This is a genomic window from Nocardiopsis quinghaiensis, assembly GCF_008638365.1.
GTDB lineage: Bacteria > Actinomycetota > Actinomycetes > Streptosporangiales > Streptosporangiaceae > Nocardiopsis > Nocardiopsis quinghaiensis.
This window is the reverse complement of the sequence record NZ_ML703339.1, coordinates 54,686-158,148: the sequence shown is the minus strand read 5'-3', so window position 1 is coordinate 158,148 and position 103,463 is coordinate 54,686. Positions and strand designations below refer to the sequence as shown.

Sequence of the window (103,463 nt, the reverse complement as noted above, 5' to 3'; positions counted from 1 at the left end):
CTGTGGCGGGGGGCGGGCGGGGGTGGCGGCGGGGGGGCCCCCCGGGGGCGCCCCCCCCCCCCCCCACCGCCGTGTCCTCGGACGGGAGAGCGCCCCGGGGTGCCGACTCCCCGGGGCGCTCGCTCGGGACCGCGCCTACAGGCGCGCGATGGCCGCGGCCGGGTCCTCCATGGCGTCGGCGACCACGCGCATGAAGCCCGCGGCGGCGCCGCCGTCGCACACGCGGTGGTCGAAGGCGAACGACAGCTGCGTGATCTTGCGTGCGGTCAGCTCCCCGTCCACGATCCACGGGCGGTCCATGATCCGGCCCAGGCCCAGGATCGCCACCTGCGGGTGGTTGATGATGGCGGCGCTGCCGTCCACCCGCAGCGACCCGTAGTTGTTGAGGGTGAAGGTGCCGCCGGTCATCTCGGCGGAAGACACCCTGCCCTCCCGGGCCGCGGCGGTGACCCGCCTGATCTCCGTGTCGAGCTCCAGCGTGGTGAGCCGGTGCGCGCCCATGACGGCCGGGGCGACCAGGCCCCGGTCGCTCTGCACGGCCAGGCCCAGGTTCACGCCGTCGTACTGCACCAACTCGCCGCGCTCGCTGTCCACCAGGCCGTTGAGCTCGGGATAGGCGCGCAGTCCGGCGAGCACGAACCGGGCCACGTAGGACAGCAGTCCGGGCCCGGACGGGTGGGACCGGCGCAGGCGGACCAGTTCGGTCGCGTCCACGTCCACCCAGACGGTCGCCTCGGGGATCTCCCTGCGGCTGCGGGACAGCGACGCGGCGACGCTCCTGCGGAACCCGCTCATAGGCACCCGCTGGGACTCGGCCAGCCCCGTGCGCGCGTCCACGGCACCCGCCGGAGCGGGCGCGGAATCCGTCGTGGGAGCGGACGCGGCCGGCGTGCCCTCCGCTGAGGGCTCCGCGGCGGACTCGGCCGGGGACCTCGCGGCCTCGATGGCGGCGCGCACGTCGCGCCGGGTGATGAGCCCGCCCGGACCGCTTCCGGGGACCTCGGAGATCCGCAGTCCGCCCTCGCGCGCCATCTGCCGGACCAGCGGCGAGGTGACCAGAGGGGGGCGCGCGGCGGCGGGGGCCGGTGCGCCGTTCCCTGGCATGTCGGGCCGGGCCGGGTGCGCGGGCGGGCGGTTGCGCGGACGCCGGCGGCGCCCGGAACCCTGCGCCTCGGGCGTGCCGTAGCCGATCAGCACGTTCCCCGAACCCGACCCGGCGCGCTCCTCCTCGCGGTAGCGCTCCTCCGCCGACACCGGCGCGGCGGTGCCGGCTCCGGCCGAGGTGCCGGGCTCGGCCTCGGAGCCGTCGGCCACGCTGATCAGGGGCCTGCCGACCTCCAGGACCTGTCCCTCCTCGCCGTGCAGAACGCTGACCGTGCCGGCGAACGGGGAGGGGACCTCCACGATCGACTTGGCGGTCTCCACCTCCACGACCGGCTGGTCCACGGCCACGGTGTCGCCGACGTCGACGAGCCACCGCACCACCTCGGCCTCGGTGAGGCCCTCGCCCAGGTCGGGGAGGTCGAAGGTCTGCGTCGTCACTGGTCCTCCCACTGAAGATCGTCGACGGCGTCCAGGATCCGGTCCACGCCCGGCAGCTGGAAGTGCTCCAGCTTCGGCGGCGGGAAGGGGATGTCGAAGCCGGTGACGCGGCGTACCGGCGCGGCCAGGGAGTGGAAGCAGCGCTCGGTCACCCGCGCGACGATCTCCGAGGCGACGCTGGCGTACCCGCTGGCCTCGGCGACCACGACCGCGCGGCCGGTGGAGCGCACCGCCTCGCACACGGTGGCGTCGTCGAAGGGGACGAGGGAGCGCGCGTCCACCACCTGCAGGCTGCGGCCCTCCTGGGCGGCGGCCTCGGCGGCCTCCAGCGCGGTGGGCACCGACGGCCCGTAGGCGATGAGGGTGGCGTCGGTGCCGGGACGGCGCACCACGGCCCTGCCGATGGGCGGCTCGGGGACCGACAGGTCGACCTCGTCCTTGCCCCAGTACAGCTTCTTGGGCTCCATGAAGACGACCGGGTCGTCGGAGGCGATCGCCTCGCGCAGCAGGAAGTAGGCGTCGGCGGGCGTGGACGGGGTGACCACCGTCAGGCCCGGCGTGTGCGCGTAGTAGGCCTCGGAGGAGTCGCAGTGGTGCTCGACGCCGCCGATCCCGCCCGCGTAGGGAACGCGGATGACCATGGGCAGCCCGACCCGGCCGCGGGTGCGGTTGCGGGTCTTGGCCACGTGGCTGACGATCTGCTCGAAGGCCGGGTAGGCGAACGCGTCGAACTGCATCTCCACGACGGGGCGCATGCCGTTCATCGCCATGCCGACGGCCATGCCCACGATGCCGGACTCCGCGAGCGGGGTGTCGAAGCAGCGGTTCTCGCCGAACTCGGCGGTGAGCCCGTCGGTGATGCGGAAGACACCGCCGAGGGGGCCGACGTCCTCGCCGAAGACGTACACCGCCTCGTCGTCGGCCATGGCGTCGCGCAGGGCGTGGTTGAGGGCCTGCGCCATGGAGAGTTTGGTGGATTCGGTCGCCATGTCAGTCGCCCTCTCTGCTCAGTTCGTCGGCCAGGAAGGCGGCCTGCTCGTCCATCTGCGGCGTGGGGGTGGAGAACACGTGCGCGAACAGCTCGGCGGGGTCGGGGTCGACGTCCTTCGAGACGCCCTCGCGCATGGCGGTGGCCACGGCCTCCGCCCTCTCGGTGATCTCGGCTCTCCGGGCCTTGGTGAGCAGGCGCTTCCGCTTGAGGTAGGCCTCCATGCGCAGCAGCGGGTCCCGTGCCTCCCAGGGGTCGACCTCCTCCTTGCCGCGGTACCGGCTCGCGTCGTCGGCGTTGGTGTGCGCCTGCATCCGGTAGGTGTGCGCCTCCACCAGCTGGGGTCCTCCGCCCTCCCGGGCGGCGGCCACGGCGCGGTCCAGTACGGCGAGCACGGCGGGGGTGTCGTTGCCGTCCACCCGCTCGGCGTTCACCCCGTAGCCGACGCCCTTGTGGGCCAGCGACGGGGCGGCGCTCTGCCGGGCCAGGGGCACGGAGATGGCGTACTCGTTGTTCTGCACGAAGAACACCACCGGGGTCCGGAACACGGCCGCGAAGTTCAGCGCCTCGTGGAAGTCGCCCTCGCTGGTGGCCCCGTCGCCGCACAGCGCCATGACCACCGTGTCCTCGCCCCGCAGGCGGGCGGCGTGCGCGACGCCCACCGCGTGCAGCATCTGGGTGGCCAGCGGAGTCGCCTGCGGCGCCACCCTGTGCGTGTAGGGGTCGTAGCCCGCGTGCCAGTCGCCCTTGAGCAGGGTGAGGACCTCCACCGGGTCCACCCCGCGCGCGATCACGGCGGCGGTGTCGCGGTAGGTCGGAAACAGCCAGTCCCCCTCCGCCAGGGCCAGGGCCGCGCCCGTCTGGCAGGCCTCCTGCCCGTGCGAGGAGGGGTAGACGGCCAGCCGGCCCTGACGCACGAGGGCGCCGGCCTGGTCGTTGACGCGTCGGCCGATCACCAGGGAGGCGTACGCGGCCAGCAGCCGCTCCTTGGCCGGGAACGGCAGGGCGGCCCCGGCCACCGGGCTCCCGGTCTCGTCGAGCAGCCGCACCGGCTGCTCGGAGGGGAGAAGGCCCCGGTCGTCAGCCATGGCTTCCAACCTCCTGTGTCTGAGAGATGTGTTCAGACACATGGTGGTATTTGTTGCCATCTGTTCGCTACAAAGGCGAACAATCCAAGAAAACGTCGAGCCTATGCGGCCATCTTCGAACCATTCGTCTACGTATGTGACGCAGAACACCCACGCGCGTGGACAAGTGGCCGCACTCCGGCCCCCGGCTGGCGTTCCGGCCCGGAGGAGGTGCGGAAACCCGCAGGAGCGGCCCGCTCCAGGGAGCGGGCCGCCACGGTCAGCCCTCCGCTTCCCGTGCCTGGGGAACGGCGGCGGCTTCCCCCTCCGCCTCCCGCTCGGCCAGCCGGCGGCGCTGCGGTACCACCGTGTACTTGGGGTCCGCGGCGGACTGCTTCCCGGCGTAGAAGACCCCCAGGCGGGTGCAGGCCGAACCGGCGAGCAGGGCCGCACCGCTCAGCGCGGACACCAGGCGGCTCCGGCGGCCGAGCACCGCGCCGGCGGCCCCGGCCAGGGTGAGCGCCTTGGAGGCGCGGACGAGGGCGCCCGCCCTCCCCTCGCGGTAGGGCTCACCGGAAAGCCCCATCCGGTACTCCATGGTGCTGGAGACCGCCGTCTCCACCAGGGCGCCGCCCACGGCCGCGCGGCGCGCGGGACCGCTCTGCGCCAGGGGAGCGGTGATCAGGCCCGTCCCGCCCGCCGCGGCGACGGCGGAGGAGGCGAACACGAACGGCATGTACCGGTAGCCGTCGTGCCAGGAGGGCACGGCGGTGTCGCAGACCAGCGGTGCCGTGTAGGTGGCGACCAGCGGCCCCACCGCCGCGGCGCCGAGGGTGGCCGCGCGGCCGGTCCGGGGGAACCACCCGGTGGCGGAGGTCACCGCGGCGGCCCCGGCGAGGGGACCGTAGGCCAGCAGGATCCACGACCCGACACTCATCGGCGAGGTCGGCTTGAACACCCGCAGCATGTTGAGGAAGCGCTCGGGTCGTCCCAGGTCGTGGATGAGCGCGGCCGTGGAACCGGAGATCGCGCCCAGGGCGGTGTACTTCAGCGGCCGGGCCAGGTCCGGGCGTCCGGTCAGCTCGGCACCGGCGGCGAGCACCGACGAGGCACCGGCCAGACCGCCCAGGAACAGGTACCCGCCGATGTCGGGGGCCTCCCACACGATCTGGTTGAGGACGGGCTTGCCGTAGTAGGACCGGAACTCGGCGTCGGGCACCCGTGTGGGCTCCCCGCGGCCCCTCCTCCCCCCGCGGCGTCCGCCGCCGCGCTGGCGCCGCTGCTCCTCCCCGACGACGTCGGCGGCCCCCGTGACGGCCTCCCGTCCGGGGCGCTCTCCGCGGAGGCCCTCCCTGGTCACGTCCGACGTGTTCATCAGCGCCTCCCCGCGAAGGTCGCGGCCACTCCGACCAGCAGCGCGGCGGCCGCGACACCGGCGTGCCCCCACATCGACGGCAGGTCCCGGGTGGTCACCACCGGGTCCGGCGGCAGCCCGTAGACCTCGGGCTCGTCCAGCAGCAGGAAGAACGCGCCCGCGCCGTCCACCCCGTTCGACGGGTCCTCGCCGTAGAGGCGGGCGGAGGACACCCCGGCCTCGTGGAGGTCCTCCACGCGCTTCTCGGCGCGTTCGCGAAGCTCGTCGAGGTCGCCGAACTGGATCGAGTCCGTGGGGCACGCCTTGGCGCAGGCGGGTTCCAGTCCGTCGCCGAGCCGGTCGTAGCACAGGGTGCACTTCCAGGCCCGGCCGTCGTCCTCGCGCCGGTCGATGACCCCGTAGGGGCAGGCGGGGACGCAGTACCCGCAGCCGTTGCAGATGTCCTCCTGCACCACCACCGTGTCGAACTCGGTGCGGAACAGCGCGCCGGTCGGGCACACGTCCAGGCAGGCGGCGCTGGTGCAGTGCTTGCACACGTCCGAGGACATCAGCCAGCGGAACTCGCCCCGCTCGTCGGCGCCGGCGGCGGCGCCGGGCAGCTCGAAGGACGGCATGCCCAGGTCGACGGCTCCGGGCCGCCCGACGCCGGGTTCCTGGAAGCCGAGGGGCTCGCGCTGCTCGATGAAGGCCACGTGGCGCCACGTGTCGGCGCTCAGCCCGCCGCTGTTGTCGAAGGACATGGACGTGAAGTCCAGGCCGTCCTCGGGGACCATGTTCCATTCCTTGCAGGCGACTTCGCACGCCTTGCACCCGATACACACACTCGTGTCGGTGAAGAAGCCGACCCGTTTCCCGTTGCTCTCCGAGGACACGCTCACACCTCCAGTCCCGTCCGCTCCGTGATCCCGGCCCGCTCCTGGTACTCCCGCACCAGGTCGAGGCGCCCGGGCCCCCGGGGACGGCGGCCCGGCCGGATGTCGGCCGTGAGCGCCTTGACCTCCTGGATGTGCACGTTGGGGTCCAGGGACATCGCCATCAGCTCGTTGGCCGCGTCACCCGTCGAGTACCCGTTGGGCCCCCAGTGGTAGGGCATCCCGATCTGGTGGACCACCCGCCCCTGCACCCTCAGCGGGACCATCCGGTCCGTGACCATCACCCGGGCCTCGATGGCGTTGCGAGCGGTGACGATGGTGGCCCAGCCGCCGTGCTCCAGACCGCGCTCCTCGGCCAGCTCGGGGCCGACCTCGCAGAAGAACTCGGGCTGCAGCTCGGAGAGGTAGGGCGTCCACCGGCTCATCCCGCCCGCCGTGAAGTGCTCGGTGAGCCGGTAGGTGGTCACCACGTACGGGAAGACGTCCGAGCCCGGGGTTCCGGGAGCGGGGTGGTACCGGTTGTACTCGTGCGGATACGTCAGCCGCGTCGGGTTGCGCTGGTGGCCGTACAGCGGATTCTCGAACGGCGTGTCCTGCGGCTCGTAGTGGGTGGGCATCGGACCGTCGTTCAGCCCCGCGGGCGCGTACAGCCACCCCCTGCCGTCGGCCTGCATGATGAAGGCGTCCCTGCCGCTCAGCGCCGCCACCCCCTCGGCGTCCTCCGGCGGGCGGTGGTCGGGCGCCTTGCCGTTCTCGAAGTCGGGCGTGTCGTGCCCGACCCAGCTGCCCTGGTCGGCGTCCCACCAGATGAGGCTCTTGCCCGGGCTCCACGGCTCGCCGTTCTCGTCCGCGGACGCGCGGTTGTAGAGGATGCGCCTGTTGTCCGGCCAGGCCCACGCCCACTCGGAGGCGATCCAGTCCTGTTCCGTGTGGGGCTTCTTGCGCGCCGCCTGGTTCACCCCGTCCTTGAAGACGCCGCAGTAGATCCAGCAGCCGCAGGACGTGGACCCGTCGTCGCGCAGCTCGGTGTAGGAGGTGAGCGGACGGCCCTCGGCGTCGTGGCCGTTGATCTCCCGCAGGACCGCCGCCGCGTCGGGCTCGCCGTCCTCCTCCAGCGGGTAGTCCCACGTCAGGTCCAGGACCGGGCGGTCCTTGGGGTCGTCGGATCCGGCGAGCTTCTCGCGGACGGTCCGGCCCAGGTGGTACATGAACCAGAGGTCGCTGCGGCGGTCACCGCTGGGGAGCACGGCCCGGTCGTGCCACTGGAGCAGCCTGTTGGTGTTGGTGAAGGTGCCCGACTTCTCGGTGTGCGCCGCGGCGGGGAAGAAGAACACCTCGGTGCCGATGTCCTCGGTCCGCTTCTCCCCGGACTCGATCTCCGGCCCGTCCTTCCACCAGGTGGCGCTCTCGATCAGCGAGAAGTCGCGTACGACCAGCCAGTCCAGTTCGGCCATGCCCATGCGCTGGGCCCGGCTGTTGGCCGATCCCACGGCGGGGTTCTCCCCCATGAGGAAGTAGCCCTTGCAGTCCCCGGCGATCTGGGCCATCACGGTGTCGTAGTGGCTGTGGGACCCCGTGAGCCGGGGGACGTGGTCGAAGCGGTAGTCGTTCTCGGCCGTCGCGCTCTCCCCCCACCAGGCCTTGAGCAGGCTGACGGTGTAGGCCTCCATCCCGTCCCAGAACCCCTTGCGGGGGTTTCCGGCGGCCAGGACGTAGGCCTCCAGGGACTGCTCCTCGTGGGCGTGGGGCATCGGCAGGTAGCCCGGCAGCAGGTCGAACAGGGTCGGCACGTCGCTGGAGCCCTGGATGCTGGCGTGTCCGCGCAGCGCCTGGATACCGCCGCCCGGACGGCCGATGTTGCCCAGCAGCAGCTGGAGGATGGAGGCGGCCCGGATGTACTGGGAGCCGACGGTGTGCTGGGTCCAGCCCACGGCGTAGCAGAACGCGCTGGTGCGGTCCCGTCCCGAGTTGCCGGTGAGGTGGTCGCACACCCTGTGGAAGGTCTCCCGCGGGATGCCGCAGACCTCCTCGACCATCTCCGGCGTGTAGCGCGAGTAGTGGCGTCTGAGGATCTGGAACACGCAGCGCGGGTCGGTGAGCGTCGGGTCCTCCCGGGGCTTGCTCCGGATCACCGCGCCACCCGAGCCCTGCTGTTCGGGACGCCCGGCGCGGCTGGTGTCGAGGGTCTCCTCCAACCGCTCCCTGAACAGCTGGTTGCGGTTTCCGGAGGCGGCGGCCACCTCCGCTCCCTCGTAGCTCCAGGTGCTGGCGTCGTAGCTCTTGTCCTCCGCCGAGAAACCGGAGAACAGGCCGTCCAGGTCCTCGGTGTCCTGGAAGTCCTCACCGACGATCGTCGCGGCGTTGGTGAAGGCGAGCACGTAGTCGCGGAAGTACTTCTCCTCGGTGAGGACGTGGTTGATGATCGCGCCGAGGAAGGCGATGTCGGTACCCGCGCGGATGGGGACGTGCAGGTCGGCGAGGGCGCTGGTGCGGCTGAAGCGGGGATCGACGTGGATGACCACCGCGCCGCGCGCCTTGGCCTCCATGACCCACTGGAAGCCGACCGGGTGGGCCTCGGCGAAGTTGGAGCCCTCGATGACGATGCAGTCGGAGTTCTGCAGGTCCTGGAGGAACATGGTCGCCCCGCCCCGGCCGAAGCTCGTCCCCAGTCCCGCGACGGTGGAGCTGTGGCACACCCGGGCCTGGTTCTCCACCTGGACCACGCCGAGCGCGGTCAGCAGCTTCTTGATGAGGTAGTTCTCCTCGTTGTCCAGCGTGGCTCCGCCCAGGCTGGCGATCCCCAGCGTCCGGGCCACCCTGCGACCCTCGTGCTCCTGCTCCCACGTCTCTTCGCGGGTGCGGACCACCCGTTCGGCGACCATCCTCATGGCGGTGTCGAGGTCGAGTTCCTCCCAGTCGGCGCCGTACGGACGGCGGTAGAGGACCTTCTCCTCGCGACCGGACCCGGTGGTGAGCTGGAGGCTGGCCGACCCCTTGGGGCACAGGCGGCCGCGGCTGATCGGGGAGTCCGGGTCGCCCTCGATCTGGACGACCTTCTCGTCCTTGACGTAGACGTTCTGGGAGCAGCCCACCGCGCAGTAGGGGCAGACCGACTGCACGACCCTGTCGGCTTCCTCGGTACGGGCCCGCAGGTTCTCCGACCGCTCGGACTTCGCGGCGGCTCCGAGGCCCATCCGGTCCTCGCCCGTGAGCTGCCGGTACACCGGCCACGACTCGATCCACGTGCGTACACCCATGCTCGCCCCCCGGACAGGCCCCTGGAACCGTCGACGTCGTCCCACGTCCACGCGAGGCCGTGGACGGTCAGGTGTCCACCTTCCGCCGGAGAGGTGCCCGCGCGCGCGGGGACACGCCGCTCGTGGTGGATCCATGGGCAGCCCGTGACGCCGTGCCGTGGCGGTGAGGTTTCACGTGAAACCTCGGGCCGAAGGGGCCGCCGGAAGCGGACGCACCTCCCGCGGACCTCCCCCGCACGGGGCAACGGTCCCCGTACTCCCTTCACTTGGTAAGAACTTCCCCTGCTGCGAGTTCCCGGCCACCGTGGTGGGCAGGGGAGTCCGAGGAAGAACATGACGACTCGGTGGGGGACCAGTCACATGACCGACGTATCCAGCCAGGGATCCGCGTCCGGAGACGACCGCGAAGTACTCACGAACCGGCAGGGACACCAGGTCTACGACAACCAGAACCAGCGCACGGTCGGCGATCGGGGACCCGCCACGCTGGAGAACTACCAGTTCCTGGAGAAGATCAGCCACTTCGACCGGGAACGCATCCCCGAGCGGGTGGTGCACGCGCGCGGCGCGACCGCGTTCGGCTACTTCGAGGCCTACGGCAAGTGGGGCGACGAGCCGATCAGCCGCTACACGCGGGCCAGGCTCTTCCAGGAGCGGGGCAAGCGCACCGACATCGCGCTGCGCTTCTCCACGGTCATCGGCGGCCGCGACTCCTCCGAGGCCAACCGCGACCCGCGCGGGTTCGCCATCAAGTTCTACACCGAGGACGGCAACTGGGACCTGGTGGGCAACAACCTGGCGGTGTTCTTCATCCGCGACGCCATCAAGTTCCCGGACGTGATCCACGCGCTCAAGCCGGACCCGGTGACCTTCCGCCAGGAGCCGAACCGCATCTTCGACTTCATGTCGCAGACTCCCGAGTGCATGCACATGCTGGTCAACCTGTTCAGCCCGCGCGGCATCCCGTCGGACTACCGGCACCAGCAGGGCTTCGGGGTCAACACCTACAAGTGGGTCAACGACGTGGGCGAGACGGTCCTGGTCAAGTACACGTGGATGCCCAAGCAGGGCGTGCGGAGCATGACCGAGGCCGACGCCGCCAACGTCCAGGCGAACGAGACCGGGCACGCGACCAAGGACCTGCACGAGGCCATCGACCGGGGCGACCACCCCGAGTGGGAGCTGCTCGTGCAGATGATGAGCGACGAGGAGCACCTCGAACTCGACTTCGACCCGCTGGACGACACCAAGACCTGGCCGGAGCAGGACTTCCCGCCCAAGCCCGTGGGGCGGATCGTGCTCGACCGCAACGTGTCGGACAACTTCGCCGAGAACGAGCAGATCTCCTTCGGCACCGGCGTGCTCGTGGACGGGCTGGACTTCTCCGACGACAAGATGCTGGTCGGGCGCACCTTCTCCTACAGCGACACCCAGCGCTACCGGGTGGGGCCCAACTACCTGCAGCTGCCGGTGAACCAGGCCAAGAACACGAACGTGCGCACCAACCAGCGCGACGGCCTGATGGCCTACCACCAGGACACCGGCGGGGAGAACCCGCACGTCAACTACGAGCCGTCCATCAACGGCGGCCTGCGCGAGGGGCAGTACCCCACGCACGACGAGCAGGGTCCGGAGATCCGGGGGAGGCTCACCCGCAAGCGCATCGTGCGCACCAACGACTACAAGCAGGCGGGACAGCGCTACCTGTTGATGGAGCAGTGGGAGCGCGACGACCTCGTGCACAACTTCGCGACGCTGTTCTCCCAGTGCGACCGGCCGATCCAGGAGCGGATGGTCTGGCACCTCCTCCTGGTCGAGGACGACCTGGGACTGCGCGTCGGCAAGAGGCTCGGCATCGGGCCGGAGGACGTGGCGCACCTGGACCCGCTCCAGAGCCAGACCCTGACCGACGAGGACCGCCAGCGCCTGGCCAACCTGGGCAGGAACGGCTCCCGCGACGTGTCGGGGCTGACGATGACCCACTGCGTGCCCGACCATCGCCACATGGTCGAGCGCTAGGGAGTGTTTTTTAGAAGGCTTTCGGGTCGGCGAGCGGCCGTCCCAGGCGATCTCTCGCAGGACGATGTGCGAAGTTCAGCCTGGTCGTGCTTCACGAGCGCGGAGGCGTGGCGAGAGGCAGCCTGGTGGACGCGAGCCCGGAACGGTGCAAAAAACACGACCTAGCCCCCTGAGCGGGAACACGGACGGGCCCCGGGAGACCGGGGCCCGTTTCGCGTCTTCCTGTTCCCTGGGGTGTGTCCGGCGGACACTCCCTAGCGCCTCGCCCTGCCCGTGGGGGCCAGGATGAACCCGAGCGCGATCATGCCCAGGCCCAGGCCCAGGTGCAGCCAGTTGTCGGCGGTGTCGAGCGGCACGAAGTTCGCCGCGCTGTCGAGGTCGATCACCAGGCCGTACAGCCACAGCACCAGGTAGATGGCACCGCCCCCGATGAAGAAGATCTTCGCCATCGACGCGGTGCGCGACATCGCCACTCCGGCCACGCCGAAGAGCAGGTGGACCAGGTTGTGCAGGATCGACACCTGGAAGATCCCGAGCAGCTGGGCCTCGGACTGGTGCCCGGCGAACTGCATCTGGTCGTAGTTCGTGGTCACGCCGGGGATGAATCCCATCAGGCCCACCAACAGGAAGACGATACCGACGATGAGTGCTGCGAGTCGGATCGGCTGCCTGGACAGGCTGGTCTCGCCCTGGGTCGGCATTCTCTCGGCCATGGTTACCTCCACCTCCACTGTGTTCACATCCTGCTCTTCCGCCCCCGTGACAACAGGGACGTGTCACGCCCCTACCCGGCGTGATGTGCGGCACGCCCTCTCGCTGTCCGGAGAACGGGATCAGCCGACGCGGTAGCGCTCGGCGTCGGACCCCCGGAGGGTGAGTCCGTGGCCCGGACGGTCGGGATCCGGCCGCAGGGCGCCCTCCCGGGGCGGATCTGCGCCGTCGAAGAAGAGGGTCTCGACACGTACGTGGTCGTGGAACCACTCCAGGTGGCGCAGGTTCGGCAGGGCCAGTGCCGCGTGGCGGTGCAGGTAGGGCGCGCAGTGCATCGACACCTCCAGGCCGTGCGCGGCCGCCACGGTCGCCGCGCGCCGCAGCTCCAGGACGCCGCCGCACCGGGTGACGTCGACCTGGAGGCAGTCCACCGCCCCGGCCGCGCACATCCGCTGGAAGTAGGCCAGGTCGAATCCGTACTCCCCGGCGGCCACGTCGGCCGGGACCGCGTCCCGGATCCGCCGGAGACCGTCGAGGTCGTCGGAGGAGACCGGCTCCTCCAGCCAGCGCACGTCCAGCTCACCCATCGGCCCGGCCATCCGGATCGCCTGCTTGGCCGTGTAGCCGCCGTTGGCGTCGGCGAAGAGCTCGGCCCCGGGCCCGATCGCCTCGCGGGCCAGGCGGAGCCGCTCCAGGTCGCGCCCCTCGCGGGTGCCCCACGACTCCCCGATCTTGATCTTGACCCGTCCGAAGCCCTGCTCGTGCACCCAGGTCGCCAACTGCTCGCGCAGCACGTCGTCGGGGTAGCTGGTCAGGCCGCCGCTGCCGTACAGCGGCGCGCTCTGGTGCACGGCGCCGAGCAACCGGTACAGGGGCAGGCCGAGCAGGCGTGCCTTGAGGTCCCACAGCGCGGTCTCGACCGCCGAGACGGCGTAGCCCACCGCGCCCGGCCTGCCCGCGTTGCGCACGGCGCGGACCATGGCGTCCAGGGCGGCGGGCACGTCCAGCACGGGACGGTCCCTGACGTGTTCGGCGAGCAGGTCGCGGACGACGGCGGCGCAGGCGGCGGGGCCGTAGGTCCACCCCAGCCCCTCGTGACCGCCCCCGCCCACCCGGACGAGCACCATCGTGGTGGAGTCCCAGGCGAGCGTGCCGTCCGCCGCGGGCCGGTCGGTGGGAACGGTGTAGACGGCCGCGTCCACGCTCGTGACGACCGGGTCGGACATCCCGTTCATGAGCGTCCCCGCTGCCCGGAGGACCCGCCGCTGGAGCGCCGTCCCGCGCGCTCCGCCTCCTCCTGGATCTCTTGCACGTCATAGGGGGGTACCTTGCGCGGAGCGGCGAAGCGGGTCGCGGCCCGTTCCGGGTGGTGGGACGGCAGGGCGTCCCGCATGGCGAGGTCCAGGGCCTCGGCGAGGTGGACGGCCCCGCGCCCGGTGTCGGCCTGTTCGATCTGGACGCGGCAGCTGAACCCGTCGGCCAGCAGGAGGGCGCCGGGGTCGGCGCCGCGCACCGCGGGCAGCAGCCCCGACTCGGCAATGGCCATGGACACCTCGTAGTGCCCCTCCTCGAAGCCGAAGTCGCCCGCCAGGCCGCAGCATCCGACGTCGAGGACGTCCACCTCGGCGTCCGTGCGTCCCAGCAGCTTCCTGTCCTCGTCGAAGCCCAGGACCGCGTGCTGGTGGCAGTGCCGCTGGGTGACGGCGGTACGGCCCAGCCGGGGAGGCTCCCAGTCGGGCGCGTACCGGTTGAGGAACTCCGAGAGGGTGAAGAACTGGGAGCGCAGCCTCTGGACGTCCTGGTCGTGCGGGAACATCTCGGGCGCGTCCGCGCGGAAGACGGCGGCGCACGAGGGCTCCAGGCCGACGACGGGGGTGCCCGCCCGGATGTCGTCGCGCAGCGTCGCGACGGTGCGCTCCAGTACCCGGCGTGCCACGCCCAGCTGACCGGTGGAGATCCAGGTCAGCCCGCAGCACAGGGTTCGCGGAGGCACCCTGACACGGAATCCCGCCGCCTCCAGGACACGGACCGCCGCCGCGCCGATCGCCGGGTGGAAGTTGTCGGTGAAGGTGTCCGGCCACAGGATCACCTCGCCGCGCTCGCCGTCCTTCGAGCCCCGCCTGCGCAGGGAGTCGCTGAAGCGGACCGGGGCGAACGCGGGCACCGGGCGCTCCCGGGCCACCCCGCCGAGCCGCTTGCCCGGGCCGGCGAGGAACGGGACGGCGCTCAGCGCGTTCACCAGCTCGGGCGCGAACGAGGCGGCCCGGGCCCACACGGGCAGCCATCCCAGGCTGTAGTGCGCGGCGGGTCGCAGCCTCCCGGCGTGGTGGTGGGCGAGGAACTCGGCCTTGTAGGTGGCCATGTCGACGTTGACGGGGCAGTCGGTCTTGCACCCCTTGCAGGACAGGCACAGGTCCAGGGCCCCGTTGACCTCCTCCGAGCGCCAGCCCTCCTGGATCACCTCCCCTTCGAGCATCTCGAAGAGGAGCCGGGACCGCCCGCGGGTGGAGTGCTCCTCCTCCCGTGTCACGCGGTAGCTGGGACACATGACACCGCCGCTGTCCTTGCGGCACTCGCCCACCCCCACGCAGCGCAGCACGGCCCTGTCGAAGCCGCCGTCGTCGTGCGGGTAGCCGAAGTAGGTGTCGGTTCGCGCGGGCTGGTAGTCGGTGCCGAGCCGCAGGTTCTCGTCGAGCCGGTACGGACCGCCGCCGTCCGGGGCGATGAGCTTGCCCGGGTTCATCCGGTCGTCCGGGTCGAAGATCCTCTTGACCTCGGCGAAGGCGGGCATCAGCTCCGGGCCGAACATCTTCGGCCACAGTTCGGCGCGCGACTGGCCGTCGCCGTGCTCGCCCGAGAGCGAGCCGCCGTAGGAGACCACCAGGTCGGCGGCGCGTTCGACGAACCGGCGGAAGTCGGCGATACCCGCTTGTGAACTCAGTTCGAAGGGGATGCGCGTGTGCAGGCAGCCGTGCCCGAAGTGCCCGTACATCGAGGAGCGGTCCGCGTATCCGAACTCATCCATCAGCTCGTGCAGGTCGCGCAGGTAGTCGCCGAAGCGGTCCGGCGGCACGGCGGAGTCCTCCCAGCCCTCCCAGGTGTCGGGCTCGGCCGGGACCCGGGCCGTGGCGCCCAGGCCGGCCTCGCGTACCTTCCACATCTCCGCGAGGCGGTCGGGATCGTCGAAGACACTGGTGTCCAGCACGTCGCCGGAGGCCCGCACGGCGTCGACGAAGTCCCGGGCCCGGCGGCCCGCCTCCTCCTGGTCGGCGCCGCCGAACTGCACCATCAGCCATCCCGAGCCCTCGGGCATCCGTGCCACCGCCGAGGGATTCAGGTGCTTGCGCCTCTCGTAGCCGATCAGCTTGTCGTCCAGCCCCTCCAGGGCGTAGGGCTCGTGCTCCAGGATCTGGGGTACGGCGTCGGCGGCGGCGAAGACGTCGGAGTAGCCGCACACCGCCATCGCCATGGCCGCGGGCTCGGTGACCAGGAGCACCTCGGCGCGCAGGACCGTCACCAGGGTGCTCTCGGAACCGACGAGCGCAGCGGCCAGGTCGAACCCGTTCTCGGGCAGGAGGGAGTCGAGGTTGTAGCCCGAGACGCGGCGGGGGATGTCGGGGAACCTGCGCCGGACGGCCGTGGCGTAGCGGTCCCGCACCTCCCGCAGTTCCCGGTAGATCTCGGCGCGGCGCCCGCCCTCGGCGACGACGCGCTCGTACTCCCCGTCCGACGTGGGACCCACCCACATCCGGCATCCGTCGTAGGTCAGCACCTCCAGCCGGACCACGTTGTCCACGGTCTTGCCGTAGGCCTGCGCGCTGGATCCGCAGGAGTTGTTGCCGATCATCCCGCCGATCGTGCAGTGGCTGTGGGTGGAGGGCTCCGGACCGAAGATCAACCTCTCCCGTACCTCGCGCGTCCGCTCGTTCAGGGCGTCCAGCACGATGCCCGGCTCCACGACGGCGGTACCCGCCTCGGGGTCGACGCTGAGGACGCGCGTGCAGTACTTGGACCAGTCGATCACGACCGCGACGTTGCTGCACTGCCCGGCCAGGCTCGTACCGCCGCCCCGGGACAGCACGGGCGCACCGTGCTCGCGGCACACCGCCACCGCCTCGGCTCCGGCCTCGACCGTCCGCGGCACGACGACCCCGATGGGGATCTGCCGGTAGTTGGAGGCGGCGGTCGAGTAGGTGGCGAGCGAGCCCCTGTCGAAGCGGACCTCCCCGTCCACCCGCGCGGTGAGGTCCCGCGACAGCGCGTCGGTGTCGACATCCGTCGGTGTGATGCCCCGCCGGGGGGAGGGTGCGGGCAGGTCCACGGCCATGTCAGTCGTCCGTTCCGTCGACGTGGTGCGGGTCCGTCGCACATGGGAGCGCGAGAGGCGCGGTCCCGCGACCACGGAGGCCGGGGACCGCACATCCGCCACTAACCAGCCGCGCACCCGGGCAAACGCCGCCGTCCCGCACATGGTGGCGAGTTGGCCAGCTGATGCCCCCGCGAGGTGAATGCGGGAGCGGTGGGCGGGGTAGTCGCGCCAACGAAGCGCCCCTGCGGCCGGAACACGCGGTGGGGGTGCTCCGCACGAAGCGGGAGGGACACCGCGGACGCGGTGTCGATCACGGTGTCGATCCCAGGAGGGAAGCGGTCATGGCGGAACTGGTAGCCGACTACATGCTGAAGCGTCTGAGGGAATGGGGGGTCGAACACGTCTTCTCCTACGCGGGCGACGGCATCAACGGTCTGCTCGCGGCGTGGGACAGGGCCGACAACAATCCGCGCTTCATCCAGTCCCGGCACGAGGAGCTGGCGGCCTTCGAGGCGACGGGGTACGCGAAGTTCTCCGGACGTGTGGGTGTGTGCGCGGCCACCTCGGGTCCGGGCGCCATCCACCTGCTGAACGGCCTCTACGACGCCAAGCTCGACCACGTGCCGATGGTGGCGATCATCGGGCAGACCGCGCGCAGCGCCATGGGCGGCTCCTACCAGCAGGAAGTCGACCTGATGTCCCTCTACAAGGACGTGGCCAGCGACTACCTCCAGATGGTCACCGTCCCCGAGCAGCTTCCCAACGTGCTGGACCGGGCGATGCGGACCGCCGCGAGCAGGCGCACGGTCACGGCGATCATCGTCCCGGCCGACGTCCAGGAGCTGGAGTACTCGCCGCCCGAGCACGAGTTCAAGATGGTGCCCTCCAGCCTCGGCATGCCCGCCCCGCAGTCGACCCCGTCCGCCGAGGGCCTGGCCAAGGCCGCCGAGATCCTCAACTCGGGCGAGCGCGTCGCGATGCTGGTCGGCCAGGGCGCCAGGGGAGCGGCGGACGAGGTCGTCGAGATGGCCGAGAAAGTCGGCGCCGGGGTGGCCAAGGCCCTGTTGGGCAAGGACGCGCTTCCCGACGACCTGCCCTTCGGAACCGGTTCGATCGGTCTGCTGGGCACCCGGCCCTCCTACGAGCTGATGCGGGACTGCGACACCCTGCTCGTCGTCGGTTCCAGCTTTCCCTACACCCAGTTCATGCCCGAGTTCGACCAGGCACGCGCCGTCCAGATCGACATCGACCCGACCATGATCGGCATGCGGTACCCGTTCGAGTGCAACCTGGTCGGCGACTCCGCGGAGACGCTGCGGCTGCTGCTGCCGCTCGTCGAGCGCAAGACCGACCGCTCGTGGCGGGAGAAGGTCGAGGACAACATCGAGCGCTGGGACGAGGTCATGGAGCGGCGCGCGCACGTGGACGCCGACCCGATCAACCCCGAGCGCGTCTTCCACGAGCTGTCGCCGATGCTGCCCGACGACGTGATCGTGACGGCGGACTCCGGCTCGGTGGCCAACTGGTACGCGCGGCACCTGAAGTTCCGCAAGGGCATGCGCGGGTCGCTGTCGGGCACGCTGGCCACGATGTGCCCCGGCGCCCCCTACGCCACGGGAGCGAAGTTCGCCCACCCGGACAGGCCCGTGATCGCGTTCGTCGGCGACGGCGCCATGCAGATGAGCGGCATCAACGAGCTGATCACCATCGGCCACTACGCGAAGGAGTGGGACAACCCGCAGGTCATCATCGCCGTGCTCAACAACGGCGACCTCAACCAGGTGACCTGGGAACTGCGCGCCATGGGCGACGCGCCCCAGTTCATCCCCTCGCAGCGGATCCCCGACTTCCCCTACGCCGGGTTCGCCGAGAGCATCGGGATGCTGGGGATCAAGGTCGACGACCCCAAGGACATCAAGGGGGCGTGGGAGCGGGCGCTGGCCGCGGACCGGCCCTGCGTGGTCGAGTTCGTCACGGACCCGACCATCCCGCCGATTCCGCCGCACGCGACGCTGGAGCAGATGGAGAGCGTGGCCAAGGCCCTGGCCAAGGGCGATCCGGAGGCGTGGGAGGTGGTCAAGCAGGGGGTCAAGTCCAAGGCGCAGGACTTCCTCCCGGACGGAAGGTGAAGGTTTGTCTCTGCCCATCGAGGAATACGCCTTCCTGGGGAACGTGGGGACGAGCGCCCTGGTCGGTTCCGACGGAAGCGTCGACTGGCTGTGCCTGCCCCGGTTCGACTCCGGCGCCTGTTTCTCAGCCCTGCTGGGGGACTCCGACAACGGCCGCTGGACCATGGCACCGGCGGGGGAGCACCGGCTGTCGGCGCGTCGGTACCGCCCCGACAGCCTGGTGCTGGAGACCGAGTTCCGGTGCGCGGACGGGGTGGTGCGGGTCGTCGACTGCATGCCCGTCAACGCGGGCCACGTCAGCCTGGTACGCCGGGTCGAGGGTGTGGAGGGCCGTGTGCGCATGCGGTCCGAGGCCGTGCTCCGCTTCGACTACGGATCGATCATCCCGTGGGTGCGCAAGTACGGACGGCGGCTGTACCTCGCCGCCGGTCCGGACAGCTGCTACCTGGACTCCGACGTGGAGTTCGAGGTCGTGGCCCCGTCGAGACCGGTCACGGAGTTCACGGTCGCGGCGGGGGACAGCGTGGACTTCAGTCTCACCTGGACCCCGCCGCGTGCGCCGGAGCCCGACCCCGTCAACGTCGGCACGCTCATCGAGCACACGGACGGGGTCTGGCGGGAGTGGGCGTCCAGGTGCAACTACGAGGGCGAGTACCGCGACGCGGTCGTCCGGTCGCTGATCACCCTCAAGGCCCTGACGCACTCGCCCGGCGGCGGCATGGTCGCCGCCGCCACCACCTCGCTGCCGGAGCACCTCGGCGGCGTGCGCAACTGGGACTACCGCTACTGCTGGATCCGCGACGCGACGCTGACACTGCTCACGCTCCTGGAGTCGGGGTACAAGAGGGAGGCGGCCGACTGGCGCGAGTGGCTGCTGCGCGCGGTCGCCGGGGAACCCTCGCAGATGCGGATCATGTACGGGCTCGAGGGGGAGCGCAGGCTGCCCGAGCTGGAGTTGGACTGGCTGTCCGGCTACGAGGGCTCCCGCCCCGTCCGGATCGGCAACGAGGCCGCTCAGCAGTGGCAGCTCGACGTCTACGGCGAGGTGATGGACGTCTTCCACCAGGCCAGGTCCCACGGGATCCCGCCGCGGGAGTCGGCCTGGCGGCTCCAACGCTCCCTGATGGACTTCCTGGAGTCGAACTGGTGTGAGCCCGACAACGGGATCTGGGAGATGCGCGGGCCCCGGCGGCACTTCACCCACTCCAAGATCATGGCGTGGACCGCCGTGGACCGCGCCATCAGCGGGGTCGAGAGGTTCGGCCTGGAGGGACCTCTGGACGACTGGAAGCGCCTGCGCCACGAGATCTTCGAGGACGTGTGCGAGAACGGGTACGACCCCGAGCGCCGGACCTTCACCCAGTACTACGGCTCCTCGACCCTGGACGCGTCGCTCCTGATGGCCGGCACCGTGGGGTTCCTCCCCGCCGACGACGAGCGCATGCGGGGGACCGTGGACGCCGTCCAGCGGCAGCTGTGCCGCGACGGACTGGTCCAGCGCTACTCCATGGACGGGAAGAGCGAGAAGGTGGACGCCCTTCCCCCCGGCGAGGGCGTGTTCCTGCCCTGCACGTTCTGGCTCGCGGACAACCTCGTCCTGCAGGGCCGCACCGACGAGGCCAGGGAGATCTTCGAGCACCTCCTGTCCCTGCGCAACGACGTGGGGCTGCTGTCGGAGGAGTACGACACCAACACCCGGAGGCTGATCGGCAACTTCCCCCAGGCGCTGTCCCACATCGCCCTGGTCAACACCGCCTACGAGCTTGACCGGGACCGCAGCGGCCCGGCGCAGCAGCGGGCGAGGTCCGGGAGCGGGTGACCGGGGCCGCCACCGGCCGACAAGTCGACAGGGCGACAAGGCGAGGGGGCGACAGGTCGGGAAGCCGACCTGTCGCCCCCGAGTCCGTCCGTCCTACTTCGAGGGGGTCGGCTCGGTGCTCTCCGCGTGCAGGTCGACGCCCTTGGGCTCCTTGACCAGTGAGACGCCGACGAAGGAGATCGCGGCGGCCACGATGATGTAGACGCCGATCGACCACGAGTTCCCGGTCTCGGTGAGCAGGAGCTCGGCGATCATGGGCGCGAAGGCGCCGCCGAGGATCGCGCCGAGGGCGTAGCCGATGGACACGCCGGAGTAGCGGACCTCGGCCGGGAACATCTCCGCGTACAGGGCCGACTGGGGGCCGTAGCTCAGGCCGAGGGTCAGCGTGAAGACGAAGAGGCCCGTGAAGTACATGTAGATGTTGCCGGTGTCGACCATGAACCACATCGGCACGGACCAGGCGGCCAGCAGCAAGTAGCCGAGCTGGAACGTCTTCACCCGGCCGAGCTTGTCGCTCAGGATGCCGCCGTACAGCGTGGAGATGAGCCAGCCGAACGAGGCGAGGGTGGTCGCCAGGAGCACGGGACCGCGCTCCATGCCGAGGCCGAACTCCTCGACCGGCCGGGAGGCGTAGGTCGCCAGGTAGGCGATGACGAGGTACCCGGCCGCGTTGTTGGCGATGAAGATCAGCGCGGAGAGGACGACCTCACGGCTGTTCTTCCTGAACAGCTGGCCCAGGGGCGCGGAGGACTGGGCCTTGCGCTTCTGCATCTGCTTGAAGACCGGGGACTCCTCCACGGACTTGCGGATGAGGTGGCCGATGATGATCAGCAGGAAGGACAGGAGGAAGGGGATGCGCCAGCCCCACTCCATGAACGCCTCCGGACCGATGGCGGCGTTGATCACCCAGACGACGAAGGTCGCGATGATCATGCCGCAGGGGACGCCGATCTGCGGGTAGGCGCCGAAGAAGCCGCGCTTGCCGACCGGCGCGTGCTCCACCGACATCAGTGCGGCGCCGCCCCACTCGCCGCCCGCGGAGAAGCCCTGGAGGATGCGCAGGACGATCAGGAGGACGGGTGCCGCCACGCCGATCTGGGCGTAGGTGGGCAGCACACCGATCAGGCAGGTGGCGAGGCCCATCATGACGAGGGTCGCGACGAGCACCCGCTTGCGGCCGAACCTGTCACCGAGGGCACCGGCGACGATCGCTCCGAGGGGCCGGAAGAGGAAGGAGATGCCGATGGTCGCGAAGGACAGGACCTGGGCCATCGCCGGACTGGCGTCGGACAGTGGTGCCAGGAACAGGGGGGCGAGCACCAGGCCAGCGGCCTGGGCGTAGATGAAGAAGTCGTACCACTCGATGGTGGTGCCGACCATGGTGCCCGCGAGGACGCGGCGACGCTCCCGGGTTTCGATAGCGCCGACCGGCTCTGCGGCCGTTGGGTCGGAAGTTGCCATTGGTGCTCCGTATGTTCTCTGCCGACCGGGGGTCGGGGGTCCGCTCGCAGGCTCCTGGCCGTGGTGGCCACGACGGTGTGGGCACTCTCGTCCCCTTGCGCATGACAGGAGGGGAATGCGGCACATCGTTCCGAGCCTCAGGACACCATGCCATGTGACTCAGTCCACTTTCTACACCGGGTTCCGTTTTTTGCAGCTCGGCGACCCTGTCCTGACCGAACGGTCGGTTGGGTTCTGGGTACTGTCGGTGTTCCGCGGTCCCTGACCAGCCGTGGCCGGCACCGGAGCGGACCACATGTCCGCACGTAGACGAGTCGACATGCCGACGAGTCGGTTTCGCCTGGAAACGACGAAGGGGGCCAGGACACGATCGTGTCCTGGCCCCCTGGTGCCACGGGGACGCGCCTCTCGCGCGCCCCCGTGACCGGGTACGTCTAGCGGCGCGGGCGGCGCCTGCCCCGCGGGGCGGAGCCGAAGGAGCGGGAGCGCTCCTTGGGCTCGGAGGGGAGAACGGCCGGAACGCCGGAGGGCGTACGCGCGCCGGTCACCCGTGCCAGCTCGGGGTCCTCGGCGCTGACGCGCAGGGTGTGGGCGTCGATGCGGGCGTGATCCATCATCCGCACCATCCCACGCCGCTCGTGGGGCAGGACGAGCGTGACCACGTTGCCCGAGGCGCCGGCACGGGCCGTACGCCCGCCCCGGTGCAGGTAGTCCTTGTGGTCGGCGGGGGGATCGATGTTGACCACCAGGTCGAGACCGTCCACGTGGATGCCGCGGGCGGCCACGTTGGTCGCGATCAGCGCGGTGACCGTCCCGTCCTTGAACTGCTGGAGGGTGCGCGTGCGCTGCGGCTGCGACCGTCCGCCGTGCAGGATGGCGGCCCTCACACCGTTGGCGAGCAGGTGCTTGGCCATGGAGTCCACGGCGCGCTTGGTGTCCAGGAACATGAGCACCTGGCCGTCCCGGGCCGCGATGTGCGTCACGGTGTCCCGCTTCTCGGCGGGCGTCACATGGAGGATGTGGTGCTCCATGGTGGAGACCGCGCCCTCCGAGGGGTCCACGGAGTGGACGACCGGGTCGTGGAGGAAGCGCCGGACCAGGGTGTCGACGTTGCGGTCCAGCGTCGCGGAGAAGAGCATGCGCTGCCCGTCCGCGGGGATCTGCTGGAGAATCGCGGTGACCTGGGGCATGAACCCCATGTCGGTCATCTGGTCGGCCTCGTCCAGCACGGTGGTGCCCACCTGGTCCAGACGGCAGTCGCCCCGCTCCACCAGGTCGCGCAGGCGCCCCGGGGTGGCCACGACCAGCTCCGTGCCCCGTCGCAGGGACTGGGCCTGACGGGACAGGGACATGCCCCCGACCACGGTCGTCACACGGATCCGGACCGAACGCGCGTAGGGGGTGAGGGCTTCGGTGACCTGCTGGGCGAGCTCACGTGTCGGTGCGAGCACCAGCGCGAGCGGGTGCCCCGCCTGTGCGGTCCGCCCCTCCAGGCGTGCGAGCAGGGGCAGGCCGAAGGCCAGTGTCTTTCCCGAACCGGTCTGGCTGCGTCCCAGGACGTCACGTCCCGCGAGCGAGTTCGGAAGGGTCTCGGCCTGGATGGCCGAGGGGGAGCTCAGTCCCTGGCGCTGCAGTACCTCGAGCAGCCGCGCGGGCAGGTCCAGCTCGGAGAAGCTGCTGACCGGGGGCAGACCCGGGGTCGTGGACACCGGGGGAGCGAACTCCTGGTTGAAGGAGGACGGCCGGGAGGGCCGGGGGGAGGAGCCACGGCGGTTACCGGGGCGACCGGCGCCGGGGCGGCCGGTGTGCGTTTCACGGTTATGCCCTTTTCGGGAACCGCTGGGTGCACGCATGTAAAACCTTTCGCGGGCAGCGCCCGACGCGTGGTGAGCCCTGTTCGGGCCCTGAGGACGCGTGTGACGCACCAAGAAGACGGTGGTCCACGGCCCGCATGCAGAAGACGCGGCGGGTCGCGGAAGGCTGGTGCCAGTCGAAACGAACGACGGCCAGAGACCAAGCCAAAGCAAAAGCAAAAGAACCGGACGGGGTCCTGCTCGCGAAGAGCGGTCCCCGTCCGACGGAACGGAACTCTCTAGATCACCGAGATGTTCTCGGCCTGGAGGCCCTTCGGCCCCTGCGTGGCCTGGAACTGCACGGCCTGACCCTCGGAGAGCTCACGGTAGCCGGAGGACTCGATGTTGGAGTAGTGGGCGAAGACGTCGGCGCCGCCGCCGTCCTGCTCGATGAAGCCGAAGCCCTTTTCGCTGTTGAACCACTTGACGGTACCAGTAGTCATAATGACTTTCCTCACATCTGTATGGAAAATCCCGCACCGTGCGGGTTTTCCAACGCCACTGCGATGATTTCCCGAGTGGTGATAACGATGGAGAAGGTCTGACCACGAAGTCGACCGACACAAAAGTCAAGCGGGAACCACAACTGCAACTCGATTGAACTTATCACAGGAATCCCCTCCCAGGCAGCACACGCACCACACTGTGTCGGACGACACTCGCCCGGTTCCCCGGCCCGGAACAGACCGGATGCGTAACTCCCCTTGGCGAACGCTTTCCCTGGTGGCCGCGGTCCCACCCCCCGACCAGCCCGCCCCGGCCGAACGGCCGCACCGGGCGGACCGCCACCGCAGACAAGGGAGATCCGATGAACACGACACGGCACGGGACCGGCGTCCCCGCGTCCGAGACGACGACCACCTCCGCCGACCGCGCGGGGACCTCGCCCGGGGCCCTGGCCCGGCCCTGGCCGGTCCTGTCCCGGGGCGACCAGGGGCAGCTCGTGAAGGCGGCGTCCGAACTGCTGCAGTCCTACGGCTACCTGCCCGAGCAGGGACTCGGCAACGTCTTCTTCGACGAGGCCATGGCGGAGACCGTCGCCGCCTACCAGAAAGCCCATGACCTGCCGGTCAACTCCACGCTCGACGCCGAGACCTGGAACCAGGTGCGCGACGACTTCGGCACGGTCGGCCGGGGCGAGCGCGACGCCGACAAGGTCGGCGCGGTCCAGGTGCTCCTGAGCCACAACGGCCACCAGGTCGAGGTGGACGGCCTGTTCGGCGAAAGGACCGAGGGCGCCGTGGTCGCCTTCCAGCGGAAGACCAACGGACTCGTCGTCGACGGCGTCGTCGGGCTGATCACCTTCCGCGCCCTGGTCACCGGAGGCGTGTGACGGACACGGGCGCGTCGCAAGGAGGCGCCTTCCTGGCCCGGGGCGTGGAATCCGAGCGAGTCGTGGGCACCTGCCAGGGCGTCGAACAGCAGGCGCGAGTTGGTGCCCACGGCCCCGCCCGGGCCCGCGGGGCCGGTGGTCACCGGTACCGCCGGAGGGGGAGCAGCCTCGAACGGGGCCGGGCCGGGGCGTTGGGACAGCAGGGCCGTCTTGGGCGGTGCGGGTTCCAGGCCGAGGTCGAGGACGCCTCACCGGCCCGTCTTCGAGTACCTCGCGCGCCTGCTGCAGGAGGATCCCGGGTCCGGTCCCGGTGCGGGCCGGTCCCAGGTGCGCGATGATGCGCTGTCCGCGGCCACCGACGTACTCGGCGACCTGCACGGCGGTGGCCCCGGAGGCCGTTCGTATCCGCCCGATGAACGCCACGGATCTGGGCCTACCGGCCGATCAGTGCGTGAAGACCGGCCTGCTCTGGACCATCGTTCCTGTTCAGCAGGGTGTGACCATCGCAGGATCGACACCGTGGTCGAGCTCAGGACCGGACCGTTCGCCTCCGGGGTGGTGGTGAGGTCCTCCAACAGCTCGGACTCCGGCTCATCAAGGCGGCGGTGCGGGCGTGCAGGGGTGGGACCGGGGTGCCCAGGGCTCGCCAGAACCCCATCGAACACAGACGCGACGGGCTTTCCGGTGCGTGATGACGCGGTCGCTCACGGTGCCGTCGCGGGTGTGCCGCCCGGGGAGGGGGTGCTGTCGGCGGGGCCGCCGCCGGGCTCCCAGGCGGGGGCGTCGGGATGGCCGTCGGGGTGCAGGTGGGCCATCAGCCCCCGGAACCGCACCCAGGAGTCGTGCTCCACCCCGGTGCCCACCTGGTACCAGAACGCGGGTGTCAGCGGCGGCCCGAACGGCAGCGGGCGCACGGGGGCGCCCAGCGCGCGATCGGTGCCGATGACGGCCACCGCCTCCTGGCCCAGGGCCATGCCCACCGGCAGTGGCAGGCCCGCCCAGTGGGGCGCGTAGGTGAGGTCGGCGCGGCCGCCCACCCGCCGCACCGTCATGGTCCGCAGCACGTCCCGCTCGGTCAGCTCCCTGACCAGCGAGGGCAGTACCGACAGGTCGGGTTCGGTGCCCTCGGGGTACCCGACGGAGAACGTGATCGCCTCACGTACCCCGAACGAGGTGCGGCTCACCCGCACCGTGCCCGCGAACGGGCGCACGCCGTCCTCGCGCGCGCCCTCGGGCGGACCGGAGAACGCCACCCAGGTCTGTCCGGGGGCGCGGTTGCGCACGGTCCGGGTGAACACGGCCCGCCTCCACTCCTGGGGGAGGGGTTCCGCGGTGCCCCACACTGCGGGCGGGCCGCCGCCCAGGCGCTCGGCGAGCAGTTCCACGGAGTGGCCCAGGACCAGGCCGTTGTCGGCGGGGTGCTCCACGTTGAGGTCCACGTGCAGTTGGCGGCCGCGGTCGGCGTCGTCAGCGCGGAACGCCTCCGGCGGGCCGTCGGCCTGGGCGTCCCCGTCCGCGGTGAAGGCCTCGCGCTCGTCCCAGCGCAGCGGAACGCCGGAGAAGCCGTCGTAGTAGGAGCCCTCGGGGGTCTGGACCACCCAGCGGGCGGCGGGGGACATCAGGAAGGAGCGCAGGGCGTGGGTGATGCGCGAGGTCGAGGGGGTGACGACTTGGAGGCGCAGGCCCCGGCGGCCGTGGCGGGCCAGGGCGTCCACGATCCAGGGGGACAGCGGGACCAGGGGGCGGTCCTGCACCACGACGGCGGCCTGCTCGGTGAGAGCGGTGACCGCGGGGTGGTCGGTGGCGCCCTCCAGGAACGGATCGCGGCGGTCCAGTCCGGGGGCGGGCTCCCACACCGAGCCGCCCAGGCGCTCAGCGAGGCGGCGGGTGAAGCGTCCGACCACCCCGGCGGTGTCGGCGTCGGGGAGGTCCGCGCCGCGGGCCTCCACCCAGTACGGCTGGGCGGGCAGGTCGTCGGCGATGCCGTCGGCGAGCAGGCGCTCGGCCTCGGCGGACAGGGCCAGCTTCTGGGCGGCCTGCATGGCGGCGACCACCCGGCCGTCCCCGTCGACCAACTCCACCAGGGCGCCGTCGGCGGCCAGGGACACCCGCAGGTCGCGCCCGGCCGCGGCGAGCGCGTCGATGAGGGCGCGGCGGTCGGGGGCGTCGGCCAGCAGGGCGACCGCGTCGTGGCTCAAGGGGTCTCCTCAACACAGGGGGGCGGGCGGGGACGTGGCACCGGGTGGGATACGCGGAGCTTCCGGAAGGTTCACGTTCATGTGTTCCCGGAGCGGCCGCGGCGATGCCCGCGGAGGCGGGGGCGTCGCGGAACCCGCTCCGGACGGACCTCCGGGGCACCCGGCCCCGGAGGGGGCGGACGTCGCTCCGGTCCGTGTCGCCACAGGTCAACAGGTGTTCCCTGAAACCCTTTCACACAGGCGGTTTTCTTTCGTCCACAGGTGGTGAAACCATCAACGCGGACGGAACATCACATACCTGTGTCCGCGCCCCGAGAGCGGACGACGGACGAGAGGGCACAGAACCGCCGCCGGAGGAACCACCATGAAGTTCGAGCTGGTCGAACCCCCCGACTGGGAGGATCCGCCGCAGGCCGCTCACGACGAGCAGGAGCCGCCCCATGCCGCCGGACCGGTCCGCGCGGCGGCCGGGCACGCCCGCGACCGCTTCCGCGTGGAAGCCGGCGCGCTCCAGGCCGTCCTGGGCCGCATGTGGCAGGTCATCTCCTCCGCGCAGGACAGGGAGTCGGCCCTGCCGGCCACCTGGGCCGTGGCCCCGGGGAACTTCCGACCGGGGGCCTTCTCCTCCCGCGATGCCTGACCCGCGCTCCGCCACCCCGTCCGCGCCCTTCCGAAACGACCCGCACCCCAGGACCGATGGGTCCGGACCACGCCGGCCGCACGCCGACCGGCGCACACGTGAAAGGAGCAGTCCGTGTCGCAGTGGAACATCCAGCCCGCGGCCGTGGGCGGTGTCCTCCAGGCCGTCGCCGGCCACCTCGGCGAGGAGGGCAGCGGCGAAGGCCTGGTCGGCGTCATGGAGAGCGTCGAAGAACACCTGGTGGACAGCGGCGAGTACGCCAAGAGCGGTGTCGTCGGCATGGCCTTGGGCGAGTTCGCCGAGCACTACTTCGAGATCATGGGCGGTATCGCGGGCCTGACCATGGCCGCCGTCACCGGGGCCAGCGAGGCCACCACCCACTACATGAACGGCAACCTCGAGATGGCGGAGGAGGCCCAGGGCAACGCGGGAGTGGTTCCCGAGCCGGAGCCGCCGCCCCCGTACGGTCCCAACCAGGCCGTCTGACGCCGGCCCCCGGTGGCCGCCGACGGCCGCCCCGACGCCTCCGACGTGAAGGGATCACGATGAGCACCACCACCGCGGTCAGCGACCTCGCCGTCCGCATCCACGCGATCGACTGGGAGAGCGACCTGGAGCACACGCGGTCGCGGGTCGCGCTGATGCGCGAGTACCTGCGCCGCTCGGCCCTGTGGACGCGTGCCCTGGGTACCAAGGGGTGGCCGTTCTACGACATCGCGGAGTTCGCGGCGCCGGGCGTGCGCGCCGCGGACGAGGTGGTCGAAGGCGTGGTGGAGAGCCCGGTGATCATCGAGCAGTACCCGACGGTGGGCAAGAGCTGCGTGTGGGCGCTGCACCTGGCGGCGGCCCGCGACGCCGGGGTGTCCCTGCCGGACCTGCCAGACCCCTTCGAACCGCTGGTCCGCATGTACGAGCGCGGCGGTGGCTTCTCCCTGTCGACCACCGGCACGATCGACATCGACGCGGCGGGCCTGTACCGGGGCACGCTCCCCGACCACCTCGGGGACGAGCCCAGGGCCCCCGAGACCGAGGCCGGACTCAACGCTCTCGACGGCGCCGGCGGCTGACCCTCCCCGGTGGCGTGCGCCCGGCGCACGGCACCGCCACCGAACCCTCTCCCCTCCCTCCCGCCGGTGCCAGCCCCCACCGGCCCGCCCGGGCCCGCTCCGCCCGACCCCCGCCGGACCGGGACGCGGCGCCGCCCCACGCAGACACGTACGGAACCCGGGAAGCACCGCGGCCCCGCACATCCCGCGAACTTCCCCCGGCACTGGTAACGGTGGTCCCCCTTGTCCGACCTGATCGATCCGAGCGGCTTTCCCGTCCCCGAGACCCTCACGTACGCCCTCGACGCGGTGGCCGCGAAGCTGAAGACCGACGGCACCGACCTCACCGACAACACCGCCGACATCACCGGCGCGTGGGGCGGGTTGGAGGGCATCTACACCGCCCCCGAGGACCAGGACCTCTTCAATGTCCTCAACCCGCTCACCGGCGACGCCGAGGACGTGTCCAGCGCGCTGTCCAGCACCTCCGAAGCGCTCATCGACTTCGCCGAGAAGGTCCGCGACATCAAGGCGCGCTGGACCACCCTCAAGACCGACTCCTACGAGTTCCTCAGAAGCATCGACTACGGGAACAAGGAGGGCTGGGACGAGGGCAGCGGCATCTTCTGGTGGAAGGAGGAGAGCGAGAACGTCACCAAGCACAACGACCTCCTCGACCGGGCCACGGGCCTGATGCACGAGTTCGAGGAGGCGGAGCGGACCTGCGCCAACGCCATCACCGGGCTGTTCGGCGGCACCACGTTCATCGCCCAGAAGGCCGACGGGTCGGTCACGGCGGGCGACGGCCAGTTCGTGTACGGGTTCGACGCGCCCCTCGAGGGCGTCACCATGGAGTGGGGGGCGCCGCAGGCGACCGACCACGCCTGGTACAACGACGTCGGCGACGCCGTCGGCGACTTCTTCGTGGGCATCGCCGAGGACGTCGGCGGGATGGTCGGCGCGCACGGCCCGAACGGGTGGTTCTCCGGGAACTGGGGCGACAACCTCTGGGACTACTGGGGCGGCACCGTCGAGGGCCTGGGCGCGCTGGTGGGCGTCGGCAAGGACGAGAACGGCGAGTGGGGCTTCTCCCTGGAGACCGCGGGCAACGCCTGGAAGGAGGCGGCCCACGCGGTCGTGCCGTGGGAGGAGTGGGGCGAGCGGCCCTGGTACGTCATCGGCACGGCGGCCCTCAACATCGGCGCGACGGTGGGCGGCGCGCTGCTCACCGCCACCGGTGTGGGCGCGGTCGTCGGCGTACCGCTCATGGTCTGGCGCGGCGCCAACATCGTCAACGCGGTCGGCGGCAGCCGCACCCCGGACGTGCCGGACCTTTCGGAGTTCCCCGGCGGCATCGACCCGTCGGTGCTGGCCCGGGTGCCCCGGTTCGGCGACGGGTCCATCACCCCGGTGGACCTGAGCGACCTGGCCGACCTGGACATCAGCCCCGCGGACCTCGGGCGGATGACCGAGGCGCTGGAGCGGCTCAACGCCTCCAGCACACCGGACCTCCCGGACGGGGGCGACGGGCGGCGCACCAGGGGCGGCGACTCCAACGGGGGCACGGGGACCGACATCGAGCCCATCGGGGACGCGAGGTCAGCGCCGCGCGGGACGACGAACACGGACCCGGAGCCGGAGAACAACAACCGCCGGAACGGAGACCCGGACTCCGAGGAGACCATCGACCCGACCGCCGACCAGCTCGAGGCGGGCGAGGACTTCCTGGACGGCGTGGACCCGGAGTCGCGCCGCGACCTGGCGGAGGGACTGGACGGGGAGCAGGACCGCTGGGTCACCTCCCAAGTACCGGACGACGCGTCCTCGCTCAACGACACGCCGGCAGACCGCTTCGAGGCCGACGACGAGAGGGTCGAGGTCGACAGCGCGGACCGTGAGATCGACGCCCGCAACGACAACACGGTCGACAACAGCGTGGGCGGCACCACGGGGCCGGACAGCCCGCGGGGCGGCACGACCGTGGTGGACGCGGAGACCGGGCCGGGGCGGGGCGGCAACGGCGGGTTCGACGGGGCGGATCGCAACAACCAGGGCTCGGACGGCGGCGGCCTGCCGGAGCGTCCGGACGGGGACCTCTCCCCGGACGGCGACCTCACCCCGGACCGCACCGACGGCCCGAACGGCGAGCGCCCGGAGCACGTCCAGCGGGTCGGCGGGTCCGAGGGCGACAACAACCCCGTGTCCAACCTGGACGAGGGGCCTGGCTTCTTCGACAGCCAGGGCGAACACATCGACGTGGGGCACCGGGACGAGACCGGCACCTACTTCGACGACGAGGGCAACCGGTACATCGACGTGCCGGAGAGCGCCGAGGCCCTGGGTCGCTACAACGAGATCCGCGCCAACGACGGCGACGTCGACCGCATCTCCGAGAACACCGGTTTCCACTCGGACGTCCTCAACGAGATCAAGCAGCACCTGTTCTTCCGCGAGCACCCGGACATCCCGGTCCCGCCGGACGGGACGACCCAGCGCAGCGGCCGGTTCGCTCCCATGGACCACATCGCCGACCTGTGGCGCAAGGCCGAGGCGGGAACCCTGGACGCCTCGGAGGCGAGCCACTTCCGCCGCCTGGTCATGCACGAGTACGTTGAGGCCCGGCTGATGGACGAGGGCGTCCCGTACCGTTCGCGCGATCCGCAGCTCTGGAGCGACGACACCTACTCGCCGGACTCGAACAGGAACGGCGCGCACGACGTCGCGCCCCGGGAGGGCGGCCCCAACGCCTTCAACCTGTGGGAGAAGTGGGGCATCCCCTCACCCGACCCGGACTTCCGGATCTCCGACGACCTGTCCAACCTGGACGGATACGTCGATTCGGCGCTGGACTGGTGGCGCGACCGCAACCCCTACGACGGCGCGGCGAACCGGCCCTCCTTCGAGCACACCCAGAGGATCGACGCGGGGGACCCGCGTTTTCCCGGAGAGAACCAGCGGTTCGGAACAGGGACGGACAGGGGCGAGGTCCGCCTGGATCCCGACACCCTTTACCGGGTGGAGGGCAGGGGCGTCTTCATCACCGACTCCGACGGCAGGATCGCCCACGTCGAGACCCGGGCCGGGTCGGACACCAGGGGCAACCCCGAACTCGTCTACCCCAGGCCGAACGCCACGTACTACGTCGACAACCCCCGGTCGGGCGGGCAGCTCATCTATGAGACCGACGCCAAGTCGAGGACGGTCTCCATCGAAGGCGAGCTCAGGCCGGGGAGGGAGTCGCGGAACAACGAGCAGACCCCCATCGGCCATGAGGGCGGGAACTACTTCGACGAGTACAACGCGCGCGACGACGCGGAATACGTCTATGACAGTTCTTCCTGGCAGGGCGGGCATGTCATCGCGAGCAACTTCTTCGCCGGCCCCGGGGAGCGCATCAACATCATCCCCATGCTCCGATCCCTGAACCACCCCGGGGGGAGTGCGACCTTCGCCGACAACTGGGGGCGCCTCGAATACCTCTGGCACGGGATCCTCTCGGGGAGCGACGGGAACCTGGGCAGGGCGTACAGCACCGCTCACGCGGAGAACCACCCGGGCGGAAAGCCGGCGCTCGTCGACCAGTGGCGCAACCTCGCGGGCGACAAGCCCTCGATTACGTTCCGGGTGGAAGTCGAATACGATGACTCGCTTCCGGATTTCGACCGGGCAGAATTCCAGGCGAGGCAGGACAATCTCAACAGCTATGCGGGGCAGTACGACAGAAACCGCCCCGAGGAAATGAATGACCTGGGAGCTCCGCCTTCGGAAATCGTGGTAGACTGGTCGCTTAATGGTGTGGACCAGGCGAGGCTGAATTACGACAACCATCCCACGCGGACTCCAAGGAATTAGTGGAAGGAAGTTCGATGGATCTTGCCCAGCAGCAGGAGCTGGTGCGCGGCATGGCCCTTGAGCTGGTCGAGGCCGCCCCAAGCGGTTGGACCTCGATGAATTACAGGTATGACTACATCGGGGGCGTTGCGGCGAGCGAGAACCTCGTAACTTTCGAGAACGGAGAGACAGAGAGGAAGCGCCACCCGCGCTCTGTCGACAAGAAGGCCAAGTTCCTCAAGGGTGAGATGTACCAGGAGGGCAAGGGGGCCTGGCTCGCCATGTCGATTTCGGTGACCAGGCCGGGAAAGTTCAACGCGGAATTCCATTATGACAAGGAACTGGGGGTCCACCCCATTTCCCCGTCGCCGGAAAGCTATGTCTTCGAGCTGGGGAAATTCCCCCGGGACGACGACGCGATCTCCGACTGGCTCAGGGAGAAGATCGGCCAGGCGCAGGGCTAAGCGCCCATCCAGAAGTTCTGCGCGTAGCCCCGTGGCATGTACCGCACGAAACACCCGCACCACGGAACCGGCCACGCTCTCACGGCGCTGGGGCTCCGAGGTCGGTCACGGACGAACTGATGCGGCACACACGAACCGGATGGGTACGCGCGTAAGCCGACAGGGCCAGCGACAGTTTCGCTTCCATGGCGCGGTCGGGGCGGTACGACCACAGGAAGTCGAGAAAGGACCGGTCTGCACGAGCCCGTCCTTCCAACAGTACGAGCGCGTCCGGACCGTGCTCGCGTTCGAGGCCACGTGCTGTGAACTCGTCCGGCTTCTCCACCAGACCCACCATGAACCCACGGTCACAGACGATCACCCCTCGGCTCGGCGCCTCTGCCCGGTTGTACGGGCGCGCGATCACCGACGTACCTCTGCCCGTGCTGCGTAGGCGCGAGAAGGGGTGGTCTTCGGGATAGAGGTTGTCGGCATAGGCCACGTAGAGCTCGTGTGGGCGGCCGAGAGCGGTGTCGGCGTTGAGGACCGAGGTGATGTCGCTGTACGGGCCCTGCTGTGGGGTGAAGCGCAGATCGATGTCCGGCCAACGAGGGACACGGGCGCAGGCTCGTGCGGCCGCCCGGTCGTAGCCGCGCTCATCGGTCAGAGCCCGGCTGGCCCAGGAGAGGATGAAGTCCTCGTAGTAGGGGTGGTGGACCATCGTGGCCCTCACCCTGCCCATTCGGGCGATCTCATCCATGAGGTGAACGATTCCTGGAATTCCTCGCACGGGAAAGAATTCCTTGGGGAGATAACGGGACCATTCGGAACGTCGTGTTCCCAACCCTCCAGCAGCGATCACGACATCGGTTCGCTCTTGGCTCTCGGTCGGCCCCATGGCCTCATTGCGTTCGCTAGGGTGCCGGTATGGACACACGAGTGACAGGCCTCCTTGTCGAGGACGGGAAAGTACTGCTCTTGGACCAGGACACCGACGGCCCGCGCAGGTGGAGCTTGCCAGGTGGACGGGTGGAGGAGGGCGAATCGCTCGGTGACGCCCTGGTTCGCGAGATGCGCGAGGAGACAGGGATCGAGGTCGAGGTTGGGCGCCTGTTGTATCTGTGCGACCACATCGTCTCGGAAAAGGATTTGCACGTCGTGCACATCACCTTTGAGGTTCGCCGTACGGGTGGTTCTCTGGGGGATATCTCGGAAGGACTCGACTCGCGGCCGATCCGAGGAGTGGAATTCGTGAAGACCGGGGACCTTCCCCACCTCGGATTCAGCGACCGCTTCGCGCGTTTGGTCGAGGACGGATTTCCCGGGGCCGGTTCCTACATGGGGCCCAAGTCAGCGATCGGTCTGTGACAGGACGCTGATCAACTTCCGGTCAGGGTCAGCCAAACGGTCGTGGCCTCCGAGCCCGGTCACCCATGTGCGTAGTCGATCCGCGATGTCCTCCAGGGGGCGGCCAGCCCCGGACGCCCGATCACGAACCAAACGGACACCCACCCCGCGTGAGGCACCCAGTAGGTGCCGGGACCGTAGGCGGCGCACCTCCTCTCGGGTGCCCGGGGTGTTCCACGCCGCTCCATGTAGGTAGCGGGTCACCGGTGCCCACGACGGCTCTCCCCGTGGGCCGTCCGCACACCAGACCTGAAGGTTGCCGACCCGATGGTGCACCGTGTTCGGACCCGATCCGGGTTCGGCGACGGGGGCCGCGTCCCCTAAGGCGTAGTCGATGTTGCTGGCCTTGGCTCCTTCCGAGAGAGCGTCCATCTCAGCCCGACTCGGCAACCGTGCGCCCGCGGAGAGCGCGTAGGCGGCCGCACCGATCCAGGTGACCCAGTAGGCGGGATAGTGCTCGAATCCGGGACTGACACGCCACCCTCCTTCGGTGAGGTGCAGTCGGCCACCGCGCTCGTACGGCATGTCGATCGCCAGGAGGTTCACCCCGTGGATGGTGTTGTCCGCCCCGGCACCGGCAAGCCCGTTGAGCAGCGCACACATCTCGGAGTTCGACACCAGAGTGTTGCGCCAGCGAACCCCCTTCGGCGGAGCCTCGACGTACGCGGGGGGTGGCGGTGGTGAAAGGGGAGGGACTGCCGTTCGTGGGCGCCTGGATCCGCGTGTTGAGGAGTCCACGCGTCGGTAGCGGTCCCCCCCCCCCGCCAGCCAACGGACGGCGAGCTCGGCCGTTTGCGGCGCGAGCACTTCACGCAGCAGAGCGGTGCCGCGTTCGGTCTCGGCGTTGACCAGCTCGTCCTCTCCCGGGCTCAGGCACACCGCGAGCTCATGTTTGGCACGGTTGGTGGCAAAGGTACTGTCCACCTCGGGTTGTCCCGTTTCAGAGCGGGCCGGCATCGTTCGCACTGCTTCGGGTAGCAACCGTGTGATCGGACGCATGGCGGTTTCCCGGTCGAGAACGGCGGACTCGTAGGAGATGTGTGCGTGGTCGCGACCTGACAGGGCCTCGGCGAGCAGAGCCGTGTTCAGGGTGACCGGCGAGTCAGCGCGACGGATGCGACAGGGCTGTCATCGGGGACCAGGTTGGCCCACCGGTCGTGACCAGTTTCGTGGGTCATGGCGACGACCCTGCGGTAAACGGAGTCGTACTCCCATCGCCTCCAGAGATCCCCTTGAGCGAACGAACTCGCCACTCCCAACGGTGATCGGGAGAGCACGAGCACAGGCGACTCGGAGAAGAGGTCCAGGAACCTTTCGGCGGCGAAGTAGAGGTTGGTCTCCTTGATCACGTGGGTGCCACCCAGGTACTTGCCGAGGACGAAGGCGTCCACCCAGTGAGCCACGATCGGCGCGAGCGGCGCAGCCTCATCGGGGTTCGACGACGAAGTCAGGGGCGCGTACGGGTGCTCCGCTCCGAGTTGTTGCCGGAAGGGCTCGTTGTGCTGGATCGTCGCGTGCCGCAGAACGTCCAGAGTCCAGTTCGATCCCACACGTTCCGATGTGCCGAGCAGGAGTATCGGCGGGCGTTCGGGGAGCACAGCAGTGTCCTCCAGGGGAGATGCGGTCACCGAGTCGCGGTGATCGTGTGCTTGCAGTACTTGCAGGTGGCCGTGGCTGTACGGCCGTACCGGACCGGGGATTGGTCCGGGATGTAGTCGTGTCCTTCAGGGCTGGTGCACCGGGTTGCCCCGTCCATAACCCCGCTCCTCACCGCACGCGGCAGGCGTGCCGATATGTCTACGAAGCCATCCGGGTGACGGAGATCGGTTCGAGACGTGCGTGGGGTGAGGACCCGCCCCTCCTGCGCATACGCACCTCGTGGGCGCGGTAGTAGTTCCGGACGATGTCCGCGGGAGGGTTCACGGCCGCCGGCTGGACGATGGGTGCCCATCCGGATGGCCGGTTGCGAACCAGGGGGACCAGCGCGGCGGGGACCGCGTCCAGGGGAGGCCGCGGGGCCGGAATCAACGGTCCGGGGGAGTTGCCCCTGTTCGAGTCCCGGGCGGTTTTCGCGATGGTCGGCAGGTCGGACGCGTACCTGCGGACGCGAGCCGCACGTCGGGGAGGGGGTCCGTCCCGGAGTGCGCGCGGTGCGGCGTGAAGTCCCCGGGCAGGGCGGACAAGACGGGCAAGCAGAGCCAGGAATTCGATAACGTGTCGCATGACGACGCTCCTTCGTAGCGTTGTCCGGGCCCCGGACGTGCCAGCGTCGCGGGGCCGCAGTGTGTTCAGGGCCGGGAGCCGACCCTGGTTTCCGGGGGTACCGGGAGCGGGGCGAAGTTCTTGCGCCAAGGGTCCGGAAGCGGCTGACCGGTCATGATCCATTCGTGGAGCTGATCGAACGCCGAGTCCGACTCCACGAGACTCCGCCTCAGGTTCTGGAAGTCCTCCCGAGCCCGGGCGATCGCCTCCCGGAGTTCAGCCTTGGTGGCACGGGAGGGCGGGTCGGCCCAGGCCCCCGCTTCGGGCCGGTCCCGCAACGTGCCGCTCACAGAGTCGAAGAGGTAGTCCGCGAACCCCTCCTTGTCCTTGTCCGGGTCCGGAACGTCCGAGAGGTCATCGTTCAGCAGCACCTGCGCCGCCTCTCCGCCGCATCAGAGTGCGGCCACATGAGTTGGTCTGGAATCTCAGTGTCATGGACTGTCACAAGCCGTGTGAAGCGCATTGCACCGACCCAGGAACGCTATGTTCAGCGACAGATTTTCCAGGAATCACTACACCCGAGCTGGAATCCGTGATGTCATTCCTGTCATGCCCCCTGAAAAAGAAGCCCTGGTCCGATACGGGCGTGAGCTACGAGCCGCGCGTGAAAAATCCGGCATGACACAGACCGCGTTGGCACACGCGGCGAACACCAGCAAAAGCACCATTTCCGCAGTTGAAAGGGGGCTCACAGCCCCGTCTCCCAGACTGCGCTCAGATGTGGGGGAGGCGCTGGGGTCTGAGCGCCTCGCCCGCGTGTGGGAAGAGCTGACCGGCGATGGCCGGGAAGCTTGGAAGACGGAGGTTGCCGAACTCGTGGACCAGGCGAGCGCGGTCTACGAGTACCTCGTCTTGGTCTGGCCCGCTCACCTACAAAGAGAGTCCTATGCACAAGCGCTGATCAAGCACGGGGCCCAGTGGCTGACGGACGAGGAAGTCCAGTCGCGCGCGGCGGGGAGGGCAAAGCGTTCAGCGAGCTTGGCGGAGAGCACCCACCCGAAGCTGTGGCTCGTCATCGACGAAGCGCTCCTGTACCGGCGGTACGGGGGTGTGGAAGTAACACGGGAACAACTGGAACATGTGGTGGAGCTCGTCGAGTGTGGACGCATCACCGTGCAGCTGATCCCCGTGGACACACCGAACCACCCTGGCACCGGCGGTCCGTTTAAGCTGATCACGACGGCGGGCGCCCAAACTGACGTGCTGTTCGCCGAAAGCGCCCGCGAGGGCCAGTTGGTCACCAACTCCGCTGAGACGACAAGCTGGCGCATGCAGTTCGCGGCGTTGCAGAGCGCGGCACGTAGCCCAGACGAGACCCTCCAGAGTCTGAGGGCGGAACTGAGGAAGTTGAACGATGGACAGTAAGCTGACATGGCACAAGAGCACGTACTCCGACGGCGGCTCGAACTGCGTGGAGGTCCGCGAGAGCGCGCACGGTGCGGACGTGCGTGACACGCAGAACCGCGATCTCGGCCACCTCAGGGTCCCCCCGTCCGAGTGGGTGGCGTTCCTCGGACTGACCCAGTAGACCCACACGCAAGGTCCCGGGAATCTCCCTCCCCGGGACCTTTGCTGTTACACCGCTACTTCACCGATAGACCGAGCCTGACCAGCAATATCCTCCTGAAGGTTCCGGAGGAACTGCGAAGCGAAGATGGACAGTTCTGGACACCTGGGGCGACCACAAAGGCGCAAGATCACCCATCGGCAACCACATTGGCTTTGACCTCTCCCACAAGCGCAGGAGTATCTGTAGATTTGGTGACGTCTCATCTCTGAGGACAGGCCGGTCAACGCACTCGAGGTTGGCCTATGTCAGGCCATCGACTGGTGGCCGGGTCACCTCAGGTGAGGAGGCTGGATGTCGAAGCAACCGCAAGAGCCCAACAAGCCAAGCTGGTGGAAGTGGGTTGCCGCCGTAGTAACGGGCATCGTGCAAGCGGTGGTGCGGTACCTGCTCGACCGTTTCATGGGAAGTGGCCCCAGTTGATGCTCTGGTAGAGCAACAACCGAGGCCACAGAAGGATCCCGCGATGTAACCGGGGCCCGCGTCATAGCCCGATGCGGGCCCCTTCGCGTTCAGTCACGTTGTCTACGTCACGTAGACAACGTGGGCTCAGTCTACGCGGTTTTTAATATGAGTACATCAGTAGTTGAAGATGAATCTGGCGCCTTGACCTGCAAGGACGCAGACCTCTGAAATCACTTTTCCTGGATCTGGAGTGAGATGCAGGTTCTGGCCACGCCTGCGCTGAAGTCTCCAATGTCGATGTCACAAGCTTTGGCTGTAGAGGCTTACTCCCCTTGACGACGAAACCAACACAGGGGAGAGCCAGTGGCCACAGAGCGCAGAGCTTTCACGATCCATGAGCTGTACGACCTGCCAGCCGCCGTCGATCTGATGACGGCCGCACGCGCTCTGCACATGGGGAGGACGACGGCGTGCAAGCTCACCAGAAGCGGCCAGTTCCCCTGTCGGCTGCTCCGCCATGGCGGAACCTACCGGGTGGCCACCGCGGAACTCCTGGAGCTGTTGGGCGTGCCTCTTCCCGCCGGGGGAGCGTCGGCTAGAGTCGAGTCGACATAGCGATTCGGTCTGTTGTCGACTTGGCGTCCTGTCGGTACCGCTCAGTGCCGGGGGAGCGCAGGCTCGGACAGGGGATGCCGTGGGGTTCCACGGTCAGATGACGGTCACAACAGGAAGAGCCCTGCTCTCCGAGTGGAGAAGCAAGGCTCTGACCAGGTGAAACTGTGTGGGCGTACCAGGACTTGAACCTGGGGCCTCATCCTTATCAGGGATGCGCTCTAACCGACTGAGCTATACGCCCTCGTTCCGGGTGGAACTCTACCGCATCCGCGGGGCCGGGGCGAACCGGTCGCCCGGGGGCGGACATGGAGCGGGACGCGGCAGGCGCGTCCCTCTTCACCTCCCATTTTACCCCTGCACGGAAGTGCTCGGTACGGGCTCGCCAACACGTGGGGCCCGGCCCGGAAGACGTACCGGACCGGGCCCCGCGACGGGCGCTACTCGGCCTCGGACAGCGTCACGTCGACGCCGCCGACCAGGTCGGCGACCAGGTTGTACAGCATCGCTCCCACCGTGGACAGCGCGGTGATCAGCACGATGTTCAGCGCGCCGACCACACCGGTGTAGCCCAGCACGCGCCCCGGAGAGAACCAGGCGGACGGGTTGAGGCCGAGCTCGTCCTCGGAACCGTCGCCCTCCAGGAGCGCGTTGATCATGTTGGTCAGCTCGTCGAAGACACCCAGCATCGACAGCGTCGCGTAGATCACCGCGACCGCCACGAACAGGATGATGAAGCACACCAGGGAGACGACGAAGCTGAACTTCATCACCGACCAGGGCTCCACTCGGGAGACCGACAGGTGTGCCTTCCGGCTGGACAGGCTCGCCTTCACGGCGTTCGGACCACTCGGGCTCTCCGGCACCGAGGACTTCGATTCGGACACTGGCGTTCCCCCCGCTTCAGCGCGGTCCTCCGCCACGACCGGTTCGGCAGGCACCGAGGGCTTCTCGTCCGTCGTCCCGGTGGTGCGCTCCTCGCCGGAGGCCTTCCCGGACTCGGTCGAGCCCTCCTCGCCGGAGACCTCCTCGGACTCGGCGATGCCCTCCTCGCCGGACGCCTCGTCAGCCTCGGTGGTGCGCTCCTCGCCGGAGGCCTTCCCGGACTCGGTGGAGCCCTTCTGGCCGGACGCCTCGTCAGCCTCGGTGGTCACGGCGGCCCCCGCCTCTACCGTGTCCCTCTCGGCCGTCTCCACGTCCCCGCTCCCGGCGGACTCCGCCGTGTCCGGGTCGGATTCGTTCGTGGTGGTGTTCCGCTGGTTGTCAGACATAGAAACGTTACCGCTGGGCTTTCGTTGAGAACGGGTGATTGGCACTACCGGTGTCCGCGGGGTTCACCGAAGCGAACCCCGCGGACCTTATGGGGCCTAACGCGAAGTCTAGGCCTGCGGGTTGCCTTCCCCGGCGACCGGGACGTCGGCCGTGTCAACGGCCTCCTCCTCGGCGGCCTCGGCGTTGCGCGCCACGGCGACGATCTTGTTGCCCTTGTCCAGGTTCATCAGTCGCACGCCCATCGTGGTGCGGCCGGACTGCTTGACCTCGTCGGCGCCGGTGCGGATGACCCCGCCCGCGGAGGTGATCGCGAAGATCTCGTCCACCTCGGGGTCGACCATCATGGCACCGACCAGCTTGCCGCGGGCCTCCACCACCTTGGCCGTCAGCACGCCCCTGCCGCCCCGGTTCTGCACCGGGTACTGCTCGGACGGGGTGCGCTTGGCGTAGCCGTTCTCCGTGGCGACCAGGACGTCCGTGGACCCGTCGCCGGGCCGGATGACGTCCATGCTCAGGAGGTAGTCGCCCTCCAGGAACCGCATACCGATCACACCGCTGGTGGCGCGGCCCATGGGCCGCAGCGACTCGTCGGAGGCCGGGAACCGGATCGCCTGGGCGTCGCTGGAGATCAGCAGCAGGTCGTCGTCGGGGAAGACCAGCCGGGCGGCGATCAGCTCGTCGTCCTCGCGCAGGTTGATCGCGATGATGCCCGCCGCGCGCGCGGAGTCGAAGTCCTCCAGGCGGGACTTCTTGACCAGGCCCTCACGGGTGGCGAGCACCAGGTACGGGGCGGCCTCGTAGTCGCGCAGCGCCATGATCTGCGCGATCTCCTCGCCCGGCTGGAACGGGAGCAGGTTCGCCACGTGCTGTCCGCGTGCGTCGCGCGCGGCCTCCGGCAGCTCGTACGCCTTCGTGCGGTACACCCGGCCCTGGTTGGTGAAGCACAGGATCCAGTTGTGGGTGGTGGTCACGAAGAAGTGCTGGATGATGTCGTCCTGCTTGAGCTGGGCACCGCGCACACCCTTGCCGCCGCGCTTCTGGGCACGGTAGTTGTCGATGCGCGTGCGCTTGGCGTATCCACCGCGGGAGATCGTGACGACCACGTCCTCCTCGGCGATGAAGTCCTCCATGCGCATGTCGCCCTCGAAGGGGATGATGTGCGTGCGCCGCTCGTCGCCGTACTTCTCCACGAGCTCGCCGAGCTCCTGGCGGATGATGTCCCGCTGGCGGATCTCCGAGGCGAGGATGTCGTTGTAGTCGGAGATCTGCGCCATCAGCTCGTCGTACTCGCCGTTCAGGGCGTTGCGCTCCAGCGCGGCGAGCTTGCGCAGCTGCATGTCCAGGATGGCGCGGGCCTGGATGTCGTCGATCTCCAGCAGGCCCATCAGGCCGGTGCGCGCCGCGTCGGCCGAGGCACTGGACCGGATGAGGCTGATGACCTCGTCGATGCGGTCCATCGCGCGGAGCAGGGCACGCAGGATGTGCGCCCGCTCCTCGGCCTTGCGCAGCAGGTAACGCGTCCGGCGGACGATGACCTCGACCTGGTGCTTGACCCAGTGCCTGATCATCTGGTCCAGGCGCAGGGTGCGCGGCACACCGTCGACCAGCGCGAGCATGTTCGCGCCGAAGGTCTCCTGGAGCTGGGTCTGCTTGTAGAGGTTGTTCAGCACGACCTTGGCGACGGCGTCGCGCTTGAGCACGATGACCAGCCGCTGGCCGGTGCGGCCGCTGCTCTCGTCGCGCACGTCGGCGATGCCGGTGATCTTGCCTTCCTTGACCAGGTCGGCGATCTTGAGTGCGAGGTTGTCCGGGTTGACCTGGTAGGGCAGCTCGGTGATGACCAGGATCTGGCGGCCCCGGCTGTCCTCCTCGACCTCGACCACGGCGCGCATGGTGATGGAGCCGCGCCCGGTCCGGTACGCCTCCTCGATGCCGCGCTTGCCGACGATGAGCCCGCGGGTCGGGAAGTCCGGGCCCTTGACCCGGGCGATGAGCTGGTCGAGCAGCTCGTCGTCCTCGGCCTCGGGGTGCTCCAGGAACCAGTTGACGCCGTCGGCGACCTCGCGCAGGTTGTGCGGCGGGATGTTCGTGGCCATACCGACCGCGATGCCCGAGGAGCCGTTGACCAGCAGGTTCGGGAAGCGGGCGGGCAGCACGACGGGCTCGGAGGAGCGGCCGTCGTAGTTGGGCCGGAAGTCGACGGTCTCCTTGTCGATGTCCCGGAGCATCTCCATGGCCAGCGGCGCGAGCTTGCACTCGGTGTACCGCATGGCGGCGGCCGGGTCGTTGCCCGGAGAGCCGAAGTTGCCGTTGGGGTCGACCAGCGGCATGCGCATGGACCACCACTGGGCGAGACGCACCAGGGTGTCGTAGATGGCGCTGTCGCCGTGCGGGTGGTAGTTGCCCATCACGTCGCCGACGACGCGGGCGCACTTGAAGTGCCCGCGGTCGGGCCGGTAGCCGCCGTCGTACATCGCGTAGAGCACACGCTGGTGGACCGGCTTGAGGCCGTCTCGCACGTCGGGCAGGGCACGACCCACGATGACCGACATCGCGTAGTCGAGGTAGCTGCGCTGCATCTCGACCTGGATGTCGACCCGCTCGACCCGATCGGTCGTCCGCACGGGGGTCTCCACAGCGGAGTCCGTTCCCTCAGTTCCCTCAGGGACGTCCGGGTTGTTCGCATCCGTCACGGATGTCGATCCCTTCTACGAAGCTTGCTTGAACGTGGTTCACCGTCCGGGGAGTCCCTCCCCGGACGCGGGGTCCCTCTAGATGTCCAGGAAGCGGACGTCCTTGGCGTTGCGCTGGATGAAGGAGCGCCGGGACTCGACGTCCTCGCCCATGAGCACGCTGAACATCTCGTCGGCCTGGGCCGCGTCCTCCAGGCTGACCTGGAGGAGCACCCGCCGATCGGGGTCCATCGTGGTGTCCCACAGCTCGTTGGCGTTCATCTCGCCGAGACCCTTGAACCGCTGCACCATGTCGCGCGGACGCGGGTCCTTCTTCCCGGCCGCGACGCCGGCCTCGATGATGCGGTCGCGCTCGGGGTCGGAGAAGGCGTAGTCCGCGTCACTGCCGCGCTGGTCCCACTTGATCTTGTACAGCGGCGGCTGGGCCAGGTACACGTTCCCGGCCTCGACCAGCGGCTTCATGAAGCGGAACAGCAGGGTGAGCAGCAGGGTGCAGATGTGCTGGCCGTCGACGTCGGCGTCGGCCATCAGGATGATCTTGTGGTACCGCAGCTTGTCGGCGTCGAAGTCCTCGTGGATGCCGGTGCCCAGGGCGGTGATGATCGCCTGGACCTCGGCGTTCTTGAGGATGCGGTCGATCCGGGACTTCTCGACGTTCAGGATCTTGCCCCGGATGGGCAGGATGGCCTGGTTGTGCGGATTGCGGCCACCCTTGGCCGAGCCGCCCGCCGAGTCGCCCTCGACGATGTAGACCTCGCTCTCCTCCGGGTTGGTCGACTGGCAGTCGGACAGCTTGCCGGGGAGTGAGGTGGACTCCAGAAGAGTCTTGCGCCGGGTGAGGTCGCGCGCCTGGCGGGCCGCCACGCGGGCACGCGCCGCCTGGCTGGCCTTGGACACGATGTCCTTGGCCTCGCCGGGGTTGCGCTCGAACCAGTCGCGCAGGTGCTCGTTGGTGACCTTCTGGACGAAGGACTTGGCCTCGGTGTTGCCCAGCTTGGTCTTGGTCTGACCCTCGAACTGGGGGTCGGCCAGCTTGACCGAGATGATCGCGGTCAGGCCCTCGCGGATGTCGTCGCCGGTGAGGTTGTCCTCCTTCTCCCGCAACAGCCTCTGGTCGCGCGCGTACCGGTTGACCAGGGTGGTCAGCGCGGAGCGGAAGCCCTCCTCGTGGGTGCCGCCCTCAGCCGTGTTGATGGTGTTGGCGAAGGTGTGCACGGACGAGGTGTAGGACTGGTTCCACTGCATGGCGATCTCGAGTGAGATGCCCTCGCCGTCCTCCTCGAAGGAGATGATCGACGCGTGCGCCGGCTCCTTCTTGGCGTTGATGTGCTTGACGAAGTCGGACAGCCCATCCTCGTAGTGGAAGGTGTTGACCGTCGGACCGCCGTCGGTGTGATCGGGCCGCTCGTCGCGGATGGTGATGGACAGCCCCTTGTTGAGGAAGGCCATCTCCTGCATCCGGCGGGCGATCGTCTCGAACGTGAACGTCGTCGTCTCGAAGATGCTCTCGTCCGGCCAGAAGGTGAGCTGGGTACCGGTCTCGTCGGTCTCCTCACCCCTGACCAGGTCGCCGGTGGGCGCGGTCGTCTCGTAGTGCTGGCGCCACACGTAGCCGTCGCGGCGGATCTCCACGTCCAGCGCTCTGGACAGCGCGTTGACGACGGAGACGCCGACGCCGTGCAGGCCGCCGGAGACCGCGTAGGACTTGCCGTCGAACTTGCCACCCGCGTGCAGCGTGGTGAGCACGACCTCGACGGCGGGGCGCTTCTCCACGGGGTGGAGGTCGGTGGGGATGCCGCGGCCGTTGTCGGCCACGCACACACCGCCGTCGGCCATCAGGGTCACCTCGATGGCGCTGGCGTGTCCCGCCAGTGCCTCATCGACCGAGTTGTCGACCACCTCGTAGACCAGGTGGTGCAGGCCCCGCTCCCCGGTGGAACCGATATACATTCCTGGGCGCTTGCGTACTGCTTCAAGCCCCTCCAGAACCGTGATTGATCGAGCGTCGTAGGCCAAGTGGGTACACCCTCCTGCTGGGGACGCCTGCCGTCCGCGGCCGAGCGGACGACGGTCGGTCCACGGCACGGTGACCAGGCTGGTCGTCACACCACGACACCTGGGGGATCACCTTCACCGCAGGGGCCGTCCGCCCACCCTCTTCTGTGGGCGTGGCACCGGCTACAGGCGTCTGAAGAACCGCCTCCATGATACCTCGCGCCGTACGACAAAGTGGCATTGGCGGCCCTGTGCCGCCTCACAACGAACGTTCAGGGCGGGAGGCGACTCCCTACACGCGGGATGCCCTCTGCGCAAGTCCCGGTGCGGTTGAGTGGCGCACGCGGCGGCCAACAGGTCAAACACGCTCCGACGCCGTTCGGTACCCGCTCCGCGAAGCGCCCTCCGCCCGGCTGTACGGGCGCTCACCTGCGGATATCCACAGGCGGTGGACGGAGGAAACCTGGTGGCCCGGTACCCGGATCCGTCCGCGGGGGTCTCAGCGGCGCCGGAAACCGGGTCCGCGGACCTTGATGGCGACCACCGTTCCGTCGCCCAACTCCTCGTTCAGCCGGCGTATCAGGTCCCGCACCATCGCTCGCGCGTGGGCCGCCATCGTCGGCGAATCAGCCACCACGACCAGTTCGCCCTCCGAATAACTCTCCGGGCGGAGATGCTCGGCGTTGAAGTCGCCCACGATGTCGGCCCACCGGCCGAACACGCCTCCGACGGCCACCTGCTCCTGCCAGCCGTGCTCGATCAGCCACGTGCGCACGGCGTCGCCGAACATCTGGGGCTCGTTGCGTGACCGCAGTCGGCCACGCCGCCGTGCCCGGGGCGCGCCGCGCGGCACCGCGCCCCGGTCCTTGGCCTCGGCCCGGGCGCGCGCCAGCGCCTGGCGGGCGAGGTCCGCCCCGGCCGGGGGTGCGGGAGCGGGGGAGGCGGACGGGACCGAGGGCTCCGGGCCGGGGGAGCGGCGTACCCCGTCCACAGCCTGTGGACGGAATCCGCCGGGGCTCGCGGAGTCGTGGGCCGGGCCGGCGGGGTCCACGGGACGCGGATGGCGCTCACTCACCCTCGATGCCTCCCTCGTGCACAACGAAGCGCGCACCGTCCAGCTCCTTGGGGACGTCCTCGGGAACGGCGGCGGTCACCAGGACCTGCTCGGCGCCGCGTATCCGCTCGGCCAGTCTGCGGCGGCGCTCGCTGTCGAGTTCGGCGAACACGTCGTCCAGGATCAGTACCGGGTCGTCGCCGTCGGACCGCAGCAGGTCGAAGGCGGCCAGCTTGAGCGAGAGCGCGTACGACCAGGACTCTCCCTGGCTCGCGTAGCCCCTGGCCGGCAGGTCGCCCAACTGCAGGTGCAGATCGTCGCGGTGCGGCCCCACCAGGCTGATCCCGCGCTGGAGCTCGCGGTCCCGCGCCTCGGACATGGCGGCGCGCAGGGTTTCCACAAGCTGTGGACGGCCGGCCGGCAGCCGCACCCCCTCCGGGACCGCCCCGCTCCGGTAGTGGGGAACGGCCGGGCCGCCGGAGTCGGTCAGCCCCGCGTAGGCCTCGGCGACCCTCGGTCGCAGCTCCTCCACCAGATCCAGTCGCGCGGCCAGCAGCTCGGCGCCCGTCTCGGCCAGATGGTCGCCCCACACCTCCAGCGTGCTCAGGTCGGGCGCCGAACGCTGTTTGAACATCTGGGCGGAGGCCGACTTGAGCAGGGCGTTGCGTTGCTTGAGCACCCGGTCGTAGTCCGACCGCACACCCGCCATCCGGGGGGCTCGCGCCACCAACAGGTCGTCCAGGAAGCGGCGCCGCTCACCGGGGTCGCCCTTGACCAGGGCGAGGTCCTCGGGTGCGAACAGCACGGTGCGCAGGATCCCGAGGACCTCGCGCGGCCGCCCCGCGGGCGCCTGGTTGATCCGGGCGCGGTTGGCGCGGCCGGGGTTGAGCTCCAGGTCCACCACCATGGACCGCTCGTCGCGCACCACCTTGGCCCGGACGATCGCGCGTGGCGTGCCCTGGCGGACCAACGGGGTGTCGGAGGAGACCCGGTGACTGCCGAGGGTGGCCACGTAGCCGACCGCCTCGACCAGGTTGGTCTTGCCCTCGCCGTTGGCGCCGACGAACACGCTCACTCCCGGTCCCAGCTCCAGCAGGGCCTCGCTGTAGGACCGGAAGTCGGCCAGTTGCAGGTGGGATACGTACATCCGGCCTTCCTCCTGGACGGTGGCGCGGAAACGGGCGGGGGAAGGGGGTCCCGGGGACGGCCCCCGGGCTCGTCCCCGAGGAGGGGAGGGGACGCGGACGCGCCTCAGGCGTCGTCGGAGGTTTCCGCCTCGGTCACGGCATGTCCGCCGAACTGGTTGCGCAGGGCCGCCACGACCTTCATGGCCGGGCTGTCGTCCTGACGGGAGGCGAACCGTGCGTAGAGCGAGGCGGTGATCGCCGGCGCCGGGACCGCGTGGTCCACGGCGGCCTGGACGGTCCAGCGGCCCTCACCGGAGTCCTCGGCGTAGCCTCGCAGCCGGGACAGCTCCGGGTCCTCCTCCAGGGCCCGCGAGAGCAGGTCGAGCAGCCAGGAGCGCACCACGGTGCCCTCGCGCCAGCTCTCGAACGTACCGGGGACGTCGTCCACCAGGCCGGAGGCGGCCATGAGCTCGTAGCCCTCGCCGAAGGCCTGCATCATGCCGTACTCGATGCCGTTGTGGACCATCTTGACGAAGTGCCCGGCGCCGACGCGGCCGGCGTGGACGAAACCGCCGCCCTCGTCAGGGGTGAGTGAGTCGAAGACGGGGCGGGCTCGCTCGACGTCCTCGGCCGGACCTCCGACCATGATGCCGTAGCCGTTCGAGCGGCCCCAGACTCCGCCGCTGACACCGGCGTCGAGGTAACCGATCCCCTTGTCCGACAGCTCCTCGGCGCGGACGCGGTCGTCCGCGTAGTGGGAGTTGCCGCCCTCGATGACGAGGTCGCCCTCCGCCAGCAGGCCGCCCAGCTCCGCGATGGTCGAGGCCGTGGGACCACCCGCGGGGACCATGACCCAGATCACCCGCGGTGCGGCCAGACGGTCGACCAGCGCGGCCAGGGTGTCGACGTCGCGCTTCTCGGAGAAGGCGTCGTAGCCGACGACCTCGTGGCCCTTGTCCCGCAGCCGGGCGGCCATGTTGCCGCCCATCTTGCCGAGTCCGATCATTCCGAGCTGCATGGTGGTTCTCCCCTTCGCCGCCTGTGGATGGACGCCGGTCGGCCCGGGCCGCGGACCGGAACCGGCGGTGCCAGTCAATCGAACCGGTCGCCGATCAGCCCGGCTGACGCACCGGCATGATCAGGTAGCGGTACTCCGGGGAGGAACCCTCCTCCGCGGGCTTGCCGGTGAGGATCGACGGCCTGGTCGAGCTGGTGAAGTTCATGCGGGCCACGTCGGTGCCGATGGCTCCGAGCCCGTCCAGCAGGAAACCGGAGTTGAAGGCGATCTGGATGTCGTCGCCGTCCAGGTCGGCCTCCAGGACCTCGACCGCCTGGGCCTCCTCGCCGGTGCCGGCCTCCAGGACCAGCTGGCCCTGGCCGAAGGACAGCCGCAGCGGGGTGTTGCGCTCGGCGACCAGCGAGACGCGCTTGACGGCCTCGACGAACTCGCTGCGGCTGACCTCGGCGACGGAGTTGAAGGTGTCCGGCAGCAGTGTCCGGTACTTGGGGAACTCGCCGTCCAGCAGGCGGGTGGTGGTGCGGCGGCCGCCGCCCTCGAAGCCGATCATGCCCTCGCCGGTGTCGCCGGTGGAGAGGGCGATCGAGACCTCGGCGCCCGAGGTGAGCGACTTGGCGGTGTCGTGGAGGGTCTTGGCCGGGATCAGCGCGACCGCGGACAGGTCGGGGTTCTCCGGCTTCCAGGTGAGCTCCCGCACGGCCAGGCGGTAGCGGTCGGTGGAGGCGAGCGTGACGGTCTCGCCCTCGATCTCGACGCGCACGCCGGTGAGCATCGGCAGGGTGTCGTCGCGCCCGGCGGCCACGGCCACCTGGCCGACCGCGGCGGCGAAGGCGTCGCTGCCGACGGTCCCGCTCACACCGGGCATCTCCGGGAGCGTGGGGTAGTCCTCCACCGGCATGGTGGTCAGGGTGAACTTGGCGCTGCCGCCGGTGACGACGACCTTGGGGCCCTCGGTGGCGATCTCCACAGGCTGTGCGGGGAGATTGCGGGTGATCTCGGACAGGAGCTTGCCGGTGACCAGGACCTTGCCCGGCTCCTCGACCTCGACGTCCACCGCGGCCTGGGTGGAGACCTCGTAGTCGAAGCCGGACAGGCGCAGCTGCTGGCGGCCGTCGAACTCCCCGGCCTCCAGCAGGATGCCGACGAGCACCGGGACCGAGGGGCGCGTCGGGAGTGTGCGCGCGGTCCAGGCGACAGCATCGGCCAGTATGTCGCGTTCGACCCGGAACTTCACTTTCCGACTCACTTTCCGCACGACCGGGGTGCCGGTCGAAGCCTCAACGTTGCAGCTCGTGGATCTGTGGACCTGCCGAGGACTCCGTCAACAGGGTTGTGGACGACGCGTTGGCGTGCGGGCACCGACGGTGCCACGGGAGCTACCTCGGGATCCCGCAGGGGTCGCCGTCCGGATCCGGACGGCGAAGGGCAGGGGCGAGACCACACGTTACCCGGATTCATCCGCTGCCGCTGCCAGCTCAGCACCGAGCCGCCGTCGCACCGGACTCGGAGCTTTATCCACAGGTTTTCCGCGAAGCGGTGGTGAAGCCCCCTCTTGGTTAATGAAGGTGCGCAGTAGTAGTAGGGCCTGTGGATAATGTGGATAACTACCGTTCTTGCAGGTCAGACCGCGAATTTCTGTCCACAGGGCCTGTGGGTAACCCTGTGGGTAACTTCGCCCGCTTGTGGACGAACGAAGTCGTCCTCAGGTTTTCCACACCCCGTCCACAGGCTCGTCCACAGGTTTTCCCCAAGTTGTCCACAGCAGACTGTGGTTTGGTCATGGGATGACATGATGTTCTGTCCACAGGCTCGGGGTGGGTTACCCACAGCCTTGGAGCACTTATCCACAGGTTGTCCACAAGGTTGTCCACAGATTTGACCCCTCTCCTGTGGATAACTTCGACGAGAAATCGCCAAATTTTTTTTCGGGACCCTTCCACAGATCGCCCGAACCCGGGCAAAGAGGCTGTGCACAGGTTTGTCCACAGGTGCCTCCCGTGGCGTGTGCCCTGATCGTTGACGCGGTCGTACCCGCTGGTCGGGGCGGCGGGTGCGGGGAGGGCGACAAGGACCCCGGACCCCCTGGAAACCAGGGGATTCGGTACGTGCCGAGCATGAACGGCCCCGGACGACCACAAGGGCGGCGAACCCCTCCAGGTGCGGGCGTTCACGCACACAAGCCTGTGGATAACTCGGGTCGAGACCGCGGAGAGCCTGTGGACAACGCGCGTGTCGCCCTGTGGACGTATCCGTCTGTCGACACGCCCACAGGGCGACACGTCGACACGAGGACCTGTGCTCCCGGGACACGCGGTCCGACAGCGGAAGGGGCGGCCTCCCGTGGTGGGAGGCCGCCCCCGGCCCGTGCACGGCATGGGGACCGGTCAGGTCAGCGAGGGCTGGTCCTTGATCCGGCTGGTGAGCTCGTGGACCTGGTTGTAGATGGAGCGGCGCTCGGCCATCAGCGCACGGACCTTGCGGTCGGCGTGCATCACCGTGGTGTGGTCGCGGCCGAACTGCTGCCCGATCTTGGGCAGGGACAGCTCGGTCAGCTCACGGCACAGGTACATGGCGATCTGCCGGGCGGTCACCAGCACCCGGGACCGCGAGGTCCCGCACAGGTCCTCGACCGTCAGGCCGAAGTAGGCGGCGGTCTGGGACATGATCGACCCGGCCGTGATCTCGGGCACCTCGGCGTTGGGCACCAGGTCCCGCAGCACCTGGCTGGTCAGGTCCAGGTCCACCGACTGCCGGTTCAGGCTGGCGAACGCGGTCACGCGGATCAGCGCGCCCTCCAACTCCCGGATGTTGGTGGAGATCTTGCTCGCTATGAACTCCAGGACCTCCGGCGGGGCCGCCAGGCCCTCCTGAGCCGCCTTCTTGCGCAGGATGGCGATCCGGGTCTCCAGTTCGGGCGGCTGCACGTCGGTGAGCAGGCCCCACTCGAACCGGCTGCGCATCCTGTCCTCCAGCGTGGTCAGCTGTTTGGGGGGCCGGTCGCTGGAGATGACGATCTGTTTGTCGGAGTTGTGCAGCGTGTTGAAGGTGTGGAAGAACTCCTCCTGCGTCTGCTCCTTGTTCTCCAGGAACTGGATGTCGTCCACCAGGAGCACGTCGATGTCCCGGTACCGGCGGCGGAATCCGTCCGCCTTGCCGTCCCGGATCGAGTTGATGAACTCGTTGGTGAACTCCTCGGAACTGACGTACCGCACCCGTGACCCCTCGTAGAGGCGGTGCGTGTAGTGCCCGATGGCGTGCAGCAGATGGGTTTTCCCCAGCCCGGAACCGCCGTGGATGAACAGCGGGTTGTAGGCCTTGGCCGGGGCCTCGGCCGCCGCCACCGACGCCGCGTGCGCGAACCGGTTGCTGGAGCCTATGACGAAGGTGTCGAAGGTGTACTTCGGGTTCAGGCGCGCGTGCTCACCGGGCGGGGCCTCCCGCGAGCGCCCGGGGGGTACGGAGGGGGAGTCCGACGCGGCCTCGCTCCTCCTGCGCGGCTCACCGGGCTCGGACGCCTCCGCGGGCGGCTTCCCGTCCCCGGCCTCCCCAGCCGGATCGGCCGACCCGGTGGCCGGTGCGGACGCCGGCTCCCGGGGGGTCTCCCAGCGGTTGGGCCGGTCCCACTCCGGTGCGCTCCGGGCCCGCTGCTGCCACGAGATCGGTTCCCCGGGCTGCTCCCACAGCGGCGGCGAGGTGGGGGTCTCCTGGGGAGAGGCGAAGGTCTGCTGGACCCACGGGGCGGGTGCGTCGCGGACCGTGTGCGGTTCCTCCTCGGTGCCGGAGGGGGCCTCCGGGGGGTGGGGGCCGAGCAGGTCGTGGCCCTCCGAAGCCTCCGGGGCGCTGGTCTCCGGGGCGGCCTGCCGGTCGGCCGGACGCGCGTGCTGGCCCCGGGACCCCGACACGTCCTGCGGCGCCCCGGAGGACCCCGTCGACGAGGGGGCGGTGCCCGGCATGGCGGGGGAGAAGGTGGACGACGCGTGTTCTCCGACTCCGCGCGGGGCCTGGTGCCCGTAGACGGAAGGGGGCGCGGGAGTGGGCGGCGGGGTCGGCACGGCGGTGGGGTCGACCGTCACCGCGACCCGGATGTCCCGGCCCAGGTGCGCGGACAGCGCCTTGCTGATCGCCGGGTACAGGCGTGTCTCCAGCACCTTCTTGGTGAACTCGTTGGGCGCCGCGATCAGCGCGGTGTCCTCGATCAGGCCCAGCGGACGGGTCTGCGGCAGCCACGCGCGCTGGTGCGCGGGGAGGGAGTCGTTGTCGATCCCGTCCAGCACGCTGGACCAGACCATTGCGAGGTTGACCTGTGCGTCAGCCAAGGTGACCTGCCATGGGTGCTGTCCCTTCGGTGCGGATCTGTGGAGTACGGAGCGGGCGGGCGGTGCGGGGCCGCGGCGGAGCCCGGGGCGCGTGGTCGTTCGCGCGTTCGCGGGGCCGCAGGAGGGCGACTTCCCATTGTCCTCCTCCCACGGTGGTGCCGGGGCGGGGAATCGGGTCGGAGCGTACGTTGTCAGGTGATGCGGGCCTGTGGATAACTTCACTGCGATGGAAGACGGCAAGTCTTTGACTACCTTCGGGTATCCACAGCTTCTGGAGGTTGTCCACAGGTTTTCCACAGGCTTGTCCACAGGATGGCAGATCTTCGGACGCGGCGCAGAGTTATCCACAATGTGCAGCTCAGAAGGTGTGTACGAAGTCTGCTTCCGGGATCGTGGGTGTGCCCGGGAGCGTGAGGGGCAAGTTATCCACAGGCTGAGGTTATCCACAGATACCCGAGGACGGGGAAACCTCACACACTTGTGGACAGCACGTTGTCCACAGGACGGTGGGCGCTCCTGTCGGCCTCGCCCCGCTCGGGCTCCTAGCGGCTCCTAGCGGCTCCGAGCGGGTCCGGACACCGCCCTGCACAGGCCCGATTTGACCCTGCCCAGGCCAGGCCGTATCTTCTTTATGCTTATGCCGAATGATCTGCCTGCGTCCGTACGTCACGGTGACGCGGCCACGGCTCATGCACCTTGAGGCCCCGCATACCCTGGGGGTCCGTCGTAGTACTTTCCTGACACGCCCCTGGAGCCAGTAGTGAGCAAGCGTACGTACCAGCCGAACAACCGGCGTCGCGCGAAGGTCCACGGCTTCCGGCTGCGCATGCGTACGCGCGCCGGTCGCGCCATCATCGCCTCGCGGCGCCGCAAGGGGCGCGCGGTGCTGACCGTGAACCACTAGGTCACGCTCAGCCCAAGTTCTTCGGACCGGTCCGGCCTCTCGCCGGCCGGTCCCTTTTTCGTGGGAAGAACTACCGACGCCCGGAGGAAGAGCCGATGCTGTCGCCGAGAAACCGGATGCGCCACAGCGCCGAGTTCGGCTCCGTCATGCGCTCGGGGCGGCGCTCGTCCCGGGACGCCCTGGGCGTCGTCTACCTCGCACCGCCCCCCACCGCCGTGGACGCCGACCCGCCCCGGGTCGGGTTCGTGGTGAGCAAGGCGGTCGGGGGAGCGGTGGTGCGCAAGCGCGTGCAGCGCAGGCTGCGTCACCTGATGCGGCCCCGGTTGGCCGTTCTGCCAAACGGTAGCCTGCTGGTAGTGCGTGCCAGACCCTCCGCCGCCAACGCGCGGTACGAGGAGCTGGCCGCTCAACTCGACAGCGCGATCGCCGCAGCGATGCGACCCCGTGGAACATCGCCGCGCCGTCGGCCCGGCCGTGGCCGATCGCGGCCTCCGGCGGCGGAACCGGCGAGGAGCGAAGCAGCAGGGAACCGCCGCCCGGACGAGGGCGGAGAACGGTGGGGCCGATGACCGAGCACAGACCGACCGCGTTCGCGCGCGTGTTGATCCTGCCGATTCGCGGCTACCAGCGCTTCGTCAGCCCTCTCTTCCCCCCCGTCTGCCGTTTCTATCCCTCGTGCAGCGCGTACGCCGTGGAGGCGCTACGCGTGCACGGGGCCCTGTACGGGCTGTGGCTGGGTATCCGGCGCATCGCCCGTTGCCATCCCTTCAACCCAGGAGGGCTTGATCCGGTTCCGCCGCGCAAGGGGCGCCGGAACGAGGAGTCCGAGGAGTCTGCGGGCGGAGCCGGGCACACCGGAACCACTCCCGGGGACCAGTAGCTGAACCGAAGCAAATAGGAGTTGGCCGGTGCTGGACTGGCTTTACAACATCGTCGGCTGGATCTTGGTCCAGATCCACGCGGGTCTGACCTTCATCGGCCTTGACACCGACAGCGGCTGGGCCTGGGGCCTGTCGATCGTCCTGCTCACCGTGCTGATGCGGCTCCTGCTGGTGCCGCTGTTCGTCAAGCAGATGAACACGCAGCGCAAGATGCAGGACATCCAGCCCAAGATCGCGAAGCTCCGGGAGCGCTACAAGCACGACAAGGAGCGCTTGCAGCGGGAGTCCATGAAGCTCTACCAGGAGAGCGGCACCAACCCGATCATGGGTTGTCTTCCGCTCCTCCTGCAGATGCCGGTCTTCTTCGCCCTCTTCAGCGTGCTGCGCAGCGTGGCCGAGGGCAACGCGCAGTACTACTTCACCGAGGAGCTGGTGGAGAGCGCGCGTGCGGCGCTGATCTTCTCGGCGCCCATCGCGGCCCAGTTCAACAGCTCCTCCGAGGAGCTCGCCGCGCTCGGTTCCAGCGACCCGATCATGGCCAAGGTCATCATCGCCATCGCCTGCGTGATCATGGGTACGACGACGTTCCTCACCATGCGCCAGAGCATGAGGCGCAGCGTCTCGCAGATGCCCGACAACCCCATGATGCAGACCCAGAAGATCATGATGTACATGGCGCCCCTCTTCGGGCTCTTCGGCCTCATGATGCCGGTCGGTGTGCTGCTCTACTGGGTCACCTCCAACGTCTGGACCATGGGACAGCAGCACTTCCTCTACCGGAAGCAGCCGGCCCCCGGCCAGGAGGGCGACAAGGCCAAGGGCAACGCCTCCTCCAACGGCTCCGCCAACGGTTCCGCCAAGGGCATGCTCAGCCGAAAGAAGGCGGCGGAATCCACGCCCGAGCCGAAGGAACAGCCTAAGATCGAACGCAAGCAGCCGAAGAAGCAGCCGCGTTCCAAGCGCACCGGCGGTGGTTCCCAGTAGGGCCCCGCCCCCGCTTGACCCCGGCTGTGGAGATGTTCGAGTGCGCAGGCGACAATGCCCCTGAGGCGTACGACGGCCAGGGCGTGAAGGATGAGGAGACGGGATCGCTGTGGCAAGTAGCGAGGAAGAAAGCGGTGGAGTGGCGGTGGCTGAAGCGCCTGAGGCCGGAGTCGACATCGAGGCCCTGGAGAACGAGGGCGACATCGCCGCGGACTACATCGAGGGACTCCTCGACATCGCGGACTTCGACGGTGACATCGACATGGACGTCGAGGGCGACCGTGCGCTGGTCTCCGTCGTCGGCGCCACCCTCGACGAGCTGATCGGCGACCAGGGCGAGGTCCTGGAGGCCCTCCAGGAGCTGACCCGCCTGGCCGTGCACCGGGCGACCGGTGAGCGCAGCCGTCTGATGCTGGACATCGGCGGCTACCGCGAGGGACGTCGCAAGGTGCTCTTCCAGATCGGGACCGAGGCCGCCAACAAGGTCAAGGAGACCGGCGAGATCCACCCCCTGGAGCCGATGACCCCCTTCGAGCGCAAGGTCGTGCACGACGCGGTGGCCGCCGCCGGTCTGCGCAGCGAGTCGGAGGGCGAGGAGCCCAACCGCTACGTGGTGGTGCACCCCGCCTCGTAGTCGCTCACTCCGGAGGGGGTGGCGGTGTTTCACGTGAAACACCGCCACCCCCTCCTTCCGTGTGCGGAGGGTTCTGTCGCGGTGGGGGCGGCCGCCCCTCCTCGCCGTTCCCCGCGGGCGGGGCGGCTCGACGGGTCACGCCGACATGTGGCCGTGTCGACTTCTCTCCATGGAGTTCGCCGTGCCGCGCGTCACCGGCTCCGCCGGGTGTCCGCGGGCGGTGTTTCACGTGAAACACCGCCGCGCCGACCTCTCCGGGGTGTCGGGTTTCCCGTGGCGGGGAACGCAGGGAGCGGGTCCGGGAGCCGGTCCGCCGCCGGGTCGACGATGTTTCACGTGAAACCCTGGTGTTCTCCGAGCGTAGGATCATGGAGGGTCCTTCCCCTTCGCGTGCGGAACCGCTGCCCGCCGCGCACCCTCCCCTCGCCGACCGGCACGCCCTCGTGTACGGGACGCCGCAGCGAACCGAGTATGGAAGTGATGATGGACGAGTGCACAGGTGGTGACCGATGACCTCGGGCGTTGAGGAGCCCGGTGCCGCGCCCCCCGCTCCGCCCGCACAGGCGGAGACCGTCTTCGGCGACTCCCTGCCGAAGGCGCGGCGCTACGCCGAACTGCTCGCCGACGACGGGGTGCGGCGGGGGCTGATCGGCCCGCGGGAGGTCCCCCGCCTGTGGGAGCGCCACCTCATCAACTGCGCCGCCGTGGAGGAGTTGCTCCCCGAGGGCGCCGAGGTGGTGGACATCGGCTCGGGCGCCGGTCTGCCCGGCCTGGTGCTGGGGCTGCTACGCCCCGACATCCGGATGGTCCTGCTGGAGCCGCTCCTGCGCAGGACGGTCTTCCTCGACGAGGCGGTCGCCCTCCTGGGTCTGCCCAACGTGGAGGTGCGGCGGGGCCGGGCGGAGGAGGCCCACGGCGAGCTGTACACCGATTTCGTGACCGCTCGGGCGGTCGCACCCCTGCCACGGCTCGCGGGGTGGGCCCTGCCGCTGCTGCGCAAGGGCGGGAGCCTGCTGGCGCTCAAGGGAGAGCAGGCGGAGACCGAGTTGGCCGCCGCGGAGCAAGACGTTTCGAAACTGCGGCCGAGCGTCAGCGATGTGATCCGGGTGGGTCGGGGTAAAGTCGATCCCGCTACCACGGTCGTTCGCGTCACGGTGACATCCGACGGTGGTCCGCCCCGGTCCGGGTCACAGAAGAAGGCGCGGGGCGGCAAGAAGAAGCGCGGACGGAAGAGGTGAACTCAGTCGTGTCCCAGAACCCAGCCGACAACCCCGATGTTTCACGTGAAACATCCCCGGGTGCCTATGGAGACCTGCTCGGTGTTTCACGTGAAACACCGTCCGGAGACTCCTACGGCGTCCCCGACACCCCCCTCGCCCGTGCCGCCCAGGCGGCCATGGCGGTTCGCGGGCACGACGACGCCTGGCCCCGGCCCAAGGCCTGCCGGGTGGTCAGCGTCGCCAACCAGAAGGGCGGCGTCGGCAAGACCACCACGACGGTCAACATCGCGGCCGCCCTGGCGATGCACGGGCAGCGAGTCCTCGTGGTCGACCTCGACCCGCAGGGCAACGCGTCCACGGCGCTCGGCATGGACCGGGACAACCAGACCCGGTCCATCTACCACTGCCTGGTGGAGGACGAGGAGATCCGCAAGCTCGCCCAGCCGGTGCCGGACATCCCCAACCTGTGGTGTGCCCCGGCGACCATCGACCTGGCGGGCGCGGAGATCGAACTGGTCTCGCTCGTCGCGCGCGAGGCCCGGCTCAAGCGGGCCTTCGCCGCCTACGACGCCTCGGACCTGGACTACATCCTCATCGACTGCCCCCCGTCGCTCGGCCTGCTCACGGTCAACGCGATGGTGGCGTGCGACGAGGTCATGATCCCGATCCAGTGTGAGTACTACGCCCTGGAGGGGCTGGGCCAGCTGCTGCGCAACGTGGAGCTCGTCCAGTCCCACCTGAATCCGGGGCTGGCGATCAGCACCATCCTGCTGACGATGTACGACGGCCGCACCCGACTCGCACAGCAGGTGGCCGACGAGGTGCGCTCGCACTTCGGGGACACCGTCCTGGAGACGCTGATCCCCCGCAGCGTCCGTGTGTCGGAGGCGCCCAGCTACGGCCAGTCGGTGATGACCTACGACCCCGGGTCCACCGGTGCGGTGGCCTATCTGGAGGCCGCCCGGGAGATCGCCCACCGGGCGCAGGGCATCAGCCGCTGAGGACGGGACATCCCGGCGGTCGGCGCCGGGCGGAGCGTGTGTGAGGAGTGTGGAGTTGCCGGTGAGCCAGCAACGGCGCGGACTGGGCAAGGGACTGGGTGCGCTCATCCCACAAGGACCGACGGCCCCCGTGCCGCCGGAGAACGAGCGGGAGACGACGACGGCGACACCTGCGTCCGAGCCGGTGGAGCAGCGGGGGCCCGAGGCCCTGCCGGACGGGACGTACCTGGAGGAGGTCGAGCTCGGCGCGATCACCCCGAACCCCCGTCAACCGCGGCACCACTTCGACGACCAGGCCCTGGAGGAACTGCGGGACTCGATCAGCGAGGTCGGCCTGCTCCAGCCCATCGTCGTGCGCAAGCTGGAGGGGGAGGGCGCCCCCCGGTACGAGCTGATCATGGGCGAGCGCCGGTGGCGGGCGAGCAAGGAGGCCGGCCTCGACCGGATTCCCGCGATCGTCCGGAGCACCGGTGACGACGAACTGCTCCGGGACGCCCTCCTGGAGAACCTGCACAGGCAGGAGCTCAATCCACTGGAGGAGGCGGCGGCGTACCAGCAGTTGCTGGACGACTTCGGCTCCACCCACGGGGAACTGGCCCAGCGGATCGGCCGCTCCCGTTCGCACATCACCAACACCCTGCGGCTGCTGAACCTGACGCCGAAGGTGCAGACGCGTGTGGCCGCCGGTGTGCTCAGTGCCGGGCACGCACGGGCGCTGCTGGGTGTGGGGGACGCCGACCTCCAGGACCGGCTGGCGACCCGTGTGGTCCAGGAGGGAATCTCCGTCCGCTCCCTGGAGGAGATGGTCGTGCTCCGGGAGGAGCCCGGGGAGGAGAGGAGCCGCCAGACTTCGGCGCGAATCGCCAACCCTCCTCAGGTGGAGGAGTGGGCGACGCGCCTGGGGGACCGTCTGGACACCTCGGTGAAGGTGGACATCGGCAAGCGGAAGGGCAAGATCGTCGTGGAGTTCGCGACGATGGAGGACCTGGAACGCATCATCAAGCAGATGGACACCTGACCCTTCCGGATCTTCGACGGCCGTGTTTCACGTGAAACACGGCCGTCCTGCTGTCCGGGCCGGGGCCCGCGTGGCTGTGGGAGCGCGGTGTTTCACGTGAAACACCGGGGAGGCGGACAGGCGAAAGGCCCCCGGATCACTCCGGAGGCCTCGTGCCGTGTGGGCTGACGGGTCGTTACAGGAAGTCAGCCAGCTCCTTCTCCAGGACGCGCTTGGGCTTGGCGCCGATGAGCTGCTTGACGACCTCACCGCCCTTGTAGACGTTCATCGTCGGCAGGGACATGACGTTGTAGTTGCGCGGCGTCTCGGGGTTCTGGTCGGTGTTCAGCTTGACGATCTCGATCTTGTCGCCGTACTCGTCGGCCAGCTTGTCCAGGACCGGGGCCATCTGCTTGCACGGGCCGCACCAGTCGGCCCAGAAGTCCACCAGGACCGGCTTGTCGCTGGCGAGGACCTCTTCCTTGAAGGTGGCGTCGGTGACGTGCTTGACAGTGGACATGATTCTCCTTGGTTCGACGAAACCGGTGCGGCGGGGGTGGGGACGGCGGAGGTCAGTTGCCGCGTTCGGCGAGATAGCGCTCGGCGTCGAGGGAGGCGGCGCAGCCGGTTCCCGCGGCGGTGATCGCCTGCCGGTACTGGTGGTCGACCACGTCGCCCGCGGCGAAGACGCCTTCGAGGCTGGTGCGGGTGGACGGGAAGTCCACCTTCACGTACCCCTCGTCGTCGAGCTCGATCTGCTTGTCGAACAGCTCGACGCGGGGGTCGTGGCCGATCGCGACGAAGAGGCCGGTCACGTCCAGGGTGCTGGACTCGCCGGTCTTGTTGTTCAGGATGCTCAGGCCGGTGACGCGCTCCTCGCCCAGGACCGCGGTGACCTCCGAGTTCCAGAGGAAGCTGATCTTGTCGTTGGCGTGCGCACGCTCGGCCATGATGCGGCTGGCGCGCAGTTCGTCGCGGCGGTGGATCACGGTCACGGACCTGGCGAAGCGGGTGAGGAAGAGCGCCTCCTCCATGGCCGTGTCGCCGCCGCCGGCCACCGCGATGTCCTGGTCGCGGAAGAAGAAGCCGTCGCAGGTGGCGCACCAGGAGGTACCGCGTCCGGAGAGTTCCTTCTCGCCGGGCACACCCAGCTCGCGGTATCCGGAGCCGGTGGAGAGGATGATCGTGTGGGCGAGGAAGGTCTCACCGCCCGCGACGACCTCCTTGACCGGCTTGGCCAGGTCCACGGAGGTGACGTCCTCCGGGACCAGCTCGGCACCGAAGCGCTCGGCCTGCTTGCGCATGTGGTCCATCAGGTCGGGGCCCATGATGCCGTCGGGGAAGCCGGGGAAGTTCTCGACATCGGTGGTGTTCATGAGCGCACCGCCGGCGGTGATGGAGCCCTCGAACACCAGGGGACGCAGTTCGGCACGGGCGGCGTACACGGCGGCGGTGTAGCCCGCCGGTCCGGAACCGATGATGATGACATTGCGGACGTCACTCACGCTTAGGCCCTTCACACAGTCACAGCCCTGGCCACGCGGTGTGACCCCAGGGGAAGATGGTTAGCACAACCGATGGTAGGCGCAGGGCATTCCCGAGAGGACACGCCCAGATTACGGGGGCGGGGTATGCGCGCCCGTCCGGGCCGGTCACCGGCGATCCCGCGGTCGGGGCCCCGCGATCGGCCTGGGGACACGGTCCGGAGCAGAGGGGCGGAAGGGGGCCCGGGGAGAGTGCCCGGGCAGGGATCCCCGCCCCCGCATCCGGTCGCTCCACGGCCGAGTCCGCCCAGGCGCCTCTCAGGTACCGCTCTGGCGGCTTCCCGGAGCCGACCGCACCGCCAGGGCGATCGCGCCCGCGACGAGCCCCCACGGGGCGTTCACGGCCAGCACGGCGACGAGGTCGGACGGGTTGGTGACCGGCCCCTGGGGATCGCCGAGCATGATCGGGGACAGGACCGCGCTCAGCACGGTCGAGGACACCCCGTAGGCCTGACCCGTGCACACCAGGACGAGCAGTGGGCGCGGGGCGCGGGCCTCGGGCCCCAGCACCAGCGGCCACGGGACGCCGGAGAAGGGGTCGGCGGAGCGCGGTTCTGACGGTGTCGGCTGCTGGTCCACGGCTACCTCGCGGACTCGGGTGTGTGGCTGGCGCACGGGAAGGGACGCCTCCGACGCCAGGGACAGCGGCTCCCATCCGCGCGTCCGCCGCGGGACCCGGCTCCCCGCGCGTCCCGCCCCCCGCGGGCGTGGCGGTGGCCGGTGATCCGGGTGCTGCTCGTGGACGACCAGCCCCCGGCGCGCACCGGGGTGTGCGCCCTGCTGGAACGGGACGAGGGCACCGGGGCGGCGGCCGAGTCCGGGAACGGCCGCGAGGCGCTCGCGGACATCGACCGGTACCGGCCCGACGCGGTCCTGCCCGACCTCCAGACGCCCGCGATGGACGGCCCCGCCGTACTCCGTGAGCTGGGGTACCGGGCCGACAGGTCGTCAGGGGGACATGTCGACACGTCGACGGACCGGCGGACCCGTGTGGTGGGCCTCACCACGTTCGGCGAGGACGACAACGTGTCCACCGCGCTGCGGCTGGGCGCCTCCGGCTTCCTGCTCAAGGACGCCGGTCCCGGAGAGCTCGGGGAGGCGGTGCGCACGGTCGCGGCGGGGGAGGTGCCGCTCTCTCCGGGGGTCACCCGCCGAGTGGTCGAGCGGCTCGCCGACACCTCGGTCGCCCCGGAGGCGGCGGCCCGCACGGACGTCTGACCGGCCGGGAGCGGGAGGTGCTCGCACCGGTCGGCCGGGGCGTGCCGAACCAGGAGACCGGTGCCGAACTCCACCTGAGCCCGGCGACCGCCCGCACCCACGTGGGGCGTGTGCTGGCCGAACTCGGCGCCCGCGACCCCGTGTGCGTGCCGACAGGTCGCCATGGGGACACGTCGACACGGTGACACGTCGGCACGTCGACACGGTGACTCTCGGGGCCCGGAGGCCTCAGGGGGTCCGGACGGTCTCCTGGGCGAGGACGCTCTGCGCCGTTTCGCCGCCCTGCGCGCAGCGCGGATCGACCACGTACACCTCGTACCGCTCTCCCAGGGGAGCGAACAGCACCCACACCCGGGACCCCTCGTCGCCGTAGGAGGCGTCGTCCACCAGGGTGAAGCGCGTCCCGAGCTCCTCGCCGAGGAGTACGGCGCACTCCTCCACACCGACGGGTGCGTCCTCCACCGCGGCCATGGGCCCGGCGTCCTCGGAGGAGGGCTCGCCACCCACGGGGGACCGGTCGAGTGTCAGGGCGGCCTGCTCGGGCAGGGACGCCTCGGTGTAGACGGTCCCGCTCCGCACCACCTGCGGCGTGTAGGACTGGGCGATGTCCGGAGCGGCCTCCTCACCCCCGTCCTCCTGGAGCGGGGCGGCGACGCCGCCGGCCGGCTCCGAGGTGTCGGAGAGCCCGCCGTTGAGCACGGCCGCGCCGCCGCCCCCGATGAGGACCGCGGCGGCGGCCACCATCATCAGCTTCGGCATGAAGCCCGGAGAGCGCTTGTGCCTGCGCCTGCGCGAGACGGGGATCACCGTGGCGCCGGAGGGCGGAACCCCCACCGCGGCGGCCCCGTCGGCCGAAGCTTCCCCGGCCGGAGTCCCGGCGGTCTCCGCCGGGCTCTCGGCGGCGCGCTCGCGTGCCGCCTCGGCGATGCGCTGGTCGAGGAGGTCGGCGACGTCCCGGGGCATGGCGGGGACCGGTACGGCGGCCAGCACCTCGCCGACCCCGGTCAGTTCGTCCAGGGTCGTCGCGCAGGTCGCGCAGGTGTCTATGTGGGATGCGACGGTGCGTTCCTCGTCGGGCTCCAGCAGCTCCTCGGCGAAGAAGGCCAGTGCCTCCACGTCTGGGTGGGACGTCACGATGGGTTGACACCTCCTCTCCCTGTTGTGACGTCTCCAGGGTGCTGAGGGTTCCTCAGATGGGCCAGTGAGGGCAGAAGTTTGGCGCGACCTCGCGCACACCTGCTCTTGACCGTCCCCGAGGCCACGTCCAGGATCCGGGCCGCCTCCTCCACGCGGTAGCCGAGCATGTCCACGAGGGTCAGCGCCATGCGCTGGTCCAGCGGGAGCAGCTCCAGGGCGGCGTGCACGTCCATGCGCGCCTCCGTCTGCGAGGCGTGGTCCGGGGCGCCGCCCATGCGGCCGAGCCGCTCGTTGGACATCACGTCCAGGGTGGAGTCCTCGGTGGGGGTGGCCGGGCGCACCTTGCGGCGGCGCAACCGGTCGTGGCAGGCGTTCACCACGATCCGGTGCAGCCACGTGCTCACCTGCGACTCACCGCGGAAGCGGTCGGCGGCGCGGAACGCGGACAGGAACGCGTCCTGGAGCGCGTCGGAGGCCTCGTCGGGATCGCCCATCATCCGTACGGCGACAGCCCAGAGGCGCTCACGGTGCCGACGTACCAGGACTCCGAAGGCCTGGTCGTCACCCTGAGCGTGCCTCGTCAACAGCTCCCGGTCAGGAAGCTCCTGGACGGCGTCCATCAGCGCTGATCACATATCCCCACACATCGGCGTCCGTCAGAGGCCGAGTACCTCGACCTCATTGATGGTCCCACGCCAGTCGCCGTCGTCGTTGGGCAGTTCGGTGAACCAGATCAGCACGTACCGTCCGGTCGCGCCGCCCTCGACGGGGACGGTCGTGGAGCCGCTCATCGTCTCCTGCGCGACGGCGGGGAGGTTGGCGTCCAGACTGCTCTGGTCGCTGACCGAACTGTCGTCGCCGATCCGGATCTCCACCACGTGGTCCAGTTCGGGTATCTCCAGGACGACCTCGTGGACCTCCTGGCTGGATCCCAGGTCCAGCAGGAGGCCGACGCCTCCCTTCATGTCCTGTAGGGGATCGCGGTAGCCCTCGGTGCTCCAGCCGGTGGAGGGGTCGTCGTCGTAGGCCTGCGAAGCGTTGTCCGAGTGCTCCTCGCCGTCGCCCTCCGGCATCGGGTCGAAGCCCGCGGCGCCGGTGATGTCCAGAGCACTCAGCTCGGGGCGGTCGTCCTGCGCCTCCTCCGCGGTGCCGTCATCGGGGGTCCCCACGTCCGCACCGGACCGCATCTGCGTCCCGATCGTCCAGGCACCCACGACCACGGCGGCGAACAGCACCAGCGCGAGCGCGCCGACCAGGGCCTTCCTGGCGGAGAGCTGCGTGCGGGCGGCCCTCCGGTCCATCCGGGAGGGCGCCGGGCGCTCCGTGCTCCGCTGCGCGGGCCCACCCCTCGGGGTGGAGCCGCCGCGCGGAGCCGCCGCGCCGCTGCGCGCGCTGCGGCGGGGACCGGAGCCGGTGCTGTCGAACTCACCGGTGCGGCGGGAGGTCCCGGGCTCGGGCGGCGGGGTCGACTCGGCGGGGGAGACGGGGAGCGGGATGAGCCGGGGTACCTCGGCCATGGCCGCGCAGAAGTCGGCGGGGGAGGTGATCGGCGGCCCGGGCATCATCTGCTCCGCGAGCTGCGGCAGGGCCGCGCGCGTGGTGATGGTCCCCAGGGACTCGTTGATGCCCTGACGGATCTGGTGCGGCGGGTAGGGGCCCATGGGGCCCTGCGGCGCGGCGGGCAGGCCGCTCTGCGGGCCGCCGGGCCAGTGCCCGGTGAGCGCCGCGTAGAGCAGGTTGCCCAGACCGCGGGCGTCGGCCGCCGCGGGGTCGGCGACACCGTTGCCCAGCAGCGCGGCGTCCACGCCGATGCCGGTCACCTTGACCGCGCCCCCGCTGCTCCACATGAGCTTGCTCGGGGTCAGGCACAGGTGGTACAGGCCCCCCGCGTGCGCGGCGGCGATGGCCTCGGCCGCCTCGGCGACCAGGCCGGCGGCGCGCTCGGGCTCCATGGGGCCCTGCGCGAGGAGGTCGGCGAGGGAGGAGCCGATGACCCACTCCTCGACGACGTAGGGGACGGGGGCGGAGTCGTCGGCGTCGAAGACCTGTGTGACGCGGGCGTCGGGGATACGGCTCGTGGCTCGGGCCGCGCGCACGACCTCGGACGTGCGCGGGAAGCCCTCGGTGAAGGTCCACACCGCGACGGGCCGCGCGAGGGTCTCGTCGGTGGCCTTCCAGCGGGTGGCTCCGCCGGTCTCGCTCACCACTTGGTCGAGGCGGTAGCGGTTGGCCAGCTTCGCCCCTGGTTCGATGAGGAAGGTGCTCATGATGGGAGTGACGGGCGCCAGTGCCGTTGTTCCGCGCGTTCCCGGGCTCCGTGGTCACCTGTGGACCGGAGCGGTACGGGGTGCGTGCGTGGGGGTCGGCTCTGCCTGCTGTCCCCAGCCTCCCTTCGGGCAGCTCGGATGAACATTGCTGTAGAGGTAAAGCGGTGCCTGTCCATGCTAGGACGCCTGAACAGCATCTTCGGAGGGCATCGGATACTCGTTCACCTTCCGGGACGTAACGGGACAGGACCACCCAACGTCGCCTGTTCCTGGTGATCAGCGGCGTCGTAGTCGTGTTTTGAGCAAATCGAGGAATGATGTGACTTCAGTCACATTGAGAAATCTGGCGGTGAGCACGAACAGTACTGCACCGACGGCACCGCCCGCCGCCATCGACGCCAGACCTGGCCAGACGTCACCCGGCAGGCCCCGGAAGAGGTGGATCATCGCCGCTCCGAAGGCCGCGGCCGGGACGGTCGCCAGGTACAGCCTGAACAGGGTGGCCGCGGTCCGGCGGCCGTCCAGGCCGTTCAGCCGCCGGTGCAGCAGGCACCACATGATGACGGAGCCGACGACGTAGTACAGGCCGTAGGGCACCGGCAGCCACACCACGATGTGCTGCGGCTCCATGAGGAACAGCAGGCTGACCGCGGTGACGGCGTGGGCGGTCTCGGCGGGGATCGACACCAGGGCCGGGGTCCGTGTGTCGCCCAGCGCGTAGAACACACGCATCTGGAGCTGGAACAGCGTGAACGGGATCAGCATCAGGCAGAAGACCATGAGGATCCGCCCGATCGCCGCGGCGTCCTGCGCGCTCGTGCTGCCCTGGGCGTAGATCAGCACGCAGAACGGGATCGCGAAGACGATCATCGCGACCGAGATCGGCACGATCAGCACCGAAGACAGCCGGAAGCCGCGTGAGAAGTCGCTGCGCACCTGGTCCTTGCGGCCCGCCGCGACGTGCTCGCTCATACGCGGCAGCAGCGCGGTGATCACCGAGACCGCGATGACCGCGTACGGCAACTGGAACAGCATCGACGCGAACTTGTACGCCGCGATACCCGCGCCGGAGTCGAAGCCCGCCTCGGCGGCACGGGCACCGGCCCGTGTCGCCACGTTGGTGGACACCAGCGCGCCCAGCTGCGCCACGGCGATGTAGAGCATCATCCACGAGGCGGCGCCGGCCGCCTCTCCCAGCCCCGAGCCCCGAAGGTCCAGGCGGGGCCGCCAGCGGAAGCCCGCCGCGGCCAGTGCCCACACCAGGACCGCGGCCTGGACCACCTGGCCGGCGGCCGTGCCCAGCCCCAGCAGCATCAGCTCGCCGGAGGTCACGCTCTCCGGCGTCCGGCCCGGTCCCGCCAGGTCCAGGAACCACAGTCCGACGCCGATGATGACCAGGTTGTTCAGCACCGGCGCCCACATGGGGGCGCCGAACCTGTTGCGCGCGTTGAGCATCGCGCTGGCCAGGCCGCTCGCGCCGATGAAGAAGATCTGCGTGACCAGGTAACGGGCCAGGACGACCGAGACCTCGTACTGGGCCCCGAAGAACCCGCCCGCGTAGATCCGGATGAACCACTCCGCGACCAGCACCGACACCAGCGTGAGCGCGAACAGCGCCAGCAGCATCAGCGTGACCAGGCGCTGCTCGGTCCCGTTCCCGCCGTCGGCGTCCAGCTTGCGCCGCTTCACCAGGAACGGCACGAACACGCTCGCCAGCAACCCGCCGATGAGCAGGTCGTAGATCATGTACGGGACCATGCCCGCCGTCTGGTAGGCGTCGCCCAGCAGCTGGGTCCCGATCGCCGCAGCCAGGATGATGGTGCGCACGAACCCCGTCACACGGGAGACGACGGTGCCCATCGCCATGATCGCGCTGGACTTGGCGATGTTGCCCGGCGCGGTGTGGGCACTGCCGCCGATCTCGTCGCCGTCCTCCAGACCGGCACGGTCGGCGGTGCCCGCGTCGCCGATGTCGCTCGGGTCCCGGAGCGTCCTCAGCCCCGTCTCGGGAGCGGTGTCCGGCTCATCGCGCTCGTAGGTGTCGAGCACGTCCTCGGGCATCACCATGTGCCGTCGGCGGGGATCGCGCCCCTCCGGCGGGTCCGCTTCCGCCGGAGGCACGTGCTGGGGTTGGTCGCTGGACACCGTCGGGCTGTCCTTACTCTCAGGCTGGCGGCTTCGGGCCTCGGCGGGTCAGGGCCGGGGAGGACGGTACGGCATCAACGACGCAGGCGGCCGCGGACCAGTTCCACCGCCGCGCTCAGCTCCGGAACGCGCAGCAGCCGCGCGGATCCGAGGAAGAGCAGCGCGCCGAGGGCGCACCCGGCGACCGGGGCGCCGACGTAGGTGGCCAGGCCGGGGCCGACGTAGGAGTCGAAGGCCCAGAGCACACCCAGCCCGGCCGCGATGCTCGGAACGACGGCCAGGTGCAGGCGCAACATTGTGCCAAGGACGTGCCTTCCGTCAAGGCCCCCGATACGCCGGCTCAGCACCAGGCCCGCGACGGTCAGACCCGACAGGAACGAGACCATGAAGCCCGCCGCCACGCCCACGACCACCAGGTTCGGCGGAAGGAGCAGGTAGGCCGTCAGGGCCAGGCCGCTGTGGACGGCCAGGTTGGCCAGGCCGATCATCGCGGGGGTACGGGTGTCGCCCATGGCGAAGAACACACGCAGCATCAGCTGGAACACGGTGAACGGCACCAGGCCCAGCGACATGACCGCGAGGATCTGGCCGATCCTGGCCGCGTCGTCCACGGCGATGGACCCGCGTGCGAACGCCAGTACGGACAGCGGCTCGGCGAACATCGCCACGGCGAAGGCGGTCGGCACCAGCACGAAGGCGGAGACGCGCAGGGTGCGGGAGAAGTCCGCGCGGACGGCGCCCCAGTCGTGGTTGTCGGCGTGGGCGCTCATCCGGGGCAGCAGCACGGTGATGAGGGAGACCGCGATGATCGCGTACGGCAGCTGGAAGAGCTGGTACGCCAGGTTGTAGGCGCTGATGCCCGCGCCGACGTCCATTCCCTGCTCGATGCTCGCCACGTTCGCGGCGTTGGCGATGTTGGTGGTGATCCACAGCCCGGCCTGGGTGAGGAGGGTGTAGAGCATCATCCACCCGGCGGAGCGCAGGGCCTCGCCGAGCCCGGAGCCGCGCAGGTCCAGGCGGGGCCGCCAGCGGTAGCCGGTGCGGGTCAGGGCCACGAACAGCACCAGCGCCTGGAGCGCCATACCTCCCGCGGTGCCCGCGCCCAGCAGGGTGAGCTGGCCCTCGGTGACGGTCTCGGGGGTACGGCCGGGCCCGGCCACCCACAGGAACACGCCCGCCACGCTCATGATGACGACGTTGTTCAGCACGGGTGCCCAGACGGCGGCGCCGAACCTGCCACGCGTGTTGAGCATGGCGCTCAGCAGGCCGCTCAGGCCGATGAAGAAGATCTGCGCGAGCAGGTACCGCGCCAGGTGGACCGCGGTGTCGAACTGGACCGGGGTGAACCGGGAGCCGTACATCCAGATGAGGAACTCGGCGGCCAGGATCGCGACCGTGGTGAGGAGGAACAGCGCCAGCGCCGTGGTGGTGAACAGGCGGTCCTCGGTGGCCTTGCCGCCGTCCGCGTCGCGCTTACGCCGCTTGACCAGGAACGGGATGATGACGCTGGCCATCAGCCCGCCGATGAGCAGGTCGTTGAGGATGAACGGGATCGTGTGGGCCGTGTGGTAGGCGTCACCGAGCAGGTGGGTGCCGATGGCGGCGCCGAGCACGATGGTGCGGGCGAACCCGGTGATCCGGGAGGCCATGGTGCCCACGGCCATGATGACGCTGGAGCGCATCATGCCGCCGGAGTCCGTGCCGGAGGCGCCGCCCGGCCCCTGGCCGGAACCGTCGTCGCCGGCCGCGGCGTCGGGGGAGGAGCCGGGCCCGGACACCGTGGCGGTTCCGGGCAGCTCGCCCTCCTCGGATGACGGCATGGGGCCACTGCCCGGGCGGGTCGCGCTCTCACCCGGGGTCGGGTCTTCGGACTGGGGGGAACGGCGGCGCTTCCCGCCGCCGTTCGAGGAGTCGGTGACCACCGTGGATCAGGGTTCCTTTCGTCCGACTGGGGAATGTCCGGCCGCGGCGCCGTGGTCCGGCGTCCGCGGCTCGGGTACACGTGCGGCGTGTACCGGCATGGAGATGTGCGGGTGTGTCGACATGGCGTCCTGTCGGTAAGGGGCCGTGTCACCCACCGGTCAGCCGGGGCGCGGGGTCACTTTCCCCTGCCGCCCGGGTTCCGCTCCGCGTGGCCCCCCTCGGGTACCGCGGCGGAGCCCTGGTCGTCCGGGCCCGGGACCCGGGCCCCGGAGCCCGTGTCGCCCCCGTCCTGGTCGGCGTTCCCGGCCTCCTCCGGGGAGCCGCTCGGGGTCCCCCCGTCCGGAGCCCCGCCGTCCGGGCCCTCCTCGGTGGAGGCCGCCTCGGCGGGGGCGCCGGACCGGGACTTCCCGCGTACCCACTTGCGCAGCGCGCGCGGGGCCAGCGCGGCGATCAGGATCAGCAGGCCGATACCGCTGATGATCAGCGCCTGGGTGCCCAGACCGGTGGCGTTCACCGGGATCTCGGTGTCCTGGCTGATCGGCTCGCCCTCGGCGTTCTGCAGGCTCACGTTCAGGACCGTGCGGCCGTTGATCCGCGCCGAGAGCGGAACGTACACCGTGGTCTTGGCACCGGGCGCGATCTCGAAGGAGTGGTTGTACTCGCCGACGCTCAGCCGCTCGGAGTTCTCCGAGAAGACCGACAGGTGCACGAAGACGGCCTCGTCCTCCAGGTCGTTGGCGACCAGGATGCCGGTGGTCCCGGTCTGGCTGGCCAGGGTGACCGGTTCACCGGGGATGACCCGCACGTCGTTCATGCGGTCCCGCACCGTCTCCGCGACCAGGGAACGGGTGGCGCCAGCCAGGGCCTCCTCCTCCCGCCAGTGCACCGACTCCAGGCGCAGCAGCGCGGGGAGGAACGGACGGCTGTCGTCGACCAGGATGCTGTCGAACAGGCGCACGTCCCGGCTCACGTCCTGGACCTGGCCCAGGTAGGTGGAGCTGAGCTCGTTCTCGGCCGCGCTGTCGGGGTAGTCGAGGGGCCGGCGGGTCTCCTCGCGCTCCCCGCCGGGGGCGGGCGGCTCGATCGCGTCCAGCCGCTCCGGGGACAGCCACGGCAGGTCGTCGGAGGCGGCCAGCACACCCTGTGCGAACTCCTGGCCGGGGTCCCACCCCGGGTCCGGTGAGGCGACGACCACCCGGTCGTCCCCGGAGTCCTCGCCCGCGATCATCGCGGTCTCGGCGGCGAAGCGCTGGAGGGCGAGCTCGGACTGGCCGGGCTCCCGCGTCGGCATGGACAGCACGTCGGTGATCCCGGAGTCGGAGACCAGCGCGAACGGCTCCTCGCCGGACTCGGTCTCCGTCTCGGGCAGCGGGGCCTGCGCGCTGGGGGTCGTGGACATCCAGGAGGCCGGGGGCACGGCCCTCTCCTCCAGCAGGAAGCGGGTGGCGCCGTGCGTGGCGAGCAGCGAGTGGACGCTCTTGTCCATCAGGCCGTTCGGGGGCAGGGCGAAGGCCTCGTCCGCCTCCAGCCCCAGCGTCCGCAGGACCGCCTCCTGAGCGACCCGGAGGGAGGCCTCGGCGTCGGAGTCCATGTCGTTGCGCAGGAGGGAGGCCAGGTCGCTGTTGGCGTAGGGGGTGGCGACCACGGTCTCCTGGGCCAGCACGCCGCGCGCCTCGCGCAGCCACACCTGGGCGGCCTCGCTCACCTCGGTGTCGTTGCGGACCGGTTCGCCCTCGGCGGGCACGGTGAGGAGGTCCTCCAGGATCTCGTGGTCGGAGCTGGCCATACGGAGGATGTCGTCGAGCGTGCCGGGGTCGACCGCCCAGGTGACGGGGACGCCCTCGGTGCGGCCGGAGTTCTCCGGCTCCTCCTGGGAGCCGTTCCCGTCCTCCCCGTCCGCCTCTCCGTCCTCGGTGGCCTCCTCGGTGGGCAGGGCCTCGGCGGTCTCCTCCGCGGTGGCGTCACCGTCCCCGGGAGACGCCTCGGAGTCCTCGTTGAGGCCGAGCACCTCGGCCAGGTCCTCGTCACCGGCCTCGAAGGACAGCGGCGTCTGCGCACCCGCGGCCAGCAGGCGGCCCAGACGGCCGTCGGCGGTGACGGCCCCGTGCAGGTCGTCACTGAGGAAGGTGTCCTCGTCCGCGCGCTGGGGACGCGCCATCAGCGGCCAGACCCAGGCGATGCCGACGGAGGGTACGTCGTCGCCGTCCCCGCCCGTGTAGGGAAGGAAGGTGTACTGGGCGCCGACGACGTCCCCGTCTCCGTCCACCGCCTCGACGACCAGGGGGTACACGCCGTAGGAGGCCAGTTCGAGGTCCTCGACCGGCACGCTCAGGGAGTACTCCTCGGCGGCCTCGGGCGGCAGTTCCCCGGTGACGTCCTCGTCCGGTCCCGACACATCGGGCTGCCAGCCCCCGCCCGAGGCGAACTCGTCCAGCTCGTCGCGGTCGGTGAAGGAGTGCCGCGAGTAGCGGATCCGCACGGTGACGTCGCGAAGGCTCTCCTCGGTGGTGTTGGTCACCTCGCCCGTGACGCGCAGGGTGCTGTCCTCGTCGGCGGAGTCCGGTGTGACGCGCTCGACGACGAGCGGCTCTGCCGAACCCTCGCTCTCGGGTTCCGCATGCGCGGGCGTGGCCGGTATCGGGAACAGCGCGGTGATCGTGGCCGTGATCACCGACGCGGAGGCAAATCGACGCAACGCTTGACCGGTTTCCTGATTCGGGTCCAGAGAGCCGTCCCACCGGGGCTGCGGTGGAGGGGACGGACGAAAAGTGCCCGCACGGTACACACTGCGTACGCGGGTCGGGTGGACGCGGGACAGCCGGGGCGTCCTACCACTCCACCCGAAGATACCGTCTCCCCCGTACCGCGGGTCGGGCCGCCGTGCGACGCGTGGCGGGAGCCCACTCTCTCACCGGACGGCGGGGATCCACCAGGGCCACGCCCGTACGTGTACGGAGCGGTTCCACCTGGGGGAAACGATTCGCGGTTTGCTTCGGGCGCCGCCTACTCTCGTGGTGTGCCGAACACAGAGTCTTCGCATGAGAGCGACACCGCCCAGCAGCAGAACGCCGAGGCAGCCCGGGAAGCGGGGGAGTTGACCGGTGCGCAGCGGGCGGCGATCACGGCGTTGGCCGACTCCTTCCCGATCGTCTCGGAGGAACTCGGCGACCGCTTCGCCGCGCACGACCAGCAGCTCGCCCTCGTCGGCGGCCCGGTGCGCGACGCGCTTCTCGGCAGGCGGTCCAACGACGTCGACCTGACCACCGACGCGGTGCCCCAGCGCATCCTGGAGCTCGTGGACGGCTGGGCCGACGCCGTGTGGACCGTCGGCATCGACTTCGGCACCGTGGGACTGCGCAAGAAGGGCCTCCAGCTGGAGATCACCACCTACCGCAGCGAGTCCTACTCGCCCAGGTCGCGCAAGCCCGAGGTGGCCTACGGCACCGACATCCACGACGACCTGCTGCGGCGCGACTTCACCGTCAACGCCATGGCGGTGCGTCTGCCGGGCCTGGAGTTCGTCGACCCGTTCGGCGGCCTGGCGGACCTGCGGGCGAAGGTGCTGCGCACACCCGGCAGGCCGGAGGACTCCTTCAGCGACGACCCGCTGCGCATCATGCGCGCGGTCCGCTTCGCCGCCCAGCTCGGCTTCACCCTGGCGCCCGAGGTGGTCGAGGCCGTCCGGAACATGGCCGACCGGCTCTCCATCGTCTCCGCCGAGCGCGTGCGCGACGAGCTGACCAAGCTGCTGCTCAGCCCGGACGCGCGCCGCGGTGTCGAGCTGATGGTGGATCTGGGCATCGCCGAGTACGTGCTTCCCGAGATCCCCAAGCTGCGGCTGGAGATCGACGAGCACCACCGGCACAAGGACGTGTACGAGCATTCGCTCACCGTCCTGGACCAGGCCGTCGAACTGGAGGGGAAGCGGGGCCACGGGCCCGACCTGGTGCTGCGTCTGGCGGCGCTGCTGCACGACGTCGGCAAGCCCAAGACGCGCGCCTTCGAGTCCGGCGGCCGGGTGACCTTCCACCACCACGAGGTGGTGGGCGCCTCGATGAGCCGCAAGAGGCTCACCGCGCTGCGCTTCTCCAAGGACGTGGTGTCCGACGTCAGCACCCTGGTCGGCCTGCACCTGAGGTTCCACGGGTACGGCAAGGGAGAGTGGACCGACTCCGCCGTGCGCCGCTACGCCCGCGACGCCGGATCCCAGCTGGAGCGGCTGCACATCCTCACCCGGGCCGACTGCACCACCCGCAACCGGCGCAAGGCGGCGGCGCTGTCTCGCTCCTACGACGACATCGAGCGGCGTATCGAGAAGCTCGCCGAGCAGGAGGAGCTGGACCGTATCCGCCCGGACCTGGACGGCAACGAGATCCAGGAGGTCCTGGGGATCGAGCCGGGGCCCGTGGTCGGCCGCGCGTACCGCTTCCTGCTGGAGCTGCGCCTGGAGAACGGGCCGATGGGCAAGGAGGCCGCGGCCGAGGAGCTGCGCGCCTGGGCCGCCGAGCACATGTGAGGGCCGACCCGCCCCGCGGCCGGGAAGAGCGGGTTGGGATGATGGGGCCCATGCCCGTCACCACCTGGTACCTGGAGTCCACCGATCCCGCCGGCCTGCGGCCCGCGCGCGAGCCCGCCGGGGACGTGGTGTTCGCCCGGGTCGAGATCCCCAGTCCCCGGTTCAGCCGGTTCCTGTACCGCGAGGTCGGTGACGGGTGGGAGTGGACTGACCGTCTGCCCTGGAGCCTTGACCGGTGGCGTGAGTGGGTGGAGCACCCGGGGCGTGAGACCTGGGTGCTGTACCGACGCGGCACCCCGGCGGGTTACGCCGAGCTCGACGGCCAGGCCGACGGTGAGGTGGAGGTGGCCTACTTCGGGCTCCTGCCGGACTTCATGGGCCGGGGCCTGGGCGGCCACATGCTCACCCTGACCCTGCGGCGCGCCTGGGACCTGGCGCAGCGCCACCCGGACCGCGGACCCACCCGGCGGGTGTGGGTGCACACCTGCACCCTGGACGGTGAGCACGCCCTCGCCAACTACCGGTCGCGCGGCATGGAGACCTACCGCGAGTCGACGGAGTGACCTGTCGTCTCGTCGCCCTGTCGACATACCGCTACGCCGACTCCCGCTCCGCCCTGGGCTCGGGAGCGCGGCGTCCCCGGACGACCCAGGCCGCGCCCATCGCCAGGTAGGCGGCGGCCATCGCGGCGACCACGGCGGGGCCGATCCCCGAGGGCGGTACCAGCACGGTCGACAGCGCGGCGCCCAGAACGAACGTGGCGTTGAACAGCACGTCGTACACCGAGAACACCCGCCCCCGGAACGCGTCGTCGACATGTCGCTGAACCAACGTGTCGACCGTGACCTTCACCCCCTGTGAGACGAAGCCCAGACCGAACGCGGCCACCGGGAACAGTGCGGGGTGGAAGGGCAGCCCGAACACCAGCAGGACCGCTGACGCCGCCGCCAGTTGCAGGGCGATCCACGTCCCCGGCGTCATCCGGGCGGTCGCCCACGGCGTGGCCACGGCGCCGAGGAGGAACCCCGCCCCGGACATGCCCATCGCCACCGAGAAACCGGCCAGTCCGGCCACGCCTCCGGCGGTGAACGTGTTGTTGTACAGCAGCAGTGTCACCAGCGTGGAGATCCCGAACAGCACCCGGTGGCCGCCGATCGTGGCCAGCGCGTCCCTGGGCGCCGGACGCGCCCAGATGTGCCGCACCCCCGACACCATGCCCCGCACCACGTCGTCGACGGCCGTGCGGACCTCCTCGGACTCCCGCTCCAGGTGCGGGCCCAGCTCCCGGTACCCCAGGGCCAGGGAGACCAGCGCGGCACCGGTGAACCCGAGCGCGGCGACGAACAGGATGATCCCGGTCCCCAGGGCGTCGTCGCCGCCCACCAGACCGATCGCGGCGCCGGTCCCGGCACCGAGGAAACTCGCCGCGGTGCCGCTGGTCGGCGTCACCGCGTTGGCCATCATCAGCTTCTCCCGGGGCACCACGTACGGCAGCCCGGCGGACAGCCCGGACAGGAAGAAGCGGTTGACGCTCAGCACCAGGAGCGCGGCGACGAAGAAGGCCGGTCCCTCCCCGCCCGACACCAGGAGCGCGCTCACCACAGCGAGCGCCGCCTTGGCCAGGGAGGACAGCAGCAGGACCTGGCGGCGGGGCCACCGGTCGATCAGCACCCCGGCGAACGGCGCCACCACCGAGAACGGCAGGAGCAGCACCGCGAAGGCCGCCGCGACGGCCCCGGCACTGGTGTGCTGCTCGGGGTTGAAGAAGACGAAACCGGCCAGCCCGGCCTGGTATACCCCGTCGGAGAACTGCGAGACCAGCCGGGTACCGAACAGCCGACGGAACCGGGACCCCTGGAGGACCGCGCGCAGATCGCCGAAGAAGGACACGTCATCAGAGTAGGACGTGCCCGGGCCGCGCGGGCCGGGCGGCGACGGTCCCCGACCCCCCGGCCGGGACCGCCGCGTTCCCCGGGCGCGCTACTCGCCCGCGATGAAGCTCTCGACCTTGGCGTGCGCGTCGGAGTCGCTGTACTGCACGGGCGGGGACTTCATGAAGTAGGAGGACGGCTCCAGGAGCGGGCCGCCGATCCCGCGGTCCTTGGCGATCTTCGCCGCGCGGACCGCGTCGATGATGATGCCCGCGGAGTTGGGGGAGTCCCAGACCTCCAGCTTGTACTCCAGGTTCAGCGGCACGTCGCCGAACGCGCGGCCCTCCAGGCGGATGTAGGCCCACTTGCGGTCGTCCAGCCACGGCACGTGGTCAGAGGGGCCGATGTGCACCGAGCCCGCCTTCAGCTCGTGCGGGATCTGGGAGGTGACCGACTGCGTCTTGGAGATCTTCTTGGACTCCAGGCGTTCGCGCTCCAACATGTTCTTGAAGTCCATGTTGCCGCCGAAGTTGAGCTGGTACGTGCGGTCCACGATCACGCCGCGGTCCTCGAACAGCTTGGACAGCACGCGGTGGGTGATGGTCGCGCCGATCTGCGACTTGATGTCGTCGCCGACGATCGGCACGCCGGCGCGGGCGAACTTGTCGGCCCACTCGGGGTCGGAGGCGATGAACACCGGCAGGGCGTTGACGAAGGCCACACCCGCGTCGATCGCGCACTGGGCGTAGAACTTGTCGGCCTCCTCCGAACCCACCGGGAGGTAGGAGACGAGGACGTCGGCCTTGCTGGCCTTGAGGGCGGCGACCACGTCCACCGCGTCCTCGGGGGACTCCTGGATGATCTCGCGGTAGTACTTGCCCAGACCGTCGTAGGTCGGGCCGCGCATGACCGTGACGCCGGTCGGCGGCACGTCGCAGATCTTGACGGTGTTGTTCTCGCTGGCGGTGATGGCGTCGGCCAGGTCGTGACCGACCTTCTTGGCGTCCACGTCGAAGGCGGCGACGAACTCGATGTCGCTTACGTGGTACGGGCCGAACTGCACATGCATGAGGCCGGGTACCCGGGACTCGGGGTTGGCGTCCTTGTAGTAGTGCACGCCTTGGACGAGCGACGACGCACAGTTGCCGACGCCCACGACGGCTACACGTACCGAACCCATTGGTCCTTGCTCCTTCTTCTTCGCGAACATGGATCCCGCGGCGCGTGACGACGGGTCCCGCGCCGACGGCGGTACGGGGGTTCTCGTCGTCCCGCGCTCGCTTCCCGTATGTGGTCAGCAGCGCACACGGCGTTTCTGTTCCCACCCGTCGCCCTCCACCGCCCTCAACGGACGCCTTCGGCGCGGTTCCTTCCCTCCGTCGCCCTTCGCCGCCCCGAAGGACGCCTTCGACGGCGGTCCCCTCCACCTGCCCGGGGAACGCAAGGGGGGAACGTGCATGTCTGGCTGTTTTGTTCAGCTCTGACTCTATCCCCGTCCACTCGCGGCTCCGCATGTCAGACCACGGGTACGGAGGGACGGACAGGGTCCTCCCGCCGGCTGTCGGTGGTGAACCCCCGGGATACTGCGGGGAAAATCTCACACACCCGCGTCCACCTGCCCCGACACGGGCGGCATTCTCGGGCGTATGTGCCTGGGTCTGCCTACCACCGTTCGTTTCCTCCGCGCTGAACTGGCGCTACGGGCGTTTCCCGGTCAATCATGGTCAGGTGTCCCATGATGCGCGATAACCTCGCGCGTGGGTTGTGCTACACCGTTCGATCGCTCTAACGTGACCTGTGATTTGCGTGCGTAGCCGGTAGAGCCCCCGGACCCAGTCCCCGCCGCGGTGGTGCTCCGTCGGCACGGAGCACCGGTGAGGGCCGTGCTCCCGCAGGCCAGCGACAGGAGGAAGAAGCGGCTAACGTCTTCGCGACCTGTTGAAAACCCCCGCCCGCCCCTGGGCGTCCTTTTACCAAGCCTTGAACGACAGGCAGAACGGTGGACGCGGCCACACAGGGCCGCTCCACGCCGGTCACCGCGAGAACGAGAACAGGTCGCGGACCACCGATCCCCCAGGGGGACCGTCCCCCCGTTTCCACCAAGGAATCGTCAGGCCGACCGGCCGTGAGAGGCAATCGAGGACCACGTGAGTACCGAACGACGACGGAACGCCGAAGGTGACCGTCACCGGGCCGAGGGCCCGGTCGACGGTCCACGCGGCAACGGCGGACGGCGCAGGGCCGGCGGCCCTGCCCGGGACGAACGTGCCGGGGGACGCCGAGGCGCGGACGCCGAGGGCGGGTTCTGGGGAGACGGCGCCGGACCCGAGCGCCCGCGGCGCAACCGACCCCCGGAGCAGGAGATGCGTGCCGGGGGCGGCGGTGCCCGTCGCCGCCCCGACGGTGAGCCTCCGCGCCGCCGCTCCGAGGGCGAGCGCCCCAGGCGTCCCGAGGGCGGTGAGCCTCCGCGCCGCCGTCCCGACGGTGAACCGCCCCGTCGTCGTCCCGAGGGCGAGCGCCCCAGGCGTCCCCAGGACGGTGAGCCTCCGCGCCGCCGTCCCGAGGGCGAGCGTGCGCGCCGCGCGGAGGGGCAGCGCCGCCGCCCGGCCGAGGACCCCCGCGGCCGCCGCAGGGCGGCGGGCGGCGGACCGCGCGACCCCCGCGACCGCGAGAACGCCGCGCGCTCCGAGGGCCGCCGCGCCCCGGGGCGCGGCACCCGCGCCGCGGGCGGTGCGGGAGGCAGGGGCGGCGGCCGACGCCGCGTCCGCGGCGACGAGGAGCCGGACGACCGGCCCTGGTTCAAGCGCTTCCTGTCCAAGGCGTGGAAGCCCGCCCTGGCCTTCTGCGGACTGATGATCATCGGCGGTGTGGCCGCCTTCGCGATCCTGTACGCCACCGCACCCGACGTCGGGGAGCTGGACGAGAAGGCGGAGACCCAGCTCAACGCCACCCAGATCATGTGGGCCTCGGAGGGCGAGGAAGAGGAGGACTCCGAGGTCGCGTTCACCACCGGTGAGGTCAACAGGATCAGCGTCGAGCGGAAGGAGATTCCGTCCACGGTGATCAGCGGTGTGCTCGCGGCGGAGCAGCTCACCTTCTACGAGGACCCGGGCATCAACATCGCCGGTATCGGACGCGCCCTCCTCTCGGGCGGTGACGCGGGCGGCGGTTCCTCCATCACCCAGCAGATGGCCCGCAACTACTACGACGCCCTGTCGAACGAGCAGACGATCACCCGCAAGGTCCGCGAGATCTTCATCGCCATCAAGCTCGCCCAGCAGCAGGAACCCGACGAGGTCCTCGAGGCCTACCTCAACACGATCTACTTCGGGCGCAACGCCTCGGGCGTCGAGGCGGCGGCACAGGCCTACTTCGACAAGAGCGTGGGCGACCTGGACGCGGCCGAGGGCGCGTTCATCGGCATGATCATCCAGCAGCCGAGCGGCTTCGCCAACCCCGAGCCGGACAGCTGGCACGACCGGTACATGCGCGGTGAGCGCTGGGACTACATGAAGAACCAGCTGGTCGAGCTGCACAAGATCAACCCCGATCTGGGGTTGTCCCAGAGCGAGGCCGACGCCCTGGAGTTCCCCGAGCCGATCGAGTACGACGACGGCGGCGAAAGCGACCCCAAGGTCGGCTACATGTACAACGCGATCGTCGACGAGGTCGAGGAGCGCTACGAGGGCATCGACGGCACGGACATCGCGACCAAGGGCTACGTCATCGAGACCTCCCTCGACCCGGAGCTGATGGACGCGGCCTCCGCGGCCTTCGAGGTCCTGCCGCCGGGCGCGGAGGACACCATGTTCGGCCTGACAGCCGTTCGGCCCGACACGGGGGAGATCGTCGCCTTCAACGGCGGCCCGGACTCCTCCCAGGTCATCAACAACTCGCTGACCCACCAGACCCAGGCGGGTTCGTCGTACAAGCCCTACGTGCTCGCCACCGCGCTGGAGAACGGCATCGGCCTCAGGAGCACGTTCGACGGGTCCACACCGCAGGACTTCCCCGGCCTGGCCAGTCCGGTCAACAACGCCACCACCACCCCCTACGGCGACGTCGACCTGATCAAGTCCACCGCGGACTCGATCAACACCCCCTTCGTGAAGCTGGCCATAGAGGTCGGCGAGGAGAAGGTCGACAACCTCGCCGTCGAGATGGGCGTGCACCCGGACCGGGTCACGACCTCCACCCGGGGACCGCTGATCGCACTGGGCACCCACCAGGTGAACGCGCTCGACCAGGCGTCCGCCTACTCGACCTTCGCCACCGGGGGAAGGCACTACCCCGCGCACATGGTCACCGAGATCCGCGACATGAACGGGAACGTCATCGACCCCGTCGACAAGGACGAGCTCGAGAACGGGACCGAGGTGCTCAACGCCGGTGTCGCGGCCGACGCCACCCACGCCATGCGCCAGGTGGTCGAGGGCGGCGGTGGCTCCAACGCCGCCCTCTCCGACGGGCGCCCCGTCGCGGGTAAGACCGGTACCTCCAGCGACGCGGTCTCGGCGTGGTTCGTGGGGTTCACCCCGCAGCTGTCCACCGCGGTGGGGCTGAGCCGGCTCGGCGCGGGCCCCCTGGAGTTCGAGGGAATCGGCAACAGCGCCGTCTTCGGTGGCAGTACCTCCGCGAAGGTGTGGAAGGCCTTCATGGAGACCGCCATGGAGGGCCAGCCCGTCGAGGACTTCCCATCGCCGCAGTACGTCGGTGAGGAACAGAGCTTCGTGCCCACGCCGAGCCCGAGCGACGATCCGAGCGAGGAGGCCACGGAAGAGGCCTCGGAGGAGCCGACCGAGCAGGAGAGCGAGCCCGAGTGCGACCCGAACCGGCCGGGCCAGGGCCGGGACTGTGAGTCGGAGGACCCGACGGACGAGCCCGACCAGCCCTGCGGCGAGCTCTTCCAGCCGCCGTGTGACGAGGGTTCGGAACCCGAGGGTCCGCCGGAGTGCAACGGCCAGAACCCGCCCGACCACTGTGAGACCGCTCCGCCGACCGGCGAGGCCACGGAACCGGATTCGAACGACCAGCGGAGCGGGGGACTCTTCGGGAGGACGCACACCAGCGACTCCGGGAGCGGGGCCAACAGGATGGCCCTTCTGAGCCGCGAGGACTGACGCGGTTCCCGACGGGACGACGGGGGCCGGTGCGCGAGAGGAGCGCACCGGCCCCCCGCGCGTGTCAGGACCGTCCACAGACGGCACAGGGTGGTACGCGTCTGCTGGTAACCTTGGCTTCCGTATGGCTCTGAGCCCGGCGGCGCCCGCCGAGGAAGGCGCGGCATCCACCGCGGGCTCCTGCCCTCCTGCCATGGAGATTCCATGGCCGCAACAGTCCAGAGGAGGAACGTACGCCTATGCGTCGTTACGAAATCATGGTCATCCTCGACCCCAACCTCGACGAGCGCACCGTCGCCCCGTCGCTGGAGAACTTCCTGGGCGTCGTCCGCAACGACGGCGGCTCGGTCGAGAAGGTCGACATCTGGGGCAAGCGCCGCCTGGCCTACGACATCGACAAGAACTCCGAGGGCATCTACGCGGTGGTCGACCTGAGCGCCGAGCCCGCCACGGTCAAGGAGCTGGACCGTCAGTTCGGTCTCGCCGAGGCCGTGCTCCGCACCAAGGTGCTCCGCCCCGAGGTCCACTAGGCGGCACCGCCGCGCACCCCCGACCCCGGCCATCCGTTATGTCACTGGTGGCGCGGATGATCGGGGGAGCAGGCGAAACCGTCTGATCCGACTACCTCGAACCGGAGCCCAGCCATGGCAGGCGAAACCCAGATCACGCTCGTCGGCAACCTGGTCGACGACCCTGAACTGCGCTTCACGCCCAGTGGAGCCGCGGTCGCCAACTTCCGTGTGGCCTCGACGCCCCGCACCTTCGACCGCGCGTCGGGGGAGTGGAAGGACGGCGAGTCCATGTTCCTCACCTGCACCGTGTGGCGGCAGTACGCGGAGAACGTGGCCGAGAGCCTCCAGCGCGGCATGCGCGTCATCGTGCAGGGCCGTCTGAAGCAGCGCTCGTACGAGACCCGCGAGGGTGAGAAGCGGACCGTCTACGAGATCGACGTCGACGAGGTCGGTCCGGCCCTGCGCAGCGCCACCGCCAAGGTGACCAAGACGCCGCGCCAGGGCGGCGGCGGTGGTGGTTTCGGTGGCGGCCAGCCCCAGGGCGGCGGCTACGGGAACCAGGGCGGCGGCTTCGGCGGCGGCCCGCAGGGCGGCGGAAGCCGCAGCGGTCCTCCGGCCGAGGACCCGTGGGCGACCGGCGGCGGTGGCGGCGGCGGTTTCGGCGGTGGCGGCGGCGGAGGCTTCTCCGACGAGCCTCCGTTCTAGTCGGCCGGTAGAGCAGTACCCGGCCCGGCGTCCCGAGGCGCCAGGCCGTTTTCCACATGTCCCAGCCCATCCCCGGGAGGACCCCGGGGCTCTTGCGAAGGAGCACCACGATGGCGAAGCCTCCGGCACGCAAGCCCAAGAAGAAGGTTTGCCTTTTCTGCCACGAGAAGCAGTCCTACATCGACTACAAGGACACCACGCTTCTCCGCAAGTTCATCTCCGAGCGCGGCAAGATCCGTGCCCGACGCGTCACGGGTAACTGCACCCAGCACCAGCGCGACGTCGCGACCGCGATCAAGAACGCGCGCGAGGTGGCCCTGCTGCCCTACACCAGCAGCGCTCGCTAACGGCGATATCGAGGGAGGTTTTTGTCGTGAAGCTGATTTTGACCCACGAGGTCAACGGTCTCGGAGCCCCCGGCGATGTCGTCGAGGTGAAGAACGGCTACGGCCGTAACTACCTGCTTCCCCGCGGGTTCGCCATCCGGTGGACGCGCGGCGCTCAGAAGCAGATCGATCTGATCCAGCGCGCGCGTTCCGCGCGTGACATCCGCACCCTGGACGAGGCCCAGCAGGTCGCGGGCAGGGTCAACTCGCTCACCGTGCGCCTCAAGCAGCGCGCCGGCGAGGGTGGCCGCCTGTTCGGTTCGGTCACGCCCGCGGACGTCGCCGAGGCCGTCAAGGCGACCGGCGGTCCCGAGCTGGACAAGCGTCGGATCGAGATCAAGAACCCGATCAAGTCGGTCGGAAACCACCAGGTCCGGGTTCGCCTGCACCCCGAGGTCTCCGCGACGATCAAGCTGGACGTCGTCGGCGCCTGACCAGGGCGGCCGGACACGTCGGGCCCCGTCTCCTCCCCGGAGGAGGCGGGGCCCCGCTGTTTCCCGCCGCGCCGTCCGCCGGTTCCCGCCCCTCCCGGGTCCGGCGTCCCAGGGCCCCGTCATGCGGGAGGTCCGTTTCCGTGATGGGGGGATACCTCCTGACACGCCTGACCGTCCAGGCAACCCTTTAGTTACTCTTTGTAATCTATCGTGTTCTCTGTGTTGGTGTCGTATGTTGCGCCACCCCGCACGGAGAGGACGGCAGACCGATGAACGAGGAAAGAAGAGACGAGTCGGGCCGACACACGCAGGTGGACCGCAGGACCGTCCTGCGCACGACCGCCTTCGCCGCCGGAGGAGTGGTCCTCGGCGGGATCATGGGAATCTCCACGCCGGGCGGGGCCTCCGCGGCCGCCGGGCCCAAGGTGTACACGCGCTCCGACTGGGGCGCCCGCAGTCCGAGGAGCAAGATCGAGGTCATGGGCCGGGGGCCCACGCACATCGTCGTGCACCACACCGCCACGGCGAACGTGTCCGACCTCTCGACCTCGCGCGCGGCGGCGCTGTCACGCGCCATCCAGCGTCACCACATGGACAACAACGGGTGGAGCGACATCGGACAGCAGCTCACCATCAGCCGGGGCGGGTACGTCATGGAGGGCCGCGCCCAGAGCCTGCGGGCCATCGGCGCCGGGCACCACGTGGTCGGCGCGCACACCGCCAACCACAACGGACACACGATCGGGATCGAGAACGAGGGCACCTACACCTCGGTGGCCCCACCGAGGGACCTGGTGGACTCGCTGGTGGACACCTGTGCCTGGCTGTGCCTGGTGTACCGGCTGGACCCGGACGAGGCGATCGTCGGCCACCGCGACTTCAACACGACGGGCTGCCCCGGCGACAAGCTCTACGCGATGCTTCCGCGACTGCGTAAGAAGGTGGGGAGCAGGGTGCAGGAGCAGCTCAGACACCTGAGCGCGGCTGCGGACACCCAGCCGGCTCCGGAGGAGCTGCCCACCTACCCCGCGGTTCCGGGGGCCGAACGGGTGGCGGACTTCTACCACGGTCCCACGGTCGGAGACCGAGACACGTCCCCGTGACCGGGGCCGCGGCCGACCGCAGCCGACCGCGAACGTACGCGGGCGGCGGGCCCGCCACGGTCGTGCCGTGGCGGGCCCCCGGCCTCAGGGCCGGGTCGCGCCGGTGACCAGCCATGCCGTGCCCCGGGCCCGGGCGCCCAGGGTGAACGCGCGGGCGAGGATCCACACCGCGAAGGCGGTCCACAGGCCCACCAGGCCCCACACGGGTCCCTCCGCCGACCACGGCAGGACCAGGGCGAAGGGGAGGAAGACCAGCATCGTCCACAGGGACGCCCACGCCAGGTAGCGCTGGTCCCCGGCTCCCATCAGGACGCCGTCCAGCACCATGGTCACCCCGCTCAGCGGCTGTATGAGGGCGACCACCACCAGCGAGGCCGTGATGAGGACGCGCACCTCGGGGTCGGAGGTGAACGGGATCCACGCCCACGGCATCACCAGGAACACCAGCGCGGTGAACACCAGGCCCAGCATCACGCCCCACTCCACCATGCGCCGTGTGGAGTCGCGGGTACCCCCGACGTCCCCCGCGCCCAGGTAGCGGCCCACGATCGACTGCCCGGCGATGGCGATCGCGTCCATGGCGAACACGAGCAGAGCCCAGATGTTGAAACTCACCTGGTGCGCGGCGATCGACGCGTCGCCCAGCCGGGCCGCCACCGCCGTGGTCACCAGCGCCACCACGCGCATCGACACGCTGCGCAGGAACAGTGCGAACCCCGCCGAAGCCGAGGAGCGCAGCCCCGCCGTCGTGGGCGCGAGGGACACGCCCTCGCGGCGGGCGGCGCGGACGACCATCGCCACGTACCAGAACGCTCCCGCACCCTGGGCGATCACCGTCGACCAGGCCGAACCCGCGATGCCCTGGTCCAGGACCAGAACGAACACCGCGCACAGCGTCGCGTTGCCGACATAGGAGGCGACCGCCACCAGCAACGGCGTACGCGCGTCCTGCAGACCGCGCAACACGCCGGTACCCGCCATGACGACGAGGAGGAACGGCGTGCTGAGCAGGCTGATCCGCAGATAGGTCAGGGCGTGCGGGGCCACGTCCGCTGAGGCGCCCAGCACGTCCACCAGCACCGGGCCCAGCGGCCAGCCGATCGCGACGGCGGCGGCGCCCAGCAGGGACGCGAGCCACATGCCGTCCACACCGTCGCGGACCCCGCCGGGGACGTCACCCGCCCCGAACCTGCGGGAGACCGCCGCGGTGGTGCCGTAGGCGAGGAAGACGCAGACGGCCACCAGCGTGAGGAGGACCTGTCCGGCCACACCGAGGCCGCCCAACTCCTGGGTGCCCAGGGTGCCGACGATCGCGGAGTCGGTGAGCAGGAACAGCGGTTCGCTGATGAGGGCGAAGAACGTCGGGATCGCCAGGGCGAAGATCTCGCGGTCGTGGCGGTGCCGGAAGGGGGCGGCCGAGAGGAGTCGTGGCATGGCACGACTACAGTATCGGACAGACGTTCTACGCGGATGTGGAGTTTTCCACACCCCCGCCGAAGCCTGTGGATAACCTGTGGAAACACGCCCTGTGAGGCATCTTGCATGCCTTGCCTACCGACCGTGTTTTTGCAGGTCAAAGGGCTTATGCGAGGGTCGTGGCAAAGTTATCCACAGGTGATGTGCACAACCTATGTTCGCAATGCCCTGCGAGGCACCGGACGTGGTGGTAAGGGACGTGTCCACAACCTCCGGTCAAGGCGTCCCCGGCGTCCGTCATGGGGCATCCTGGAAGGGGCGGCCCGTCTTGGGTCCGTCCGAGCACCGTCCTGGGGAGAGCGTTCGTGAGTGTCGCTGAGCAGCCACCTGAAGAAGGCGGATACGGCGGATACGATCGCACCCCACCCCACGACATCCAGGCCGAGCAGAGCGTGCTCGGCGGCATGCTCCTGTCCAAGGACGCCATCACCCAGGTCGTGGAGATCATCCGCTCGGCGGACTTCTACCGGCCCGCGCACCAGGTCATCTACGACAGCATCGTCGACCTCTTCTCCCGTGGCGAGCCGGTGGACGCCATCTCGGTCAACGCCGAGCTGACCAAGCGCGGCGAGGCCACCCGGGTGGGCGGCGCCCTCTACCTGCACACCCTCACCGAGGCCATCCCGACCGCCGCCAACGCGGGCTACTACGCCAAGATCGTCTCCGACCGCGCGATCCTGCGCCGCCTGGTCGAGGTGGGCACCCGCATCGCGCAGATCGGCTACGCCGGTGACGGCGAGGTGGACGACCTGGTCGACCACGCGCAGGCCGAGATCTACAAGGTCGCGGAGAACCGCACCGGCGAGGACTACCTCGCGCTGGCCGACATCATGCCGGGCGCCCTGGACGAGATCGAGGCGATCGGCGCCCACGACGGCAGCCTGACCGGCGTGCCCACCGGCTTCGCCGACTTCGACGCCCTCACCAACGGCCTCCACCCGGGTCAGATGGTCATCATCGCCGCCCGACCCGCCGTCGGTAAGGCACTGGCCCTGGACACCCCGCTCCCGACTCCCGACGGATGGACCTCCATGGAGGAGGTGGAGGTCGGCACGGAGCTGGTCGCCGCCGACGGCACCCCCACCCGGGTGGTCGCCGCCACCGAGGCGATGACGGACCGGCCGTGCTTCGAGATCGAGTTCGACGACGGCACCACCGTGGTCGCCGACGCCGAGCACCAGTGGCTCACCCACACGCGCGCCTCGCGACGTGCGGCCCAGGAAGCCGAGGCACGTGGTGTCGCTCCCAAGGTGTTGCCCGGGGTGAGGACCACCCGGGAGATCGCCCGGACCCTGCGCCTGGAGACCGCCGACCGGAGACTGAACCACTCGGTGGGTAACGCCGCGGCGATCGAGCTTCCCGAGCGCGACCTTCCCCTGCCGCCCTACTTCCTCGGCGCGTGGCTCGGTGACGGAGCCTCCGCCGCGGCCCGGATCACCAGCAAGGACCCCGAGGTCCTGCTCAACATCGAGGCCGAGGGCCTGGTCACCAAGCCGGTCGGCTCGACGGGGACGACCTACGGCGTCTTCCTGGCCGAGGAGGACACCGCGCCGACCGCTCGCGACTGCGTCGGCCGCCCTGGCAGTGTTCAGGCGCTGCTGCGTACCGCAGGCGTTCTGGGGAAAAAGCACATTCCCCAGGAGTACCTGCGTGCCTCGATCGCGCAGCGCCGCTCCCTCCTGGCGGGGCTCGTGGACACGGACGGAACTGTGGACGCCAGCGGGTCCGTCCAGTTCGCGGTCACCAACGAGCGTCTGGCGAACGACTTCCGGGAACTGGCGCACAGCCTGGGATACCGCACTGGGATGTCGACCAAGCGGGTCAGCGGTCGGACGGAGGCCTCCTCCGCCTGCTACACGATCACCTTCGGTTCCACCCGCGAGGTCTTTCGGATCGAACGCAAGCAGCGGGCGCACCGGGAACGGGGCGGGAGTCGCGGCTACGCACGAATCGGCTCCCGGTTCGTCACCGACGTGCGGCCGGTGGAGAGCGTCCCGGTCCGCTGTGTGCAGGTGGACCACCCGGACCACCTCTTCCTGGCCACCCGGTCCATGATCCCCACGCACAACTCGACGCTGGCCCTGGACTTCGCACGTGCGGCGTCCATCAAGAACGACATGACCTCGGTCTTCTTCAGCCTGGAGATGGGGCGCAACGAGATCGTCATGCGCCTGCTCTCGGCGGAGGCACGGGTGCCCCTGCACACCATGCGCTCGGGCCTCATGACCGACGAGGACTGGACCCGCCTGGCCAGGCGCATGGGCGAGGTGGCCAACGCACCCCTGTTCATCGACGACTCCCCGAACATGTCGATGATGGAGATCCGGGCCAAGTGCCGACGGCTCAAGCAGCAGCACGACCTCAAGCTGGTCATCGTCGACTACCTCCAGCTGATGAGCTCGCCCGGCAGGGTTGAGAGCCGCCAGCAGGAGGTCTCGGAGATGTCCCGTTCCCTCAAGCTCCTGGCCAAGGAGCTGGAGGTTCCCGTGGTGGCGCTCTCCCAGCTCAACCGTGGTCCCGAGCAGCGCACCGACAAGCGCCCGCAGGTGTCCGACCTTCGCGAGTCGGGATGCCTGGTCGAGGAGACCCGGGTGCTGCGTGCGGACACGGGCACTGAGGTGACCATGGGAGAACTCTTCCGAAACGGGGAGCGTGATGTTCCGGTCTGGTCGCTCGACGAACGTCTCCGCCTGGTTCCTCGTACCCTGACGCACGTCTTCTCCAGCGGGGTGAAGGAAGTGTTCCGTCTGCGTCTGGCCTCCGGACGTGAGGTCGTCGCCTCAGGGAACCACCCCTTCCTCACCATCGACGGATGGGAGGCACTGGAAGCTCTTCGGACCGGGGGCAAGGTCGCTGTGGCCCGAAGCGTTCCCGAGCCGGAGCGCACCACCGAGTGGCCCGAAGCCGAGGTGGTCATGCTTGCCCATCTCATCGGGGACGGATCCTTCGTGCGCCGCCAGCCGATCCGCTATGCCAACATCGACGAGGCCAGCCTCTCCGTGGTGGAGGAAGCCGCCCGACATTTCGGCGTCACGGCCGTCCGGGACGATCACCCCGCCGCGCGGACGACCACGCTCAGACTGCCGGCGCCCTTCCACTTGACCCACGGAAAGCGCAACCCCATCGCCGTATGGCTCGACGGATTGGGATTGTTCGGTCTGCGTAGCCATGAGAAGTTCGTCCCCGACGAGGTCTTCTCCCTGTCGAATCGACAGATCGCCCTGTTCCTTCGGCACCTGTGGGCAACCGATGGATCCGCCCACTGGAACCAGCGAGGGAACCAGGCTCGGACCTACTACGCCACCACGAGTCGTCGCCTGGTCGACGATGTCGCCAGGCTGCTTGCACGGCTCAACATCATGACCCGGATCAAGCAGAACCGGAAGGGTGCCTACAGGGTCTGCCACACCTTGGACATTTCTGGAGTCGACAACCAACGACGGTTCGCTGAACTGGTCGGCTGCCACGGAGCTCGGTCAGAGCAGCTGGCCCGGTGTATAAGCGGGCTCGCCGGCCAGAGGCCCAACACGAACTTGGACACGGTACCGGTCCAGGTGTGGAACAAGGTCCGGTCGAGCATCCATGCGAAAGAGATGTCCCACCGGGAGTTCGCCTCCGCCATGGGAACGGAGTTCTGCGGGAGCGCATTGTGGAAACGTGCTCCCAGCCGAGCCAGGCTCTCCCGTGTCGCCGGTGTACTGGAGGATGCTGACCTCGAACTCCTGGCCACCAATGACGTCTTCTGGGACGAGATTGTGGAGATCGAGCCGCTGGGAGAACGCGAGGTCTTCGACGCCACGGTCGTAGGCACACACAACTTCGTGGCCAACGGGATCAACGTCCACAACTCGATCGAGCAGGACGCCGACATGGTCATCCTGCTCTACCGCGAGGACGTGCACGACAAGGAGTCGCCGCGCGCCGGTGAGGCCGACATCATCGTGGCCAAGCACCGCAACGGCCCCACGGCCGACGTGACCGTGGCCTTCCAGGGCCACTACAGCCGCTTCGTCGACATGGCGCCCGGATAGGCGGCCCGCGCGGCGGGTCCCGCCGAGGCGAGCGTTACGGGTCCCAATATCGGTCAGGCGTTCTAGCTGTTTATGGACAAGCCGATTTGTCGACAAATCGCTGTGGCAACGTCACGCCGAGTCGCTGACGACGCTCCCCCCACGTAGTTCCAGGCGGCGTCCGGTGAAGCGCTCGCGCGTCCTGCGGTCGTGGCTGACGACCACCAGGGTCCCCCCGTAGTGCGTCAGCGCCTCCTCCAGGTCCTCCACGAGGCCGGGGGAGAGGTGGTTGGTCGGCTCGTCGAGCAGCAGCAGGTCGTACGCACCCGAGGTCAGCCGGGCGACCTCGATCCTGCGGCGCTGGCCGACCGAAAGGGTCTCCACGGGCTGGTCCATTTCCCGGACCCGGAAAAGGCCGAGCGAGGCCAGTTCGTCGTGGTGGTCCTCCACACACCCCGGACGTACCGACGCGTAGGCCTGGAGCACGGTCTGGCCGGAGGCGGTGGAACCGTCCTCCTGGCGCAGGTAGCCGACCCGGCCGGATACGGACACCCGTCCCGCGTCGGGGACCGTGTCCCCCGTGAGGACACGGAGCAGGGTGGTCTTGCCCGAGCCGTTGTCACCGATGACTCCGACGCGGTCGCCGGGGCTGATGGCGAGGGTGGCGCCGTCGAGGACGGTGTGGTCGTCGTAGCGTTTGGTGGTCTCGTTGAGGGTGAACTGGGAATGTGCTCGTACCCGGGCGGTCGGCATGCGCGCTCCTCCTGGTCTGCGGTGCGGTGGGGAAGGAGCCGCGGATCGACGGTGGGGCGCGTGCGTCACTGGTTTCGGACAGAGCGCATATTGGTGGCGCTGGTCCGGAAAACGGAACGGTGAGGCCGCCGTGTCGACCGCGGCGAGGGACACGCGGAGCGTCGCCGTGCGGCGCGAGGGCGCCGCCGGCGGCTCGAACGCGGTGTCCGGCGCGGGACTACAGGAAGAAGTGGTACAGCCTCATGGATAATACGGTACGTCTCGTTTTGAGAGGGCGCAAGTGGTTTCCCGCTGAGACGGACATCACTCTGTACCGGGCTCGGGGCGCCGCGTAAAAGACGTCCATATCACTCTTTATGGTCAAGCCGATTTGTCGACAAAGTGATGAGGAGAGGTGTCGGTACGCTCGTGCGGCGGGGAGGGCCGGGTCGCGGTGCCGTCGGTACGGTCGCGGTGCCGTCGGTGTGGGTGGCGCATCGCACCGCCCCGCTCGCCTCCGTGGGACGGGAACCATGCCGCTCGCAGGCGGCGCTGGACGGTCCCGCGCAGCCGGACGCCCTCCGCCACGGGTGGCGGAGGGCGTCCGGGAAGCCGTCTGGCTAGAGCCAGCGAACCTGGGGGCGGTTGCGACCGTTCTCATCGGTGACCAGCACCCAGTGCATGATCGGGTGTCCTGAAGTGATGGCGTCGGCGTCCTCACGCGGCTGGGGGACGTGCACAGGCTCGGGCGCGAGGCCGGAGAGGCGACGGGTCCCGGCAGAGGAGCGGATGTGCCGACGGGTCGTGATGGAACGAGCGGGCTGTGGTGCACGATCCGTTCTACGCGCCATGGGACCCTCCTCGTTTCCGTATCAGATGGACCAAGTTAACCCTATGTTCACCTTGGAGTCAATTCGCCACCCTGGGGGGCCGGTGTGTCGGATGCCCGGGTCGCGTGGCGCACCTGGGGTGCGTCTGCCCAGGACGGGGGCTTCCATGCCCCCTGATTCCGGGACTCTTCGTCAGGTCGTGCACACGGGGAGTGGGGAAGGGAGGCGTCACCCCGAAGTGAGGTGAACGGAAGGTGAACGAAGCGCGAACCGGTGCATGCGCTCAGATCGGCGCGCCACCGGGTCTCGATGTCAGGGCCCTGTCCCAGGCCCCGTCACGGGCGGGGCCGGGAAAGCGAGAGGGCACCCGCCGTCTCGGCGGGTGCCCCGAACGTCCTGTGCCGGATGCCTCGTGCGGTCACTCCTTGAAGATGAGCCCCACGACCTCCAGGTAGAGCTGCTCCGGGTACGGGATGAACATGATCCTGCTCAACGCCTGGTCCTGACCGGCGGACTCCATCACGAAGGTCCCGTAACCGAGGAAGCGGCCCAGCAGGCTCCGCTCGAACCTCATGTCGGTGACCTTGCCCAGCGGCATCATGTTCACCTGCCGCGTGATCAGGCCCTGGGTCAGCAACAACCGCGCCGACGTGATGACGAAATAGTCCACCGACCACTCCGCGACCTGCCAGACGAACCACACCAGCACCAGCAGCCACAGCCACCAGATGATCGCCAGTGCGGCGGCGGTGTCCGCGACCGTGGTGTTGCTCAGGATCCCGGCGATGATCAGCGCACCGAGGACCGCTCCGACCGGTCCGATCAGCACCGCGGGGTGCCGACGGATGGTCACCACGTCCTGCTCGTGTGGCAGGAGGTAGCGGTTGACCGACGCTGGAGCGCTGTTACTCGACGCTACGAGCCGCATGGCACCCGACCATCCCCACTACGGCAGCAGTGCGTTGACGAAGCGGGACATCGATTCCGCGCCGCCCATCAGACCGCCCAGTGCGCTCTGGATCACCCCTGCGGCGCTTTCCGGTTGCGTGAGCAGATAGAACGCTACGAAACCGATGAGCGCGTACCCGCCCCATTTTTTCAACTTCGCCACGACTGACTCCCCTTGGAATCCACCTGACCCACCAACCCAGCAGCGATTGTCGCACTGACCATCATGCCCGTAAAGCCTGGGGCGCACCATCGGCGTGGCGGTATGTCGGACCTTCCGCGCTTGCGGGCTGTGTCCGGTTCCGGTGTGGTTGGTAACCCCGTGATTGGTGGGCCGGAATGTGATTCAGTCCCACCGCAGGTCAGGGCATTTAGGACATAGGCGGGTATAAGTGCAGAATTTCTCTGCCCAGAACTCTGCCGCTGGAGTCGGACAGCCGAAACCCCTGCTCGGTGCCGCGTGTATCCGCTACCTCTGCTCGGCGAAGGCCAGCGCGAGCACCTGGAGGTGCTGACGGGCGATCCGCTCCACGAGCTCGGGTGTGGCCCGGCCGGTGACGTCCTCCGCGCCGTGCCGCGCGGCGTCGACGCACCGGGTGACGGTGGAGGTGTGGTGTACGCCGGAGAACTCGTTGGCCAGTCGGTACAGGACCGGTTCGAAGCGGGAGTCGCGGGTGGTCGAGGGAGAGGGGGTCTCGGGCATCTCACTCCTTGAGGGCTACGGCGGTCGCACGGGGTGTTCGTTCGGGGTCTTTCAGTAGCCGCTGGAGGGTGAGGGAGCGTCACGCCGTAAAGGGGTCGGACGTGCGTTGTCAGCGGGCTGAGCCCCAGGGGGACGGTTTCGGTCCGGCGGGTCTTCCCGGTTACGGGTGGTCAGGAACCATCATCACTTCTGTCTGTTACGTTATCGTCTCAAAATGAATTCGGCTGGTGCAAAGCCGTGTCCGGGTTCACATCGGTCTCCGGGACCACCTGGGCTGGCGCGAGGACCGGCAAGAGGTATGCCCGCTTTTCGGTCATTCATTCACTCTGTTCCCAAAAGAACCGAAAAAGCGCCCGACCGGAGCTCCGGTCGGGCGCTGGGGCGCGGGGCGGGGGTCAGGCGCAGCCGTACAGGCGGTCGCCCGCGTCACCCAGGCCCGGAAGGATGAAGCCGTGCTCGTTCAGTCGCTCGTCCTGCGCGGCCGTCACCACGCGCAGGGTGGCCCCGTGGTCCGGGGCCAGGGTCCGCGCCAGCTTCTGCTCCACGGCGGCCAGGCCCTCGGGAGCGGCGAGCAGGCAGATCGCGGTGATGTGGTCGGCGCCCCGCTCCACCAGGAGCTTGAGCGCGGCGGCCAGGGTGCCGCCGGTGGCCAGCATCGGGTCGAGCACGTAGCACTGGCGGCCGGACAGGTCCCGCGGCAGCCGGTCGGCGTAGGTGGCGGGCTGGAGCGTGGTCTCGTCGCGGGCCATGCCCAGGAAGCCGACCTCGGCGGTGGGCAGGAGGCGGGTCATCCCGTCGAGCATGCCCAGCCCGGCACGCAGGATCGGTACGACGAGGGGCCTCGGACGCGTCAGCTGTGTTCCGGTGGTCTCCACGAGCGGGGTTCTGATGGTGACGTCCGTCACTCGGACGTCTCTGGTCGCCTCGTAGGCGAGCAGGGTCACCAGCTCGTCGGTCAGGCGCCGGAAGGTCGGGGAGTCGGTCCGCACGTCGCGCAGGGTGGTCAGTTTGTGCGCGACCAGGGGATGGTCGACGACCAGGGTTTCCAAAGCGTTCTCCGGGTGAGCTGGGATAACGGGACGGTGGTTGGGGAGGTGGCCAGCCCGAGTCTAACCGCGCGCGACACCCCGTCCCGGGTACCCGCCGGCCCCGTACGCCCCGTTCCGGAGGCGCGGCGCGGGCCGATCCGCGCCCTCCGCCGGTCCGCGGGATCGCTGGAGGGGAAGCGGGGAACCGGTTCTCATGAGACCGTGGTCCGGACTGACGCGGACCAGGGGCCACGGTGGTGCCGGAGTGATCGTTACCATGGCACTCGCACGGACGATCCGGGGTACCTTCGTCCGCACCGATACACCAGCCGGGTTGGGGTGACGATGACAGTGCTCGATCATGGTGACGACGACTCGGGCGACTTCGCGGCTGTCGCGTACAGGGAAGAGGAGTACTGGGACGTCGACCTGCTCCCCGCGAAACTGACGCACGATCTCAAGGGCCTGATCCACGCACTGCGCCAGCAGCCGAGTATCAGCGGTTCCCTCGGGCTGGTCTCGGTCGGCGACGACTTCTTCATCATCGTGCGGGTCTACGGCGGGGAGGTCACCCTCTTCCTCTCGGACGTGACCGCCTCGGTGGACTGGCAGGTGGCCCGGGACGTCCTGGACTACCTGGACATCGACCTGCCGGACGACGACGACCTCGACCAGGTGCTGCCCGCGGGCGACCTGTCCATCGTGGCCGACCTCGGTCTGGACGAGATGGAGTTGGGCGCCCTGGCGGGCGACCTGGACCTGTACCCGGACGAGGTGTTGGCGAGCGTGTCCGAACGGCTGGGATTCGCCCAGTCCTTCCAGCGTGTCCTCGACGGTATGGGGTAAGGACCTGCTGGAGTAAAGAGCATCCCGGTGAACAGGAGATCACGCGGTGTCGACCTTCGCAGCTGTCTTCGCCCCCAACGGGAAGACGTGGCGGGGAACCGAGGTCGAGCTCGGGGACGTGGACGTCATCGACGACGTCACCGATCTGATGCTCGATTTCGCGACCGAGCGGGGCAGCGACCTCGCGCTCCTGCTCATGGAGGCCGACGACGAGTGGTTCGCCATAGTGCGCGCCGGTGACGACGGCAGAGAACCACGCGTGTACCTCTCCGACGCGCGTGTGGTGCACGACCACCCGCTCGCCTCCGTGCTGTCCGAGGCCGGAGGACTCGGTGCGCCGCCGCCCTCCGAGAGCGCGGGCGCCCGGCCCAACCCCGTGCCCGACGGAGACGGCGACCTGCTCACCGACCTCGGGATGACCGAGGACGAGTTGTGCTCGCTGTCGGTCGGCGGGGGAGTCCTGCCCGGCGACGTCCTCGCGGTGGTGGCCGAGCGCGCGGGGTTCGGGGAGATCCTCGACGGCATGAGGCTGTGACCGACGGGGACGTTCTCCACGCCGCCCTGCGCTCGGCGATCGCCGAGGGCGAGCGCGCCCTGGAGACGGGCGACGTGCCGGTGGGCGCGGTGGTGCTGGACGCCGACGGCGCCGTCCTGGGAACGGGGCGCAACGAGCGCGAGGCGACCGGCGATCCCACCGCGCACGCCGAGGTGCTGGCGCTGCGTGCCGCCGCCCGCGAGCGCGGTGAGTGGCGGCTGGGCGGCTGCACCCTGGTGGTGACCCTCGAACCCTGCACGATGTGCGCGGGCGCCGCGGTGCTCTCCCGTGTGGACCGGCTGGTCTACGGCGCCCGGGACGCCAAGGCGGGCGCGGCCGGATCGGTGTGGGACGTGGTCCGCGACCCCCGGCTCAACCACCGCCCGGAGGTACTTCCGCCCGACCTCGTCGACGAGGATCTCGCCGACCGGTGCGCCGATCTCCTCATCCGATTTTTCGCACGGCGCCGTATCCGGTAGTGTTCCTCTCGGTGGAGTCGCCTAGTGGCCGATGGCGCCCGCCTCGAAAGCGGGTAAGGGGCAACCCTTCGAGGGTTCGAATCCCTCCTCCACCGCCACCAGCCGCCTCCGGGTACTCCCCGGGGGCGGCTTTCTCGTGTGCGCCGACATGTCGGCCCGTCGACTCCGCGCCCTGTCGACACGGACACATGCCGACAGGGCGCGGAGTCGACACGGCTACCCGTCCAGGGGTGCGGGACCCGTGCTGTCCCGCTGCACCAGGTGCGCCGTGGGCGACCACCGCTCCGCGACGGGGAGGCCGGAGGCGCGCTCCAGCACCGACTCGGCCACTGAGACCCCGTACTGGTACACGTCCACGCTCATGGTGGTCAGCGCGGGCGTGGCCAGGCGGCACAGGGTCGAGTCGTCCCACGCGACCATGCTCAGCCGGTCCGGCACCGGGACCCCGAGGGAGCGGGCGGCGTCCAGCCCGGCCACCGCCATCACGTCGTTGTCGTACAGGATCGCCGTCGGCGGGTCCGCCCGTCCGAGCAGCTCACCGGTGAGCCGGGCGCCCGCCTCGGCGGAGTAGTCGCCCTCGACGAGCACCGGGTCGGCCAGCCCGGCCGCCCGGCACCCGTCGACGAGGGCCTCCGTGCGGGCGCGGGTGTGTATCAGCTCCTCGGGCCCCGTCACCCTGGCGATGTCCCGGTGCCCCAGGTCCAGCAGGCGCGCCAGCGCCTCCCGGACCGGGGACGCCTGGTCGGCGCGCACGGTGGGCGTGCCGGGATCCGGATCGGGCGTCCCCGCGACCACGGCCGGCAGGCCGAGCCCGCGCAGCGCCGCGGGGCGCTCGTCGCCCTCGGCCGGGTTGACGACCACGACCACGTCCACCAGGTGCCGCTCCGCCCACCTGCGGTAGGCGGCCAGTTCGGCCTCCCTGCCGGTCACCAGGTGCAGCAGGACCGACATGTCGTTCTCGGCCAGCCGCTCCTCGATCCCGGCGATGAACTCCATGAAGAAGGGTTCGGCGCCCAGCAGGCGCCGCTGCCTGGCCAGGACCAGCCCGACCGCGCCCGCGGCCCCGCGTCCGTCCATCACACCCGCCGTGCGTGCAGGGAGTTGGCCGAGCGCAGGACGGGCGCGCCGGTCAGTGCGTCCGGGTCCACCTCCGCCTTGGTCCGCACCATGAAGCGGTGCGTCTCCCCGGCCAGCAGGTCGACGAGCATGTCGTCCACCTCGGCGTCGGGGGCCAGGCGGTCGGCCATCAGGGAGACGTCCCTGGCGAAGGACGCGGCGCGTACCTCCACCCGGTAGCCGCCCTCCACCGGCTCGGCGACGGCGGTCAGGGCGTCGGGGTCGTAGGACAGGTGGACGTCCTCGCGGAAGGGCCGCACGAGGCGGACGTCTCCGGCCGTGGCCACGAGCACCTCCTCCTTCGCGTTCCGTGCCGCGAGCAGCTCACGCGCCAGGTCGAACTCCGCGGTGGACCGGGGCGGCACGTCCATCCCGATCCCCTCGGTGTGGAGCACCTCGCCCCCGAATGCCTGGCGCTCGACCCGCACCGGTGCCGCCCATGCCTCGTCGGTGTCGTTGACGGCGACCAGGACCAGGCGCCCGTCCCTGGGTTGCACGGTCAGCAGGCGCGGCGCGTAGGCGCGGCGGAGCCCGTACCAGAGCGGCTTGGGACGCTCGTCGCCGTCCACGGCCGCCCAGGAGGTGACCGGCCAGCAGTCGTTGATCTGCCAGACCAGGGAGCCCGCGGTGCGCGGCCACCAGGACCGGAAGTGCTCGACCCCGAAGGCGATCGCGCGGGCCTGGTTGAGCTGGGTGGCCCAGTGCCAGTCCTCGAAGGTGCGGGGCGCGGGCAGGTGGGCGGACAGGCCCCGGTCGAGCTTGCCGTTGCCGTCCTCGGCCTTCTGGTGCAGCAGGAACGCGTCCCCGGTGGGGGTGAGCGGCTCGTCGTGCACCCAGTCGGTGAGCGTGGCCCACGTCGGGGGGCCCTGGAAGCCGAACTCGGAGCAGAACCGGGGCACCTGGTCCTGGTAGGCCCGGTAGTCGGTCTGGTTCCACACGGTCCACTCGTGGCGGGTGCCGTGGCCCTCGTCGTTGGGGTGGACCGCGTCCAGGGCGAAGCCGGGGCTGTAGGGGCTGCCGTCGGCGTAGAACCGGGTGGGGTCGAGTTCGGCGACGATCCGGGGGAAGAGGTCGGTGTAGTAGCCGTGGCCCCACGTGCGGCCCTTCAGCTCCTCCTGCCAGCCCCAGTCCATGAAGCCCCAGAGGTTCTCGTTGCCGCCGTTCCACAGGGCGAGGGAGGCGTGCGAGGTGAGGCGTGCGACGTTCTCCCTGGCCTCGGCCTCGAACTCGCTCCACAGCGGTTCCTCCTCCGGGTAGGAGGCGCAGGCCAGGAGGAAGTCCTGCCACACGAGGACGCCGCGCTCGTCGCAGACGGCGTAGAAGTCCTCGCTCTCGTAGATGCCGCCGCCCCACACGCGGAGCATGTTCATGTTCGCGCCGACGGCCTGGTCCACGCGCCTGGCCAGGCGCTCGCGCGTGATCCGGGTGAGGAAGTGGTCGTCGGGGATCCAGTTGGCCCCCTTGACGAAGATCGGCTCGCCGTTGACCACGAGGGTGAAGGGGGTGCCGTGCTCGTCGGGCTCGGTGTCCACGGTGATGGTCCGGAAGCCGACGCGGCGGGCCGCGGAGTCCAGCGGCTCGGAGCCCTCGTCCGCGGTCAGGGTGAGGTCCAGGTCGTAGAGGGGCTGGTCGCCGTGGCCGACCGGCCACCACAGGCGGGCGTCGGGCACCTCGACGACGACCACGCCGCTCTCGGAGCCGGGTGCCACGGTCGCGGTGGCCCGGTGCCCGGCGACCTCGGCGGCCAGGAGGAGTCCGGTGCCGTCCCCGGTCCCCGACCGCTCGACGTCGGCGTGCACCTCGACCCGGCCGGTGCCGTCCTCTCCGACGGTGACCAGCGGACGCACCTGTGCCAGGCGCGCGCTCTCCCACCGCTCCAGGCGCACGGGCTTCCAGACGCCGGCGGTCTGCAGGTCCGGCCCCCAGTCCCAGCCGAAGGAGCAGGCCATCTTGCGGACCATGTTGAACGGGTGGGTGTTGACGTGCGGACGCGCGCCGAGCTCCTCGCGGACCTCCTCGGCGTACTCCAGGGCGGGGCGGAAGGAGACCGCGAGCTCGTTGGCTCCGGCGCGCAGCACCTCGCGCACGTCGAAGCGGTACCCCCGGTGCATGTTGGCGGTGGTGCCGAGCGCGACGCCGTTGAGCTCCACGGTCGCCACGGTGTCCAGGCCGTCGAAGGCCAGGTCGACGCGCTCGCCGGGGGCGGGGGCCTCGGCCTCGAACGTGAGGGTGTACCGCCAGCCGACGCGGTGCATCCAGGCCAGCTCGGTCTCGTTGGTGTCCAGGTAGGGCTCGGGGATCAGTCCGGCGGCCAGCAGGTCGAGGTGGGTGCTCCCCGGGACCTGGGCGGGGACGGAGCGGCCCGCGATGTCCTCCGGGACGGGCCCGGTGGTCGCGGACAGCTGCCAGCCGTCGTGAAGGGTGTGGCGGATCATCTGTGCTTCTCCGGCTCGTGGGGGTCGGGGGACCGCTCGGGGGGTCGGTGCGGTCCGTCGTCTGGCGCCGATCCCCTCCTGCGCGAACCGGCCACCTTGAGGATTCTTACTTTCCTGAACAAAGTAAGTCAACAGTGTGGGCTCCCCAGTTCCGGAGGATCGGCCAACCACCGCGGCGCCCAGATCCGCCTACTCGTCGCGGAGCGTGCACACGATGCGTGTGCCCGGATCGGGGGACGGCGAACGCGGGAGACCGGCGCGTCCAGCACCGTTCGGGACGGGCGCGGTTCCGGGACGCGGCATCAGAGGTCACTTCTGGACACCGTTGGGGAACGGTACGCTGACAGGCGCCTTCCGGGGGCACTGTGGCGCGGCACCCGGCGTGCACCGCGAGGTCTTCCCGCGCCACGCCACGGAAGCGGTGGAGGTTGCATTGGGCGGGCCAGCACGGGCCATTCCGCACACGACGAGCAGGGCGGCGGTCCTCGACGTCATCCGCGCGGCGGGCACGATCAGCCGTGTCGGGCTGGTCGAGGCGACCGGGTTCACCGGGGGCACGATCTCCACCATCGTCCGCGGGCTCATCGACGACGGCCTGGTCCTGGAGACGGGACGCGCCGAGTCGACCGGTGGCAAACCCCGGGTGCTGCTCCGGCTCGACCAGGAGTCCCGCTACGCCGTGGGCGTTCACATCGACCCCATCGGCATCACCTACGCCTTCACCGACCTCACCGGTGCCGTCGTGTCCCGGATGACCCGTGCCGGGGTGCGCGACGAGGCCCCCGCCGAGATCACCGCACGCATGTCCCAACAGGTGGACGCGCTCGTGGAGGGCGCCGGTGTGGAGCGCGACAGGGTGCTCGGAGTGGGTCTGGTGACCCCGGCCGGCGGGCTCCACCAGCAGCCGTCGCTGCGCCACTGGGCCGACTACTCCGTGGCGGAGGAGCTGGAGGGCACGATCGGCCTGCCGGTGGTCCCGGGCAACGACGCGACCGCCGCCGCCCTCGGGGAGTACTGGTCCGGGGTGGTCGGCGGGTCGTCGATCTTCGCGGCCGTGTACATGGGCACCGGCGTCGGCGCCGGGGTGCTGGTCAACGGCATCCCCTACCAGGGCGCCAGCGGGAACGCCGGGGAGGTCGGGCACGTGTGCCTGGACGTGGACGGTCCGCTGTGCTGGTGCGGTGGACGCGGGTGCGCCGAGGCGATCGCCGGGCCCGCCGCCGTCGTGGCGGACGCCCGTGCCGACGAGGCGCTGGCCCGCAGCGCCGACCTGACCCGTGAGGGCGGCCGGACCTGGCCGTCGGTGGCCGCGGAGTTCACCGCCGTGGTCCGCGCGGCCCGCAGGGGCGAGCCCACCGCGCGCGCCCTGCTGGACCGCTCCGCCCGCCACCTGGCCGTGGCGGTCCGCACTCTGGCCAACCTGATGGACCTGGACCTGCTGGTGCTGACCGGACCCAGCCTGGCCGCGGCGGGGTCCGTCTACCTGCCCGTCATCCGGCAGGAGTTGGACCGGGCGTTCTTCGCCCGCGCCACCCACCCGGTCGAGGTGCGCCTGTCCACCTCGGCGGCGACCGCTCCCGCCATCGGCGCGGCCACCATGGTGCTCCAGTCCCAGCTGGTGCCGATGCGCCCCGGGCTGCGGCTGCCCGAGAACCTGTCGGAGTCCGAGGCCGCCCAGGGCTGAGGGCCGCGGACACCGGACCGCCTCGACGTGGGGCTCCCAGGTCTCCGGCGCCTGGTCAACCGGTCCCCTCGAGCTCCTCGATGGCGCGGGTCAGCCACGACACCCACCCGGCCTCCACGTCGATGCCGCCGAGCAGTACCAGGCGCTGGACGCGCTCCTGGTCGTCGGCGGGCCCGTCCGGGTAGTCGCGCCGCTCGAAGGCGCGGTACTCCTCCAGCCGGAGCAGGTGCAGGTCGCGGTGGCGGCGCAGCTCCGGCACCAGGCCGCGTACGCCCACGACACCGGCGGCGCGCAGCCGTACCGGCAGCGGGTCCCGGCCGAGCCTGGGGTCCTCGCGCACGTCCACCCAGCGCCCAAGCTCCTCCCGACCCGCGGGCAGCACCTCGTACTCCTTCTTCCGGCCGCGGGTCGGAGCCTGCTCGGGCAGTGCCCGGATCAGTCCCTCCCGCTCCAGCCTTCCCAGCTCCCGGTAGATCTGCTGATGGGTGGCCGACCAGAAGTACCCGATCGAGCGGTCGAAGCGACGGGCCAGCTCCAGGCCGGAGGACGGTTTCTCCAGCAGGGCGGTCAGGATGGCGTGGGGCAGGGACATGAGCGCATTCTAGGAACCCGGACCACTACTCGGGGTCGCGTAGGCGGACCATCACCCGTCCCTCCACGACCGACGCGTCCATGGTCTCGACCGCGGCGGTCGCGGGCCCGTGCGCGACCGTTCCGTCGTCCAGGCGGAACTCGCTGCCGTGCCAGGGGCAGCGCAGGCACCCGTCCACCCGCTCGCCCTCCGCCAGGGGAGCGCCCATGTGGGGGCACGTTCCCAGCACCGCGGACACGGAGCCTCCCGTGCGCGCCACCGCGACCGGGACACCGTCCACGTCGCCCCCGCCGATCCCTCCGTCGGGGAAACCGTCCAGCGGGCCGAGGTCGTGCCATCCCTCGGGGACCAGGTCGACGAGGTAGTCCGCGCTGTTGGCGCCCACCGCGCGGTAGTAGGCCATGTGTCCGCCCAGGGAGCCGCTGAACCCGACGACGCCCACCCCGGCCAGGGACAGGAACCTCCCCCAGCCCTCGCGCCCGCGCGCCCGGGCCAGCGAGGAGGCGCCGAACAGCAGGGTGCCCACGCCGTTGGCCGCCGCGTGCACCACCCCCACGCGCTGCTGGCGCTCGTGCTGCTGCGACCAGTCCGCCAGACCGCTCACCACCGCGGGCAGGGTGGTGAGCAGGCCCGCGTTGACCAGCGCGTGGGCGCTGCGGCGGTGGTCCCCGGGCAGCATGTCCAGCAGGACCGCCGCCATCCACGTGCCGATGGGCAGCTGCACCAGGATCGGATGGGTGGGATGGCCGAGCTGCACGCCGTGCAGAGCGTCGCGGACCCTGCCGGCCGGGATGCGTCCGGCCAGGCGCTTCAGGCGGGAGACCGCCGGGTCGAGGCGCTCGTCCCGTTCGATCGCGCGGATGTCTTCACCGAATCTCATGCTCGGGCGGCTACCCCGTGCAGCGGTGTGCCACTCGTGTGTCACCGGCTTCCGCGGATCCTTGAACCGGGCTTTCCCTTCCCCGGACGGTCCGAGCCGCCCGGGGAAACGGTCACAGGGCCGCGGCCAGGCGGGTGCCCTGGTCGATCGCCCGCTTGGCGTCCAGCTCGGTGGCCTCGTCGGTGCCGCCGATCAGATGGGCGCCACGGCCCGCGGCGGCCAGTTCGCCGGCCAGGTCGCGGCGCGGGTCCTGCCCGGTGCACAGCACGACCGTGTCCACGTCGAGCACGCGCTTCTCCCCGTCGACGGTCAGGTGCAGGCCCTCGTCGTCGATCCGGTCGTAGTCGGCGCCCGCGACCATCTCCACGTCGCGGTGACGCAGCTCCAGGCGGTGGATCCACCCGGTGGTCTTCCCCAGTCCCGCGCCGACCTTGGTGCTCTTGCGCTGGAGCAGGTGCACGGTGCGCGGCGGGGCCGGGCGCTCGGGCTCCCGGAGCCCGCCCGGCGAGGCGGGGTCGGTGTCCACGCCCCACTTGCGGAGGAACTCCTCGGTGCCCTCCTCCTCCCCGCCGCCGTCGGTGAGGTACACGGCGACGTCGAAGCCGATACCGCCCGCGCCGACGACGGCCACCCGCTCGCCGACCTCCGCGGTCCCGCGCAGGACGTCGACGTAGCCGACCACCTTGGGGTGGTCCACACCCGGGATCCCGGGCACGCGCGGGGTGACGCCCGTGGCGAGGACGACCTCGTCGTAGCCCTCCAGGTCGGTGGCGCCCACCCAGGCCCCGAGCCGCACGTCCACGCCGTGCTTGTCGAGCTGGACCCGGTAGTAGCGCAGGGTCTCGTCGAACTCCTGCTTGCCCGGCACGCGGCGGGCCATGTTCAGCTGCCCGCCGATCTCCCCGGCGGCGTCGAACAGGGTGACCGCGTGCCCGCGTTCGGCGGCGGACACGGAGAAGGCGAGCCCGGCGGGTCCGGCGCCGACCACGGCCACACTCTTGCGGACACGTGTGGGGGAGAGCACGAGTTCGGTCTCGTGGCAGGCG

79 protein-coding genes, 2 tRNA genes and 2 pseudogenes (1 of these 83 cut by a window edge) are annotated in these 103,463 nt (G+C 70.0%); 35 read left to right on the top strand and 48 right to left on the bottom strand.

From position 1 onward, the window contains the following. Nucleotides 1-135 precede the first annotated feature (135 nt). The 6 genes from FYX01_RS03030 to fdh form a co-directional block, all read right to left on the bottom strand. The gene (locus tag FYX01_RS03030) at nucleotides 136-1,542 is read right to left on the bottom strand and encodes a dihydrolipoamide acetyltransferase family protein (RefSeq protein ID WP_150237247.1); all 1,407 of its coding nucleotides are present in this window, start codon (nucleotides 1,540-1,542) and stop codon (nucleotides 136-138) included. After that, nucleotides 1,539-2,531, bottom strand: coding sequence for an alpha-ketoacid dehydrogenase subunit beta (locus FYX01_RS03025; RefSeq protein ID WP_150237245.1), 993 nt, complete (start codon nucleotides 2,529-2,531; stop codon nucleotides 1,539-1,541). The genes FYX01_RS03030 and FYX01_RS03025 overlap by 4 nt, the downstream gene beginning before the upstream one ends. Before the next feature lies 1 nt (nucleotide 2,532). Next, nucleotides 2,533-3,618, bottom strand: a complete 1,086-nt coding sequence (gene pdhA / locus FYX01_RS03020; protein WP_150237243.1) for a pyruvate dehydrogenase (acetyl-transferring) E1 component subunit alpha — start codon at nucleotides 3,616-3,618, stop codon at nucleotides 2,533-2,535. Between the two features lie 259 nt (nucleotides 3,619-3,877). Continuing rightward, nucleotides 3,878-4,972, bottom strand: a complete 1,095-nt coding sequence (gene nrfD, locus FYX01_RS03015) for an NrfD/PsrC family molybdoenzyme membrane anchor subunit (RefSeq protein WP_150237241.1) — start codon at nucleotides 4,970-4,972, stop codon at nucleotides 3,878-3,880. Further along, nucleotides 4,972-5,850 carry a 4Fe-4S dicluster domain-containing protein gene (locus FYX01_RS03010; RefSeq protein WP_150237239.1) on the bottom strand — a complete coding sequence of 293 codons (879 nt, stop codon included), beginning with the start codon at nucleotides 5,848-5,850 and terminating at the stop codon, nucleotides 4,972-4,974. Before FYX01_RS03010 ends, nrfD begins: the two co-directional genes overlap by 1 nt. Continuing rightward, entirely contained in the window at nucleotides 5,847-9,101 is a 3,255-nt protein-coding gene (gene fdh, locus FYX01_RS03005) for a formate dehydrogenase (protein WP_150237237.1), read from the bottom strand. The genes FYX01_RS03010 and fdh overlap by 4 nt, the downstream gene beginning before the upstream one ends. Before the next feature lie 360 nt (nucleotides 9,102-9,461). Here fdh and FYX01_RS03000 point away from each other — a divergent pair, with 360 nt between their 5' ends. Beyond that, a complete protein-coding gene (locus tag FYX01_RS03000; protein ID WP_150237234.1) occupies nucleotides 9,462-11,120 on the top strand; it encodes a catalase in 1,659 nt (552 codons plus the stop codon). Between the two features lie 254 nt (nucleotides 11,121-11,374). On the opposite strand, the gene FYX01_RS02995 is transcribed toward FYX01_RS03000, so the two are convergent. The 3 genes from FYX01_RS02995 to FYX01_RS02985 form a co-directional block, all read right to left on the bottom strand. Beyond that, nucleotides 11,375-11,833: a DUF4383 domain-containing protein gene (locus FYX01_RS02995; protein WP_150237232.1), complete on the bottom strand. Its 459-nt coding sequence runs from the start codon at nucleotides 11,831-11,833 to the stop codon at nucleotides 11,375-11,377. Nucleotides 11,834-11,953: 120 nt separating this feature from the next. Next, complete coding sequence (locus tag FYX01_RS02990) at nucleotides 11,954-13,066, bottom strand: enolase C-terminal domain-like protein (RefSeq protein ID WP_150237230.1); 1,113 nt, start codon at nucleotides 13,064-13,066, stop codon at nucleotides 11,954-11,956. Further along, nucleotides 13,063-16,158: an FAD-binding and (Fe-S)-binding domain-containing protein gene (locus tag FYX01_RS02985; protein ID WP_150237228.1), complete on the bottom strand. Its 3,096-nt coding sequence runs from the start codon at nucleotides 16,156-16,158 to the stop codon at nucleotides 13,063-13,065. Before FYX01_RS02985 ends, FYX01_RS02990 begins: the two co-directional genes overlap by 4 nt. Nucleotides 16,159-16,481: 323 nt before the next feature. Here FYX01_RS02985 and FYX01_RS02980 point away from each other — a divergent pair, with 323 nt between their 5' ends. Next, a complete protein-coding gene (locus FYX01_RS02980; protein ID WP_150237226.1) occupies nucleotides 16,482-18,269 on the top strand; it encodes a thiamine pyrophosphate-requiring protein in 1,788 nt (595 codons plus the stop codon). A 4-nt stretch (nucleotides 18,270-18,273) separates the two neighbouring features. Then, nucleotides 18,274-20,088: a glycoside hydrolase family 15 protein gene (locus tag FYX01_RS02975; RefSeq protein ID WP_150237224.1), complete on the top strand. Its 1,815-nt coding sequence runs from the start codon at nucleotides 18,274-18,276 to the stop codon at nucleotides 20,086-20,088. A 93-nt stretch (nucleotides 20,089-20,181) separates the two neighbouring features. On the opposite strand, the gene FYX01_RS02970 is transcribed toward FYX01_RS02975, so the two are convergent. From FYX01_RS02970 to FYX01_RS02960, 3 genes are all read right to left on the bottom strand, one after another. Then, on the bottom strand, nucleotides 20,182-21,549 hold the full coding sequence (locus FYX01_RS02970) for an MFS transporter (RefSeq protein WP_150237222.1): 1,368 nt from the start codon (nucleotides 21,547-21,549) through the stop codon (nucleotides 20,182-20,184). Nucleotides 21,550-21,983: 434 nt separating this feature from the next. Beyond that, on the bottom strand, nucleotides 21,984-23,258 hold the full coding sequence (locus FYX01_RS02965; protein ID WP_449406778.1) for a DEAD/DEAH box helicase: 1,275 nt from the start codon (nucleotides 23,256-23,258) through the stop codon (nucleotides 21,984-21,986). Between the two features lie 383 nt (nucleotides 23,259-23,641). After that, the gene (locus FYX01_RS02960; protein WP_077692575.1) at nucleotides 23,642-23,845 is read right to left on the bottom strand and encodes a cold-shock protein; all 204 of its coding nucleotides are present in this window, start codon (nucleotides 23,843-23,845) and stop codon (nucleotides 23,642-23,644) included. A gap of 365 nt (nucleotides 23,846-24,210) precedes the next feature. On the opposite strand from FYX01_RS02960, the gene FYX01_RS26485 reads away from it, so the two are divergent. After that, the gene (locus tag FYX01_RS26485) at nucleotides 24,211-24,735 is read left to right on the top strand and encodes a peptidoglycan-binding domain-containing protein (RefSeq protein ID WP_223830282.1); all 525 of its coding nucleotides are present in this window, start codon (nucleotides 24,211-24,213) and stop codon (nucleotides 24,733-24,735) included. A 704-nt stretch (nucleotides 24,736-25,439) separates the two neighbouring features. Here FYX01_RS26485 and FYX01_RS02950 read toward each other — a convergent pair. Next, nucleotides 25,440-26,933 (bottom strand): DUF6177 family protein, encoded by a 1,494-nt coding sequence (locus FYX01_RS02950; RefSeq protein WP_223830281.1) that lies wholly within the window; start codon nucleotides 26,931-26,933, stop codon nucleotides 25,440-25,442. Between the two features lie 364 nt (nucleotides 26,934-27,297). On the opposite strand from FYX01_RS02950, the gene FYX01_RS02945 reads away from it, so the two are divergent. The 5 genes from FYX01_RS02945 to FYX01_RS02925 all read left to right on the top strand — a co-directional run bounded on the left by FYX01_RS02945 (nucleotide 27,298) and on the right by FYX01_RS02925 (nucleotide 32,914). Continuing rightward, nucleotides 27,298-27,573, top strand: coding sequence for a hypothetical protein (locus tag FYX01_RS02945; protein WP_150237219.1), 276 nt, complete (start codon nucleotides 27,298-27,300; stop codon nucleotides 27,571-27,573). Nucleotides 27,574-27,687: 114 nt separating this feature from the next. Next, complete coding sequence (locus FYX01_RS02940; protein WP_150237217.1) at nucleotides 27,688-28,059, top strand: DUF6507 family protein; 372 nt, start codon at nucleotides 27,688-27,690, stop codon at nucleotides 28,057-28,059. Between the two features lie 59 nt (nucleotides 28,060-28,118). Then, the gene (locus FYX01_RS02935; protein WP_150237215.1) at nucleotides 28,119-28,640 is read left to right on the top strand and encodes a hypothetical protein; all 522 of its coding nucleotides are present in this window, start codon (nucleotides 28,119-28,121) and stop codon (nucleotides 28,638-28,640) included. Between the two features lie 222 nt (nucleotides 28,641-28,862). Continuing rightward, nucleotides 28,863-32,471, top strand: coding sequence for a DNA/RNA non-specific endonuclease (locus tag FYX01_RS02930; RefSeq protein WP_150237213.1), 3,609 nt, complete (start codon nucleotides 28,863-28,865; stop codon nucleotides 32,469-32,471). Between the two features lie 14 nt (nucleotides 32,472-32,485). Then, nucleotides 32,486-32,914 (top strand): antitoxin YezG family protein, encoded by a 429-nt coding sequence (locus tag FYX01_RS02925; RefSeq protein ID WP_150237211.1) that lies wholly within the window; start codon nucleotides 32,486-32,488, stop codon nucleotides 32,912-32,914. 79 nt (nucleotides 32,915-32,993) lie between these two features. Here the strand turns inward: FYX01_RS02925 and FYX01_RS02920 are convergent, their stop codons facing one another. Beyond that, nucleotides 32,994-33,653, bottom strand: a complete 660-nt coding sequence (locus FYX01_RS02920) for a transcriptional regulator (protein WP_150237209.1) — start codon at nucleotides 33,651-33,653, stop codon at nucleotides 32,994-32,996. A gap of 167 nt (nucleotides 33,654-33,820) precedes the next feature. Here FYX01_RS02920 and FYX01_RS02915 point away from each other — a divergent pair, with 167 nt between their 5' ends. Next, the gene (locus FYX01_RS02915) at nucleotides 33,821-34,261 is read left to right on the top strand and encodes an NUDIX domain-containing protein (RefSeq protein WP_223830280.1); all 441 of its coding nucleotides are present in this window, start codon (nucleotides 33,821-33,823) and stop codon (nucleotides 34,259-34,261) included. 1,124 nt (nucleotides 34,262-35,385) lie between these two features. On the opposite strand, the gene FYX01_RS26480 is transcribed toward FYX01_RS02915, so the two are convergent. Then, on the bottom strand, nucleotides 35,386-35,898 hold the full coding sequence (locus FYX01_RS26480; protein WP_223830279.1) for a hypothetical protein: 513 nt from the start codon (nucleotides 35,896-35,898) through the stop codon (nucleotides 35,386-35,388). A 690-nt stretch (nucleotides 35,899-36,588) separates the two neighbouring features. Beyond that, on the bottom strand, nucleotides 36,589-36,933 hold the full coding sequence (locus FYX01_RS02905) for a hypothetical protein (protein WP_150237207.1): 345 nt from the start codon (nucleotides 36,931-36,933) through the stop codon (nucleotides 36,589-36,591). Nucleotides 36,934-37,045: 112 nt separating this feature from the next. On the opposite strand from FYX01_RS02905, the gene FYX01_RS02900 reads away from it, so the two are divergent. Together FYX01_RS02900 and FYX01_RS02895 are read left to right on the top strand one after the other, a co-directional pair. Further along, complete coding sequence (locus FYX01_RS02900; protein ID WP_223830278.1) at nucleotides 37,046-37,927, top strand: helix-turn-helix domain-containing protein; 882 nt, start codon at nucleotides 37,046-37,048, stop codon at nucleotides 37,925-37,927. Further along, complete coding sequence (locus FYX01_RS02895) at nucleotides 37,917-38,090, top strand: DUF397 domain-containing protein (protein ID WP_150237205.1); 174 nt, start codon at nucleotides 37,917-37,919, stop codon at nucleotides 38,088-38,090. The genes FYX01_RS02900 and FYX01_RS02895 overlap by 11 nt, the downstream gene beginning before the upstream one ends. A gap of 1,226 nt (nucleotides 38,091-39,316) precedes the next feature. On the opposite strand, the gene FYX01_RS02885 is transcribed toward FYX01_RS02895, so the two are convergent. From FYX01_RS02885 to dnaA, 9 genes are all read right to left on the bottom strand, one after another. After that, nucleotides 39,317-39,390: transfer RNA gene (locus tag FYX01_RS02885), tRNA-Ile, on the bottom strand. Between the two features lie 196 nt (nucleotides 39,391-39,586). Further along, nucleotides 39,587-40,417 carry a DUF3566 domain-containing protein gene (locus FYX01_RS02880; RefSeq protein WP_150237202.1) on the bottom strand — a complete coding sequence of 277 codons (831 nt, stop codon included), beginning with the start codon at nucleotides 40,415-40,417 and terminating at the stop codon, nucleotides 39,587-39,589. A gap of 108 nt (nucleotides 40,418-40,525) precedes the next feature. Further along, a complete protein-coding gene (gene gyrA / locus FYX01_RS02875; protein WP_190394156.1) occupies nucleotides 40,526-43,111 on the bottom strand; it encodes a DNA gyrase subunit A in 2,586 nt (861 codons plus the stop codon). Nucleotides 43,112-43,189: 78 nt separating this feature from the next. Continuing rightward, nucleotides 43,190-45,127 carry a DNA topoisomerase (ATP-hydrolyzing) subunit B gene (gene gyrB / locus FYX01_RS02870; RefSeq protein WP_150237198.1) on the bottom strand — a complete coding sequence of 646 codons (1,938 nt, stop codon included), beginning with the start codon at nucleotides 45,125-45,127 and terminating at the stop codon, nucleotides 43,190-43,192. A 478-nt stretch (nucleotides 45,128-45,605) separates the two neighbouring features. Next, a complete protein-coding gene (locus FYX01_RS02865; RefSeq protein ID WP_394350429.1) occupies nucleotides 45,606-46,097 on the bottom strand; it encodes a DciA family protein in 492 nt (163 codons plus the stop codon). Between the two features lie 76 nt (nucleotides 46,098-46,173). Beyond that, entirely contained in the window at nucleotides 46,174-47,307 is a 1,134-nt protein-coding gene (gene recF, locus FYX01_RS02860; protein ID WP_150237196.1) for a DNA replication/repair protein RecF, read from the bottom strand. 104 nt (nucleotides 47,308-47,411) lie between these two features. Further along, complete coding sequence (gene gnd / locus FYX01_RS02855; RefSeq protein ID WP_150237194.1) at nucleotides 47,412-48,305, bottom strand: phosphogluconate dehydrogenase (NAD(+)-dependent, decarboxylating); 894 nt, start codon at nucleotides 48,303-48,305, stop codon at nucleotides 47,412-47,414. Nucleotides 48,306-48,399: 94 nt separating this feature from the next. Continuing rightward, nucleotides 48,400-49,539: a DNA polymerase III subunit beta gene (gene dnaN / locus FYX01_RS02850; protein WP_150237191.1), complete on the bottom strand. Its 1,140-nt coding sequence runs from the start codon at nucleotides 49,537-49,539 to the stop codon at nucleotides 48,400-48,402. A gap of 1,150 nt (nucleotides 49,540-50,689) precedes the next feature. After that, complete coding sequence (gene dnaA / locus FYX01_RS02845) at nucleotides 50,690-52,594, bottom strand: chromosomal replication initiator protein DnaA (protein ID WP_394350428.1); 1,905 nt, start codon at nucleotides 52,592-52,594, stop codon at nucleotides 50,690-50,692. Between the two features lie 787 nt (nucleotides 52,595-53,381). Between dnaA and rpmH the strand changes: the two genes are divergently transcribed. From rpmH to FYX01_RS02805, 8 genes are all read left to right on the top strand, one after another. Then, the gene (gene rpmH / locus FYX01_RS02840; RefSeq protein WP_077692596.1) at nucleotides 53,382-53,525 is read left to right on the top strand and encodes a 50S ribosomal protein L34; all 144 of its coding nucleotides are present in this window, start codon (nucleotides 53,382-53,384) and stop codon (nucleotides 53,523-53,525) included. Between the two features lie 95 nt (nucleotides 53,526-53,620). Beyond that, nucleotides 53,621-54,094: a ribonuclease P protein component gene (rnpA, locus tag FYX01_RS02835; protein WP_150237187.1), complete on the top strand. Its 474-nt coding sequence runs from the start codon at nucleotides 53,621-53,623 to the stop codon at nucleotides 54,092-54,094. Then, a complete protein-coding gene (gene yidD / locus FYX01_RS02830; protein ID WP_150237185.1) occupies nucleotides 54,091-54,405 on the top strand; it encodes a membrane protein insertion efficiency factor YidD in 315 nt (104 codons plus the stop codon). The genes rnpA and yidD overlap by 4 nt, the downstream gene beginning before the upstream one ends. Before the next feature lie 28 nt (nucleotides 54,406-54,433). Beyond that, the gene (yidC, locus tag FYX01_RS02825; RefSeq protein WP_150237183.1) at nucleotides 54,434-55,390 is read left to right on the top strand and encodes a membrane protein insertase YidC; all 957 of its coding nucleotides are present in this window, start codon (nucleotides 54,434-54,436) and stop codon (nucleotides 55,388-55,390) included. Between the two features lie 145 nt (nucleotides 55,391-55,535). After that, nucleotides 55,536-56,024, top strand: coding sequence for a Jag family protein (locus tag FYX01_RS02820; protein WP_150237182.1), 489 nt, complete (start codon nucleotides 55,536-55,538; stop codon nucleotides 56,022-56,024). Between the two features lie 509 nt (nucleotides 56,025-56,533). Continuing rightward, on the top strand, nucleotides 56,534-57,262 hold the full coding sequence (gene rsmG / locus FYX01_RS02815) for a 16S rRNA (guanine(527)-N(7))-methyltransferase RsmG (RefSeq protein ID WP_150237180.1): 729 nt from the start codon (nucleotides 56,534-56,536) through the stop codon (nucleotides 57,260-57,262). Between the two features lie 158 nt (nucleotides 57,263-57,420). Then, complete coding sequence (locus FYX01_RS02810; RefSeq protein WP_190394158.1) at nucleotides 57,421-58,245, top strand: ParA family protein; 825 nt, start codon at nucleotides 57,421-57,423, stop codon at nucleotides 58,243-58,245. A gap of 61 nt (nucleotides 58,246-58,306) precedes the next feature. Further along, nucleotides 58,307-59,263 carry a ParB/RepB/Spo0J family partition protein gene (locus FYX01_RS02805; protein ID WP_150237179.1) on the top strand — a complete coding sequence of 319 codons (957 nt, stop codon included), beginning with the start codon at nucleotides 58,307-58,309 and terminating at the stop codon, nucleotides 59,261-59,263. Nucleotides 59,264-59,438: 175 nt separating this feature from the next. Here the strand turns inward: FYX01_RS02805 and trxA are convergent, their stop codons facing one another. From trxA to FYX01_RS02790, 3 genes are all read right to left on the bottom strand, one after another. Next, nucleotides 59,439-59,762 (bottom strand): thioredoxin, encoded by a 324-nt coding sequence (gene trxA / locus FYX01_RS02800; RefSeq protein WP_150237178.1) that lies wholly within the window; start codon nucleotides 59,760-59,762, stop codon nucleotides 59,439-59,441. A 52-nt stretch (nucleotides 59,763-59,814) separates the two neighbouring features. After that, on the bottom strand, nucleotides 59,815-60,747 hold the full coding sequence (gene trxB, locus FYX01_RS02795; protein ID WP_150237176.1) for a thioredoxin-disulfide reductase: 933 nt from the start codon (nucleotides 60,745-60,747) through the stop codon (nucleotides 59,815-59,817). 297 nt (nucleotides 60,748-61,044) lie between these two features. Then, nucleotides 61,045-61,401 carry a hypothetical protein gene (locus tag FYX01_RS02790; RefSeq protein ID WP_223830276.1) on the bottom strand — a complete coding sequence of 119 codons (357 nt, stop codon included), beginning with the start codon at nucleotides 61,399-61,401 and terminating at the stop codon, nucleotides 61,045-61,047. A gap of 105 nt (nucleotides 61,402-61,506) precedes the next feature. Here FYX01_RS02790 and FYX01_RS02785 point away from each other — a divergent pair. Continuing rightward, nucleotides 61,507-62,189 (top strand): annotated as a pseudogene (locus FYX01_RS02785) (response regulator). A 43-nt stretch (nucleotides 62,190-62,232) separates the two neighbouring features. Here FYX01_RS02785 and FYX01_RS02780 read toward each other — a convergent pair. The 6 genes from FYX01_RS02780 to FYX01_RS02755 form a co-directional block, all read right to left on the bottom strand. Beyond that, nucleotides 62,233-63,138, bottom strand: a complete 906-nt coding sequence (locus FYX01_RS02780; protein WP_223830275.1) for an anti-sigma factor — start codon at nucleotides 63,136-63,138, stop codon at nucleotides 62,233-62,235. Next, a complete protein-coding gene (gene sigM / locus FYX01_RS02775) occupies nucleotides 63,135-63,761 on the bottom strand; it encodes an RNA polymerase sigma factor SigM (RefSeq protein WP_150237174.1) in 627 nt (208 codons plus the stop codon). The genes FYX01_RS02780 and sigM overlap by 4 nt, the downstream gene beginning before the upstream one ends. 36 nt (nucleotides 63,762-63,797) lie before the next feature. Continuing rightward, complete coding sequence (locus FYX01_RS02770) at nucleotides 63,798-65,408, bottom strand: protein kinase family protein (RefSeq protein WP_150237172.1); 1,611 nt, start codon at nucleotides 65,406-65,408, stop codon at nucleotides 63,798-63,800. Between the two features lie 276 nt (nucleotides 65,409-65,684). Further along, nucleotides 65,685-67,475, bottom strand: a complete 1,791-nt coding sequence (gene murJ / locus FYX01_RS02765; RefSeq protein WP_150237323.1) for a murein biosynthesis integral membrane protein MurJ — start codon at nucleotides 67,473-67,475, stop codon at nucleotides 65,685-65,687. A gap of 152 nt (nucleotides 67,476-67,627) precedes the next feature. Next, complete coding sequence (gene murJ / locus FYX01_RS02760; protein ID WP_150237170.1) at nucleotides 67,628-69,475, bottom strand: murein biosynthesis integral membrane protein MurJ; 1,848 nt, start codon at nucleotides 69,473-69,475, stop codon at nucleotides 67,628-67,630. A gap of 176 nt (nucleotides 69,476-69,651) precedes the next feature. Then, the gene (locus FYX01_RS02755) at nucleotides 69,652-72,171 is read right to left on the bottom strand and encodes a DUF6049 family protein (RefSeq protein ID WP_394350425.1); all 2,520 of its coding nucleotides are present in this window, start codon (nucleotides 72,169-72,171) and stop codon (nucleotides 69,652-69,654) included. A gap of 321 nt (nucleotides 72,172-72,492) precedes the next feature. On the opposite strand from FYX01_RS02755, the gene FYX01_RS02750 reads away from it, so the two are divergent. Next, on the top strand, nucleotides 72,493-73,992 hold the full coding sequence (locus tag FYX01_RS02750; RefSeq protein WP_150237168.1) for a CCA tRNA nucleotidyltransferase: 1,500 nt from the start codon (nucleotides 72,493-72,495) through the stop codon (nucleotides 73,990-73,992). Between the two features lie 50 nt (nucleotides 73,993-74,042). After that, on the top strand, nucleotides 74,043-74,555 hold the full coding sequence (locus FYX01_RS02745; RefSeq protein WP_150237166.1) for a GNAT family N-acetyltransferase: 513 nt from the start codon (nucleotides 74,043-74,045) through the stop codon (nucleotides 74,553-74,555). A 31-nt stretch (nucleotides 74,556-74,586) separates the two neighbouring features. Here FYX01_RS02745 and FYX01_RS02740 read toward each other — a convergent pair whose 3' ends face one another. Continuing rightward, entirely contained in the window at nucleotides 74,587-75,882 is a 1,296-nt protein-coding gene (locus FYX01_RS02740) for an MFS transporter (protein ID WP_150237165.1), read from the bottom strand. A gap of 90 nt (nucleotides 75,883-75,972) precedes the next feature. Further along, a complete protein-coding gene (locus FYX01_RS02735) occupies nucleotides 75,973-77,043 on the bottom strand; it encodes an inositol-3-phosphate synthase (RefSeq protein ID WP_150237163.1) in 1,071 nt (356 codons plus the stop codon). Nucleotides 77,044-78,010: 967 nt separating this feature from the next. Between FYX01_RS02735 and FYX01_RS02730 the strand changes: the two genes are divergently transcribed. From FYX01_RS02730 to FYX01_RS02705, 6 genes are all read left to right on the top strand, one after another. Continuing rightward, on the top strand, nucleotides 78,011-80,983 hold the full coding sequence (locus FYX01_RS02730) for a transglycosylase domain-containing protein (RefSeq protein ID WP_150237161.1): 2,973 nt from the start codon (nucleotides 78,011-78,013) through the stop codon (nucleotides 80,981-80,983). Between the two features lie 239 nt (nucleotides 80,984-81,222). Further along, nucleotides 81,223-81,513: a 30S ribosomal protein S6 gene (gene rpsF, locus FYX01_RS02725; protein WP_150237160.1), complete on the top strand. Its 291-nt coding sequence runs from the start codon at nucleotides 81,223-81,225 to the stop codon at nucleotides 81,511-81,513. Nucleotides 81,514-81,627: 114 nt separating this feature from the next. Continuing rightward, nucleotides 81,628-82,200, top strand: a complete 573-nt coding sequence (locus tag FYX01_RS02720; protein ID WP_150237159.1) for a single-stranded DNA-binding protein — start codon at nucleotides 81,628-81,630, stop codon at nucleotides 82,198-82,200. Between the two features lie 110 nt (nucleotides 82,201-82,310). Continuing rightward, nucleotides 82,311-82,547, top strand: a complete 237-nt coding sequence (gene rpsR / locus FYX01_RS02715) for a 30S ribosomal protein S18 (RefSeq protein ID WP_150237319.1) — start codon at nucleotides 82,311-82,313, stop codon at nucleotides 82,545-82,547. A gap of 26 nt (nucleotides 82,548-82,573) precedes the next feature. Continuing rightward, on the top strand, nucleotides 82,574-83,020 hold the full coding sequence (gene rplI, locus FYX01_RS02710; RefSeq protein ID WP_150237156.1) for a 50S ribosomal protein L9: 447 nt from the start codon (nucleotides 82,574-82,576) through the stop codon (nucleotides 83,018-83,020). A 269-nt stretch (nucleotides 83,021-83,289) separates the two neighbouring features. Then, complete coding sequence (locus FYX01_RS02705) at nucleotides 83,290-84,123, top strand: peptidoglycan recognition protein family protein (protein ID WP_150237154.1); 834 nt, start codon at nucleotides 83,290-83,292, stop codon at nucleotides 84,121-84,123. Nucleotides 84,124-84,207: 84 nt separating this feature from the next. Here FYX01_RS02705 and FYX01_RS02700 read toward each other — a convergent pair whose 3' ends face one another. Then, nucleotides 84,208-85,557, bottom strand: coding sequence for an MATE family efflux transporter (locus tag FYX01_RS02700; RefSeq protein WP_150237152.1), 1,350 nt, complete (start codon nucleotides 85,555-85,557; stop codon nucleotides 84,208-84,210). Nucleotides 85,558-85,904: 347 nt separating this feature from the next. On the opposite strand from FYX01_RS02700, the gene FYX01_RS02695 reads away from it, so the two are divergent. Beyond that, nucleotides 85,905-89,630 (top strand): replicative DNA helicase, encoded by a 3,726-nt coding sequence (locus FYX01_RS02695; RefSeq protein WP_150237151.1) that lies wholly within the window; start codon nucleotides 85,905-85,907, stop codon nucleotides 89,628-89,630. Nucleotides 89,631-89,741: 111 nt separating this feature from the next. Here FYX01_RS02695 and FYX01_RS02690 read toward each other — a convergent pair. The 6 genes and pseudogenes from FYX01_RS02690 to upp all read right to left on the bottom strand — a co-directional run. Beyond that, nucleotides 89,742-90,284 (bottom strand): annotated as a pseudogene (locus tag FYX01_RS02690) (ATP-binding cassette domain-containing protein); the annotation flags it as partial. Between the two features lie 677 nt (nucleotides 90,285-90,961). Continuing rightward, nucleotides 90,962-91,192, bottom strand: coding sequence for a hypothetical protein (locus FYX01_RS26475; protein WP_150237149.1), 231 nt, complete (start codon nucleotides 91,190-91,192; stop codon nucleotides 90,962-90,964). Nucleotides 91,193-91,589: 397 nt separating this feature from the next. Continuing rightward, entirely contained in the window at nucleotides 91,590-92,099 is a 510-nt protein-coding gene (locus FYX01_RS02680) for a PH domain-containing protein (RefSeq protein WP_150237147.1), read from the bottom strand. A gap of 18 nt (nucleotides 92,100-92,117) precedes the next feature. Further along, a complete protein-coding gene (locus tag FYX01_RS25985; protein WP_170293704.1) occupies nucleotides 92,118-92,282 on the bottom strand; it encodes a hypothetical protein in 165 nt (54 codons plus the stop codon). 306 nt (nucleotides 92,283-92,588) lie between these two features. Beyond that, a complete protein-coding gene (locus tag FYX01_RS02675; RefSeq protein ID WP_150237145.1) occupies nucleotides 92,589-92,822 on the bottom strand; it encodes a hypothetical protein in 234 nt (77 codons plus the stop codon). 395 nt (nucleotides 92,823-93,217) lie between these two features. Beyond that, nucleotides 93,218-93,871 (bottom strand): uracil phosphoribosyltransferase, encoded by a 654-nt coding sequence (gene upp / locus FYX01_RS02670; RefSeq protein ID WP_150237143.1) that lies wholly within the window; start codon nucleotides 93,869-93,871, stop codon nucleotides 93,218-93,220. Nucleotides 93,872-94,195: 324 nt separating this feature from the next. On the opposite strand from upp, the gene FYX01_RS02665 reads away from it, so the two are divergent. The 4 genes from FYX01_RS02665 (at nucleotide 94,196) to FYX01_RS02650 (ending at nucleotide 95,808) form a co-directional block, all read left to right on the top strand. Next, on the top strand, nucleotides 94,196-94,696 hold the full coding sequence (locus FYX01_RS02665) for a tRNA adenosine deaminase-associated protein (protein ID WP_150237141.1): 501 nt from the start codon (nucleotides 94,196-94,198) through the stop codon (nucleotides 94,694-94,696). A gap of 46 nt (nucleotides 94,697-94,742) precedes the next feature. After that, entirely contained in the window at nucleotides 94,743-95,231 is a 489-nt protein-coding gene (locus FYX01_RS02660) for a tRNA adenosine deaminase-associated protein (RefSeq protein ID WP_150237138.1), read from the top strand. Then, a complete protein-coding gene (locus tag FYX01_RS02655) occupies nucleotides 95,228-95,710 on the top strand; it encodes a nucleoside deaminase (protein ID WP_150237136.1) in 483 nt (160 codons plus the stop codon). Before FYX01_RS02660 ends, FYX01_RS02655 begins: the two co-directional genes overlap by 4 nt. 10 nt (nucleotides 95,711-95,720) lie before the next feature. Continuing rightward, nucleotides 95,721-95,808: transfer RNA gene (locus tag FYX01_RS02650), tRNA-Ser, on the top strand. Between the two features lie 118 nt (nucleotides 95,809-95,926). Here FYX01_RS02650 and FYX01_RS02645 read toward each other — a convergent pair. Together FYX01_RS02645 and FYX01_RS02640 are read right to left on the bottom strand one after the other, a co-directional pair. Next, nucleotides 95,927-96,787 carry a LacI family DNA-binding transcriptional regulator gene (locus FYX01_RS02645; protein ID WP_150237134.1) on the bottom strand — a complete coding sequence of 287 codons (861 nt, stop codon included), beginning with the start codon at nucleotides 96,785-96,787 and terminating at the stop codon, nucleotides 95,927-95,929. Beyond that, entirely contained in the window at nucleotides 96,787-99,261 is a 2,475-nt protein-coding gene (locus FYX01_RS02640; protein WP_150237132.1) for a glycoside hydrolase family 2 protein, read from the bottom strand. Before FYX01_RS02640 ends, FYX01_RS02645 begins: the two co-directional genes overlap by 1 nt. Before the next feature lie 433 nt (nucleotides 99,262-99,694). Here FYX01_RS02640 and FYX01_RS02635 point away from each other — a divergent pair, with 433 nt between their 5' ends. Further along, entirely contained in the window at nucleotides 99,695-100,945 is a 1,251-nt protein-coding gene (locus tag FYX01_RS02635; RefSeq protein WP_150237130.1) for an ROK family transcriptional regulator, read from the top strand. A 55-nt stretch (nucleotides 100,946-101,000) separates the two neighbouring features. Here FYX01_RS02635 and FYX01_RS02630 read toward each other — a convergent pair whose 3' ends face one another. The 3 genes from FYX01_RS02630 to FYX01_RS02620 all read right to left on the bottom strand — a co-directional run. Next, the gene (locus tag FYX01_RS02630) at nucleotides 101,001-101,537 is read right to left on the bottom strand and encodes a PadR family transcriptional regulator (protein ID WP_150237128.1); all 537 of its coding nucleotides are present in this window, start codon (nucleotides 101,535-101,537) and stop codon (nucleotides 101,001-101,003) included. A gap of 25 nt (nucleotides 101,538-101,562) precedes the next feature. Continuing rightward, nucleotides 101,563-102,417, bottom strand: coding sequence for a Rieske (2Fe-2S) protein (locus FYX01_RS02625; RefSeq protein WP_150237126.1), 855 nt, complete (start codon nucleotides 102,415-102,417; stop codon nucleotides 101,563-101,565). A gap of 112 nt (nucleotides 102,418-102,529) precedes the next feature. After that, nucleotides 102,530-103,463, bottom strand: partial view of an NADPH-dependent 2,4-dienoyl-CoA reductase gene (locus tag FYX01_RS02620; RefSeq protein ID WP_150237123.1) — the 3' portion only. The gene runs 1,079 nt beyond the window's last position; the window shows 934 of its 2,013 coding nt (coding positions 1,080-2,013); the start codon falls outside the window, past its right edge; the stop codon is at nucleotides 102,530-102,532.

Excerpts from the sequence above, each read along its gene's own strand:
- FYX01_RS03025 (WP_150237245.1), bottom strand. The coding sequence starts at position 2,531 with ATGGCGACCGAATCCACCAAACTCTCCATGGCGCAGGCCCTCAACCAC.
- FYX01_RS02945 (WP_150237219.1), top strand. The coding sequence starts at position 27,298 with ATGAAGTTCGAGCTGGTCGAACCCCCCGACTGGGAGGATCCGCCGCAG.
- FYX01_RS02970 (WP_150237222.1), bottom strand. The coding sequence starts at position 21,549 with ATGGCAACTTCCGACCCAACGGCCGCAGAGCCGGTCGGCGCTATCGAA.
- pdhA (WP_150237243.1), bottom strand. The coding sequence starts at position 3,618 with ATGGCTGACGACCGGGGCCTTCTCCCCTCCGAGCAGCCGGTGCGGCTG.
- FYX01_RS02980 (WP_150237226.1), top strand. The coding sequence starts at position 16,482 with ATGGCGGAACTGGTAGCCGACTACATGCTGAAGCGTCTGAGGGAATGG.
- fdh (WP_150237237.1), bottom strand. The coding sequence starts at position 9,101 with ATGGGTGTACGCACGTGGATCGAGTCGTGGCCGGTGTACCGGCAGCTC.
- FYX01_RS02700 (WP_150237152.1), bottom strand. The coding sequence starts at position 85,557 with ATGCCACGACTCCTCTCGGCCGCCCCCTTCCGGCACCGCCACGACCGC.
- FYX01_RS02645 (WP_150237134.1), bottom strand. The coding sequence starts at position 96,787 with ATGGACGGACGCGGGGCCGCGGGCGCGGTCGGGCTGGTCCTGGCCAGG.
- gnd (WP_150237194.1), bottom strand. The coding sequence starts at position 48,305 with ATGCAGCTCGGAATGATCGGACTCGGCAAGATGGGCGGCAACATGGCC.
- FYX01_RS02995 (WP_150237232.1), bottom strand. The coding sequence starts at position 11,833 with ATGGCCGAGAGAATGCCGACCCAGGGCGAGACCAGCCTGTCCAGGCAG.
- FYX01_RS26475 (WP_150237149.1), bottom strand. The coding sequence starts at position 91,192 with ATGGCGCGTAGAACGGATCGTGCACCACAGCCCGCTCGTTCCATCACG.
- sigM (WP_150237174.1), bottom strand. The coding sequence starts at position 63,761 with ATGGACGCCGTCCAGGAGCTTCCTGACCGGGAGCTGTTGACGAGGCAC.
- rpsR (WP_150237319.1), top strand. The coding sequence starts at position 82,311 with ATGGCGAAGCCTCCGGCACGCAAGCCCAAGAAGAAGGTTTGCCTTTTC.
- FYX01_RS02895 (WP_150237205.1), top strand. The coding sequence starts at position 37,917 with ATGGACAGTAAGCTGACATGGCACAAGAGCACGTACTCCGACGGCGGC.
- FYX01_RS02640 (WP_150237132.1), bottom strand. The coding sequence starts at position 99,261 with ATGATCCGCCACACCCTTCACGACGGCTGGCAGCTGTCCGCGACCACC.
- FYX01_RS02925 (WP_150237211.1), top strand. The coding sequence starts at position 32,486 with ATGGATCTTGCCCAGCAGCAGGAGCTGGTGCGCGGCATGGCCCTTGAG.
- FYX01_RS02880 (WP_150237202.1), bottom strand. The coding sequence starts at position 40,417 with ATGTCTGACAACCAGCGGAACACCACCACGAACGAATCCGACCCGGAC.
- FYX01_RS02935 (WP_150237215.1), top strand. The coding sequence starts at position 28,119 with ATGAGCACCACCACCGCGGTCAGCGACCTCGCCGTCCGCATCCACGCG.
- FYX01_RS03000 (WP_150237234.1), top strand. The coding sequence starts at position 9,462 with ATGACCGACGTATCCAGCCAGGGATCCGCGTCCGGAGACGACCGCGAA.
- FYX01_RS02920 (WP_150237209.1), bottom strand. The coding sequence starts at position 33,653 with ATGGATGAGATCGCCCGAATGGGCAGGGTGAGGGCCACGATGGTCCAC.
- FYX01_RS02985 (WP_150237228.1), bottom strand. The coding sequence starts at position 16,158 with ATGGCCGTGGACCTGCCCGCACCCTCCCCCCGGCGGGGCATCACACCG.
- FYX01_RS02630 (WP_150237128.1), bottom strand. The coding sequence starts at position 101,537 with ATGTCCCTGCCCCACGCCATCCTGACCGCCCTGCTGGAGAAACCGTCC.
- FYX01_RS02675 (WP_150237145.1), bottom strand. The coding sequence starts at position 92,822 with ATGCCCGAGACCCCCTCTCCCTCGACCACCCGCGACTCCCGCTTCGAA.
- FYX01_RS02990 (WP_150237230.1), bottom strand. The coding sequence starts at position 13,066 with ATGAACGGGATGTCCGACCCGGTCGTCACGAGCGTGGACGCGGCCGTC.
- FYX01_RS02960 (WP_077692575.1), bottom strand. The coding sequence starts at position 23,845 with ATGACTACTGGTACCGTCAAGTGGTTCAACAGCGAAAAGGGCTTCGGC.
- FYX01_RS02735 (WP_150237163.1), bottom strand. The coding sequence starts at position 77,043 with ATGGGTTCGGTACGTGTAGCCGTCGTGGGCGTCGGCAACTGTGCGTCG.
- trxA (WP_150237178.1), bottom strand. The coding sequence starts at position 59,762 with ATGTCCACTGTCAAGCACGTCACCGACGCCACCTTCAAGGAAGAGGTC.
- FYX01_RS02625 (WP_150237126.1), bottom strand. The coding sequence starts at position 102,417 with ATGAGATTCGGTGAAGACATCCGCGCGATCGAACGGGACGAGCGCCTC.
- FYX01_RS02770 (WP_150237172.1), bottom strand. The coding sequence starts at position 65,408 with ATGAGCACCTTCCTCATCGAACCAGGGGCGAAGCTGGCCAACCGCTAC.
- FYX01_RS02720 (WP_150237159.1), top strand. The coding sequence starts at position 81,628 with ATGGCAGGCGAAACCCAGATCACGCTCGTCGGCAACCTGGTCGACGAC.
- FYX01_RS02665 (WP_150237141.1), top strand. The coding sequence starts at position 94,196 with ATGACAGTGCTCGATCATGGTGACGACGACTCGGGCGACTTCGCGGCT.
- rnpA (WP_150237187.1), top strand. The coding sequence starts at position 53,621 with ATGCTGTCGCCGAGAAACCGGATGCGCCACAGCGCCGAGTTCGGCTCC.
- rsmG (WP_150237180.1), top strand. The coding sequence starts at position 56,534 with ATGACCTCGGGCGTTGAGGAGCCCGGTGCCGCGCCCCCCGCTCCGCCC.
- murJ (WP_150237323.1), bottom strand. The coding sequence starts at position 67,475 with ATGGTGATGCCCGAGGACGTGCTCGACACCTACGAGCGCGATGAGCCG.
- FYX01_RS02680 (WP_150237147.1), bottom strand. The coding sequence starts at position 92,099 with ATGCGGCTCGTAGCGTCGAGTAACAGCGCTCCAGCGTCGGTCAACCGC.
- FYX01_RS02705 (WP_150237154.1), top strand. The coding sequence starts at position 83,290 with ATGAACGAGGAAAGAAGAGACGAGTCGGGCCGACACACGCAGGTGGAC.
- recF (WP_150237196.1), bottom strand. The coding sequence starts at position 47,307 with ATGTACGTATCCCACCTGCAACTGGCCGACTTCCGGTCCTACAGCGAG.
- FYX01_RS02900 (WP_223830278.1), top strand. The coding sequence starts at position 37,046 with ATGTTCAGCGACAGATTTTCCAGGAATCACTACACCCGAGCTGGAATC.
- FYX01_RS02745 (WP_150237166.1), top strand. The coding sequence starts at position 74,043 with ATGCCCGTCACCACCTGGTACCTGGAGTCCACCGATCCCGCCGGCCTG.
- nrfD (WP_150237241.1), bottom strand. The coding sequence starts at position 4,972 with ATGAACACGTCGGACGTGACCAGGGAGGGCCTCCGCGGAGAGCGCCCC.
- dnaA (WP_394350428.1), bottom strand. The coding sequence starts at position 52,594 with ATGGTCTGGTCCAGCGTGCTGGACGGGATCGACAACGACTCCCTCCCC.
- FYX01_RS02810 (WP_190394158.1), top strand. The coding sequence starts at position 57,421 with ATGGCGGTTCGCGGGCACGACGACGCCTGGCCCCGGCCCAAGGCCTGC.
- FYX01_RS26485 (WP_223830282.1), top strand. The coding sequence starts at position 24,211 with ATGAACACGACACGGCACGGGACCGGCGTCCCCGCGTCCGAGACGACG.
- rpsF (WP_150237160.1), top strand. The coding sequence starts at position 81,223 with ATGCGTCGTTACGAAATCATGGTCATCCTCGACCCCAACCTCGACGAG.
- FYX01_RS02915 (WP_223830280.1), top strand. The coding sequence starts at position 33,821 with ATGGACACACGAGTGACAGGCCTCCTTGTCGAGGACGGGAAAGTACTG.
- yidD (WP_150237185.1), top strand. The coding sequence starts at position 54,091 with ATGACCGAGCACAGACCGACCGCGTTCGCGCGCGTGTTGATCCTGCCG.